Raw genomic sequence first — 112,250 nt, 5'->3', positions numbered from 1 at the left:
TAGTCCACCCCGACCAGCGAGAGCCCGCACGCCGGGGCCACGGGCACCGACGACGCCCGCTGCGTCTCGAGCAGCAGCCCGGCGATCCACTCCTGGTCCCGCCGGCCCTCCCCCACGGCCATCACCGCGCCCACGAGGCTGCGCACCATGGACCAGCAGAACGCGTCGGCGCTCACCGACGCCGTCCACACCTCGGCCGCCCCGGGCGCGTCCGGCCCGCGCGGATCCGGCTCGGCGCGCCAGTCGAAGCGCTGGAGCTCGCGGATCGTGGTGGCCCCCTCCCGACGACGACAGAACGCCGCGAAGTCGTGGAGCCCCACCAGTCTCGAGGAGGCCTGACGCACCGCGTCCAGGTCCGCCGGTCGCGTCCAGGGCGCGGTGTCGCGGGCGCGGGTGGGCTCGGGACCCCACGGCGCGGTGGTGAGCCGGTACTCGTAGTGCCGGCGCAGCGCGGAGAAGCGGGCGTCGAACTCCCCCGGGACCCAGCGGGCGTCCATCACCGCGATGTCGGCGGGCAGGAGCCGGGCGAGTCTCCGCACGAGCGCCTCGGGACGCCCGTCGAACGACCGCTGGTCCAGCCAGGCCGGCTCCACGTCGAGGTGGCAGACCTGGGCCCGGGCGTGGACCCCGGCGTCGGTGCGTCCGGCGACGGTGAGGGTCACGGGGTTCCGCAGCACCGTCCCGAGCTTCTCCTCCAGGACGCCGCACACCGTCCGCAGGCCGGGTTGGCGGGCCCACCCGGAGAAGTCGGTGCCGTCGTAGGCCACGTCGAGGCGGATCCGGCGGGTGGGCGTGTCGGACGCGAACTCCGACGGGGTGATCATGACCGTCGACGCTAGCCCACCGGCCCGGGCCGTGGCAGGCTCGGGTCATGCCGCGCCCGACCACCAGGTCCGCACTCCTCGAGGCGGCCGCCCGCGAGATCGAGCGGCTGCGCCTCGCGCTCGGCCGGTTCGACCCCGCGGTGGTGGCCGACCTCACCTGGGAGGCGGATATCGAGGACACCTCCCGGCACCCGCGCGACGTCCTCACCCAGATCCACGCCTGGCAGCTCCTCGCGCTGGGCTGGGCGGAGGCCGGTGAGGCCGGCGGCAGGCCCCAGATCCCCGGTGAGGGTCACACCTGGCGCGAGACGCCGGCGATCAACGCCGAGATCCGCGAGCGCTACCTGGGCACGTCATACGCCGACGCCGTCGACCTCCTCGCGGGCAGCCACGCCCGGGGCCTCGGGGTGATCGCGTCGCATTCCGAGAACGAGCTCTTCACCCGCGGCCGCTACGCCTGGACCGGGAGCACGACGCTCGGCGCCTACTTCGTCTCGGCCACCTCGAGTCACTACGTGTGGGGGCAGAAGACCCTCCGACGGATCCAGCGCGCCCTCCCGACGCCATGACCGCCCACCCCGACGTGCTGCCGTGGCTGCGCTCGGCCGACCCGTCGACCGCGTACCTCGCCGCCCGCGATCTCGAGGGCGACGACGACCCCGTGCTGCGGTCCGCCATCGCCGGTTCCGGGGTGGGCGCGGCGATCCTCGACGTGCGGCGCTCGGACGGGCACTGGGGGTCGGGCTTCTACCAGCCGAAGTGGACCAGCACCCACTACTCGTTGCTCGAGCTCGCGTGGCTGGGCCTGGACCCTCGTGAGCCCCGCGCGGCCGGGTCCGCGCGGATGGTCCTGGAGGCGCCGCGCTGTGACGACGGCGGCCTGAACGCCGGCCTGTCCTCCCCCCACAGCGACGTGTGCATCAACGGCATGGCGCTGACCTACTGCAGCCACTTCGGGGCGGACACCCCTCTGCTGGCCGGCGTGGTCGACGCGATCCTCGTCGAGCGGATGCCGGACGGCGGGTTCAACTGTCGGAGCACGCGGTCGGGGGCCACGCATTCCTCCGTGCACACCACCACGTGCGTCATCGAGGGGTTCACCGCTTACCTCGCGGCCGGGCATACGCATCGCTCCGACGAGGTCGCCGGGGCGCGGGCGGGAGCCGTCGAGTTCCTCCTCGTCCACCGCCTGTTCCGGAGCCACCGGACCGGCCAGGTGATCCGCCCGGAGTTCACCCGCCTTCATCACCCCGCACGGTGGCGGTACGACGTCCTGCGCGGCCTCGACGCCGTCACCGACGCCGGTGTGGTGGGCGACGGCAGACTCGCCGAGGGCCTCGACATCCTCCGGCGGCGACGCTGGGACGGCCGCTGGTGCGGTGCGCGCGGTTACCCCGGGGTCACCCACGTGGAGTACCCGCCTCCCCGCGAACCGAACCCGTGGATCACGGTCGCCGCCCTGCGGATCCTGCGCCGGACCGGGGTGGACGTCTGACGCCCCGGTCCCGGCTCGGCCAGGATGGGGACATGACGTCTCGCCGGATCGCCGTCCTCGCCGCCACCGCGCTCGCCGCCGCGTCCACCCTGGGGGCGTGCACCTCGGGCGACGACGACGAGGACCCGCAGGCCGGACCCCTCACCGCCGCCACCGGCCTCGCTCCCGACGCCGGCCCGACCTACGCCCGCTACGTGGCCCTGGGCGACTCGTTCGCCGCCCTGGGTCCGACCGACGCCCCCACGAGCGGGCCCGCGCGATGCCTCCGCTCCACGGCGAACTACGCGTCGCTGCTCGCCGAGCGCGAGGACGTGGGTGAGCTCGTCGACGTCACGTGTGGCGGCGCGGAGACCACCCACATGACCGGGCCCCAGCTCGCCGGGGCACCTGCCCAGTTCGACGCCCTGACCCCGGACACGGACCTGGTGACCCTGTCGATCGGCGGCAACGACATCGGGTTCGGCGCGATGGTCGGGTGCATCCTCCAGACCCCGCGGGCGGAGACCGGGGCACCGTGCCGCGACCGACTCGAGGTGGACGTGACCGACCAGCTCGACGCCCTCGGCGCCCGGCTGGACGGCGTGTACGACGGCATCCGCGACCGCTCCCCCGACGCGCGGATCGTCACCACCGCCTACCTCCCGCTGGTCCCGGACGACGGCGGCTGCGAGTTCGTCTCCGGGATGAGTCCGGGCGACGTCACCTGGACACGGCACGTGACAGAGCGGATCAACATGATCGTCTCTGACGCCGCCGCACGGGCGGGCGCGGACGTGGTCCAGCCCGCGGACGCCGCCGAACGCCACGCCTGCACGCCGGCCACGGAGCGCTACACCGACTTCACCGGCGAGGAGACGGGGTCGCATCCCATGCACCCGACCGCGGCGGGGCACCGGGCGATGGCCGAGGCCGTGGGCGCGGTTCTCTGACGGGGACCGCCGGGACGACGACGGGACGACGACGAGGGCCCCGCCGACCGCGTGACGCGGTGGGCGGGGCCCTCACACCGGATCCGTGACGGATCGGGCCTGACGCGACTCAGGCCTTGTCGGTGTCCTCGCTGGTGGCGTGGGTGGTGTCCTCGGACACCGCGTCGGCGGTCTCCTCGGCGGTGTCCACGTCGGCGTCGTCGGCGGCCTCCACCTGATCGGCGATCGGGCTGTTGGCCTCGGCCTCGGCGGTCACCTCATCGGTGGTCTCGTCGTCGGTGGACTCCGTGGCCGAGGTGTCGGCCGACTTCTTGGAGGCGGCGGCGCGGGTGGCGCGCGTGGCCTCGGCGGACGCCAGCGGCTCGGTGACGAGCGCGATCATCGCCATGGGCGCGTTGTCGCCCTTGCGGTTCTCGAGCTTGACGATCCGGGTGTAGCCACCGTCGCGGTCGGCGACCCGGGGGCCGATCTCGGCGAACAGCTTGTGCAGGACGTCCTTGTTGCGGACGAGCTTGGCGGCCTCACGACGGTCGGCCAGCGTGCCGCGGCGCGCCTTGGTGATGAGCTTCTCCGCGTACGGACGAAGCAGCTTCGCCTTGGTCTCCGTGGTACGGATCGCATCGTGCTCGAACAGCTGGGTGGCCAGGTTCGACAGGATGAGCCGCTGGTGGGCCGGGGATCCGCCGAGGCGGGCGCCCTTCTTGGGCTTGGGCATCAGATTCTCCTAGGAATGGTGTGCTGAGAGCTCGTCAGAGCTGCTCGGTCTCGGCGTAATCCTCGCCGCCCTCGTCGGTCCACGTCCCGGTCTCGGCGTCGTAGCCGGCGACCGAGGCGGGATCGAACCCGGGGGGCGCATCCTTGAGCGACAGGCCGAGCTCGACGAGCTTGACCTTGACCTCGTCGATCGACTTCTGACCGAAGTTGCGGATGTCGAGCAGGTCCGACTCGCTGCGCGCCACGAGCTCGCCCACGGTGTGGACACCCTCGCGCTTGAGGCAGTTGTAGGACCGGACCGACAGGTCCAGGTCGTCGATCGGCATGCCGTAGGCGGCGATGTGATCGGCCTCGGCCGGGCTGGGCCCGATCTCGATGCCCTCGGCCTCGTCGTTGAGCTCACGTGCCAGGCCGAAGAGCTCGACCAGCGTCTTGCCCGCGGACGCCAGGGCGTCACGGGCGGTCATCGAGTTCTTGGTCTCGACGTCCAGGACCAGGCGGTCGAAGTCCGTGCGCTGGTGCACACGGGTGGCCTCGACCTTGTAGGTGACCTTGAGGACGGGCGAGTAGATCGAGTCGACCGGGATGCGGCCGATCTCGTGTCCCGCGTCCTTGTTGAGCCCCGCGGGGACGTAGCCACGACCGCGCTCGACGACCAGCTCGATCTCCAGACGGCCCTTCTCGTTGAGAGTGGCGATGTGCAGGTCCGGGTTGTGCACCTCGACGCCGGACGGCGGGACGATGTCACCGGCGGTGACGGCTCCCGGGCCCTGCTTCTTGAGGTACATGGTGACCGGCTCGTCCTCGACGGACGAGACGACCAGGCCCTTGAGGTTCAGGATGATGTCGGTGACATCCTCCTTGACGCCCGGCACGGTGGTGAACTCGTGCAGGACACCCTCGATGCGGATGCTGGTCACGGCCGCGCCCGGGATGGACGACAGCAGCGTGCGACGCAGGGAGTTGCCGATGGTGTAGCCGAAACCGGGCTCGAGGGGCTCGAGCACGAACCGTGAGCGGTTCTCGGAGACGACCTCCTCGGTGAGGGTGGGCCGCTGGGAGATGAGCATGTGCTACCTCTTTCGATTCTCGGCGTCCGCTATTTGACGCCGTAGTAACCCACCGTCGCCGGGCGGGCCGCGATGTGCGGCCCGCCCGGCGACGGGGGAGGACAGATCACTTCGAGTAGAGCTCGACGATCAACTGCTCCTGCAGCGGCACATCGATCTGCGCGCGCTCGGGAAGCTGGTGCACGAGGATGCGGAGCGTCGTGGGGACGACCTGCAGCCACGCCGGGACGGGACGCTCGCCGAGCATCTCGGTGGCGATCTCGTACCAGTCCATCTTGGTGGACTTGGGACGGACGTCGATGATGTCGTACTGCGACACCCGGTAGCTCGGGATGGTCACCTTCTGGTCGTTGACCCGGAAGTGACCGTGGCTCACGAGCTGGCGTGCCTGGCGACGCGTCTGCGCGAGACCCGCGCGGTACACGACGTTGTCCAGACGCGATTCCAGGATCTGGAGGAGGTTCTCGCCGGTCTTACCGCCCCGGCGGTTGGCCTCCTCGTAGTAGCGACGGAACTGCTTCTCCATCACGCCGTAGGTGAAGCGGGCCTTCTGCTTCTCCTGCAGCTGGGTGCGGTACTCGGACTCCTTGATCCGCGCGCGGCCGTGGTGGCCGGGCGGGAAGGGCCGACGTTCGAATGCGGTGTCCCCACCGACGAGGTCCACGCCCAGACGGCGGGACTTGCGGGTGACGGGGCCGGTGTAACGTGCCATGGTTCTCTACGTTCCTTCCGGCTCAGACTCGACGCCGCTTGGGCGGACGACAGCCGTTGTGGGGCTGGGGGGTGACATCGGAGATCGTGCCGACCTCGAGGCCGGCGGCCTGGAGCGAACGGATGGCGGTCTCACGACCCGAACCCGGGCCCTTGACGAACACGTCGACCTTCTTCATGCCGTGCTCCTGCGCCTTGCGGGCCGCGTTCTCGGCGGCGAGCTGGGCGGCGAAGGGCGTCGACTTGCGCGAGCCCTTGAAACCGACGTGGCCCGAGGACGCCCAGGCCAGAACGGCGCCGGACGGATCCGTGATCGAGACGATCGTGTTGTTGAACGTGCTCTTGATGTGGGCCTGGCCGTGAGCGACGTTCTTCTTCTCCCTGCGACGGCCCGTCTTCTTGGGGCCCGCAGCGCGTGACTTGGGGGGCATTACTTCTTCTTTCCGGCGACGGTCTTCTTCGGGCCCTTGCGGGAGCGGGCGTTGGTCTTGGTCCGCTGACCGCGGACGGGGAGACCCCGGCGGTGGCGGATGCCCTGGTAACTGCCGATCTCGATCTTCCGGCGGATATCGCCCTGGATCTCACGGCGGAGGTCACCCTCGACCTTGTAGTTGCCTTCGATGTCGTCACGAAGGACGGTCAGCTGCTCGTCGGTGAGGTCCTTGGTGCGCAGGTCCGGGCTGACCCCGGTCCGCTCGAGGATCTCGACGGCCCGCGTGCGACCGATGCCGAAAATGTAGGTGAGCGCGATCTCCATACGCTTGTCACGTGGGAGATCAACGCCGGCAAGACGTGCCATGTGGCGTTTCTCTTTCGTCGTGCGGTAGGTCTGCTCCCCGACCGTCCCCGATGCCGCATGGTCATCTCACGATGAGCATCCGTCCGGGGCCCTGGCCTCCGCATCCAGGGGTGTGGTACCCGCCTCGACCAGGTACTTCAGAGGCGGCTGGTTCAGGGAGTTGAGCGCTTTACTTGTAGCGGTAGACGATCCGACCGCGGGTGAGGTCGTACGGTGACAGCTCGACGACCACCCGGTCCTCGGGGAGAATGCGGATGTAGTGCTGCCGCATCTTCCCACTGATGTGCGCGAGGACCTTGTGTCCGTTCTCGAGCTCGACGCGGAACATTGCGTTCGGCAACGGCTCGACAACTCGGCCCTCGACCTCGATGGCTCCGTCTTTCTTTGCCATGCTGGTTACGGTCCTCCACGATTCCCCGGATGTCGTCTACCGGATTCTGGTGCACTGGTGGGCACACCGACGTATAAGCCTACGTCAGTGGTCGTTCTAGTGCCAATCGGCGCTCACCCGTAGCAGGCGCGTCCTGCCGGCACGCCGTCGAAGCGCTGCTGCAGCCAGTTCATCGCGGCCGGCAACTTCTCCACCGCGCCGAGGAGATGCTCGGGCGCCAACCCCGGCTCCCACGTGAGCGGGGTCCCCTCGCGGCAGTAACGCGTGGCGGTCTCCTCCGCGTCCCAGAACGGCACCAGCGGGTCGGTGCGGGAATGCCACATGAACACCGGCACCCGGGGGACGTCCGGTGTCAGGCGCACGCTGTTCTCCGCGAAGGCCCGCATCAGGCCCTCCTCCGCGAGCAGGTCTCCCCCCTCGAGGACCATGGGCACGGACCGGAACGCGCCGTACACCAGCAGCGAGGCCGTGCACCTGCCCTTCATCCGCTCGAACAGCGCCCAGCCCTCGGGGGTGAGCTTCTCCTCGAGACGGATGTCCTCCGGGTACTCCCGCGCCATCCCCACGGCGGCGGCGAAGGCCAACCCGAACGCGGGGTGCGGCCAGTTGCCGATCATCCGCGCCATCGTCGTCATGTCCGTCGGGATGCCGCCCTGGGCGACCCCCACCAGGTTGACGTCCGGTGCGTAGTCGTCGTGCATGAGCGACACCCAGGCACTGGCAATCCCGCCACCCGAGTACCCCAGCGCCCCGAACCGGCTGTGCCGCGCGTCGAACCGGGGGTCGTCGCGTACGGCCCGCATCCCGTCCAGCACGATCCGCGCGGACAGCTGTCCCCCGGGGTAGGCGACCTTGGGACCGAGATGATCGGGGATGAGCACCGTCCAGCCCTGGTCCAGCCGGACCCGCAGGAACGCCATCGCGTTGTCCTGCACCGTCTCGAGGGTCGGGTTGACCAGGGTCTCGGTGGGGGCGCAGCTCTGCCCCAGTGCGTTCAGGTAGTGCTGGTAGCTCAGGACGGGGCCGTTCGGGCGCGCGTGGGGCGGCCGGACCACCGTCGCGGTCGCGAGGATCGGACGATCCCGGGTGTCGGTCGACCGGTACGCGATCTCCGTCACCTCGTACCCGAGGAACGCGGGCATGGTCACGAGCCGGGTGTTGATCACCTGTCCGAGACCCGCGGCCGCGAGCACCGCGGGGTCCGCGTGATAGAACGGCGCCGGCTGGGGGTCCTCCATCAGGGACCCCTGTCCGCCCTCCATCAGCGACTGCGCGGCCGCGGACGGGGTCGGTCCCGCCATCTGGGCCAGGATCACCACCATCGTGAGGACAGCCGCCACAGCCGTGCGCGTCGGTGTGATCGTGGTTCGGCGCACGTGGGGGTGAACGAGCATGCCCTGACCTTTCAGGCCGGTGGTCAACAGTGGGAACACTCTAACCTGAGGCCCGGAGGGCCCGGCACCGGTCCCCCGCGACCGCGCTCAGTCCGTGGGCCGAACGGTGAGCACACGGGGGCCGTCGGCGGTGACGGCGACCGTGTGCTCCCAGTGTGACGACGGCGACCCGTCCACCGTGACGACCGTCCAGTCGTCGGTCAGGGTGCGGGTGTCGGTCTCGCCACCCAGGACGAGCATGGGCTCGACGGCCAGGACGGACCCCTCCTGGAGCCGCGGCCCCTTGCCCGGCTTGCCCTCGTTGGCGAGGAACGGCCACTCGTGCATCTCACGACCGATGCCGTGCCCGCCGAACCCGTCGACTATCCCGAGGGTGACGCCGAGACGCTGCTCCGCGCGACGCGTGGCGGTCTCCAGGGCGTGCGAGACGTCCGTCAGGCGGCTACCGGGAGTCATGGCGAGGATGCCCTCCGCGAGCACCTCCCGCGTCGCCTGGTTGAGAAGGGCCACCTGAGGGTCCAACTCGCCCACGCCGAAGGTCCACGCGGAGTCGCCGTGCCACCCGTCCAGCACCGCGCCGCAGTCGACCGAGACCAGGTCGCCCTCCTGCAGGACGGTGGTGGGTCCCGGGATCCCGTGGACGACCACCTCGTTGACGGACGAGCAGATCGACCCGGGGAACCCCTCGTACCCCTTGAAGGACGGGACCGCACCGGCGTCCCGGATCAGCTGGTCGACCAGCGAGTCGAGATCCGCGGTGGTCGCGCCCGGAACCGCCGCCTCGCGTGCGGCGACGAGCGCACGACCGACGATCCGGCCGGCCTCCTCCATCGCGTCCAGCTCGCCGGGAGTGCGCGCTGTCACCACGCTCGTGCGCGACCGACCGAACACGACTGCTCAGCGATCCAGCGCGGCGAGGGCCCGTGCGTTGATCTCGTCGACCTCGCCCACGGCGTCGACGGTCGTGACATCGTCGCCGTAGTACTCGAGGAGGGGTGCCGTCTCGGACCGGTAGACGGCCATGCGGTTGCGGATCACGTCCTCCGTGTCGTCCTCACGACCGCGGGCGAGCATCCGCGCGACCACGGTGTCCTCGTCGACCTTGAACTCGATCACGGCGTCGAGCTCGAGACCCGCCTCGGCGAGCATGCCCTTGAGCGCGTCGGCCTGCTCGACACTGCGGGGGTAGCCGTCGAGCAGGAACCCCTCGGTCGCGTCGGGCTCACCGATACGCGCCTCGACCATCCGGTTGGTGACGTCCGCGGGAACGAGGTTCCCGGCGTCGATGTAGGACTTGGCCTCCTTGCCGAGGTCCGTCCCCTGGGAGATGTTGGCCCGGAAGAGGTCACCCGTGGAGATGTGCGGGATCCCGAGCTTCTCCGACAGCAGGGCCGCCTGGGTTCCCTTACCGGCGCCGGGGGGGCCGAGGAGGACGAGACGCATGGTGAGGACCAGCCTTTCTTTCGGTGTGATGTGCTCGGGGGTGCGGGCGACTACTTGAGGAAGCCCTCGTAGTTGCGCTGCATGAGCTGAGCCTCGATCTGCTTCACGGTGTCGAGACCCACCGACACCATGATGAGCACAGCGGTGCCACCGAACGGCATGTTCTGCATGTCTCCACCCCCGCTACCCATGTCGAGGAAGACGTTGGGCAGCACCGCGATCAACCCGAGGTACAGGGAACCGAACAACAGGATGCGGTTGAGCACGTACCCGAGGTACTCGGCCGTCGGGCGACCCGGGCGGATGCCGGGGATGAAGCCGCCGTACTTCTTCATGTTCTCGGCCTGCTCCATCGGATCGAACTGGATGGCCACGTAGAAGTACGCGAAGAAGATGATCAGGGCGAAGTACAGCAGGATGTAACCCCAGCTCGAGGGGTTCTGCAGGTACTGCATGACGTACCGCTGCCAGAACCCGTCCGCGGCGGGCTCGGGTCCCTGGATCAGCTGGGTGATGAGGATCGGCACGTACATCATGGACGACGCGAAGATCACGGGGATGACGCCGGCCTGGTTGACCTTGAGCGGCAGGTAGGTCGACGTGCCGCCGTACTGACGACGGCCGACCATGCGCTTGGCGTACTGGACCGGGATGCGGCGCTGGCCCTGCTCGACGAACACGACGGCGACCACGATCAGCACCACCGCGAACATGACCGCGGCGAACTTCAGCGTCGAGGAGTTCTGGTAGATGTTGACGCCCTCGGCGGGGATCCGCGAGGCGATGCCGGCGAAGATCAGCAGCGACATGCCGTTGCCGACCCCGCGGTCCGTGATGAGCTCACCGAACCACATGACGAGGGCTGCGCCGGCGGTCATCACGATGACGATGGTGGCCAGGGTGAGGATGTCGCCGTCCATGAGGACGGACTCGCCGTTGCCGAGCAGCTGACCCCGGTCGGCGAGCGCCACGATGCCGGCGGACTGCAGCACCGCGAGCGCGATGGTGAGATAACGCGTGTACTGCGTCATCTTGGCCTGACCGGACTGCCCCTCCTTCTTGAGTTGCTCGAAGTAGGGGATCACCACGGTGAGCAGCTGCACGATGATGCTCGCCGTGATGTACGGCATGATGCCGATCGCGAACACGGACAACTGCAGGAGTGCGCCGCCGGAGAACAGGTTGACCAGGGAGTACAACTGCGCGTTGTCCCCGGTCATCGCGGTGTCGAGGAGTCCCCGGAGCTTGGGGTAGTCGACACCGGGCGACGGGATCTGCGCGCCGATGCGGTAGAGGATGATGATCCCGAGGGTGAAGAAGATCTTCTTCCTCAGATCCGTGTCCTTGATCGCGGACGCGAGTGCGGAGAGCACATGTCCTCCTGGTCATGGACGGCCCGTAGCCGCCGCCTTCGTCGAATGCAGATGCGCCGGGAGGGTCAGACCGACGGCAGTGGTGCCGCACCCCGAACGCACAACAAGAAAAACTGTATCAAGATGAGCGCAGGGGCCGGATCCGAGACTCTCGGACCCGACCCCTGCACCCGTCATCCGGCCCCGTCGGGGGCCGGTCGGGGACTCAGGCCCCGGCCTCCGACACGCTTCCGCCGGCGGCCTCGATCTTGGTCTTGGCCGACGCGGACACCTTGTCGACGGCCACGGTCACGGCCACGGAGATGTCCCCGTCGCCCAGGACCTTGACCGGCTGGTTCTTGCGGACGGCCCCCGCGGCGACGAGCTCGGCGACGCCGACCTGCCCACCGGAGGGGAACAACCGCTGGATGTCGGACACGTTGACGACCTGGAAGACGACCTTGTTGCGGTTCTTGAAGCCCTTGAGCTTCGGAAGACGCATGTGGATCGGCATCTGGCCACCCTCGAACGCCGCGGGGACGTTCTTGCGTGCCTTGGTTCCCTTGGTACCGCGACCGGCGGTCTTGCCCCGCTTGCCGCCCTCACCGCGACCCACGCGGATCTTGTCGGTGTGGGCGCCGGGTGCCGGGCGCAGGTGATGCAACTTGATGGTCATGCTCACTCCGTCTCTTCGACCACGACGAGGTGGTTCACGACGTTGATGAGACCCCGGGTCTGAGCGTTGTCCTCACGGACGACCGTCTTCCGGATGCCCTTGAGTCCCAACGTCCGCAGGGAGTCCTTCTGGTTCTGCTTGGTCCCGACAGTGCCGCGGACCTGGGTGATCTTGAGGTTGGCCATGATCTACGCCCCCTGTCCGGCACGTGCGCGGAGCATGCCCGCGGGTGCGACGTCCTCGATGGGCAGACCACGGCGGGCCGCGACCTCCTCGGGACGATGGAGACCCTTGAGCGCGGTCACCGTGGCGTGGACGACGTTGATGGCGTTGTCCGACCCCAGCGACTTGCACAGGATGTCGTGCACGCCGGCGCACTCGAGCACGGCACGCGCCGCGCCGCCCGCGATCACACCGGTACCCGGCGAGGCCGGACGGAGCATGACGACGCCCGCGGCCGCCTCACCCTGGATCGGGTGCGGGATGGTGGAGCCGATGAGCGGGACGCGGAAGAAGTTCTTCCGGGCCTCCTCCGACCCCTTCTGGATCGCCGCCGGCACCTCCTTGGCCTTGCCGTAGCCGACGCCGACCATGCCGTTGCCGTCACCCAGGATCACGAGGGCGGTGAAGCTGAATCGCCGACCGCCCTTGACGACCTTGGAGACGCGGTTGATGGTGACGACACGCTCGATGAACTGTGACTTCTCGTCGTCGCGGCCACCGCGACGATCGTTTCCGCCACGGCCACGGCCCCCGCCGCCGCCGCCGCTGCGGCCGCCCTGGGCGTTGTCGTTGGTGGTGGTCTTGTTGTCCGCGGCGGGCCCGGTGCTTCCGCCGTCACGACGCTGACGTCCCGGCATCAGACGGTCCTTCCGTTAAGGGTCAGTGCAGTGGTCTTGGTCATCAGAACTCCAGCCCACCCTCGCGGGCGGCGTCGGCCAGGGACGCGATCCGGCCGTGGTACTTGTTGCCACCACGGTCGAACACGACGGCATCGATGCCGGCGGCCTTGGCGCGCTCGGCCAGGAGCTGGCCGACCTTCGCGCTGCGGTCCTTCTTGTCGCCCTCGAGAGTGCGGACATCGGCCTCGATCGTCGACGCGGCGGCCAGCGTGCGGCCGGCCAGGTCGTCGATGATCTGGGCGTGGATGTGGCGCGAGGACCGGTTGACGACCAACCGCGGACGCTCGGGGGTACCGGCGACCTTCTTGCGGAGGCGGTAGTGGCGCCGGGTACGGCCGACACGACGTGCTGTCGAGACGTCGGTACCCAGCGGGGAACGCTTCTTTGTGCTGCTCATGGTCACTTACCCGTCTTTCCGACCTTGCGACGGACCTGCTCGCCCTCGTAACGGATGCCCTTGCCCTTGTACGGGTCGTGCTTCCGCAGCCGCTTGATGTTGGCGGCGATCTGGCCCACCTGCTGCTTGTCGATCCCGGAGATCGAGAACTTCGTGGCGCCCTCGACGGCGAACGTGATGCCGTCGGGTGCCGCGATCGGCACGGGGTGCGAGTAGCCGAGGGCGAACTCGAGGTCCGTGCCCTTGGCGACGACGCGGTAACCCACGCCGAAGATCTCCATCTTCTGCACGTAACCCTCGGTGACGCCCACGACCATGTTGTTGACCAGGGAGCGGGAGAGGCCGTGCAGCGACCGGTTGTCCCGGTGGTCGTCGGGACGGTTCACCGTGATGGTGCCCTCCTCGACCGACACCGTGATCGGTGCGGGGAGATCCTGGGTGAGCTCACCCTTGGGACCCTTGACGGTGATGGTCTGGCCGTCGACCTTGATGTCGACGCCGGACGGAACGGTGATCGGAGCCTTGCCGATTCGTGACATTTCTCGCCCCCTTACCAGACGTAGGCGAGGACTTCCCCGCCCACCTTCTTGTAGTTCGCCTGACGGTCCGTGAGCAGACCCTGGGAGGTCGAGATGATCGCGATACCCAGTCCGCCGAGGACCTTGGGCAGGCCGGTGGACTTGGCGTACACGCGGAGACCCGGCTTGGAGACTCGCTTGATGCCCTGCAGGCTGCGCTGGCGCGACGGGCCGTACTTGAGGTCGATGGTGAGCTTCTTGCCCACCTCGGCGTCCTCGACGGCGTAGTCGGTGATGTAACCCTCTTGCTTGAGGATCGCCGCGATGTTGCCCTTGATCTTGGAATGCGGCATGGAGACGGTGTCGTGGTACGCCGAGTTGGCGTTACGCACACGCGTCAACATGTCCGCGATGGGGTCGGTCATCGACATGGATTTACCATGTTCCTTTCTCGTCACGGTTCCCATGCAGCACGGGTGCGGTCGACCTGTGGGCCGGCCGTGTCCGTCGTGGGCCTATCACGAAGAGTTCGAATGTTCTGTTGTGTGGGGCCCGCCGATCGTCTGACGATCTGCGGGGGACCCGCCGCGCGTGACGCTCTTCTCGCCACCCGCGACCCGACGGCTGGGCCGTCTGCCCGTCGCCGGGGACCCGCTGATGCGGTGCCCCGGCGCGGACGGCCGGTCCGGCCCTGACCCGTGAGGTCAGTCCTCCTTGAAGGGGAAGCCGAGGTGCTTGAGCAGCGCCCGACCCTCTTCGTCGTTCGTCGCGGTCGTGACGACCGTGATGTCCATGCCGCGGGGGCGGTCGACCTTGTCCACGTCGATCTCATAGAACATGGTCTGCTCGTTGAGCCCGAAGGTGTAGTTGCCGTGACCGTCGAACTGCTTGCCCGAGAGGCCGCGGAAGTCGCGGATTCGAGGGAGGGCGATCGTCGTCAGACGATCGAGGAACTCCCACATGCGGTCACCGCGCAGCGTCACACGCGCGCCGATCGGCATCCCCTCGCGGAGCTTGAACTGCGCGATGGACTTGCGGGCCCGGCGGATCTGCGGCTTCTGGCCGGTGATCAGCGTGAGGTCGGTGATGGCGCCGTTGATCAGCTTGGCGTCACGGGCGGCGTCACCGACACCCATGTTGACGACGACCTTGACGACGCCCGGGATCTGCATGACGTTCGCGTACTCGAACGTCTCGTTCAGGGCCGGCTTGATCTCGGCGCTGTACCGCGCCTTGAGACGCGGCGTGTACCCGGTGGGAAGTGCGGTTTCGGTCATGGTCACAGGTCCTTCCCGGTCTTGCGCGAGACCCGGACGCGCTTACCGTTCTCGTCGGTGCGGATTCCGACGCGCGACGGGGCGCCGTCCGCGTCCACGACCATCACGTTGGACACGTGGATCGGGGCCTCCTGCGTGACGATGCCACCGGAGGAGGCGCCACGCTCGGCAGCCGAGTTGGCGGTGTGCTTCTTGATGCGGTTCACGCCCTCGACGAGGACCTTCTCCTGCGCGGGGAAGGCCTGGATGACCTTGCCCTTGGCGCCCTTGTCCTTGCCGGCGATGACGAGCACCGTGTCGCCCTTGTGGACCTTCATGTCAGAGCACCTCCGGAGCCAGCGAGACGATGCGCATGAACTTCTTGTCGCGCAGTTCGCGACCGACGGGCCCGAAGATACGGGTACCACGCGGGTCGTTGTCGTTCTTGATGATGACGGCGGCGTTCTCGTCGAACTTGATGTACGAGCCGTCCGGGCGACGGCGCTCCTTGGCGGTGCGCACGATGACGGCCTTGACGACCTCACCCTTCTTGACGTTGCCACCGGGGATGGCGTCCTTGACGGTGGCGACGATGATGTCGCCCACGCCTGCGTAGCGACGCTTGGATCCGCCGAGAACGCGGATGCAGAGAATCTCCTTGGCACCCGTGTTGTCGGCGATCTTGAGTCGCGACTCCTGCTGGATCATGGTTCTCCTGACCAGGCTTGTTCAGATGTGTGCCGGATTCCGACCCGACACACGCGGCCACGTCACCCGCACCGGTCTCGCGACGCGGCTACCACGGGCAACTGTTCCAGTGTAGGGGTCCCGGCGCCCGAGCCCCAAATCGCCCTCAGCCGCCGAGGGAGCCGGCCGATCCGGTTGACCCCAGCGACCCCGCCGAGCCGGCGGAACCGGGATCCACTCCCCCGGACGCCGGCCGGAGGCTCGGGGCCGCCGGCGCAAGACCCGACAGGATGTGGTCCATCCCCGGCAGCATCTGGGTCACGAAGACGGGCCAGTTGTGGATGCCGGTCGGCATGTAGTTCATCCGCAGGTCGACCCCCGCGACTCCGGCCAGGGCGGACTCGAGCTTCCTGGTGCTCTCGTAGGAGCCCTTCTCGAGGACGTGCCCGTCCACGAGGATCATCTCGTTGCTGCCGAAGTGCCCCAGCTCGGCCGAGCCCACCCGGCCCGTGGCGGCACTGAGGTACACGGTCTTGCCGGCGAGTCCGGACGGGTCGGCCACGGTGTCGTGGTCCCGCCACGCCTGGGACCCCCGCGGGCCCCACATTTTCGTGGCGTCGCCGTTCCGCGCGGCCACGGTCAACCGCGCGTACTGGTAACCCAGCTCGTCGGTCGTGGAGTAGGCGCCGCTGATCCCGGCGACCGCGTCGAACATCCCCGGGTTGGTGTTGGCCAGGTGAACGGCCGCGGAAGCACCCATCGACAGGCCCATCACCCCCCAGCTGCCGTTGTGCGCGAGCGGAGCGGCCGAACCGGTCAGACCCTGATCCAGGAGGGGCGGGAGCTCGTCGATGAGGAAGGTCTCCCACATGTTCGGCCCCAGGACCGGGTCGTCGGCCTGCCAGTCCGACCACATGGAGGCCGGAGCACCCGTCGGCGCGATCACGTTGACCGCGCGGTCGCGCAGGGCCGGGTCCCCCCAGCCCATCCCGGTGCTCCACCCCGACGGGGATTCGCTTCCCACGCCGTCGAGAAAATACACGTTGGGGGCGTCCACGCCGTCCGGCGCCCGGTACACCTCGACCCGGACGGTCCGCTGCATCGATGCCGATGTGACGGTCCAGACCTCCGCCCGGCGGTCGACGGGGTTCAACGAGCCCGGGAACAGCGGGGCGATGTGGCGCACCGTCGTCTGCGTGATCGAACCGTCGCGCGTGGAGACGGGCCCCGAGGGCGATTGGGAGCTGCCCGGGCGGGGGAAGTCACCGGACCCGGCGGCGGCGACCGAACCGAGCACGGACGTCAGCGGGATGGGGGCGCCCAACTGCGTGAGGGCGGCGACGCTCAGCGACGGGACCCCGAGCAGGCTGCCCGGTGCGACGCTCGGCACCAGGGATCCGGGGTCGAGGCTCTGCGCCCCCGCCGTCCCCGCACCCGCGCCGGCCCCGATCAGCAGTGCCGACACGGCCACGGTCGTCGCCCGGAGTGCGACGGGGGTGCGTGGGCGCGCTCCCCCGCGTCCCGCCGTGCGGCGTCCGTCCCGATGGATATCCGGCCTTCTCGTCATTTCCCGATCCCGTCCTCGTGCGCGACGCGGCCCACGGGAACTGACGCCCCGGGCCGCAGGGTGAACTCCGGCTCGGTAGCCGATGACACAATACTGACTTGTCGTATCAAGACTAGGATTTTGTTACATCCCCACACGCCGCCGGCCCGGCCCCGAGTAGTCGGGGCCGGGCCGGGGGTGAGAGTGGAGCGACTCTCCTACTTCGCGCGCTCCAGGACCTCGACGACGCGGTAGCGCTTGGTGGCGGACAGCGGGCGGGTCTCCATGATCCGCACGCGGTCGCCGACACCGGCGTCGTTGGTCTCGTCGTGCGCCTTCACACGCTCGGTACGGCGCATGATCTTGCCGTAGAGCGGGTGCTTCACGCGGTCCTCGAGTTCGACGACGATGGTCTTGTCCATCTTGTCGGACACGACGTACCCGATCCGCACCTTGCGGCTGTTGCGCTCGGTGTTCTCGCTGGCCTCAGTCACGGCTGCTTCCTTGTCACTCACTTGGCATCACCCGGCGCCGCCGACAACCCGAGCTCGCGCTCGCGGATGACGGTGTAGATGCGTGCGATGTCGTGACGGACGACGCGCAGGCGACGGTTGTTGGTCAGCTGACCGGTGGCCATCTGGAAGCGCAGGTTGAACAGCTCCTCCTTGGCCTCACGAAGACGCGCGGTGAGCGCATCGGCGTCGAGTTCACGCAACTCGGGGGCGGTGGTTCCACTAGCCATCAGAACTGCTCCTCCCGGGTCACGATACGGGTCTTGCACGGGAGCTTGTGCTGCGCGCGGCGCAGCGCCTCGCGTGCGGTCTCCTCGTTCGGGTACGACATCTCGAAGAGGATGCGACCCGGCTTGACGTTCGCGACCCACCACTCGACGGATCCCTTACCGGAACCCATGCGGACCTCGGCGGGCTTCTTGGTCAAGGGGCGATCGGGGTAGATGTTGATCCACACCTTGCCGCCACGCTTAATGTGGCGGTTGATCGCGATACGCGCGGACTCGATCTGACGGTTGGTGACGTACGCCGGCTCGAGAGCCTGGATGCCGTACTCACCGAACGTCACCTTGGTGCCGCCCTTGGCCCCGCCGCTACGGCCGGGGTGGTGCTGCTTGCGGTGCTTGACGCGCTTGGGGATAAGCACTGTCACGCCTCCCTGGTCTGATTCTGCGGAGCCTGGGCGGGGGCCTCGGCAGCCGGACCGGAACCGGCGCGGCCGGTCTCGGTGCTGGTGGCCGTGGTGCCCTGGGCGCCGGAACGACGCGGCCGGCCTGCGCCACGCTCGCGGCGCGGTCCTCGGTCGGCACCGCCGCGGTTGCTGGACTGGGCGTACTGATCGGACTCGCGACGACCGCCGACCACGTCACCCTTGTAGATCCACACCTTGACGCCGATGCGACCGAAGGTCGTCTTGGCCTCGTAGGTGCCGTAGTCGATCTCGGCACGCAGGGTGTGAAGCGGGACGCGACCCTCGTGGTAGCGCTCCGAACGCGACATCTCGGCACCGCCGAGACGACCCGAGCAGACCACCTTGATGCCCTTGACCTGCGGCTGACGCATCGCGGACTGGATGCCCTTACGCATCGCGCGGCGGAACGCCACGCGGTTGGAGAGCTGCTCCGCGATGCCCTGGGCCACGAGCTGGGCGTCGGCCTCGGTGTTCTTGATCTCGAGGATGTTGAGGTGGACCTGCTTCGCGGTGAGCTTCTCGAGCTCGCCGCGGAGACGGTCGGCCTCGGCGCCACGACGACCGATCACGATGCCCGGCCGGGCGGTGTGGATGTCGACGTTGACGCGGTCGCGGGTACGGGAGATGTCCACGCCCGAGATGCCGGCCCGCTCCATGCCCTTGGACAGGAGCTGACGGATCTTGATGTCCTCGGCGACGTAGTCCGCGTACTGCTTGTCGGCGTACCACTTGGACGTCCAGTCCGAGGTGATGCCGAGACGGAAGCCGTGCGGCTGGATCTTCTGTCCCATTTAGCGGGCACCTCCCTGGTTACGACGACCCCGGCCGGTGGAACCGGCCTTCTCGGGCACGCTGGTCACCTCGACGGTGATGTGGCTCGTGCGCTTACGCACTCGGAACGCACGACCCTGGGCACGCGGACGGAACCGCTTCAGGGTCGGGCCCTCGTCGGCGAACGCAGCCGACACGACCAGGGTCCGGGGATCCAGGTCGAGGTTGTTCTCGGCGTTCGCGATGGCGGACGCGAGGACCTTGCCCACCGGCTCGCTGGCGGCCTGCGGGGCGAACCGCAGGATGTCCAACGCGTCGGAGGCGTCCTTGCCCCGGATCAGGTCGATCACACGACGCGCCTTCATGGGCGTGACGCGGACGAACTTGGCGGTGGCCCGGGCGGAGAGCTGCTGCTCGTCCTGCACCGTGCCTTCGGCGGTCTTGCTGGTATCAGTGCTCATCGGCGCTTACTCTTCCGATCGTCCTTGATGTGCCCCTTGAACGTGCGCGTCGGCGCGAACTCGCCGAGCTTGTGACCCACCATGGAGTCGGACACGAACACGGGCACATGCTTGCGGCCATCATGGACGGCGAACGTGTGGCCGATGAAATCGGGCAGGATCGTCGAGCGACGCGACCAGGTCTTGATGACCTGATGAGTACCCTTGTCGTTCTGCGCGTCCACCTTCGCGAGGAGGTGCTCGTCGACGAACGGACCCTTCTTGAGACTACGAGGCATCCTAGTTTCCCTCCTTAACGCTTCTTACCGGTGCGACGGCGACGGACAATCATCTTGTCGCTCGCCTTGTTGGGCTTGCGGGTCCGGCCCTCGGGCTGGCCCCACGGGCTGACGGGGTGACGTCCACCGGACGTCTTACCCTCGCCACCACCGTGCGGGTGGTCGACGGGGTTCATGACCACACCGCGGACGGTCGGGCGGACGCCCTTCCAGCGCATGCGGCCGGCCTTACCCCAGTTGATGTTCCCCTGCTCGGCGTTGCCGACCTCGCCGATCGTCGCGCGACAGCGGACGTCGACCCGGCGGATCTCGCCGGACGGCATGCGGAGTGAGGCGTACGCGCCCTCCTTGCCGAGCAGCTGGATCCCGGCACCGGCGGCGCGTGCCATCTTGGCACCGCCCCCGGGACGGAGCTCCACGGCGTGCACGACGGTACCTGCGGGGATGTTGCGGAGCGGCAGGTTGTTGCCGACCTTGATATCGGAACCGACACCCGACTCGACCTTCATGCCCTGCTTGAGGTTCCGCGGGGCCAGGATGTACCGCTTCTCGCCGTCCGCGTAGTGCAGGAGGGCGATGTTGGCGGTGCGGTTGGGGTCGTACTCGATGTGGGCGACGGTGGCGTCGACGCCGTCCTTGTCATTACGACGGAAGTCGATGACACGGTACTGGCGCTTGTGGCCACCGCCCTTGTGACGGGTGGTGATCCGACCGTGACCGTTACGGCCACCGGTCTTGTGTAGTGGGCGAAGCAGCGACTTCTCGGGCGTCGAGCGGGTGATCTCGGCGAAGTCCGAGACGCTCGAGCCGCGACGGCCGGGCGTCGTGGGCTTGTACTTGCGGATAGCCATGAGGTTCTCTCGTCCTTAACTCTTCCCGCCGTCAGGCGGTCAGACCCGGGATCTCGATGGGCTTGCTGTCGGCCGCAAGGGTCACGATGGCGCGCTTGGTGCTCTTGCGCTGTCCGAACCCGGTGCGGGTGCGCTTACGCTTGCCCTGACGGTTGGCGGTGTTGACGGACTCCACCGTGACGCCGAAGATCTCCTGGAGGGCGATCTTGATCTGCGTCTTGTTGGCGTCCGGGGCGACCAGGAACGTGTACACGCCCTGCTCGAGCAGGCCATAGGCCTTCTCGGAGACGACGGGGGCGAGGATCACGTCCCGGGGATCGGCGACGGTGCTCACTTGTCGGCCTCCTTCGCGGCGGTGTTCTCCGTGCCCGGGGCACGCTTGCTGGCCTGCGAGACGAACGCGTCCAGTGCCTCCACCGTGAACACGACGTCGTCTGCACGCAGCACGTCGTAGGTGTTCAGCTGATCCGGAGCGATGGGATGGACGTGGTCCAGGTTGCCCACCGAGCGCCACGCGGCGACGTCCTCGCGGCCGACGACGAGCAGGAACTTATTGCGACCGGACAGGCTTCCGAGGAAGTCCCGCACGCCCGCCGTCGACGGGGTCTGACCCTCGACGAGCTCGGTGACCACGTGGATACGATCGCTGGCGGCCCGGTCGGACAGGGCACCGCGGAGGGCGGCGGCCTTCATCTTCTTGGGGGTGCGCTGCGAGTAGTCGCGCGGCTTCGGACCGTGGACCGTGCCACCGCCGGTGTAGGCGGGGGCGCGGGTAGAGCCCTGGCGGGCGCGGCCGGTGCCCTTCTGGCGGAACGGCTTGCGGCCACCGCCACGGACCTCGCCGCGGGTCTTGGTCGAGTGCGTGCCCTGCCGCGCCGCGGCGAGCTGAGCCACGACGACCTGGTGCATCAGCGCCAGGTTGGGCTCGACGCCGAAGATCGCGGCGGGCAGCTCGACCGACCCGTCGGCCGAACCGGCCGGGGTACGGACGTCAAGCTTGAGATTCACGGTGTTCTCCGTCGTGGTCATGCGCGCGCACCGCCCTTCACTGCGGATCGGACCATCACGAGGCCGCCGTTGCGGCCCGGGATGGCGCCCTTGATCAGGAGGACGCCGGCTTCGGCATCGACCTTGTGGACCTTGAGGTTCATGGTGGTCACGCGCTCGTTGCCCATGCGGCCGGCCATCTTCTTGCCCCGGAACACGCGGCCCGGGGTGGATGCGCCACCGATGGAACCGGGCCGGCGGTGCACGGCCTGGGTGCCGTGTGAGGCGCCCTGTCCGTGGAAGCCGTGACGCTTCATGGTGCCGGCGAAACCCTTGCCCTTGGAGGTGCCGGTGACGTCGACGAAAGCGCCGTCGGAGAACACATCCGCGCCGAGCTCCTGGCCCAGCTCGAAGGCTGCGGCCTGCTCCGCGTTGTCCAGCCGGATCTCCGCGAGGTGGCGACGCGGGGTCACACCCGCCTTGGAGAACTGGCCCGTGACGGGCTTGGTGACCTTACGGGGGTCGATCGCGCCGAACGCGATCTGGACGGCGTTGTAGCCGTCGGTCTGCTCTGTACGGATCCCGGTGACTACACACGGCCCGGCCTTGATGACGGTAACCGGGACGACCCGGTTGTTCTCGTCGAAGACCTGGGTCATGCCGAGCTTCGCGCCCAGGATTCCCTTGATCTCGGTAGTACTCATCTGTTCACTGTCTCCGCTGCACGTTGCTTGCTGACCGCTGCTCGGTCGGAGGTCACTGGATGTTGACGTCGACGCTGGCAGGCAGGTCGATGCGCATGAGCGCGTCCACGGTCTTGGGCGTGGGGTCGAGGATGTCGATCAACCGCTTGTGGGTGCGCATCTCGAAGTGCTCGCGCGAGTCCTTGTACTTGTGCGGCGAGCGGATGACGCAGTACACGTTCTTCTCGGTCGGCAACGGCACCGGGCCGACGACACGAGCTCCCGTACGGGTGACCGTCTCGACGATCTTGCGCGCCGAGGCGTCGATGGCCTCGTGGTCATAGGCCTTCAGCCTGATGCGGATCTTTTGTCCCGCCACTTCGTCCTCATTCTCCCCCCGCCCGTGAAGGCGGCTGTCGTGAGCGCCCTCGCTGCGCGGGGGACACTTCTGTGTTCGCTTGTCATACGTGACACCGTCTGACCGTCTACCACCCGGTCACATGCATCGGTGCTTCGTCGTGGAGGACCGCCGTCGCGCGCTCACGAACGTGACACGACCACGAGCCCTCCAGAGGACGGAGTGCCGCACTCCCGCGGGGCGAGGGTGACGGCGGAACCGATCCGCTGCCGCTGTTGATGTGTCACGACGCGTCCACGCGGTCGGGCGTGTCGCCCTCCCACTTTTCCGGCGGGTGATCGCTCACCCGCCCCGGTCGTGCTCGCCCGACCAACCCGGCGATCGCGGGGCCCGGGGGCCACACGAGTTCGCCGCCTTGTCCGGGCAACTCGACCAGTATGCCGCACGTACCCCACGGGATCAAAATCGCCGGGGCCGACGGGTCGGGGATGCCGCGACCGGCGTGCCGCGACTTCGGTAGCGTCGAGCCATCAGCGCCCATGCGCCTCGTCACCCAGGAGAGCCCCACGTGAACAGCCGACGCGAACCACGCGACCCCGCCGCCTACAAGCGGGATCGTCGCCAAGCCGTCCTGCGCCACCACCCGGACAAGGGCGGTGACCCGGACGAGATGCTCCGCGCGCTCGAGGAGGTCGACCGCAGACACGGGGTCGGCGGGCCCCGCCGCCCGGAACACGCCGCGACCGCCGAGCAGGTCGCCGCGGTGGCCGTGACCGCTCTGGCCGGGATGGCGGCGGTCGGTTTGTCCGTCGCCATGAGCGTCATGGGCCGGCGGCGGTAGCCGTCCCTCCCCCGGACGCCACGACGAACGAGGGAGGGGCGCCCCACCTCGCGGTGGGGCGCCCCTCCCTCATATGGTCCGGACTACTCGTCCGACCCGACGGGTCAGTCGATCACTTGATGATCTTGGTGACCTGACCGGCGCCGACGGTGCGGCCACCCTCACGGATCGCGAAGCGCAGGCCCTCGTCCATTGCGACCGGCTGGATGAGCTCGACGCTCATCTCGGTGTTGTCGCCCGGCATGACCATCTCGGTGCCCTCGGGGAGGGTCACGACGCCGGTCACGTCCGTGGTGCGGAAGTAGAACTGCGGACGGTAGTTGTTGAAGAACGGCGTGTGACGGCCGCCCTCGTCCTTGGACAGGATGTACGCCTGGCCCTCGAAGTTCGTGTGCGGGGTGTACGCGCCCGGCTTGATGACGACCTGGCCGCGCTCGACCTCCTCGCGCTTGAGGCCACGGACGAGCAGACCGACGTTGTCGCCGGCCTCGCCGTAGTCGAGGAGCTTACGGAACATCTCGATGCCCGTGATGGTGGTCTTGGTGGCCTTCTCCTTGATGCCGATGAGCTCGACATCCTCGTTCACGTTGATCTTGCCGCGCTCGATGCGACCGGTGACGACGGTGCCACGACCGGTGATCGTGAAGACGTCCTCGACGGGCATGAGGAAGGGCTTCTCCGTCTCACGCTCGGGGTCCGGGACGGAATCGTCGCAGGCCTGCATGAGGTCGCGGATCGCCTGGACCCACTTCTCTTCACCCTCGAGCGCCTTGAGCGCCGAGATATGGACGACGGGGGCGTCCTCGTCGAACTCCTGCGAGGCGAGGAGCTCACGCACCTCCATCTCGACGAGCTCGAGGATCTCCTCGTCGTCGACCATGTCGCACTTGTTGAGGGCGACGAGGATGTAGGGGACGCCGACCTGACGGGCGAGCAGCACGTGCTCACGCGTCTGCGGCATCGGGCCGTCGGTGGCGGCCACGACCAGGATCGCGCCGTCCATCTGGGCGGCACCCGTGATCATGTTCTTGATGTAGTCGGCGTGACCCGGGGCGTCGACGTGCGCGTAGTGGCGCTTCTCCGTCTGGTACTCGACGTGGGAGATGTTGATCGTGATACCACGAGCCTTCTCCTCCGGCGCCTTGTCGATCTCGTCGAACGCGAACGCGTCGTTGAGATCGGGGAAGGTGTCCGCCAGGACCTTGGTGATGGCCGCGGTGGTGGTGGTCTTGCCATGGTCGACGTGACCGATGGTGCCGATGTTAACGTGCGGTTTGGTCCGCTCGAACTTCGCCTTCGCCACTGTGTGTCCTCCTGGACTGGTCTGTCCCCACCTCGAGGTGGGCACTGCTTTGTGTGGGATCTGATCTTACTCATCGTGCCGTGGGGGGCACGAACCGGCGGCCACCCGGAGGTTCGACCGTGCGCCGCCGGCATCGGCCCCGCCCTACCTCTCGGCCGGGCGGGACCAGTACCGGTTACTCGCCGGTCGCCTTGGCGATGATCTCCTTGGACACACTCGCCGGAACCTCGGCGTAGTGGGAGAAGACCATCGAGTAGTTGGCCCGGCCCTGCGTCCGCGACCGGAGGTCACCGACGTAGCCGAACATTTCGGACAGCGGCACGTTGGCCTTGACGACGCGGGCGCCGGAGCGCTCCTCCATCGCCTGGATCTGGCCGCGGCGGGAGTTGATGTCGCCGATGACGTCGCCCATGTAGTCCTCGGGGGTGATGACCTCGACGGCCATGAGCGGCTCGAGGATCACCGGCTGACACTTGCGCGCGGCCTCCTTGAAGGCCATCGAGCCCGCGACCTTGAACGCCATCTCCGAGGAGTCGACCTCGTGGTACGCGCCGTCGACCAGCGTCGCCTTGACGTTGACCATCGGATACCCGGCCAGGACGCCGTACTGCATGGCGTCCTTGATGCCGTGGTCCACGGAGGGGATGTACTCCTTGGGCACCCGGCCACCGGTGACCTTGTCGGCGAACTCGTAGGTCTCGCCCTCCTCGACCTGCTCCTGCGGGAGCGGCTCGAGACGGATCTGGACCTTGGCGAACTGGCCCGAACCACCGGTCTGCTTCTTGTGGGTGTAGTCGTACTTCTCGACCGTGCCCTTGATGGTCTCGCGGTAGGCGACCTGGGGCTTGCCGACGTTGGCCTCGACCTTGAACTCGCGCTTCATCCGGTCGACGAGCACGTCCAGGTGGAGCTCGCCCATGCCGCCGATGACCGTCTGACCGGTCTCGTCGTCCAGCCTGACGGAGAACGTCGGGTCCTCGCGCGCCAGCTTCTGGATGGCCGTGCCGAGCTTCTCCTGGTCGGCCTTGGTCTTGGGCTCGATCGAGACGTCGATGACCGGGGCCGGGAACGTCATCGACTCGAGGATGACCTGGTTCTGCAGGTCACACAGGGTGTCACCCGTGGTGGTGTCCTTGAGGCCGATGAACGCGTAGATGTGGCCGGCGACGGCCTCCTCGACGGGCATCTCCTTGTTGGCGTGCATCTGGAAGAGCTTGCCGACGCGCTCCTTCTTGCCCTTGGTGGCGTTCTGCACCTGCGTGCTCGGGTCGATGCGACCCGAGTAGACGCGGACGAAGGTGAGCTCACCGAAGAACGGGTGCACGGCGATCTTGAACGCCAGCGCCGCGAACGGCTCGTCCTTGGAGGGCTGACGGCTGACGACCTTCTCCTCGTCGCCCACGGCGTGACCGTGGATCGAGCCGACGTCGAGCGGGTTCGGCAGGTACGCGATGACGGCGTCGAGCAGGGGCTGGACGCCCTTGTTCTTGTACGCCGAACCACACAGCACCGGGTAGATCTCGGCGTTGACCGTCATCTTCCGGATCGCGGCCTGGATCTCGGCCTTCGTCAGCTCCTCGCCGCCGAAGTACTTCTCCATGAGGGCCTCGTCGCTCTCGGCGACGGCCTCGAGGAGCTTCTCCCGGTACTCGTCGGCCTTGTCCTTGAGATCCTCGGGGATCTCCTGGACCGTGGCCTCGGTGCCGATCGGCGTGACGCCGGGCCAGACGAGGGCCTTCATCTCGACGAGGTCGATGACCCCGTCGAACTCGTCCTCCGCGCCGATGGGCAGCTGCAGGACGAGCGGCTTCGCGCCGAGCCGGTCGATGATGGTCTGCACGGTGTAGTAGAAGTCCGCGCCCATCTTGTCCATCTTGTTGACGAAACAGATGCGCGGGACGTCGTACTTCTCCGCCTGGCGCCAGACCTGCTCCGACTGGGGCTCCACGCCCTCCTTGCCGTCGAAGACCGCGACGGCGCCGTCGAGGACGCGCAGCGAGCGCTCGACCTCGACCGTGAAGTCGACGTGGCCCGGGGTGTCGATGATGTTGATCTGGTTGTCGGCCCAGAAACAGGTGACGGCGGCCGACGTGATGGTGATGCCGCGCTCCTTCTCCTGTTCCATCCAGTCGGTGGTCGAGGCGCCGTCGTGCGTCTCGCCGATCTTCCGGTTGACACCCGTGTAGAACAGGATGCGCTCGGTGACGGTCGTCTTACCGGCGTCGATGTGCGCCATGATGCCGATGTTGCGGACCTTGTTGAGGTCGGTCAGCACGTCCTGTGCCACGGATGGTCCCCGATCGTGAGTCTTAGGTGGCCCGGGCGGTCGTGTGGACCGTCCGAACCGGGTCTGTTGTCCTGGGCCGTGCCCCGCTTCACTCGCGCGGGAGCCGACCCTCGTTCAATGATGCCACCCTCGGGGCGGCCGGGGGGCCCCTGAGCGGTGACGCCCGGTGGGCGTCCCCCCGCTCCGGGGCCCGGCTGGATCACCAGCGGTAGTGCGCGAACGCCCGGTTGGCCTCGGCCATCTTGTGGGTGTCCTCGCGGCGCTTGACCGCGGCACCCAGACCGTTGGAGGCGTCGAGGATCTCGTTGGCGAGACGCTCGACCATGCTGTTCTCGCGGCGCTGCCGGGAGAAGGTCACCAGCCAGCGCATCGCCAGGGTCGTGGAACGCCCGGGGCGGACCTCGACGGGCACCTGGTAGGTGGCGCCACCGACGCGGCGGGAGCGGACCTCGAGGGCGGGCTTGACGTTGTCGAGCGCCTTCTTGAGGGTGAGGACCGGATCGGTACCGGTCTTCTCGCGGCAGATCTCCAGCGCGGAGTAGACGATGCGCTCGGCGGTCGTCTTCTTGCCGTCGAGGAGGATCTTGTTGACGAGCTGCGTGACCAGCGGCGAGCCGTAGACCGGATCGTTGATGAGCTGGCGCTTCGGGGCGGGACCCTTGCGAGGCATTACTTCTCCTTCTTGGCGCCGTAGCGGGAGCGGGCCTGCTTGCGGTCCTTCACGCCCTGCGTGTCGAGGGAGCCGCGGATGATCTTGTAACGGACACCCGGGAGGTCCTTCACACGACCACCACGGACGAGCACCATGGAGTGCTCCTGGAGGTTGTGGCCCTCACCGGGGATGTAGGCGGAGACCTCGATACCGCTGGTGAGGCGCACGCGGGCGACCTTACGCAGCGCGGAGTTCGGCTTCTTGGGGGTGGTGGTGTACACACGGGTGCACACGCCACGACGCTGCGGCGAGCCCTTGAGGGCAGCCGTCGCCGTCGAGGACTTCTTGTCCTGGCGGCCCTTGCGGACCAGCTGGTTGATGGTTGGCATGAACCGACTTTCTCTAGCTGGCGGCCTCCTCGGGGGCGACCACCGGTCACTGGGACGTTGCTCGTATCCGGACTCTCGCGCTCCCCGACGGGCGCACGGGCGACCACGTCAGCCGCTCTCGCTGGCCTACTGGGCACGATCCTCCAGCTCGCGTACTGCGAGCACGATGGTCAAGCCTAACCGCCCTCGTGAGGATCGGTCAAAACGCGGCCGGGGCGACGCCTCGGGCCGACGCCTGCGGGACCTGCGCGAGCACCAGGTCGAGGGTCTCGGCCCAGTATCGGATCACCTTCTCACGACGGGCCGAGTCGTCGGAGAGCACGTCCGCGAGCCCGAGCCCGCGGGCCAGGTCGAGGGTGGCCTGCAGGGGCCTGCGCACCCGCACGTCGCCGGGGTCGTGACCGAGGGCGGCGGCGGCGATCACCAGGACCTCCCGGGACATGTGGTTCTCGAGCGGCAGCACGCGGTCGCGCAACGCCGGATCGCTGGCCGCCGCGGTCCAGACGTGCAGCGCCGCCTTGAAGATGTCGGAGGTGTAGTGCTGGACGATGAGTCGGACCACGGCGACCGTCCGCTCCGGGCCCGGGTCGGGCAGATCGAGTCCCACGTTCCGGACGTCCTCGAGCCGCTGTTCGATCATGTGCCCGAGGGCGGCGGTGATGAGGTCCTCACGGGTCGGGAAGTGGTGTTGCGCGGCGCCCCGTGAGACGCCGGCGGCGGCGGCCACCGCGCCCACGGTGGTCGCCGCCCAGCCCTGCGTAGCGAGGAGGTCGATCGAGGCACCCAGGAGGCGTTCCCGCGTGAGGCGACTACGGTCCTGCTTGGGGGCCCGCTGCTCGGGTGCCGTCATTGCTCCTCCTGTTACCAGTCCTGCTCGTCGTAGATGATCACACCGCGGATGTTCTTGCCGTCGCGCATGTCCTGGTACCCCTGGTTGATCTCGTCGAGCCGGTACGTCCTGGTGACCAACTCGTCGAGCTTGAGGTTCCCGGCCCGGTACTGGTGCAGCAGGTGCGGGATCTGCTTGCGCGGGCCGGTGCCACCGAAGATCGCCCCCTGCAGGGTCTTCTGCTGCATGGCCAGGTCGAGGATGGAGATCTGCGCGTCGACGGCCATCATGTCCCCCAGCCCCACGACCACGCAGCGGCGCCCCTTGCCGGTGAGCATCAGCCCGGGCAGCAGGTCCTTCCCGTCCACCACTCCCATGGTGAGCAGGACCAGGTCCGCCATGCGCCCCCAGCTGAGCTCCCCCACCAGCGCCATGGCGTCGTCCATCGAGGCACACGTGTGTGTCGCCCCGAACTCCATCGCCTTTTCCCGCTTGAACTCCACCGGGTCCACGGCCACGATGACGCGCGCCCCCGCCGCGGCGGCGCCCTGGACGGAGTTGATCCCGATCCCGCCCACGCCGACCACCACCACGACGTCGCCCTCCTTGGCCTGGCCGATCTCGGTGGCCGAGCCCCACCCCGTGCAGACACCGCATCCGAGCAGGGCGGCCTTGTCCAGGGGGATGTCCTTCTCGATCTTGACGACCGAGGACTGGTGGACGGTGACGTGCGGCGCGAAGGTGCCCAGGACGCACATTGTCGCCACGGGCTCGCCGTCGGCGGTGTGCACCCGGTAGCCGTCGTCGCTGATGGCCCGGCCGCTCAGCAGCCCGGCGCCGTTGTCACAGAGGTTCTGCAGCCCCTCGGAACAGGGCGGGCAGGTGCCGCAGGCGGGGATGAACGCAAGAACGACGTGATCCCCCTCCTCGAGCCCGGTGACACCCTCTCCCACCTTGGTCACCACGCCCGCGCCCTCGTGGCCACCCATGATCGGATAGGTCTCGAACTGCAGGTCCCCCGTGAGCAGGTGCTCGTCCGAGTGGCACAGTCCCGAGGCGGCGAGTTTGACCTGCACCTCCCCCGCCTTGGGGTCGTCGATGTCGACGTCGACGATCTCCCAGGCGTCCTGCTTGGGTTCACGGATGATGGCTGCTCTGGTGCGCATGGCATTACCTCTCGGGTTGGACGCGGGCGATGTGGTGACGGTCACACATCAACGACATCGCATACGCTACGCGTCCGGCGTCGCCCAGGAGGGCGGTCGGCGCTCAAGAAATGCGGTCATCCCCTCGGCGACCTCGGCGGTGGTGAACAGGCGGGCGGTCACCCCGGCCAGGTCCTCTCCACGGGCGTCAAGATCGGCCAGCATCGGCGCCGCCAGCAGCGCCTTGTTCTCCGCCAGTCCCTGCGGTGAACAGGGCCGGAACGCGGCGACCAACTCGTCGACGGCGGCGTCGACGTCGTCGACCGCCTCCGAGAGCAGGCCGATCCGACTCGCGTGCGCCGCGTCGAACTTCTCACCGGTCAGCAGGGCGCGTGCGAGGTCCCGTGAGTTGATCCGCGCCGCCAGCGGCACCGAGATCATGGCCGCCGCCAGACCGAGGCGGACCTCGGTGAGCGCGAACGTCGACGTCGGCCCGGCGAGGGCGAGGTCGCAGGCGGCCACCAGTCCCATACCGCCGGCGCGGACGTGGCCGTCCACCGCGGCGATCACGGGCTTGGGGTGCGAGATGATCGCCCGGAGCAGCCCGAGGAACACCCGGGTCCGCTCGGCGGCCTGCGCCTCCGGGCTGCTCTGGTCGGCCCCGGCCGCGGAGGCCTCGCTGAGGTCGGCACCGGCGCAGAAGGTCCCGCCGGCGTGACCGAGGACCACCACGCGGGCACCGTCGTCCGCGGCCGCCCGGTCGAGCGCCGTGTGCAGCTGCTCGACCAGGGCGGTCGAGATGGCGTTGCGGTTGTGCTGCGAGTCGAGGGTCACGCGGGCGGCGCCCCCGGAGACCTCGTAGCGCACCAGCACCGGAACACCCACGGTCTGATCGTCCGCCGCGGCCACCTCAGTAGCTCCTCGGCAGCCCGAGCGAGTGCTGGGCCACGTAGTTGAGGATCATCTCCCGGCTGACCGGGGCGATGCGGGGCAGGCGCGACGCGGCGAGCATGCCGGCGAGTCCGTACTCCACCGACAGCCCGTTGCCGCCGAGGGTCTGGATGGCCTGGTCGACGGTGCGGGCGGAGACCTCTCCGGAGGCGTACTTGGCCATGTTGGCGGCCTCGCCGGCGAGGTCGTCCAGGCCGGCGTCGACGAGCGCGGCGGCCTTGCGCATCATCAGCCGGGCCAGCTCCAGCTCGATCTTGCACTGGGCGAGGGGGTGGGCGATCCCCTGGTGGGCGCCGATCGGGGTCTTCCACACGGTGCGCTCGTTCGCGTACTTCGTGGCCTTGTCCATCGCGTAGCGGGCGGAACCGATCGCCATCCCGGAGGCCATGATGCGCTCGGGGTTGAGGCCCGCGAAGAGCATGAGCAGCGCGGTGTCGCCGTCGCCGATGAGCGCGTCCGCGGGCAGTCGCACGTCGTCGAAGTACAGCTGGAACTGCCGCTCGGGCGTGCGCACCTCGGTGGGGATGTGGGTGCGCTCGAGTCCCGGGGCGTCGGTCGGCACCATGAACAGGGCCGGCTGGAGCTTGCCGCTCGCGGCGCCCTCGAGTCGGGCCACCACGAGGATCGCGTCGGCCTGGTCGACTCCCGAGATGTAGGTCTTCTGCCCGCTGAGCAGGAAGTCCGAGCCGTCCCGGCGTGCGGTGGTGGTGATGGCGTGGGAGTTGGACCCGGCGTCCGGCTCGGTGATGGCGAACGAGGTGATGATCTCGCCCGAGGCCAGGCCGGGCAGCCAGCGCTTCTTCTGCTCCTCGGTCCCGAAGCGGGAGATGATCGTGCCGTTGATGGCGGGCGAGACCACCATCATGAGCAGCCCGGCGCCCGCGGCGGAGAGCTCCTCCTCGACCATCGCGAGCTCGGTCATGCCGGCCCCGCCGCCGCCGTACTCCTCGGGCAGGTTCACCCCCAGCAGTCCGAGCCTGCCCGCCTCGGTCCACAGCTCGTCGGTGGTCTCGCCGGCGTCGGACTTCTCGCGCATGTACTCCATGCCGTATCGCGAGCCCAGGTCGAAGGCGACCTTGCGGAGTTGCTTCTGCTCCTCGGTGTCGACGACGGGGTTGGGGATCTGAGAGATGTCGGTCATCGTGGTCACTCCTGGGGGGTGGTGGTGTCGGTGCTGGCGGGATCGGTGCTGTCGGCGTCGGTGCTGTCGGGTTCCGCGACGACGGCGAGGATGGTGCCGGTCTCGACCTGGGTGCCGACCTCGACGGGCAGCTCGGTGACGATGCCGTCCACGGCGGCGGAGATGGTGTGTTCCATCTTCATGGCCTCCATCCACAGCAGCGGCTGGCCGGCGGTGACGGTGTCCCCGACGGAGACGGCCACCCGGATGACCGCACCCGGCATGGGGGCGAGCAGCGAACCCGCGGCGACCTCCGCGCCGGGATCGGAGTACCGGGGCGGTTCGATGAGCGGGACCGGTCCGAGTGGCGAGTCCACCTCCACGACGGTGTCGGAGCCCACCACCTCGTACCGGGCCACGGAGAAGGTGTGGCGCACTCCCCTGACCTCGAGGTCCACCGAGTCGGGGCGGACCTGTCCGACGCGGACGACCTCGGCGAGATCGCCGTCCGCGTGGGCGCCGGAGCGGTCGCGGATGTACGCCACCTCCAGCTCGTCCTCCCCGAACCGGTAGGTCCGCCTCTGGAGCGTGCGGCCGACGTTGCGGAAGCCCGCCTGCGCCAGCGCCACCGGCCCGGCGGCGTGGTCGGCGGTCCCGGACACGATCGCGGCGGCCAGCGCGGAGATCGCCACGGCCTCGTCGTCGGCGAGCGGGGCGGCGAGCGCCTGCGCACCGTGATCGTCGAGGAACGCGGTCGACAGGTTGCCGGCGATGAACTCCGGGTGGCGCAGGACCCGGACCAGCTGGGCGCGGTTGGTCGTCAGGCCGTGGATCTTCGCCCGCGTCAGCGCGCCGGCGAGCGAGGCGCAGGCCTCGGAACGGGTACGGCCGTAGGAGATGACCTTGGCCAGCATCGGGTCGTAGTGCACGCCGATCACCGCGCCGTCCGCCCCGGGTTCGACACCGCTGTCCACCCGGATGCCCGGGCGGTGCGGGCCCTCGAATCGGGAGGAGACGCCGGGGACGTCGAGCGCCCACAGGGTTCCGGAACCCGGCGTGTAGTCGCTCGCCGGGTCCTCGGCGTAGAGGCGGGCCTCGAACGACCAGCCGTGGGCGGCCGGGGGTGTGGTGGACGGCAGGGGGAGGCCCGCCGCCACGTCCAGCTGGAGCGCCACCAGGTCCAGTCCGGTCGTGGCCTCGGTGACCGGGTGCTCGACCTGGAGACGGGTGTTCATCTCGAGGAAGAAGAACTCGCCGTCGTCGGTGGCCAGGAACTCGACCGTGCCGGCGCCGGTGTACCCGATCGCGGACGCGGCGTCGCGGGCCGCCGAGTACAACTTCTCCCGCATCCCCGGGGTCCGCTCGACCAGCGGGCTCGGGGCCTCCTCGATCACCTTCTGGTGGCGGCGTTGGATGGAGCACTCGCGCTCGCCCACCGCCCAGACGGTGCCGTGCGAATCCGCCATGATCTGGACCTCGATGTGACGGCCGCGCTCGAGGTACCGCTCACAGAACACGGCGTCGTCGCCGAAGGCGGACCTGGCCTCACGCCGGGCGCCCGCGATCTCGTCGTGCAACGAGTCGAGGGTGCGGACCACGCGCATACCGCGTCCGCCACCACCGGCGGAGGCCTTGACCAGCACCGGGAGCATGTCCTCGGTGACGTCGGCGGGCTCGAGGTCGGCGAGCATGGGCACTCCGGCCTCGCCCATCATCTTCTTGGCCTCGATCTTGGAGCCCATGGCCTCGATGGCGGCCACCGGCGGGCCGACCCAGGTGAGCCCCGCGTCGATCACCTCGCGGGCGAACCCGGCGTTCTCGGACAGGAACCCGTACCCGGGGTGGATCGCGTCGGCTCCGGCGGCCCTGGCCGCGGCGATGACCAGGTCACCTCGCAGGTAGGTCTCCCCGGGGGTGTTGCCGGGGAGACGGACCGCGGCGTCGGCCTCGCGGGTGTGCGGGGCGCCCGAGTCGGCGTCCGAGTAGACCGCCACCGTGGTCATGCCCAGGGCGCGGGCGGTGCGGTGGACACGGCGGGCGATCTCCCCGCGATTGGCGACCAGGACCGAGGTGATCGGGGCTGGGGTGGGTGAATTCTGCATGGGTGTGTTCCTCACATCCGGAAGACGCCGAAGCGGTCGGTTCCGGCGACTTCTCCGGAGTGGATCGCGGACAGGCTGAGACCCAGCACGGTCCGGGTGTCGCGGGGGTCGATGATGCCGTCGTCGTAGAGCATCCCGGACAGGAAGGCCGGCAACGACTCCTTCTCGATCTGGTCGGCGATCATGGTCTTGAGACCGTCGATCGTCTCCTGGGTCATCTCCTCGCCCCGGGCGGACGAGGCGGCGGCGGCCACGGACGTGACCACGTCGGCGAGCTGCTGACCGCCCATGACGGCGGACTTGGCGCTCGGCCACGTGTAGAGGAACCGGGGGTCGAAGGCGCGGCCGCACATGCCGTAGTGGCCCGCGCCGTACGACGCGGCGGTGATGAGCGACAGGTGCGGGACCTCGGAGTTGGAGACCGCGTTGATCATCATCGAGCCGTGCTTGATGATGCCGCCGCGCTCGTACTCCGAGCCCACCATGTATCCGGTGGTGTTGTGCATGAACACCAACGGGGTGTCGTAGCGGTTGGCCAGCTCGATGAACTGGGTGGCCTTCTGCGCCTCCGCGCTGAACAGCACGCCGCGCGCGTTGGCGATGATGCCCACCGGGTAGCCGTGGATCTCGGCCCACCCGGTGACCAGGCTCGCCCCGTAGAGCGGTTTGAACTCGTCGAAGTCGGACCCGTCCACGATGCGTGCGATGATCTCGCGCGGGTCGAAGGGGATCTTGAGGTCCTCCGGGACGATGCCGAGGAGATCCTCGGCGCCGTAGAGCGGCTCGATGACCTCGGCGCGCGGGGCCCGACCGGACTTCGACCAGTTGAGCCGGCGGATGATGCCGCGCGTGAGGCGTGCGGCATCGGCCTCGTCGAGGGCGTAGTGGTCGGCGAGGCCGGAGACGCGGGCGTGCATGTCCGCACCGCCGAGGGTCTCCTCGTCGGCGATCTCGCCGGTGGCGGCCTTGACCAGCGGGGGTCCGGCGAGGAACACCTTCGAGCGCTCCTCGATCATGACCACGTGGTCACTCATCCCCGGGACGTACGCTCCGCCGGCGGTGGAGTTGCCGTAGACCACGGCGATGGTGGGGATGCCGGCCTTGGACAGGCGCGTGAGGTCGCGGAACAGCGCGCCTCCGGGGATGAACACCTCCTTCTGCGTGGGCAGGTCGGCGCCACCGGACTCGACGAGGCTGATCACCGGGAGCCGGTTCTTCATGGCCACGTCGTTGAGGCGGAGGATCTTGCGCAGCGTCCACGGGTTGGACGTGCCGCCCTTGACCGTGGGGTCGTTCGCGATGACCAGGCACTCCACGCCCTCGACCACGCCGATCCCGGCCACCACGGAGGCGCCGGTCTGGAAGTCCGAGCCCCACGCGGCGAGAGCGCACAGCTCGAGGAAGGGCGACTCGCGGTCGAGGACCATGTCGATCCGTTCCCGGGCGGTGAACTTGCCGCGCTCGCGGTGGCGGGCGACCTTGCGCTCGCCGCCGCCGGCGAGCGCGGGTTCGAGATCGGCGGTGAGCTGGGTGAGTTTGTCCTTCATCGCAGCCTTGGCGGCACCGAACTCGGCGCTGGTGGTGTCGAGCGTGGAACGCAGGATGGTCATGCGGTGTACCCCAAACGTCGTCCGGCGAGGGTGGTGAGGATCTCGGTGGTGCCTCCGCCGATGCCCAGGAGGCGGACATCGCGGTACTGGCGGCTCACCTCGGACTCGGCCATGTAGCCGAGACCTCCGAAGAGCTGGAGTGCTTCGTTGGCGACCCACTCCGCGCACTCCACGGCGGTGTTCTTGGCAAAGCAGACCTCGGCGATCGCGTCGTGCCCCGCCGCGGCCAGGTCCACGCACCGGTGGGTGTAGGTGCGGGCGACGTCGATACGGCGGGCCATCTCGGTGACGGTGTTCTGCACGGCCTGCCGGGAGAGCAGGGGGCGGCCGAAGGTCTCACGCTCCCGCACCCAGTCCAGGGTGAGGTCGAGGCATCGCTGGGCGTGGGAGTACCCCTGGGCGGCCAGCGCCGCGCGTTCGCCCACGAATCCGATGGCGATCTGGGCGAACCCGTCGTGCTCGGCGCCGACGAGGTTCTCCACCGGCACCCGGCAGTCGGTGAACGTCAACTCGGCGGTGTCCGAGGCACGCCAGCCCAGCTTCTCCAGCGGGGCGGAGCGGTGGAAACCGGGGGTGTCGGTGGGGATGACGAGCAGGCTGACGCCCGCCGCTCCCTTCAGGTCGTCACCGCCGGTGCGCACGGCGGTCACCACGAAGTCGGCGCGGGTACCGGAGGTGATGTACGTCTTGGCGCCGTTGACGACGTAGTGGTCGCCGTCCCGGCGGGCGGTGGTGGTGAGGCGTCCGACGTCGGAACCGCCGCCGGGCTCGGTGATGGCCAGGGAGCCGATCAACTCGCCGGCGAGCGTGGGCCTGACCCAGCGCTCGATCTGGTCGGGTCGGCCGGACTGGGCCAGGTGGGGGGTGGCGATCCCGCAGGTGAACAGCGAGGCGAACACGCCGCCGGCGACGCCGGCCTCGTGGAGTGCCTCGCAGACGATCAGGGAGTCACGCATGTCGCCACCCCCGCCCCCGACCTCCTCGGGGAACGAGACACCGAGCAGGCCCAGCCGGCCGGCCTTCGCGTGCAGCTCGCGGGGCAACGCGCCCGCGGCCTCCCACTCGTCCTGGTGGGGCAGGATCTCGCGCTCGGCGAAACGGGTCGTGGTCTCGCGCAGGGCGAGACTCTCCTCGGAATACCAGGGATCCCCCGGTACGTACGGCGGGATGGTCACGCGTTCTCCTCTGCGGGGGCCGGCTCGGCGGGTGCCGTGGCGGCGGGTACGGGAGCGGCGGGTACGGGGGCGGTGATGTCGTCGGGCACGTCGATGAGGCGGGAGCGGAGCCACTCGGCGAGTCCCTTGGCCTGGGGGTCCCAGCGGTAGCCGTGGGCGACGCCCTTGCCGAGCAGTCCGTCGATGACGAAGTTCACGGCATTGATGCGGGGCAGTTCGTATCTCTCGACCGGGAGGTCGGCGGTCTCCGGGAGCAGGCGACGCAGCTCGTCGACGGTGAGGGTCTCGCGCATCCAGCAGTAGGCCGCCGCGTCTCCGGCCCACAGACCGATGTTGGCGGTCCCGCCCTTGTCTCCCGAGCGGGCGCCGAGCACGTCCCCCAGGGGCCTGCGCGTGGTGGACGCCGTCGACCGGGAGGACGGGGATAGCGATGCACCCTCGGCGTCGAGGCCGTCGGAGGCGTGACCGTCGCCCATCTCCTCCGTGTGTTCCGGAGGCGCGATGTCCACCCGGGTTCCGTCGGGGAGCACCGCGACGTGCGGCACCTTCTCCTGGTCGAGGTAGGCGGGGACGTACACGCCGTACGGGCCGCCGCGACCGGGGGGCGCGCTCGGCGTGGCACCCGGGTAGCTCGCCAGGATCATGGCCACCGCGGCGTCGGAGAACGCCCGGCCCACCACGTCGGAGTCCGGGTCCCAGGCGACGACGGTCAGCAGTGCGGTCGCCGCGGCCTGGGTGTCGGCGTCCGCGTGGTCCGTGCGGCTGAGGCGGAAGTCGATCTCCGCGGGACGGGTGGCGAGGCCGGCCAGGATCTGGCGCTCGACCAGTGCGGCCTTGTCCTCGATGTCCAGCCCGGTGAGCAGGAACGTGACCTCGTTGCGGAAGCCACCGAGGCACGTCACCGACACCTTGGTGGTGGTGGGGGCGGTCTCGCCGCGCACACCGGAGATGCGGACGCGGTCGGGGCCCTCCTGCTCGAGGCGAGCGGTGTCCAGGCGGGTGACGACGTCGGGCCCGCCGTAGCGCGCCCCGGTGACCTCGTAGAGGAGTTGGGAGGTGACGGTGCCGACCGTCACCGCTCCCCCGGTCCCGGCGTGCTTGGTGATGACGGAGGTGCCGTCGGAGGCGATCTCGGCGATGGGGAAACCGGGGGTGACGGGGTCGGCGATCTCACCGCGGTTGAAGAAGGCGTAGTTGCCGCCCGTGGCCTGGGTCCCGCACTCGATGACGTGCCCCGCGACGGTGGCGCCGGCGAGGGCGTCGAGGTCCGTCCGGGTCCACCCGAAGTGGCTGATCGCCGGACCGACGATGACCGAGGCGTCGGTGACGCGACCGGTGACGACGATGTCGGCACCGGCGTCCAGACAGCGGGCGATCCCGAAGCCCCCGAGGTAGGCGTTGGCGGTGACCGGGAAGCCGGCGTCGGCCGGGATGTCGAGTTCCGAGACCCGGTCGATCAGGTCGTCGCCCTCGACGTGCGCGACCCGCGGGGACAGCCCCAGCCGCGATCCGAGCTCGACGACCGCGCCGGCCAGGCCGGCGGGGTTGAGACCGCCCGCGTTCGCGACGATCCTGACGTTCTTCTCCAGCGCCAGCCCGAGACAGTCCTCGAGCTGCCGCAGGAAGGTCTTGGCGTACCCGAAGTCCGCGTTCTTCATCCGGTCGCGGCCCAGGATGAGCATGGTGAGTTCGGCGAGGTAGTCGCCGGTGAGGACGTCGAGTTCGCCCCCCTCGAGCATCTCGCGCATCGCGGAGATGCGGTCACCGTAGAAGCCGGACATGTTTCCCACGCGCAGCGGCGCGGCGAGGTTCCTCCCGGTCATGCCCGCGCCCCCTCCTCGCGGCCGCCGCCGGGCAGGCCCGCGAAGGCCTGGGCGATCCGCAGCCACTCCTCCGCGTCCTCGCCGACCGCCTCGAGGGCGGTGTCGGCGCGGTGGACGCGCTGGGTGACCAGCAGGCAGAAGTCGAGCACCGGTCCGGTGACTCGCTGCTCGGCGTCGGCCGGGCCGAACTCGAGGACGGTGCCGTCGGGCAGGGTGAGCGCGAGGTGGACCTCCGAGGACGGGGCCTCGAGTCCGTTCATCAGATACGCGAAGCCGCGGGTCTTGAACCCCAGACGGGCCACGTGGGGCAGCGCCGCGATGAAGGCCGGGTCGGAGTCGAGCGGGATCCCGACGGCGTCGGCGACGTCGATGCCGTGTGCCCAGGTCTCCATGATCCGGGCGGTCGTCATGGACTTCGGCCGCATCGGCGGTCCGAACCACGGGACCTGGTCGCCCGGATCGGCGGCCTTGAGCGCGTCCGCGAGTTCTCCCCGGGCCAGGCGCCACCGGGCGAGCACCTCGTCGCGGCCGGTGGCGGCGATCTCGGCGGCACCGGCGTCCACGAAACCGGTCGGATCGGCCATGGCCGTCTCCACCACACCCTGGAAGTCGTCCGGATCGGTGATGGCGGTGACCGAGACCTCGTCGGTCCAGGCCAGATGCGCGATCTGCATGCCCACGTCCCAGCCCACGGCCGGGGTGTCCAGGTGCCAGACGTCGGGACCGGCGGTCTCGACGAGGTCGTCTAGTCGGGCGCTGAGCGCGGCCAGGACCGCGTGCAGGTCCTCCGTCGCCGAGGGCCGGATGTTCGTCTGCATGGCATCAGACTCCCACCGAGCCTCGAATAAAGCAAGCATGCTTGCTTGCTTTTCGGCACGGCGTTCTCGCGGTGCGGTCCGGGAGGATCACCTCACCCGCCGTCGCGGGGGGTCACAGCGGGCACCCCAGCGTGTAATTCCACTCGGTGCCGTTCCGGGGGCGTCTACCTTCACCGTCATCGATGTCGACACACCGGGGGGCACGTCGATCCATACGTGCCAGTCTCCGTTGGTTCCCACGTAGCCCGGGGTGGTCCACAGCACGGTTCCGTCATAGGCCACCTCGACGAAGTCGGGCACGTAATAGGTCTCCAACCGCAGCAGTACCCGGCCGCCGCCGCTGCGGCCGATCTCATGCCTGTTGGTGAAGATGCCCTGCCGCCCGGAATTGGTGAAGGTGTTGCACGGCGTGACCGGAGCCAGGACCACCTGGGTCGCCGCGAGGACCCGATCCCACCCCACTTCACCGCGCGACGCCCTCTCCGCGAGGGTCATGATGTCCTGCGAACCCCCGGGGATCCCCTGCACCACCCGGAACACATCGAGGATCTCTCCACTGCGGATGTTCGCGATCAGTTCGTTGAGATTGGCCAGGGACCCGTTGTCCAGCGCTCCCCGGGCACCCGGGTTCATCCCCTCGATGATGGCCTCCAACTCCTGCACACTCCCGGCGGCGTCCCCGAGCTCGCTGCTGAGTTCGGCACTGGAGGGGGACCCTGTCTGGGCGGTGGCGACCGGCGCCCCGACCGCGACCACAGCCGCGGCCATCAGCGAGGTGGCGGCGACGACCGGGACTCTGGCGATGATCGAACGTGTCATGCGGACTCCTCGTAAGACGACCGCACGGGACGTGCGCCCGGCGGGCCCGGACGATGGACGGTCTCCACCGACGCTAGGCAGCCGAGGCGCAGGGGTCTGTCCTACGTTCGCTCCATTTCCGCCGGTCCGGGCCTCGCGACGAGGCTCACGGTCCGAACTCGAGGAGTTCGCCGGGGATCGACAGACGGACGGAGGCCAGGTCGGCCCCGAGCCCGCTGTCGAGCGGCACACCACGCGGGGGGCGCGCCACGAGGTTGACGGCGCGGAGGTTGGGCAGCAGGTAACGGCGGGTCTCCATGCCCTCCAGCGCGGGCAGGAGTTCGCGGAAGCGGTCGATCGTGAGCTCTCCGGCCAGCCACGCGAACGCGGAGTCGTCCCAGGTCCAGACCGCGATGTTCACCCCTCGGCCGACCACGCCTCGACGCACGCTCGCGACGGAACCCAGCACGGACGTCACCGGCTCACCACCGGGCACGGACCCCCGCGACCACGGGGTGGGCAGCTCGCCGGGCCCGATGTCCGCGGTCTCCACCGGGACGGGCACCGCGACGCGTTCCCCGCCCGGGAGGACGACGGTGTGTCCGGCGTCCGCCTGCGCCAGCGGGCGGGCGACCCGGCGGGGCCTCCCGGGTCCCCTGGTCATGGCCACCACCGCCACCACCGGTGGTGCGGGCTCACCCCGTGCGCCGCTGATTCGGACGCGATCGGTCCCCTCCTGGGCGAGTCGGACGGAGTCCAGTCGCAGCACCACGTCGGGGGCGGCGTACCGCGCCCCGGCGACACCGTCGAGGAGCTGGTCGGTGACGGTGCCGACGGTGACGGACCCGAACGCCGAGGGGTGGCGGGTGACGACGGCGGACCCGTCGGCGGCGATCTCCGCGATCGGGTAGCCACCGGACACCGGGTCGGTGGTCCGGGTGACGTCGGTCGACGAGTCCACGACGCCCGTGGCGCCCGGACCGCCGGAGAGCACGTGCCCCACCGCCACGGACCCGGCCAGCGCGTCCAGTGCCGACGGGGTCCACCCGTGATGTGCTGCCGCCGCGCCCGTGACCAACGCCTCGCGGCTGACGCGGCCGGTGACGACGACGTGGGCTCCCGCGGCGAGGGCCCGCGCGATCCCGAACGCGCCGTGCCTGACGGTGGCGACGTCGGCCTCCCCGAGCCCGAGTTCGACGGCGCGGTCGGTCACGTCACCGGAGTCGACCGATGCCACCGACAGCTCGACCCCCGCGTCGGCGGCCATGGCACGCAGGGCCTCGGCGAGCCCACCCGGATCGAGGGCGCCCGCGTTGGTGACGATCCGCACGCCCCCGGTTCCGACGAGGTCGAGGCACTCCCCCAATTGCACGAGGAGCGCGCGCTCGTGACCCGGATCGCCCTGCGCGCGTTGCTCGGCGAGCTCCAACATGGCCTCGTCCGAGAGCATGTCGAGCGCGAGTACGTCCAGCGACGCGGCCGAGAGGAACTCGGCGGTCGCGGTGGCGCGGTCCGTCCGCGAGGCGGAGACGTTGCCGATACGCAGAGGTCTCTGGGTGCTCGTCATCGGTCCTGCGGCTCCTTGTCGGTCGGGTCGTTCGACCACCCCAGCATGCTCTCGCCCGGGACGAGGCGGGGGTGGAACGCGAACGCCTCCCCGAGCATAGGCGGAGCGCTCCCGTGGTCCGGGCGGGCCACGTCGCGGTCGAGGGGATCCCGCGGCGCCGGCCGGCGGGGTACCGAGGCGCCGGCCGACGGGGTGCCGGGCGAGTCCGCCAGTCGTACCCGTGTCGCGGGGTCGCTACCGATAGACTCGCCTGATCAGACGCCCGACGTGTCCTCCAGGAGTGAGCCGTGCCCCCCAGGACCGCCCCGATTCCCGACCGCATCGACCAGGCCCGTGCCAACTGGGAACGTGAGGGATGGACCGATGCGGCCCAGGGCATGACCGTCGTGACGTCGGTCATGCGCGCGCACCAGATCCTGCTGGCCCGGGTGGAGGAGACGCTGCGGCCGTGGAACCTGTCGTTCCCCCGGTACGAACTCCTCCGGTTGCTGGCCTTCTCCCGGTCCGGCTCGCTGCCCATCACCAAGGCATCCGAGCGACTGCAGGTGCACGTCACCAGCGTCACCAGCGCCATGAAGCGTCTGCTGGACGCCGGGCTGGTCGAGCGACGCCCACACCCGACCGACGGCCGGACGACCCTCGTCGAGATCACCGCCGAGGGCAGGCGCGTGGTCTCCGAGGCCACCGCCGCGCTCAACGCCGGCGTGTTCTCCGATCCCGGGATGGACCCGTCCGAGCAGTCGGCGCTGATCGAGGCCATCTCGTCGCTCCGGCAGACCGCCGGCGACTTCTGACGACCGGGGGCCCGACGCCCTCACGGTTCAGCACCGCGACCTGGACCACGCCCCGCGCCGCGACCTGCACCGCGCCCTGCCGCGGACAGCACCGCGCCCGGCCCCCTCTCGGGTGGGGCCGGGCGCGGCTGTTCTTGGGAGGATCCGTGTCGTGGGTCCTCGATGGGGGTCGTCAGACCAGGGTCACGGCATCTCGGTGGCGATGAGGCGGGAGTCGTCCGGCTCGGCATCGGCGTGGATGACGTTCTTGCTCGACTCGGTCATGAGGAAGATGCAGACCATCGACATGACGGACAGCGCCGAGAGCATCAGACCGACACCGAAGGTGTTGCCGGCCCCGATCATCGCGGCCGCGGCCAGCGGCGGCAGCGCGCCACCGAGGATGCCGGCGAGGTTGTAGCCGAGCCCGGCGCCGGTGTAGCGGTAGCGGGCCTGGAACAGCTCGGGCAGCAGTGCACCGGCCGGTCCGTAGGCGATACCGAAGATGATCAGCGTGACGAACAGCACCAGACCGAAGGCGAAGGTCGACCCGGTGTCGAGGATCGGGAAGACGAACAGCGTCCACGGGATGGCCAGTCCGACCGAGGTGCCGATGACCTTCCTCCGGCCGATCTTGTCCGAGTACATCGCCGACAGCGCGATGGCGGCACCGAAGATCAGCGCGGCGATCATGCCCATGCCCAGGACGAACGGGCGGGAGTGCCCGAGGGTGGCGGTGGCGTAGTTCGTGAGGAACGAGGTGCCCATGTAGAAGAGCGAGAACAGCGAGGTGAGCGCACCACCCGCGATGAGGATCTCTTTCCACTGGTACCGCAGCGCATCGGCGAACGGCAGCGTCCTGGGGGCCGTGACCCTGTTCGCGGCCTTGTCGGCAGCCGCGGTCTCGGCGGCTTCCTTGGCCTCCCTCGCCTGGGTCTGACGGAAGACCGGGGTCTCCTCGACCGTGAGACGGATCCACAGGCCGACCAGCACGAGGACGGCGGAGAGCAGGAACGGGATACGCCAGCCGTACTGCATGAAGGGGCTGTCGAGGTCTGCACCGCCACCGGCGACGAGCGAGAAGACGAGGAACGTCCCCGAGGAGAGGAAGAACGCGAAGGCCACGCCCAGCTGCGGCCACATGGCCATCATGCCGCGCTTGCCCTCGGGGGCGTACTCGGCCGTGAGCAGCGTGGCTCCGGCCCATTCGCCGCCGACCGCGAAGCCCTGGAAGAAGCGGCACACCACCAGCAGGGTCGGTGCCCAGATGCCGATGCCGCCCTCGAAGACGCCGAACGCCCCCGTGTTGTACCCGGGCAGCAGACCGATGAAGACGGTCGCCACGCCCATGATGATGAGGGTCCAGACGAGCGTGTTCTTGCGACCGATCCGGTCACCGAAGTGGCCGAAGATCGCCGCACCGACGGGCCGGGCGAAGAACGCCACGGCGAAGGTCGCGAACGAGGACAGCGTCGCCGTCGCGGGGTTCTGGTCGGGGAAGAACAGGGCCGGGAAGACCAGCGCGGCGGCGGTGCCGTAGATGAAGAAGTCGTACCACTCGATCGTGGTACCGATCGAGGACGCGGCGGCGACCTTCTTCAGCGAGGTCTTCTGCTTGACCGGCGGAAGATTCGGGGACAGCGGTGCCGCGTCCCCCGGCGGGGTGTTTCCGGACTGCGTCAAGACAACTCCAGTCGTGTCAGGTTCGCCGGGTATCTGACCTCCGGCGAGGCGGGTGATCGCCGACGCATAGGCGTCGATTGAGCCGAACAGTATGTGATGACCACCACACCCGATACACCCGAAAGTATGCTGCCGTGATCCGGCCCACAGCTCGACATCCCGGGTCGACCGGATGCCCCGCCCAGCGATCACCCCTAGGGTGTCGGGCGAAAAGCGCACCCGAGCCACCAGGAGGCACCGATGCCGACCACTGGAAACCAGCCCCTCCGCGAGCAGTCCCTCGACTTTCTCCGATCCGGGTACCTCTTCACCTCCCGAGTGAGGCAGCGCGCGGGACTGACCGCCGACTCCCAGACGCCGGTGCGACTGCGCCTCATGGGTCGTCGGGCCGTGCTACTTCGCGGAGTGGAGGGAGTCCGGCACTTCTACGACGCCGACAAGGTCAAGCGCGAGGGGGCCATGCCCGCCTTCGTCCGGCTCCCGCTCTTCGGCCCGGGAGCAGTGCACGGTCTGGACGGCCGCGCTCACGCCGTCCGCAAGAACGCGCTCGCCGACCTGGCCTACGACGACGAACGAGTGGCGCACTTCGCCTCGCTCGTGGCGGTGGAGCTCGAGCAGATGCTCGAGGAGTGGGCGCGCCGAGGATCGGGAACCGTGTATCACGACTCCACGACCGCGTTCGGCCGGGCGGCGTTCCGCTGGGCCGGACTGCCGATGCGTCCGGAGGAGGCGAACAGGCGCGCCCGTCAGATGAGCAGGCTTCTCGACACGTTCGGTCGGATCTCCGGGAACCCCGTCGCGCAGGTGGAGCGGCTCCGCCTCGACCGCTGGGCCACGTACCTGGTGCGCAAGGTCAGGGCGGGAGAATTCCGACCCGATCCCGATTCGGTGGTGGCCGCCATGGCCGAGCTCCGGGACGAGGACGGCCAGCTGGTCGACGCCCGAACGGCAGCGGTAGAACTGCAGAACCTCACCCGTCCGACCGTCGCGGTCGCCCGCTTTGCGGCTTTTGCCGCAGTCGCCCTCGCCGAGAACCCGGGGTGGCGGAACCGGATCCGTGAGGCGTCTGCGGAGGCCGGTCGGCTCACCGAGATCCCCGAGGCGGTGGCGTTCGCCCAGGAGGTGCGACGTGTCTACCCGTTCGTGCCCATGTTGCCCGCGCTCGCGACCACCGATTTCGAGGTCAGCGGCTGCCCGGTGCGCGAGGGGCAGCGCGTCCTTCTGGACCTCCAGGGAACCGACACGGACCCGAATCACTGGCGCGACGCGGGCACCTTCGACCCGGAACGTTTCCTCGGGGTCGATGATGCGGAAGCACTGGAGGCGTTCATCCCGCACGGCGGTGCCGGCGTCCGCACCGGCCACCGGTGCCCCGGCGAGAAGATCGCGGTGACCGCCTTGTCCGCGGCCGTCGCGGCACTGTGCAGACCGGAAGTACGGATCAGCGACGACCCCGACGACCTGACGTTCCCGTGGACCACGATGCTCACCCGCCCGGCGACCGGTGTCAGGGTCCGCTGTAGCCGACCCTAAGACCACTGAGACCCCGGCCGGGACGCGTCAGGGCAGGACGCCTAGGAGCCGGGCGCGGGCCACGGACTCCATCCGTGACCGTGTGCCCAGCTTGGTACCGATGTTGCGCAGGTACGCCTTGATCGTCTCCGGTGACAGGGACAGTCGGGCGCCGACCTCGGCGTTGGAGCATCCGAGAGCGACCTGTGCGAGGACGTCGATCTCCCGGGGGGACAGGACCGTCGGCGCCGGGCCCGGGTCCCGGCCCACGTCCGGAGTCCGGCCCACCCCCGCCAGCGCGGAACCCGCGGCCAGGAGCCTCTCGCGGAGATCCGGATCGCCGAGCTCGGCGGCGATGGCCCGCAACTCGCCGTGGAGGACTCGAAGACGTTCCCTGTCGGAGGATTCCAGCCCGAAGTTCTGCTCGGCCGCGGCGTGGTCGGCCATCCGCAGTCGTCGATCGACCTCGTCGTGGACCTTGAACTCCGAGGCCAGGTCCGCGGCGACGGTGGTGAACGTCCGGGTGACCTGGTCGCCGAGCTGGGTGGCGACGCGGGCCGATCCGTAGAGGATCGTCCGCGCCACGCCCGAGACGATCACGGGGACGGAGATGATCGCCCGCAAGCCCTCGCGGTCCACCGCGTCGGCGTAGTCGCGGGTGATCCTCGAGCACTCCTCGTAGTCGCGCACCGTCGCCGGTCGTCCGGAGGCCATCACGTGACCACCGAGCCCACGGCCCCTGGCCACGGCCAGCCCCTGCATGGAGTCGGTGCGGACCCCGATGAAGCGGTTCAGTCTGGCGGTCTCACCGGTGACGTCGCCGGCGAAGACGACGGGCACACCGGAATCACGGCGGGCCCGGCGCAGGGCCCCTAGTACAGCGTCTGAATCCTTGGGTCGGAGGGTGGACATGGTGTTCTCCCGAGAGTGGAGGTGTTCAGCTCCGCGAGGAATCGCGGATGCTGGTGATGATGGCGCTGAAGTCCTTGCCACCGTTGTCCTGCGCGAACTCGTCGTACAGGGCAGCCGCTGCCGCGCCGAGCGGAGCGACCGTACCAGTGCTCTCCAGGGCCGCGAGCGCCAGCCCGAGATCCTTGTTCATGAGAGCGGTGGCGAAGCCGGGCGTGAAGTCGTTGTTGGCGGGAGAGGTGGGGACCGGACCGGGGACGGGGCAGTTGGTGTGCAGCGCCCAGCTGTTGCCGGTGGCCCCGGTGACCACGTCGAACAGGGCCTGGTGATCGAGACCCAGCCCCTCGGCGAGCACGAACGCCTCGGCGATCGCGATCTGGTGCACGGCCAGCACCATGTTGTTGCAGACCTTGGCGGCCTGGCCGGCCCCGGCTCCGCCGCAGTGGATGACCTTGCCCGCCATCGGCTCGAGCACGGGCTGCGCGGCCGCGAAGGCCTCGTCCTCCCCGCCGACCATGAACGCCAGGGTGCCGGCCGTCGCGCCCTTGACGCCGCCGGAGACGGGCGCGTCGACCTGGAGCATCCCGGCGTCCACGGCCTTGGCGTGGACCGCACGGGCGTCGTCGACCGAGATGGTGGAGGAGTCGATGAACAGGGTCCCCTCCCCCGCCTCGCCCAGGACGTCGTCATAGGTCGAGGTCACCAGCGCACCGTTGGGCAGCATCGTGATCACGACGCCGGCTCCCCGGACCGCCTCGGCGGGCGAGTCGCACACGGTGATCCCGGCGGTCCGGGCCGCGTCCTGCGCCGCGGCGACCGGGTCGAATCCTCTGACGTCGAGTCCGGCGCCGACCAGGTTGGCGGCCATGGGTCCACCCATGTTGCCCAGCCCGAGAAACGCCACAGTCTGCGATCGGTTGTCCATGTCCTACGCTCCCAGTCCGCGCGCGGCGACGGCCCGGCCGACGACGACGCGCATGATCTCGTTCGTCCCCTCCAGGATGCGGTGCACCCGGAGATCTCGCACGATCTTCTCTATTCCGTACTCGGCCAGGTACCCGTACCCGCCGAAGAGCTGCAACGCCCGGTCCGCGATGTCGAAGCAGCGGTCGGTGACGAAGAGCTTCGCCATGGCGCACTGCTCCACGTGATCCGGCTCCTTGGCGTCCAGGGCCGCGGCGGCGCGCCACAGCATGAGTCGGCTCGCCTCCAACTCGGTCGCCATCTCCGCGAGGGTGAAGCGGATCGTCGGCTCGTCGATCAACGCGCCGCCGAACGCCTCACGGTCCCGCACGTGGGCGACGGCCCGCGTGTACGCGTCCTGGGCGCCGCCCAGGGAGCAGGCGGCGATGTTGATGCGCCCGCCGTTGAGCCCCCGCATCGCGATGGTGAACCCGAGGCCCTCGCCGCCGGTGTCCGCGCCACCGATGAGGTTCGCCGCCGGGACCCGCACGCCCTCCATGATCACCTGCGCGGTGGGCTGGGCGTTCCAGCCCATCTTCTGCTCGTCCGGACCGAAGCTCAGGCCCTCGGAGTCCGCCGGGACCAGGAAGGCCGAGATCCCCTTGGGGCCGGCCTCCCCGGTGCGGGCCATCACCACGTAGACGTCCGACTGCCCGCCACCGGAGATGAACTGCTTGGTGCCGGTGAGGACGTACTCCGCGGTCTCGCCCTCGCCCTCCTTCACCGCCTTCGTCCGCAGCGCCGCCGCGTCCGACCCGGCGCCCGGCTCCGTCAGGCAGTAGCTCGCGAACAGCTCCAGCGACGCCAGACGCGGGATCCACTCGTGGCGCTGCTCCTCGGTGCCGAACTCGTCGACCATCCACACGCACATGTTGTGGATGGACAGGTACGCGGCCACCGACGGGCATCCCCGGGCGAGCTGCTCGAAGATGCGGACACCGTCCAGCCGCCGCATCCCGCTGCCCCCGACGTCCTCCGAGACGTAGATGGCGCCCATCCCCATCTCGGCGGCCTCGCGGAGGACGTCCTTGGGGAAGTGGTGCGTCGCGTCCCACTCCTGCGCTTTGGGCGCGATCCGCTTGACCGAGAAGTCGCGGGCGGTGTCGACGATGACCTTGTCGTCGTCATCAAGGGTGAACATGGGTGTTCCTCTCATACGGTGCCCGGTTCGTACGGTGTGCGGCAGGTGAACTGCGCGGCGGGTGAGCTGCGCGGCGGATCCGGTTCGCGGTCAGTCCATCGTGGGGATGACGAACTCGGCACCGTCCTTGATGCCGGAGGGCCAGCGCTGGGTGACCGTCTTGACCTTGGAGTAGAACTTGATCGACTCCGGGCCGTGCTGGTTGAGGTCGCCGAATCCGGACTTCTTCCAGCCTCCGAAGGTGTGGTACGCGATCGGCACGGGGATCGGCACGTTGACGCCGACCATGCCCACCTGGACGTTGGACACGAACTCGCGGGCGGCGTCGCCGTCGCGGGTGAAGATGGCCACGCCGTTGCCGTACTCGTGCTCGTTGGGCAGGCGCAGGGCCTCCTCGTAGTCCTTGGCGTGGACCACCACGAGGACGGGGCCGAAGATCTCGTCCGTGTAGACGCTCATGTCCGGGGTGACCTTGTCCATGAGCGTGGGGCCGACGTAGTAGCCCCCGGAGATGTCCTCGCCGTTGAACTCGTCCGTGTAGGCACCCACGCTGCGGCCGTCGATGAGGATCTCCGCACCGGCCTTCTCGCCCTGGTCGATGTAGTCCAGCACGCGGGCCTTGGACTCGGGGGTGACCAGCGGGCCGTAGTCGGACTTCGGGTCGTGGCTGTGGCCCACCCGCAGCTCCTTGACCTTGGGCACCAGCTTCTCGAGCAGGGCCTCGGCGGTGCCCTCGCCCACGGGGACGGCCACCGAGATGGCCATGCAGCGCTCACCGGCGGAGCCGAAACCGGCGCCGACCAGGGCATCGGCGGCCTGCTCGAGATCCGCGTCCGGCATGATGATCATGTGGTTCTTGGCGCCGCCGAAGCACTGCGCGCGCTTGCCGGTGCGGGCCGCGTTCTCGTAGATGTACTGCGCGATGGGCGTGGAGCCGACGAAGCCCACGGCCTGGATGGTCTCGCTGTTGAGGATCGCGTCGACCGCCTCCTTGTCACCGTGGACGACCTGGAAGATGCCGTCGGGCAGACCGGCCTCGGTGAACAGCTCGGCCAGGCGCACCGGGACGGAGGGGTCGCGCTCGGAGGGCTTGAGCACGAAGGCGTTGCCGCACGCGATGGCCGGGCCCGCCTTCCACAGGGGGATCATGGCCGGGAAGTTGAACGGGGTGATCCCCGCGACCACACCGAGCGGCTGGCGCATGGAGTAGACGTCGACGCCCGTGCCGGCGTTCTCGGTGAACTCGCCCTTGAGCAGGTGCGGGATGCCGATCGCGAACTCGATCACCTCGAGGCCGCGCTGGATGTCGCCCTTCGCGTCCGGGGTGGTCTTGCCGTGCTCGATCGCCAGCAGTTCCGCGAGCTCGTCCATGTTCTGGTTGATCAGGTCGACGAACCGCATGAGCACGCGGGCGCGCTTCTGCGGGTTCTGGGCCGCCCACGCCTTCTGCGCCTCGGCGGCCTTGGCGATCACGTCGTCGACCTCCGCCGTCGACGCCAGCGGGACCACGGCCTGCGCCTTGCCCGTGCTGGGGTTCAACACCTCGTGGGTTCGGCCGCCCGTGGCGGCGACCCTGGTGCCGTTGATGTAGTGCTCGATCTGCCTGAGATCCGACATGGACATCCCTTCGTCGTGAGGCCGCGGTCCGGAGATGTCCGCGCGCCACTGCTCCCGTGATGACCATCACTCTATACTTGCATCTCCTAGTAATCCAGGACCCGGCCCCGCGGCCGCCCCCGACCCTCCCCTTTCGGGTGTACCGCCGGCCGCCCGGCCGCCCATACTGTGAGCTGACTCACTTCCCGTGCCCGTTCTCACCCGTGCCCGCTGTCAGGAGACTTCATGGCCCCGCTCGCCACCGACGCCACCACCCGATTCCGCGCCGCCCGCGACTTCCTGCAGGCCAACGCGGAGGACTACGAGGCCGCCCGGGCCGGCTTCGCGTGGCCGGAGCTCGACGAGTGGAACTGGGCACTCAACTGGTTCGACGTCGAGGCCGAGGGGAACACCGATCCCGCGTTGTGGATCGTCGAGGAGCACGACGGCGGAGGCGCACCGACCGAGGCGAAGTACTCCTTCGACGAGATGCGGATCCGCTCGGACCGCACCGCCAACTGGCTGCGCGAGGCCGGGGTCGGGCCCGGCGACCGGATCCTGCTCATGCTGGCCAACCAGGTGGAACTGTGGGACGTCATGCTCGCGGTGATCAAGCTCGGCGCCGTGGTCATCCCCGCCACCACCCTGCTCGCCGAGGGCGACCTGCGCGACCGCATCGCCCGCGGCGGAATCAAGCACGTGATCGCCCGCTCCGAGCTGGCCGAGCGCTTCGCCGCCATCTCCGGCGACTATCAGCGGTTCGCGGTGGGCGGCGCCCCCGACGGCTGGACCGACCTCGCCGGTGCGATGGACGCCTCCCCCGACTTCGAGCCCAGCCACACCACCCATGCCGACGACACGCTGCTGCTCTACTTCACGTCCGGCACCACCAGCAAGCCCAAGCTCGTCGAGCACACCCACGCCTCGTACCCGGCGGGCCACCTGTCGACCATGTACTGGATCGGTCTCCAGCCGGGCGACGTCCACCTCAACGTGTCCTCGCCCGGATGGGCCAAGCACGCGTGGTCCAACGTGTTCACGCCGTGGATCGCCGGGTCGTGCGTGTTCATCTACAACTACTCCCGCTTCGACGCCACGGCGATGATGCGCGAGATGGACCGCTGCGGGGTGTCCAGCCTGTGCTGCCCGCCCACCGTGTGGCGGATGCTCATCCAGGCCGACCTGACGCAGCTGCAGGTGCCGCCACGGCTGGCGGTGGGTGCCGGCGAGCCCTTGAACCCGGAGGTGATCGGGCGCGTCCGCGACGCGTGGGGGGTGACCATCCGCGACGGCTTCGGCCAGACCGAGACCACCGTGCAGATCGCCAACACCCCGGGCCAGCCCATCAAGGACGGGTCCATGGGCCGCCCGTGCCCCGGATTCGACGTCGTCCTGGTCGACCCCGCCACCGGACAGGAGGTCCCGGGAGAGGGCGCCGAGGGCGAGATCTGCCTGCGCCTGGACCCCCGCCCGCTCGGCCTGATGGTCGGATATCACGGAGACAAGGACCGGACCGACGCCGCGTACGCGGACGGTTTTTACCACACCGGTGACGTCGGCTCGCGGGACTCCGAGGGCTACATCACCTACGTGGGCCGGACGGACGACGTGTTCAAGTCCTCGGATTACCGGATCTCGCCGTTCGAGCTGGAGTCCGTCCTGTTGGAGCACCCGGCGGTGGCCGAGGCGGCGGTCGTCCCGTCCCCGGATCCCGTGCGACTGAGCGTCCCCAAGGCGTTCGTGGTCCTGGCCGGCGGCTGGGAGCCGACCGAGGAGACCGCCCGCCAGATCTTCGACTACTCCCGCACCCACCTGGCCGGCTACAAGCGGGTGCGCCGTCTCCAGTTCACCGACCTGCCCAAGACCATCTCCGGCAAGATCCGCCGCGTCGAGCTGCGCAACGGCGAGAGCGAGAACGGCCCGTCGGTGGACTTCCCCGGCGAGTTCCGGGAGGAGTCGCTGCGCTGACGGCCGGTCCCCGTTCCCGCTCAGGCCCGGACGACGCCGTCGATCTCCTCAGGGGTCCACGGCGGACTGTCGTGGAAATCTCGGTAGGCCAGGATCTGCGCCTCCGGGGTGGGGAATCTCCCGATGAACCCGCCCGACCCGGCGAACACCCCGCCGGTGATCCCGGCAGCCAGATCGGAGACGAGATAGGTGTAGAGCGGCGCCACGTACTCCGGCCCGGCCGGGTCCAGTGCGCCGGCCACACTGAGCTCGTCGAGCATCCCCCTGCGGCCCAGCTCGCGGATCTTGTCCTCGTAGTCCTCCCCGCTCGACAGCCTGGTCCGGGCGCCCGGGCACACCACGTTCGCGCGAACCCCGTGCTCGGCGAGCTCGGCCGCGATCGCCATGGTCAGCGAGGTGACCGCGCCCTTGCCGGCCGGGTACCCCGTGCCCCCGTAGTCGCCTTTCCAGGCGAACGACGACGTGGTGACGATCGCGCCCGAGCCGGCGGCGACGAAGTGCCGCGCGAAGACGCGACACGCGGCGAAGACCGTCCCGAGGTGGGCGTCCATGAGCGCGCCGAACTCCGCGTGACTCACGGTGAGGATCGAGGACCCCGCGGGCTCGGGAACCCCTGCGCACGTGATCAGGCCGGAGACCGTCGACCCCCCGCGGATCGCCTCCTCGAGCAGCGACTCCGCCACCGTGGGCTCGTGTGCCGACCCGGCGACCCCGGAGATCCGGCCGTCGGACCGTGCGGCGAGCTCGGCGACCCGGTGCCGCAGCGCCGCCTCGTCGCGCCCGTTGAGCACCACGTCGGCGCCGCGGGCGGCCAGGTCGTCCGCGACCGCCGCACCGATCCCGCGGGAGGACCCGGTGACCGCGAAGGACCGGCCGTCGAGCCGGAGCCCGGTCACGCGGTGCCAGCGGCGTCCGTGCGCCGGTCGAGGTCGGGGGCACGCTCGGCCACCAGACGGCGCGCCCAGCCGTAGTCGGTCTTGCTACTGGGATGGCGTTCGACGCGGTCGACCACCCAGTACGCCACGGGGATCTTGAACCCGGCAAGGTGCTCGCGCAGGGCGTGCCCGACGGCGTCGAGGTCCCGCGGGCCGGTGCCCGGCGAGGAGTCCGGCGATGAGCCCTGTGCGGCATCCGCCCACTGGACCACGGCGCCGACCCGGTGCCCGAACCGCTCGTCCGGGACCCCGAACGCCACGGCGTCCTCGATCCCGGCCACCGCCTTGAGCGCGGCCTCGACCTCCTCGGCGAAGATCTTCTCGCCGCCGGAGTTGATCACCTGACTGGCCCGGCCAAGCATGATGATCGTGTCGGGGCCGTCGTACCGTCCGCGGTCCCCGGTGAACACCCGGCGGCTGCCGGCGATCTCCCGGAAGGTCTCGGCGGTCTTGGCCTCGTCCTTGTAGTAGCCGGCGGGCTGGTACCCGCTCTTGACGATCCAGCCGATCTCCTGCGAGTCGTCGGGCAGCGGTTCGTCGAAGTCGTCGACGAGCTGCAGGGTGGTACCCCTGGGGATCCGTGGTCCGTGGTCGGCGAAGAGCGACCCGTCGTCGAGATCGGCCTTGGTCACCACGCCCAGGCCGCCGAAGCCGCCCTCGGACGAGCCGAACGCGTCCATGATCATCAGATCGGGACGGAGCTCGAGCAGGTCCGCCTTGACCGAGGGCGAGAACAGGGCGGCTCCCGAGGAGACCATGAACATGCTCGAGGTGTCGGGGTCGGTCCGCCGCATCAGATCCACGAGTGGCCGGACCATCGCGTCACCGGCCACCACGGCGACCTGGATCTTCTCGGTCTCGATCTCCTCCAGGACGTCCGCGGCCCGGAAGTTCGGGAGGTAGTGCATGGTGCCGCCGGCGAACAGGCCGGTGAAGCTGGGCATGATGCCCGAAGTGTGGATGAGCGGGAGCAGGATGAGGTAGCGCATGGGGTCACCGCCCAGACCCGCCCTGGACTGGTGGAACTCGTCGGGCACCGGCTCACCCGTGTGGTAGTCCGCGCCACCTCCGAGGCTGCGCCACAGGTCCTCCTGACGCCACATCACACCCTTCGGTTTGCCCGTCGTGCCACCGGTGAACACCAGGTAGAGATCGTCGCCGCTCCGCTCCACCCCGGGGCGCTCCGCCGACGCCGCCTCCAGGGTCTCGCGGGCGGGGAGGACACCGTCCGGAAGGGTGTCGACGCCCGAGCCGTCCTCCACCATGATCGTGTGCCGGACGGCGTCGAGCCCTCGTACGGCCTCGGTCACCGCGGCGCCGAACTCGCGGTGGAACACCAGCACGCTGGTGTCGGAGTAGTCGTAGAGGTAGCGCAGCTCCGGGCCCGAGTAGCGGTAGTTGATGCTGATGGTCACCGCCCGCAGTTTGAGGACTCCGAGGATCAGCGCCAGACAGTCCACCCCGTTGCGCAGGTGCACACCGACGTGGTCGCCGGCCCCGACGCCCAGGGAGGCGAGCGCCGAGGCCCACCGGTTGGCCTCGGCCTCCAGGTCGGCGTAGGTGAGACGACGTTCGCCCTCCACCACCGCCAGACGGTCGGCGCCGTAGGCGTCCACGGCGTGTTCGAAGAGGTCGGCCAGGTTGTGTGCCATGTGGTGTCCTCCGTGACGGGGTCGGGTGTGCTGTCTCGGGCGAGCGTCCGGTCTCAGACCGGGGTGATGGGCAGTGGCGTGCGGGCCGGTCCGAAGTCGAACGCCGCCCCGGTGCTGATCCGGGTGACGGCGACCTCGTCGGACTCCTTCGCTGGTACGTCTCCGAGCCGGAGGACGGCCTCGACCCGGGAGCCGTCCGAGGGCACGCGCTCCACGGTCCAGTGCGGGTCGACCGCCTGTGCCGCCGCGGCGAGGGGGCGCAGGCCGTCCCGGGCGAGCAGGGGCATCCAGGTGTCGTCGGCGAACGCGTCCGCCGCGGTGTCCCAGGTGACGGTGACGCTCGCGCCGTCGCCGGAGACCGACGACGAGTACCCCGTGTAGGCGGTCGGACCGGCCAGCGGGTGGAGATCGAGCACGGCGGCCAACCCGTGTGCGTCCCCCTCCACGCCGAGGACGTCGCGGATCCGTCCCGCGGCGACCCCCGCGATCCCCGTCGCCTGGTAGGCGAGCAGCCGGTCCGCGGTCTCGGCGTCCGACCGGCGACGCACCGACTGGTGGAAACCCACCGCCAGCAGGTGCATCTGCAGGTACACCTCGCGGGTCATGCGGACGAGCGCGGCCGCGGTGAACTCGGGGAAGCTCAGATCCGTCAACAGCGGACCGGCGTAGTCGTCCCGAGGGCCCTCACCGGTGGTGTCCCGCGGTTCCGGCGGCTCGAAGGCGAAGTCGATCAACCGGCTGCTCGCGGACTCGACCGCCGGCTCGGGCCACGCCGCCGGCTCTGAATCCGGGTCGATCCGCACGGTCCAGTGACAGTGCGGCGTCCGGCCCTCCGGGCTGCGCGGCGGACGGTGGACGGGCTCCACGACGGCCCGGGGGTTGGTGGCCAGCGCGGTGGCCGGGAAGGTGGGGTCCTCGATGTCGTGGCACATCGTGGTGACGAGCCGGTCCCCCATCGGTTCGACGTCCATCAGCGCACCGCAGTGGTCGAGCCAGAACTCGCCGTGGTCGTGGTCGGTGACCGCGTACCGGAAGTCCATGAACTCCGGCGGCGCCCCCACATCCAGTTGGAAGCCCTTGAAGATCTCCGCGACGCCGTCTCCCGTGATCGACAGCGCCTCCTTCATGCGCCGGGTGTAGTGCGGGCTCGCGGCCTGCCACTCCTCGATCGCCACATCGCGCATCCCGTCCACACCGAACTCGCCGAGCAGGGCCGGCATCCCCGCGCGGTCGATCAGCTGGCCGATCAGCAGCAGGTCGGGCAGCAGCCTGGCGAGCCTGGCGTGGTCGAGGGACTCCAGGGGGTCGCTGTTGACGATCCGGTCGCGCGCGGCCACCGGACTCAGACCTCGTCCGGGGCGGACACCGGCCACAAGGGGGCCGGGCTGTCCTCGATGCGGTACCACCCGGCCGGCTTGTCCCCGGCCGCCTCGAACCGGGCCTTCATCGAATCGGTGAGCGCGTCGGCCTCGTACATCCGCATGAACAGGTCCACCACGTTGCCGAAGTCGAAGAAGTCGCGGTGCCACTTCCACTGCTGGTCACCGTTGTAGAGGAACCACGACCCGCCGAGCCCGTGGACCTCGTACGGCTTCCCGGTCTTCGGGTCGACGGTGTCTCGGGCGATCTGCTTCCACAGACAGAGCACGTCGCCGGTCTCGGGGTCGATGATGGTCCGGATGTAGGGGTACTCCCAGCCGTCGAGCCCGGCCATCTCCTGGCCCAGCGCGATGTCGCGGATCTCGTCCCGGCCGACGGCCATGAAGTCGTCCTTGGTGCCGTAGTTCCAGCCGTAGGTGGCGTCCTCGGCGTAGAAGTCGGCGAGCGGGGTCCAGTCCTTGTTGCGCTCGCACTCGGCGTTGGCCTCGATCCAGCGCTGCACGAACTCGGCGATCTCGGCGCGGTCGTATCGGGTCACGTCACTCACTCCTGGTGGGTCTGGTTCTCGACGAGGCGGAGTGCCTGCGTCGGGCAGTACTTGACGGCGGCCTTGACGGCCTCGAGCTGGTCGTCGGGGACCACGCCCCGCTTGGCACGCACCTTGGCCTCGGAGCCCTTGCCGACCGTGAACCAGTCGGGGGCCTCCGCCTGACATTCGGCGTGCCCCTGGCACAGGTCGAAGTCCACCTCCACCCGCATCGGCTGCTGCCCGCTCACCTGCGCTGCCTCCTCCGGTAGCGGACGGTGCACGGCTGGGCCAGCTGGACGACCATCTTGGAGTGGTCGTTGTGGTAGCTCTCGGGCGGCTGCGCGAGTTCGAACTCGAACTCCCGCAGCAGGATCGAGAAGATGGCCTTGATCTGCAGCTGGGCGAACGCCGCGCCCACGCAGCGGTGCCGTCCGGCGCCGAAGGGGATCCAGGTCCACCGGTTGACGATGTCCTCCTGGCGCGGCTCGGCATAGCGTTCCGGGTCGAAGGAGTCGGGGTCCGGGAAGTCCTCCGGCAGCCGGTTGGAGACCGCGGGGGACGCCGCGACGGTCTGCCCGGCGCGGACGACGTGGTCGCCGATCTGCACGTCCTCCTGCGCCACCCGCATGAGGATGATCAGCGGCGGGTGCAGACGCAGCGTCTCTTTCAGGGCGTTCTCGACCCTGGGCATCTGACGCAACGCCCCGAAGCTGTACTCGGCCCCGTCGGAGTAGACCTCGTCGAGTTCGGCGACCACCTGCGCGAGGTAGTCCGGGTGCTTGAGCAGCTCGATGAGCATCCACGCGCTGGTACCGGAGGTGGTGTGATGTCCGGCGAACATCATGGAGATGAAGATGCCGGTGACCTCGTCCGGGGTGAACCGGTACGTGCCGTCGTCGTTCTTGACGGAGACCAGGACGTCGAGGAGGTCGCGGTCCTCCTTGCTCGCCGGCGGCTCGGCCATCCGCTGGTCCATGATCCCGGAGACCAACTCGACCAGCCCCGCGCGCGCCGCGTCCCGCTTGCGGAACGCGGGGATGTCGGCGTAGGCGTCGATGTACGCGTGGGGGTCGGTGCCCTGCTCGAGATCGTGGTAGAGGTGCGCGAACCGGGCGTCGAGCTGCTCGCGGAACTTCGGACCGATCAGGCACGCCGAGGAGGTGTAGATGGTGAGCTCGGAGAACCACTCGAGGAGGTCGATCTCACCCTCGTCGCCCCACTCGCCCACCATGCGCTGGACCTCGCGGGGGATGGTGACGGCGTGCTGGCGCATGTGCTCGCCGCGCAGCGCGGTGTTGTGCAGCATCTCCGAGCGGCGCTCGGGGCTGGCGTCGAACACGACGCCCTCACCGAACACCGGCGTCATGAACGGGTAGGCGGCGGCCTGATCCAGCGACTCGTCCGGCGCACGGAAGAAGGCCTCGTTCGCGGCCGCCCCGGAGGCCAGGCAGATGTCGCGGTCGACGATCTTGAACACGCCGAGGTCGCCGCACTCCTCACGGACCCGCCAGAACAGGCCGATCGGGTCGGTACGGAGTTCGTCCATGTGCCCGAGCTCCCCCTCGCCGCCGGAGACCCGACGCGGCTCGGTGAGGGTGGAGAAGTCCGTGGGCTTGTCGGTGGAGCTGTCGGTACTGGTCACGAGTAGTCCTCCTCGATTGGGGCCTCCGGCTGGATCTCCAGCTCGGTGATCTGGGCGCCGCGGGGCATCGACACCATGGCGGCGACCCCCCGGGCGAGGTCGGCCGGCTTACACATGCGCGGGTGACGACCGAAGCCGTGCTTGACCCAGTCGTTGATGACCGACTCCGCGGTCTCCGGGTCGAACTCGGTGCCCATCTCGGTCATCACCGGGCCCGGGCGGACCACGCCGAGGCGGATCCCCGTGCCCTCGAGTTCCTTGCGGGCCTGGTGGGCCATGGTCTCCAGGCCGGCCTTGGCCGCGACGTACGCCCCGGAGCGGGGCCGGGCTGTGTAGGCGACGTCGGAGCCGATCAGGACCACGTCGCCCCGACGGCGATCGACCATCCCGGGGACCACCGCGTGGAGCAGCCGCTGCACGGCGAGCAGGTGGATGTCGATCTGCGAGGCGAAGTCGTCCGGCTCCATCTCCCACACGCGGGCCATCTTCAGGGTGCCCGCGCTGGAGACCAGGACCTCGGGAGGGCCGTACGCCTCACCGGCGGCGGCCACGAACTCCGCCACCGACTCCGCGCTGGTCACGTCGACCGGTCGTGCGGTGGCCCGTCCCCCGGCCTCCCGGATCCGGCCCACGAGGTCGTCGAGGCGGTCGGCGCGGCGGGCCCCCACGACCACGGGGTGCCCGAGTGCGGCCAGCGCCTCCGCGGAGGCGCGACCGATACCGGAGGAGGCGCCCGTGACGAGGGCGGGACGGTCGGCCGCGTCCCGCTGCGGTGGGAACTTCAGGCTCATCAGCGTCTGACCTCGACGCGCATGGGCAGGCGGGCGAAGCCACGCACGTTGGAGGAGTGCACGCGCTCGGCGCCGGGCAGGATCTCGTACCCCGTGACGGACCGCGAGATCTGGTCGAGCGCGATCCGCCCCTCGAGTCGCGCGAGGTGCGCGCCGAGGCAGAAGTGCGGCCCCTGGCCGAAGCTCAGGCTCGCGGAGGTGTCCCGGCCCAGGAGGAAGGCCCCGGAGTCCTCGAACACCTCCTCGTCGCGGTTGGCCGCGCCGATGAGCAGGAGCACCTTCTGGTCGGCCGGGATGGTGACGTCGCGGACCGTGACCTCCTGCGTCGTGGTGCGCAGGACCAACTGACTGGAGGTGTCGTAGCGCAGGGTCTCCTCGACCCAGTCGGTCACCCGCTCCGGGTCGTCGATCACCAGTCGCGACTGGTCGGGGTACTCGTGGCCCCAGAACATCGCGTTGGCGAGCAGCTTGGTGGTGGTCTCGTTGCCCGCCACCACCATGAGGAAGAGGAAGGACAGGATCTCGTCCTCGTCCAGCTTCTCCCCGTCGATCTCGGCGTCGATGAGCGCCGAGGTGAGATCCTCGGTCCGCTGCTTCCGCCGGTCGGCGACCATGCCCTGGTAGTAGGCGATGAGGTCGAAGGCGGCGACCATCGAGTCCTCGGGCACGTCCTGACCGCCCTCCTCGCGGTGCATGACGAGGTCCGCGAGCCGGCGGAGCTCGTCGCGATCCGACTCCGGCACCCCCATGAGGTCGGAGATGACGTCCATCGGCAGCTTGCCCGCGTAGTCCTGGACGAAGTCGAACTCGCCGCCGTCCCGAGACCTGTCGAGGCACTCGTCCCAGTACTGCCGCGAGATCCGTTCGATCCCCTCGGAGAGCGCGTCGACCCGTCGGGAGGTGAAGCCCTTGCTCACGAGCTTGCGCAGCCGGGCGTGCCTCGGGTCGTCCATCGCCAGGAAGGACATCGTCTTGTAGGCGTGCGGTCCGTACGCCGCCGGGTCGAGGGAGACCCCCATCGCGTTGGAGAACACGTCGGGCGCACGGAAGGCCTCACGGACGTCGGCGTGCTTGCTCAGCGCCCAGAAGTCGAGATCCGGGTTGTGGTAGACGGGGGCCTCGGCCCGCAACCGGGAGTAGAACGGGTACGGATCCTCGTGTACGGCGTAGTCATACGGGCTGAACACGAGCGGGGCTGGAGTCGCGGTGGTCATGTCTCGGGTCACCTCAGGATGAGTCGGGCGGCGGACTCGATGGCGTCCGCCATGTCGGAGTAGGAGCCATAGCCCATGCCCGCGCGGACGAGCGCGCCCGCGTAGACCATCTCCAGGGCGTCGATCACCTCGTCGTCGGCCTCGTCACCCAGCGCGGCCGTCAGGCGGCGTCGGATGTCCGCGCCGATCCGGATCCTCAGGTGGGACACCTCCGGGTCGTCGCCCAACAGGGCCGCGGTGACCGCAGAGGAGAGCTCGGGCTCGTCCGCGACCAACATCGCGACGTCCCGCAGGACCGCCACCACCCTGTCCACCGTGGTGCCGCTGCCGGCGCCCTCGGTGACGTGGTCACGCAGGCGTCGCCAGAACACCTCGGCGATGAGGTGGCCCTTGGACGAGAAGTAGGTGTACGCGGTGGCCGGGGCGACGCCGGCCCTCGAGGCCACGGCCCGGACCGCGAGCCCGCCCGGCCCCTTCTCGCGCAACACCTCCACCGCGGCGCTGGTGAGGCGGTCGACGGTCTCTGCCTGCTGGCCGTTGAGGCGCCTTCGCGTGGATTCGAAACGAACGTCACTGGACATGTGTCTGGACAGTACACCACTCGCCGGACTATCGTCTAGACAGTTGTCCACCCGCACCCGACGGAAGGCCCCCCGTGACGACGAGCACCACCTACGACGCCCCGCTCCTCATCGGCGGCGAGCTGCGCCCGGCCTCCGGGGGCGGCACGTTCGACGTCCTCAACCCCGCCACGGAGGACCTGATCGGCCGCGCCGCCGACGCCCGCCCCGAGGACATGGACGCCGCCATCGAGGCGGCCCGGACCGCGTTCGACACCACCACGTGGTCCACCGATCATGCCTTCCGTGCGGCGTGTCTGCGGCAACTCCGGGATGCTCTGCAGTCCCACACCGAGGAGCTGCGCGCACTGACCATCGCCGAGGTGGGCGCCCCCCACATGTTCACCACCGGGCCCCAGCTGGAGGGCCCCGTGGCCGACCTGGGCTGGCTCGCCGACCTCGTCGACGCCTACCAGTGGGTCGAGGAGCTGGGCGAGTCCGAGGTGATGGGGGTGCGCTCCCATCGCTCGGTGCGCCGGGAGGCGATCGGCGTGGTCGGAGCCATCACCCCGTGGAACTTCCCCAACCAGATCAACCTGGCCAAGATCGGGCCCGCGCTGGCCGCGGGCTGCACCGTGGTGCTCAAGCCCGCACCCGACACCCCGCTCATCGCCGCGGCCGTGGCCCGGATCGCCGCCGAGGAGACCGACATCCCCGCGGGCGTGCTCAACGTGGTCTCGTCCTCGGACCACGGGGTGGGCGCCCTGCTGACCACCGACCCGCGCGTGGACCTCGTCTCGTTCACCGGGTCCACCGCCACCGGCAAGAAGATCATGGTGGCCGCGGCGGAGACCCTCAAGAAGGTCTTCCTCGAGCTGGGCGGCAAGTCCGCCGCGGTCGTGCTGGACGACGCCGACCTGAACGCCGCCTGCTTCATGACGGCCCTCAACGCCTGTACCCACGCCGGCCAGGGGTGCGCCCTCACCACCCGACTGGTGGTGCCCCGCGAGAGGTACGACGAGGCCGTCGAGGCGGCCAAGGGCGCCATGGCGGCCTTCGCACCGGGCGACCCCACCGATCCCGGCACCCTGTGCGGTCCGCTGATCTCCGAACTGCAGCGCGAGCGGGTCGAGGGGTACATCGCACTGGCCGTCGAGGAGGGCGGCACCGTCGAGATCGGCGGCGGGCGCCCCTCCGGCGAGGACAAGGCCAAGGGCTTCTGGGTGGAGCCCACCCTGATCTCCGGACTCGACAACTCCGCGCGGGTGGCCCGGGAGGAGATCTTCGGCCCCGTCCTCGTCGTCATCCCCCACGACGGCGACGACGACGCGGTCCGGATCGCCAACGACTCCCCCTACGGCCTCTCCGGCGCCGTCTGGGGCGCCGACCTCGGCCGCGTCGAGAGGGTCGTGGCGGGCATCCGCACCGGAACGCTCGGGGTGAACGGCGGCGTCTGGTACGGCGCCGACGTGCCCTTCGGCGGCTACAAGCAGTCGGGCATCGGCCGTGAGATGGGCCGCCAGGGCTTCGAGGAGTACCTCGAGACCAAGTCCGTGGCCACCCCGGCCTGACGCGCCGCCCGCACCCGAGCGACCACCGGCATCACGCCATATCAAGCCATATCAAGCCATATCAAGCCACACCAAGGAAGCAGAGACTACAGACATGGGACGTTTTGAGGGCAAGTCCGTGATCGTGACCGGCGCGGCCGGCGGAATCGGCGAGGAGTACGCCAAGGCGCTCGCCGCCGAGGGCGCGAAGGTCGTGGTGGCCGACGTCTCGGACACCGAGGGCGAGCGCGTGGCGGCGGAGATCGTCGCCGCCGGCGGCGAGGCCTTCTTCCAGCACACCGACGTCTCGGACCCGGACTCGGCCGACGCGTGCGCCGAGGCGACCGTGGAGAAGTACGGCCGGCTGGACATGCTGGTCAACAACGCCGCGATCTTCGGCGGCATGAAGCTCGACTTCCTCATCACGGTGCCGTGGGACTACTACCAGAAGTTCATGCAGGTCAACATGAACGGCCAGCTCCTCATGGTCCGCGCCTGCTGGGAGAAGATGGCGGCGGCCGGCGGTGGCGCGATCGTCAACCAGTCCTCGACCGCCGCGTGGCTCTACTCCGGCTTCTACGGCCTGGCCAAGGTGGGCGTCAACGGCCTGACCCAGCAGCTGGCCACCGAGCTGGGCGGGTCGAACATCCGCATCAACGCCATCGCGCCCGGCCCGATCGACACCGAGGCCAACCGCACCACCACCCCGCAGTCCATCGTCAAGGACATGGTCGACAAGCTCCCCCTCAAGCGGATGGGTCAGCCCCAGGACCTGGTGGGAATGCTGTTGTTCCTGCTGTCGGATGAGGCGTCGTGGATCACCGGCCAGATCTTCAACGTCGACGGCGGACAGGTCATCAGGTCGTGAGCGGGCAGCCGGCCGGCAGCGCGGGGCAGGACCCGGGAGCCTCTCCCATCGGGCCGGGGTCACCCGAGCACTCCCCCGCGCCCGTGGGGTTCATCGGGCTGGGGAACATGGGAGCGCCCATCGCCCGGCGGCTGCTGTCGTGGCCCGGCGGACTGGTGGTCTGCGACGTCCGTCCCGAGGCCGCCGAACCGTTCGTCTCCGAGGGGGCCACCGCCGCCGCGACGCCCGCCGAGGTGGCCCGGACCGCACGACTGGTCTCGGTGACGGTGCTCGACGACGCCCAGGTGCGGGACGTCGTCGAGGGTCCCGACGGGATCCTGCGCACCGCGGCGCCGGGGACGGTGGTCGCGGTCCACTCCACCATCTCCGACTCCACGGCCGTAGAGCTCGCTCAGGCGTGCGCCACCCACGGGGTGCACCTGGTGGACGCGCCGGTCTCGGGGGGCGCACCGGGCGCCGAGAAGGGCGAGCTCGCGGTGATGGTGGGCGGACCCCGCGAGGTCTACGAGGCCTGCAAGCCCGTGTTCGCCCTGTGGGCCGCGATGCCGGTCCACGCCGGCGAGGTGGGCGCGGGCACCCGGATGAAGCTCGCCCGCAACCTGCTGCACTTCATCTCCTTCACCGCCGCCGCCGAGGCCTCCCGGCTGGCGGAGGCCGCGGGCATCGACATCGCCAAGCTCGGTCGCGTGGTCCGGCACACCGACGCCATCACCGGTGGTGCCGGGGCGGTCATGCTGCGCGAGACCACCGCGCCGATCGCCCCCGACGACTTCTGGCACGGCGTGTTCACCCACGTCCGGGGCCTCGGCGAGAAGGACCTCTCGCTGGCGTTGTCCCTGGGCGAGCGGTTGGAGGTGGACCTGCCGCTCGGGACCATCGCGCTACGGGACCTGGGTGCCGGGTTCGGCGTGGGGCCGGGCGAGATCGCCCGCCGCGCCGCGACCGCGACCGCGGGTGCGGGCGTGGGTGACCGCAGCGAGGGCGACGGGCTGGACGACGACGGCAACGACCACAGCAACGACAGCAACGGCGACGACGAGGGAGCACGATGAGCGACACGGCAGGGTCCGGCATGTCCCCGGAGCGCGAACGCGGGTTGGCCATGATGACCGAGGTCTACGGCTTCGAGATGTCCGATGGTCCCGGCGACTACTTCGCCGAGACCGCGGACCACCTGTTCGGGCGCGTGTGGTCCCGTCCGGGCCTGAGCCACCGCGACCGCCGCCTGCTCCTGCTGGGCGCGCTGACCGCACAGGGGAACACGGACATCGCCGACATCCAGGTGGGCGCCGCGCTGGGCAACGACGAGCTCACACCCGAGGAGCTGGAGGAGATCGTGCTGTTCCTCTGCTACTACGCGGGCTGGCCAAACGGCACCAAGCTGGGCAACGTGGTGGGCCCGCACGTGGCGCGCGCCCGTAAGGCCGCACGGCGGGCCGCGGCCGGGTCCGGGAGCGAGGGCTGAGGGCGGGGGCCGGGAGCGCGGTGACGGGCGATAGGTTTATGCCATGACCGCTCCCGAGATCGACCAGGCGCTGCTCGACGTGGCGCTCTCCGCCCCCGGCTTCATGCCGCTGGACGAGGGCCGCACCCTCTACGAGATCGCCTGCGAGTACCTGGGCGACGGCGTGGGGGTCGAGATCGGCACCTACTGCGGCCGGTCCACCGTCTTCCTCGGCGCGGCCGCGCGGGTGACCGGCGGCAGCATCGTCACCGTCGACCACCACCGTGGGTCCGAGGAGCACCAGCCCGGGTGGGAGTACCACGACACCACGCTGGTAGACCCGCACACCGGCCGCCTGGAGACCCTCGTGGCGTTCCGGCACACGATGTGGGACGCGGAGCTCGACGACGTGGTGACGGCCGCGGTGGGCACCTCGCGCCAGGTGGCCCGGGTCTGGGGCAGGCCGGCCTCGTTCGTGTTCATCGACGGCGGCCACTCCTCCGAGGCGGCGCAGGCCGACTACGAGGGGTGGGCCCCGTGGGTCGCGGTCGGCGGCGCTCTGTTGATCCACGACGTGTTCCCCAACCCCGAGGACGGTGGACGCCCGCCGTACGAGATCTACTGCCGCGCCCTGGAGTCCGGCCAGTTCACCGAGGTCCGCGCGGTGGACTCGCTGCGCGTCCTGCGCCGCGACTCCGGCGAGGTCGGCGCCCCCATGCCGTAGGACCCGTCAGACCGCCCACCGGCCGCCCGCGCTCCACGCATCGCCGGAGCCCGGGCGGCCGCGGCGCGTGTGGAGGAACCTCCCGACCACGGCCGCGCCGAGGTCGTCGACATCCGGGGCCACCACGGTGCCGCCGACCCGGCGGGCCAGCGCGTCGAGGAACCGCCCGAGCCCGGGGTCGTCGCCGAGCCGGAAGAACGTGGTCTGGGTGCCGAGTCTCGACACACGGTCCAGTTCGTCGACGGTCGTCCGGATGGTCTCGGGCGCGGGCGGATATCCGAACCACGGGTCCCCGCTCCCCAACAGGTGGGCCGTGGGCTCACCGTCGGTGACGATGAGCAGGACCGGCTGCATCGACGGGTGCTTCCGGAAGAAGCGTCCGGCCAGCAGCAGCGCGTGGTGCAGGTTCGTCCCCATCTCGTACTCCGCGTCGAGGGAGAGCAGTTCCTCCACCGTCCGGGTCTGGGCGAAGCGGCCGAACGAGATGAGCTGCAACGTGTCCTGCCGGAACCGCGTGCTGACCAGGTGGTGCAGGGCGAGGGCGGTGCGCTTCATCGGGACCCAGCGGCCCTCCATGGCCATGGAGAACGACGTGTCGACCAACAGCGCGACGGCGGCCTGGGTCCGCGACTCCGTCTCCCGGACCTCGATGTCGTCCGGGAGCAGCCGGATCCCGCCGCCCGGGTCCCCGCCCTCCGCCGCGACGCGGGAGAGGGCGTTGGTGACGGTCCGCGGGACGTCCCACGACTCGACGTCGCCGAACTGCCACCCGCGGCTCGCGCCCGTCTGGTCGCCCGCCGCACCCGACATGCGCGTCTCGCGGGCACCGGTGCGGCCCGAGAGCCGGCGGGCGGCGTCGCGCAGGAGGGAACCGCCGAGCTTGCGCAGGGCGGCCGGGGACAGCCTCAGGTCGCCGTCGGGGCGCCTGCTCAGGTACCCCGACTCGCGCATCGACTGCTCGAGCCGCGCCAGCGTGCGCAGGGAGACGGCGGCCTCGCCACCGAGGTGACGGGCCACGGCCTCGAGGTCCAGTTCGGACAGGGGCGAGCCCTCACCGCCCCGCGCCAGCTGCTCGGCGAGACGGTCCAGGTCGCCGAGTTCGGCCATGGCCGCCGCGCCCTCGGAGAATCCCAGCCCCTCCTCGCCGGAGAAGTCCGCGGAGCCGTCCCAGTCCTCGCCGGGCCGGAGCGACTGGAGCAGGCCGTCGAGGCGCCCGAGCTGCTCCATGAGTTCCGGCGAGCCGAACGCCTGCTGCGAGAGCGCCATCAGCTCCTCCCGCTGCTCCGGCGTCATCGACCGCATCATGCGTTGCGCGGCCGCCGCGCGCCTGGCCAGGACGTCGATGAGCTCGTCGATGTCGGCGGGTTGCTCCGGGAAGGAGTCGGAGTGCTTGTCCATGAAGCGCTCGAAGTCCTCGGGGGTGTCCTGCCCCCGAGCGTGCTTGTCGAGCAGGTCGGTGAGGTCGGCGAGCATCTCCGACACCGCCGCCCGGTCGTCGTCGGTCGCGTTCTCCAGGGCCTGTTTCATGCCGGCGAACCGCGACTCGAGCGCCTCCGCCCCGAGGAGGTCCTGGATCCGGCGGTAGGCCTCGCGGGCATCGGTGGAGGCCCAGTCGTAGTCGGCCAGCTCGCCGACCGCCGCGGCCGGGGAGTCCGGGAGGTTCTCGATCGTCATCTCGCGCAGGGTGCGATCCATCGGGTCCATCTGTGTGTCCCGGGCGAGCTGCCCGCGCTCGGCCAGTAGGGCCTTGTCCAGGAGCTCGGACACCTCCTCCAGGGTCCCGCCCAGGTGGCCTCGCTCGAGCAGTTCACGGCGACGGCGCTGCACCCTGCCGGCCAGGTCGTCGAGACCGGTCTGGCCTCGTCCGCCCCGACGCAGGAACTCGCGCATCGACTGCTCGGGCGAGTATCCGGACATCACCCCGTCGGACACCGCGTCGAGCGCCTCGGACAAATCGAGAGGGGGCGCGAGCGGGTCGGGGCCGCCGACGTAGCGGCCGTACCGCGCGCGGGGTTCATCTCGCGACATCGCGTACCTCCTGCTCCGGCGGCGTCCCGGCCCTCACCGTCGACCTCATCGGCCGGTCGGCGGGTACGGCCACCGCGGGGTGTCAGCCGTAGACGGCGGCGCCGTCCCCGGTCTCCTTGGACAGACGCCGCGAGAGGTAGAGCCCCTCCAGCGCGAACTCGATCGCCCCGGCCCGCTGCCCCACCGTCGTGGCTCCCGCGCGTTCGGCGATCTGGTCGTACAGGCCCGGCTCGGAGAGCTCGGGCAGGGCCTCGAGGAACTCCGCCGCGGTCACGCTGGCGCCGGTCGTCAGGGTCACCGAGCCGTCGAACGCCTCCACGAGCGGGGCCAGGTCGAGACCGCGGAACATCTCGCGCACCACGTCGACGGTGGCACTGCGCAGGAGGTAGCGGAGGATCTCCGGCTCGCGGCCCTCCTCCCCCGGCTCGAACTCGATCTTCCCGCGGAGCACGTCCACGGCGGCGTCGACGTCGACCAGCCTCGCCACCGCCTCGCCGGGGTCGTCGGTCCCGCGGACGGCGGCGCGACGCCTGGCCGCCGCCGCGACGGTCTCGGCGCCGGCTATCGCGAAGCGCGCGGACACGCCGGAGGCCTGGTTGACCGAGTCCGACGTCCGCAGTTCGCGGGTGAACCGGGCGAGCAGCTCCATCAGGGCGTCCGGGACCTCCGCCGTGAGGTCCGCCTCCTGCCGCACGACCTCGATCTCGTCGGACAGGTCCAACGGGTAGTGCGTGCGGATCTCGGCGCCGAAACGATCCTTGAGCGGGGTGATGATCCGGCCGCGGTTGGTGTAGTCCTCCGGGTTGGCCGAGGCCACCACCAGCACGTCGAGGGGCAACCGGAGCACGTAACCCCGGATCTGGACGTCCCGCTCCTCCATGACGTTGAGCAGGGCCACCTGGATGCGCTCCGCCAGGTCGGGGAGCTCGTTGAGCGCCACGATGCCGCGGTTCGCGCGGGGCACCAGTCCGTAGTGGATGGTCTCCGGGTCGCCCAGGCGCCGTCCCTCGGCCACCCGCATGGGGTCGACGTCGCCGATCATGTCCGCCACGGAGGTGTCCGGGGTGGAGAGCTTCTCGACGTACCGCTCGGTCCGGTGTCGCCAGCCGATGGGCAGGGCGTCCCCCTCCCTGGTGACCCGGTCCCGCGTCTCGGTGGTGATCGGCGCGAGCGGGTCCTCCCCGAGCTCGGATCCCTCGACGACGGGCGACCACTCGTCGAGCAGTCCCACCAGGGTGCGCAGCAGGCGGGTCTTGCCCTGTCCGCGCTCGCCCAGCAGGACGATGTCGTGGCCCGCGATGATCGCCCGCTCCAGTTGCGGGATGACCGTGGAGTCGAATCCGTGCATCCCCGGCCAGGGATCGCGGCCCGCGGCCAGGCCCGCCAGGAGGTTCTCGCGCATCTCCTCGCGCAGGCTGCGGCTGGTGTACCCCGCGGCGCGCAGTTCGCCGAGGGTCTGGACGTCCGGCTTCTCGCTCACAGCGCCCACGGTAGTCCCGATGCGGCTCCCGTGCTCCCGGCGCTGGCCCGGCACCCCGCCCGGGCCCGGGATCAGTCCTCGATGCGCACCCGGTGGTCGCTGGCGATCGAGACCCGGTTGAAGGCGTTGATCAACACGATCGACCACTCGAGCGCGGAGAGCTGGTCCTCGTCGAAGTGCTCGGCGGCGGCGGCCGTGGCCGCCCCGCGCTCGTCGACGCTGTCCAGGCGCGTGAGCGTCTCCGCCAGACGGAGAGCGGCCCGTTCGGGATCGCCGAACTCGTCGATGTCCCGCCACGCCGGGAGCAGGTCCAGGCGACCCTGCGAGACCCCCGCCTTCCGCGCGGCCGGCACGTGCGTGGCCAGGCAGGCCGCGCACCCGTTGAGCTGGGAGACCCGGACGTTGACCAACTCGAGCAGCGTCTCTTCCAGCCCGGCCCCGGTGGACGCCTCGCGGGAGGCGACGGCGGTGCGGACGAGCTGTTTGTAGACCTCACGCTGGGCACGGTCCAGCTTCGGGACACCCATGATCAGACCTCCTCCCGGGCCTGTGCCCGCGCGGCCGGGTTCGCCCTCGGCCTGAGCACGCTGCCGGGCAGGGTGGGCGCGGGGAGGCGGATGAGCCCGTCGGGGTTCCGTCCGATGTAACCGTCGACCCGACCGAAGCGGTCCGAGCCGTCCTCCCACTCCTGCCGGTAGCGCACGATCTCCTCGTGGCTGCGGCCGATGAAGTTCCACCACATCACGATCTCCTCGCCGAACGGGGTGCCGCCGATGAGGATCATCCGCGCCGGGGTGGATCCGGTGTTGTCGATGGTCAGGGTGGTCTCGCCGACACCCGTGTAGCCGAGTTGGGCGGGTTCGACGGTCACTCCCTCGAGCGTGATGTCGCCGGCGTCCACCAGGAGCCCGTGCTCGAACTCCGGGTCTACGTCGAGGGTGAGCCGGGCGCCGGGGTCCAGGCGGAGCTCCGCGCCGAGCAGGGGGGTGAACGTGGTGACCGACGACGACGAGCCCAGCAGCGACCCGATGAAGACCAGGGCGGATCCGCCCTCGTACTCCACCGCCTCGGGAACGTGGTGCTCGAACCCGCGGCCGGTGTTCTCGCGGTCCCTCTCGGGGAGCGCCGTCCACAGTTGCACCCCGTGCAGCACGCCCGTGTCCTGGGTCGACACCTCGGTGTGGCAGATGCCCGCCCCGGAGGTCATGAGGTTGACCTCGCCGGGCCGGACCACCGCGTGGTGGTCACCGGAGTCGTGGTGGGTCACGTTGCCCTCGAAGAGCCAGCTGACGGTCTGGAGTCCGGTGTGCGGATGCGACGGCACGTCCATCCCGCCGGTGGCCGAGACGTCGTCGGGCCCGTAGTGGTCGACGAAGCACCAAGCGCCGATCAGGGAGCGCCGTCGCTGCGGGAGCGTCCGCCTGACCGTCATCGCCCGCGGCCCGCCGAGCGGGACGTCACGGGAGGTGATGATCTCCACCGCGGCGCCCCCGGGTTCGGGTCCACCGGGCGATCCGCCCGCCTCGCACTCGATCTCCTCCGGACGGGCGTCGAGGTTGCTCACGGCCGCACCTCCGCGTCGGCGGCGCTGAGGGTGTCCGCCGCCTCGCGCCGCAGTTCGAGCCGCTTGGCGTTGATCCTGCCGCCCAGTGCCAGCGTGAGCGCCCTGTCCACCACCGGGACGGGGAGGTGGTCCAGGAGTCTGCGGCCGAGGTCCCACTTCACGGCGTAGCGGTGACGGGGCCGGGCGGTGGTCCCGGCGGTCCAGACGGCCTCCGCCAGGACCCGGGGATCGGTGGCCTTGTCGTCCTCCCCCGCCGCCATCTCCCCCATCACGGCGGCCATGGCGGCGAAGGGCGAGCCCGGGAGCGTCGACTCCTGGAAGCGCCGCCGGATCGAGGCGGTCATCCCCGTGCGGAACGGGCCCGGTTGGATGAGCACCACGTCGAGGCCGAGGAACATGAGCTCGCGCCGCAGGGAGTCCCCGTAGGCCTCGACGGCGTGCTTGCTCATGGCGTAGGCGCCGTTCATCGGCATCCCGTGCTGGGGGCCGGTCTCCGAGCTGATGAGGACCACCCGTCCGCTACTCGCGCGGAGCAGGTCGAACATCGCGTGCACGGTGCGGACGGTCCCCATGACGTTCACGTCGAGCACCTGCTGGACCCGCTCGGGGTCGGTCTCGGCGAGCGGCCCGATCCCCAGGATCCCGGCGAAGGTGACCACCGCGTCCAGGCGGCCGTGGTCCGCGCGGACCCGATCGGCGAGCGCCCGGAGCGACACGGAGTCGGTCACGTCGACCGCCACGGGCGTGATCCCCGCGCCGCCCGGGGGTGCGCTGAGGTCGGCGGCGACGACGTGCCACCCGCGGCCGGAGTAGAGCGCGGCCGTGGCGGCGCCGAGGCCGCCCCCGGCTCCGGTGATGACGACGACGGGGGTGTCCGAGGCGGAGGCGGAGGTCATACCGCCGACGGTACCGGCGCGGCGGGGCCACCGGCAGGGGCTTCGGCGCGGGAACCGGTGTATCGGCCCCGCCCGGTCAGGTACCGACGGCCAGCCCGAGCTTGCCGGCCAGACGGTCGATGTAGGCCAGCACCTCCTCCTCGGACCTGTCCGGGGTTCCGTAGACGAGCTCGTGCACCCCCAGCTCGCGGTACATCTCGATCTTCTCGGGGATCGGCTTGCCGTCGAGCACCACGATGTACGGCTCCCCCTCGCGACCGGCCTCCGCCCACAGCTCCCGCAACTGCCGGACGCTCCCCGCGATGTCCTGGGAGATCGGGGTGGTCATCCAGCCGTCGGCGCTGCGGCAGATCCACTTGAAGTTCTTCTCGTTGCCCGCGGCGCCGACGAGGGTGCGGGGACCACCCGCCTGGACGGTCTTGGGCCAGGCCCAGCTGGGACCGAAGTCCACGAACCGCCCGTGGTACTCGGCCTCGTCCCGGCTCCACAGTTCCCGCATGGCCTCGAGGTACTCGCGCAGCATGGTGCGGCGCAGCGAGGGCGGGACGTTGTGGTCCGCCATCTCGTCGAGGTTCCAGCCGTACCCCACCCCCAGCACCGTGCGGCCACCCGAGAGGTGGTCGACCGAGGCGATGGTCTTGGCCAGGGTGATCGGGTCGCTCTCGACCGGGATCGCGACGGCCGTGCCGAGGCGGATCGTCGAGGTGACCGAGGACACCGCGGCGAGCGCGACCCACGGGTCGAGCGTGCGGCTGTAGCGCTCGTCGGGCAGCTCGGCCCCACCGGTGCCCGGATGCGCGGCCTCGCGCCGGACCGGGATGTGGGTGTGCTCGGGGACGTAGAAGGCCGAGAACCCGGCGTTTTCCGCGGCCACGGCGGCCGTGGTCGGCCGGATCCCCCGATCGCTGGTGAACAGGGTGAGTCCGAATTCCATGGGCGCTCCTCGTGCGGTCGGGCCGCCGGCCGACACCTGACCAGACAGGTGTCCAGCGGCAGTTCCCGACAGACTAGCGCACGGCGGCCGCGATGGGCGGGCACTCCTCGCCCGGGGCGCAGTCGGCGGGATCACCCGGTGCGAGGTGCAACCGCTGCATGGTGTGGTCCGAGACGTAGCGGAAGATCTCGTTGCCCGGCGTGGTGTGCGACAGGGCGTCCGCCGCGAGCAGCATGACCGCTCCGGTCCACGTGCTCAGCTCCACCGGCCAGCGCTTGCCGTCGGCGAAGACCAGTCCGGTCCAGTAGGAGCCGTCGGTGTCCCGCAGGTGCTGCATGTTGGTGAACTGCTGGAGCGCCTGCTCGTGCCGCCCGGCGGCCTCGAGCGCGAGTACGAGCTCGCACGTCTCGGCACCGGTGACCCAGGGCCGGTGGTCCACACACCGGATACCCAGGCCGTCGACGACGAACCGGTCCCAGAGCGAGTCCAGCCTGTCCTGGGCCTGATCCCCCACCATCACCCCACCGAGGACCGGGTAGTACCAGTCCATCGAGAACTCCGTCTTGGGCGTGAACAACTCGGGGTGCGCCCGCAGGGCGTGTCCGAGGGAGTCGGCGGCGGCGTCCCAGTCCGGGGCCGTCCCCCCGAGCTCCTCGGCGATCGCCACGCCACACCGCAGGGCGTGGTGGACGCTCGACGAACCGGTGATGAGCGCCTCCTCACAGAAGCCCTCCTCACCGGCACCCCACCACATCTGACCGTCCGGGCCCTGGAACGTCAGGACCAGGTCGAGCGCCCTGCGCACCGTCGGCCACATGGACTCCAGGAATCCCGGCCGGGCGGTGACGAGGTGGTGGTGCCACACCCCGACCGCGACGTAGGCGCAGAAGTTGGAGTCGGTGTCCGCGTCGACGATCACGCCGTCCTGCCACCGCACCGGCCAGGAGCCGTCACCGCGCTGGGTGTCGCGCAGGAACCCGTACGCCTTCTCGGCGGCCTCCCACTGGCCGGCCACCGACAGGCCCATGGCCGACTCCACGTGATCCCACGGGTCGGTGTGCCCGCCCGTGAACCACGGGATCTCACCGTTCGGTCGCTGCACGGAGGCGATCCACTCGCCGGTGGCCCGCACCGCGTCGGCGTCGAGGACCCCCGGGACGCTGGGGACGGGACGGGACCGGTCTACGCCGGAGTTGGTGGTGAGCACGGACGATCAGGCCTCCGCGGGCTTGCGTAGGTAGAACACGATGGACTTGCCCATCACCGGGTTGAGCAGCTTCTCGGCGGTCCGGGTGACCCAGGGGCCCTTCATCAGGTCCCACACCAGAAGCTTGTGATAGGCCTTGGGCAGCGGGTGGTCGTCGTTCTCCGTACCCACGGCGCACTTGAGCCACCAGTAGGGGGCGTGCAGCGCGTGCGCGTACCCGGTGCCGGTGACCTCCAGGCCGGCGGCGCGGAGCTTGAAGCCCAGTTCCTCGGCGGTGTAGATGCGGCAGTGCCCGCCCGGGTTGGAGTGGTAGGCGTCCGAGAGCTTCCAGCACAGCTTCTCCGGCCACTCACGCGGCACGGTCACCGCGGCGACCCCACCCGGCTTGAGGATCCGCACCAACTCGGCGATCGCCCGGGTGTCCTCCGGGACGTGCTCGAGAACCTCGGAGATGAGCACCAGATCGAAGGTGCCGTCCTCGTAGGGCATGTTCAGCGCGTCGCCGGTCACCGCCTCGCCCCTGGACTCCGGCAGGCCCTCACCCTCGGCCTCCATCGCGGCGAGCATCTCGGTCACCTGCCGCATCTCGTCCGCGTTCTGGTCGAAGGCGGTCACGTCGGCCCCGCGGCGGTACAGCTCGAAGGTGTGTCGGCCGAGGCCGGCTCCCACGTCGATGGCTCGCATGCCGGGAGTGACCCCGAGACGGGCGAAATCGGCGGTCAGCATGCGGCGTCCTCCTGCTCACGGATGTCGTACTCCCCGGAACCCGGGAGCACCTCGGGCACGTCGTCGGTGACGTGCTCGTCAATCTCTGTCTGGTCCGGCCCGATGACCGGACCGACGGTCAGGTCCGGGAGCGTCTCGCCCCGGACCCTAGCGATCGCCGTCTCGTAGACCTCGACGGTCCTCCTGGCCACGGCGGCCCAGCTGTAGCGCTCCATCACACGCTCCCGCCCACCCTGCGAGAGGCGTCGACGCTCGAGCGGATCGGACAGCAACGCGCTGATCTGGCGGGCGAGCTCGTCGACGTCGCCGGGTGCGACCAGTCGGGCGGCCGAGTCATCGGTGCCCACGACCTCCGGCAGCGCACCCGCGCGGCTGGCCACCACCGCACACCCGCTGGACATGGCCTCGACCGCGGGGAGCGAGAAGCCCTCGTACATGCTCGGGACCACCGAGATCTCGGCGGTGCCCACGAGCTCGGCCAACTCGTCGTCGTCGACCCCCGACACCAGGTCCACCGCGTCGCGCAGGCCGAGGGAGTCCAGCAGCCTGGAGGCCTCCCCCTTGCGCTTGAGCTTGGAGATCAGGGTGAGCCGCACCCCGGGATGCTCCTCGCGGACCTTCGCCAGCGCCCGCAACAGGATGGGGACGCCCTTGAGCGGCTGGTCGGCGCTGGCCACGCAGACCAGGCGTCCGGGCTCGCGGTCGCGGCGGTCGTGGAAGCGGTCGGTGTCCACACCGAGCGGGATCGTCACGATCCGCTCCGGGTCCACCCCGAAGTCGGAGGCGATGTCCTCGGCCGAGTTGCTGGAGACGGTGATGATCTCCTCGAGCTTCCGGGACACCCGGATCTGCATGCCCAGGAACCCGAACCAGCGCCAGGTCGTGAGCTTCTTGCGCAGCGGGGCCTCTTTCATGGCGAGGTCCCGGTCCCGGGTGATCGGGTGGTGCACCGTGGCGACCACCGGGAACCCGGCCTCCTCGAGCGTCAACAGGCCGCTGCCGAGGCACTGGTTGTCGTGCACCACGTCGAAGTCGGCCAACCGCGGCGTGAGCGCCCGCGCCGCGCGCAGGCTGAAGGTGCGCGGCTCCGGGAAGCCGGCGGTCCACATGGTGGCCACCTCGAGGAGGTCGATCCTGTCGCGGATCTCACGCGGGTGCGGCGTGCGGAACGGGTCGGCGTCGTTGTACAGGTCCAGGCTCGGCACCCTGGTGAGCGTGGGCCCCGGGTCGAGCTCCGGGTACGGCTGACCGGAGAACACCTCGACGGTGTGGCCCAGTGCGGCCAGCTCACGGCTCAGGTGACGGACGTAGACGCCCTGCCCGCCGCCGTGTGGCTTGCTCCTGTACGAGAGCAGTGCGATCCGCACTTCTCGATCGCCCCCTTCCGGTCATCCGGCCCCGGACCGCCCGCGAGGACCGCGGCGGCTCAGGGCACATCGAGCAAGTCTAGAACACGTTCGCGGCCAGCGACGACACGGCCGGGCCGACGCACCGGACCCCCGGGCGCTCGGGGCGCCCGGGGGTCCGGTGATCGTTCGGGTCGGCCGGTGACCGACCCGACGGGTGGGGTCAGTAACCCAGGTCGTCCAGGCGGACCGACGCGCCGGTGGCGTCGCCGAACCCGTCCTCGGGACCGTAGAAGCCGTCGCCGTAGTCCGGGATGGAGTAGGCGGCCGCGCGGGCCTCCTCGGTGGGCTCGACCGTCGAGTTGCGGTACCGGTTGATGCCGGTACCCGCCGGGATCAGCTTACCGATGATGACGTTCTCCTTGAGGCCCACGAGCTTGTCCGAACGCCGGTTGATGGCGGCGTCGGTGAGCACGCGGGTGGTCTCCTGGAAGGAGGCCGCCGAGAGCCACGAGTCCGTGGCCAGCGAGGCCTTGGTGATACCCATGAGGACCGGGCGCGCCGAGGCCGGCGAGCCGCCCTCGGTGAGCACGCGACGGTTCTCCGCCGTGAGCTCCGCGCGCTCGACCAGCGCACCGGGCAGGAACTCGGTGCTGTTGGACTCGTTGATCGCGACGCGACGCATCATCTGGCGGACGATGACCTCGAGGTGCTTGTCGTGGATCGACACACCCTGTGCGCGGTAGACCTTCTGCACCTCGTCGACGAGGAACTTCTGGACCCCGTTCGGGCCGAGGATGGCCAGCACCTCGTGCGGGTCCGCCGGACCCTCGAGCAGGGCCTGACCCCGCTCCAGGTGGTCGCCGTCGACGATCGGACGGGACGACCCGTCCTCGAGGATGACGTGCGCGAGACCCTGACGCTTGGACAGCTTCTCGTACACGATCTCGTCCGCACCGTTGTCCGGCACGATCGTGATCGTGTAGAAACGCTCCTCCTCCTCGAGGCGGATCCGGCCCGCCTCCTCGGCGATCGGGGCCTTGCCCTTGGGCACGCGTGCCTCGAAGAGCTCCTGCACACGCGGCAGACCACCGGTGATGTCGTCACCGACGCCACCCTGGTGGAACGTGCGCATGGTCAGCTGCGTGCCCGGCTCACCGATCGACTGGGCGGCGACGATGCCCACGGCCTCGCCGATGTCGACCAGCAGACCGGTCGCCATGGAACGGCCGTAGCAGGTGGCGCAGACTCCCGTGCCGGTGGTGCAGGTGAGGACCGAGCGGACCTTGACCTTCTCCACGCCCGCGGCGATGAGCGCCTCGATCGTCGGGTCACCGAGGTCGGTGCCGGCGGCCACGACGACCGCGCCGGAGGCGTCGACGGCGTCCTCCGCGAGGGTACGGGCGAACGTCGAGGTCTCGACGTGCTCGTCCCGGGAGAGCACGCCGGTCTCGACACCGTGCGCGTCCACCTCGCGGCGGGCGATGACCGTCTCGATGCCCTTGCTCGTGCCACAGTCCGTCTCGCGGACGATGACATCCTGGGAGACGTCGACGAGACGACGCGTGAGGTAACCCGAGTCGGCCGTACGCAGCGCGGTGTCGGCCAGACCCTTACGCGCACCGTGCGTGTTCATGAAGTACTCGAGCACCGTCAGGCCCTCGCGGAACGAGGACTTGATGGGCTGCGGGATGAACTCGCCGTTCGGACGCGTCACCAGGCCCTTCATGCCCGCGAGCGCACGGATCTGGGTCATGTTGCCCGCCGCGCCCGACTTGACGATCGTCGGGATCGGGTTGGAGTCCGGGTAGTTGGCCTCCATGGCCTGACCGATCTCGTCGGTGGCCTCCTGCCAGAGCTTGACCAGGTCGCTCTTGCGCTCCTCGTCGGTGATCTTGCCCAGCCCGAACTGCGACTCGAGTCGCGCCGCCTTGGCGTCGTACGAGGCGAGGATCTCCTTCTTGGCCGGCGGGACCAGCACATCGGACATCGCGATGGTGACGCCCGAGCGGGTGGCCCAGTAGAAACCGGTGTCCTTGAGCTTGTCCACCGTCTGCGCCACGACGATCATCGGGTAGCGCTCGGCCAGGTCGTTGATGATGACGGCCTGGCGCTTCTTGGGCATCTGCTCGTTGACGAACGGGTAGTCCGCCGGGAGCAGCTCGTTGAACATGACGCGGCCCAGCGTGGTCTCCGCGATCCACTCCTGGCCGGGGGTCCAGCCCTCGGGGAACAGCTCCGCCTCGATCTCGGCGGGGGGCCGCTGCTGCGACATCCGCACCCGGATCGGCGCGTGGATGTCCAGCACCTTCAGATCGACGGCCATGACGGCCTCGGACGGGTTCGAGTACACGCCGGTGGCCGGGGCGTCCTCCGCCGCCGGGACGTAGGCACCGGTGGCGCCCTCGTCGAGGCGGGTCAGGTAGTACAGGCCCGTAACCATGTCCAGACGCGGCATGGCGAGCGGGCGGCCCGACGCCGGCGACAGGATGTTGTTCGAGGCCAGCATGAGGATGCGGGCCTCGGCCTGCGCCTCCGCGGACAGCGGGAGGTGCACGGCCATCTGGTCACCGTCGAAGTCGGCGTTGAAGGCCTCACACACCAGCGGGTGCAGCTGGATGGCCTTGCCCTCGACGAGCTGCGGCTCGAAGGCCTGGATGCCGAGGCGGTGCAGGGTGGGTGCGCGGTTGAGCATCACCGGGTGCTCGGCGATGACCTCTTCGAGGACGTCCCACACCTGGTCGCGCTGACGCTCGACCATCCGCTTGGCGGACTTGATGTTCTGGGCGTGGTTGAGGTCCACCAGACGCTTCATGACGAACGGCTTGAACAGCTCGAGCGCCATGAGCTTGGGCAGTCCACACTGGTGCAGCTGGAGCTGCGGGCCCACGACGATCACGGAACGACCCGAGTAGTCGACGCGCTTACCGAGCAGGTTCTGACGGAACCGGCCCTGCTTGCCCTTGAGGAGGTCCGAGAGCGACTTGAGCGGACGGTTGCCCGGGCCCGTGACGGGCCGGCCACGACGACCGTTGTCGAACAGCGCGTCCACGGACTCCTGCAGCATCCGCTTCTCGTTGTTGACGATGATCTCGGGGGCACCGAGGTCCATCAGTCGCTTGAGGCGGTTGTTGCGGTTGATCACGCGACGGTAGAGGTCGTTGAGGTCCGAGGTGGCGAAGCGCCCACCGTCGAGCTGGACCATCGGACGCAGCTCCGGCGGGATCACCGGGACGGCCCCGAGCACCATCGCGGCCGGGTGGTTCCCGGACCGCAGGAACGCGGAGACGACCTTGAGTCGCTTGAGGGCGCGGATCTTCTTCTGACCCTTGCCGTTGCGGATGATGTCGCGGAGGTTCTCGGCCTCGGTCGCGAGGTCGAAGTTCTCCAGCAACGACTGGATCGCCTCGGCACCCATGCCGCCCTCGAAGTACTCGCCGAAGCGGTCCTCGAGCTCGCGGTAGATGCCCTCGTCCACGATGATCTGGTTGATCTCGAGCTTGGTGAAGGTGGTCCAGATCTCCTCGAGACGGTCCAGCTCGCGCTGGGCCGACTCGCGGATCTTCTTCATCTCCTTCTCGCCGCCGTCCTTGACCTTGCGGCGCTGGTCGGCCTTGGCGCCCTCGGCCTCCAGCTCGGCCAGGTCGGCCTCGAGCTTCTTGGCGCGCGCCTCGATGTCCGAGTCCCGCTCGTCCTCGATGATCTTGCGCTCCTCGAGGATCTGCGCCTCGAGGGTGCTGAGCTCGTTGTGGCGCAGGTCCTTGTCCACGCCGGTGATGACGTAGGCCGCGAAGTAGATGATCTTGTCGAGGTCCTTGGGCGCGAGGTCCAGCAGGTAGCCGAGCCGCGACGGGACGCCCTTGAAGTACCAGATGTGCGTGACGGGCGCGGCCAGCTCGATGTGGCCCATCCGCTCACGACGCACCTTGGCACGGGTCACCTCGACGCCACAGCGCTCACAGATGATGCCCTTGAAGCGCACGCGCTTGTACTTGCCGCAGTAGCACTCCCAGTCCCGGGTGGGGCCGAAGATCTTCTCGCAGAACAGGCCCTCCTTCTCCGGCTTGAGGGTGCGGTAGTTGATGGTCTCGGGCTTCTTGACCTCGCCATAGGACCAGTTGCGGATGTTCTCCGCGGTCGCGAGGCTGATGACCAGCTCGTCGAAGTAGTTGACGTCCTGCACGTAGGCGTCCTTTCCCGTATGGGATGGTGGCGGGCCCCTCGCGGGGTGGGGCCGGTGTGGGGCCCGCCGTGGTGGAACTGAATTAGTCGGATGCGGGGCGCCGATGGTGCACGCCCCCGGCGCCTACTGCGCCAGCTCGTCTGCCGCCGAGGACTCGTCGCGGGAGAGATTGATCCCCAGGTTCGCGGCGGTGCGGTCGAGGTCGTCGTCCTCGGCGCCCTCGCCCAGGGAGACCGCCTGGCCGTCGCTGGAGAGCACCTCGACGTTGAGGCACAGCGACTGCAGCTCCTTGAGCAGGACCTTGAACGACTCCGGGATCCCGGGCTCTGGGATGTTCTCGCCCTTGACGATCGCCTCGTACACCTTCACGCGACCCACGACGTCGTCGGACTTGATCGTGAGCAACTCCTGGAGCGTGTACGCGGCACCATAGGCCTGCATCGCCCAGCACTCCATCTCACCGAAACGCTGGCCACCGAACTGGGCCTTACCGCCGAGCGGCTGCTGGGTGATCATCGAGTACGGACCCGTGGAACGGGCGTGGATCTTGTCGTCCACCAGGTGGTGCAGCTTGAGGATGTACATGTACCCCACGGACACCGGGTACGGGAAGGGCTCACCCGACCGACCGTCGATCAGGGTCGCCTTGCCGTCGGCCTCGACCATCCGCTCGCCGTCACGGTTCGGGAGGGTGCAGCCGAGCAGGCCGGTGATCTCCGTGTCCGCCGCACCGTCGAAGACGGGGGTCGCCGTGTTGGTGCCGGCCTCGACGCTGTAGATCTCCTCCGGCAGCTTGGTCGCCCACTCGGGGAGGGAACCGTCCGCCTCGCGGGGCACCTCCCAGCCCGCCTTGGCCAGCCAGCCGAGGTGGGTCTCCATGATCTGACCGATGTTCATACGACGCGGGACGCCGTGCGTGTTGAGGATGATGTCCACGGGCGTGCCGTCGGGCATGAACGGCATGTCCTCGGCGGGGAGGATCTTGCCGATGACGCCCTTGTTGCCGTGGCGGCCGGCGAGCTTGTCGCCGTCCTGGATCTTGCGCTTCTGCGCCACGTAGACGCGGACCAACTCGTTGACGCCGGGGGGCAGGTCGTCGTCGTCGTCACGCGAGAACACGCGGACGCCGATCACCTTCCCGGACTCACCGTGGGGCACCTTCAGCGACGTGTCGCGCACCTCGCGGGCCTTCTCACCGAAGATGGCGCGCAGCAGGCGCTCCTCCGGGGTGAGCTCGGTCTCGCCCTTGGGCGTGACCTTGCCGACCAGCACATCGCCGTCACGGACCTCGGCGCCGATGCGCACGATGCCACGGTCGTCCAGGTCCGCGAGGACCTCGTCGGAGACGTTGGGGATGTCGCGGGTGATCTCCTCGGCGCCCAGCTTGGTGTCGCGGGCGTCGATCTCGTGCTCCTCGATGTGGATGGACGTCAGCACGTCCTCCTCCACCAGGCGCTGCGAGAGGATGATCGCGTCCTCGTAGTTGTGGCCCTCCCACGGCATGATCGCCACGAGCAGGTTCTTGCCCAGCGCCATCTCACCGTTCTCGGTGCAGGGTCCGTCGGCGAGGACCTGGCCGGCCTCGACGCGCATCCCCTCGTCCACGATCGGCTTCTGGTTGGAGCAGGTGCCCTGGTTGGACCGCGCGAACTTGGCCAGACGGTAGGTCTGACGACCACCGTCGTCGTCCATGACGGTGATGAAGTCGGCCGAGACCTCCTCCACCATGCCCGCACGGGTGTTGACGACGACGTCGCCCGCGTCCACGGCCGCGCGCAGCTCCATGCCGGTGCCGACGAGCGGCGCCTCGGAACGCACGAGCGGGACCGACTGGCGCTGCATGTTCGCACCCATCAGGGCGCGGTTGGCGTCGTCGTGCTCGAGGAACGGGATCATCGCGGTGGCGACGGAGACCATCTGCCGCGGCGAGACGTCCATGTAGTCGACGTCCGTACCCGCGACGACCTCGACGTCACCGTGCTTCTTGCGCACGAGGACGCGGTCCTCGACGAACCTGCCGTCCGCGTCGATCTCCGAGTTGGCCTGCGCCACGACGTGGCGGTCCTCCTCGTCGGCGGTCAGGTAGTCCACCTGGTCGGTGACGGCGCCGTCGACGACCCGGCGGTACGGGGTCTCGATGAAGCCGAACGGGTTGACCCGGGCGTAGACCGAGAGCGAGCCGATCAGACCGATGTTCGGACCCTCGGGGGTCTCGATCGGGCACATGCGGCCGTAGTGCGAGGCGTGCACGTCGCGCACCTCGAGGCCCGCGCGCTCACGGGACAGGCCGCCGGGGCCCAGCGCGGACAGGCGCCGCTTGTGGGTCAGACCCGACAGCGGGTTGTTCTGGTCCATGAACTGCGACATCTGGGAGGTTCCGAAGAACTCCTTGAGCGCGGCGGTGATGGGCCGGATGTTGATCAGCGACTGCGGGGTGATCGCCTCGGAGTCCTGCGTGGTCATCCGCTCGCGGACCACGCGCTCCATCCGGGACAGGCCCACGCGGACCTGGTTCTGGATGAGCTCGCCGACGGTGCGGAGCCGGCGGTTGCCGAAGTGGTCGATGTCGTCGACGTCGACCGGGACCTCGCGTCCGCCGGCGACCTGCATCGAGCTCTCGCCCGCGTGGAGGCGCACGAGGTACTCGATGGTGGCGGCGATGTCCTCACGCGTGAGCGTGGTGGTGTCGTCACCCTCGGGGTCCGGCAGACCGAGCTTGCGGTTGACCTTGTAGCGGCCGACGCGGGCCAGGTCGTAGCGCTTCTCCTTGAAGAACAGGTTCTCCAGGAGCGCCTCCGCGGACTCACGGGTCGGCGGCTCGCCCGGACGCAGCTTGCGGTAGATCTCGAGCAGGGCCTGGTCCGTGTCCTCGACCGTGTCCTTCTCGAGGGTGGACATCATGATCTCGGAGAAGCCGTAGCGCTCCTTGATCTCGGTGGTGGTCCAGCCGAGCGCCTTGAGCAGCACGGTCACGGACTGGCGGCGCTTGCGGTCGATACGCACACCGACCGTGTCGCGCTTGTCCACGTCGAACTCGAGCCACGCACCCCGCGAGGGGATGACCTTGACGGAGTGGACGTCGCGCTCCGTGGACTTGTCGCGGCTCCGGTCGAAGTACACGCCCGGCGAGCGGACGAGCTGCGAGACGACGACGCGCTCGGTGCCGTTGATGATGAACGTGCCCTTGTCCGTCATCATCGGGAAGTCACCCATGAAGACGGTCTGCGACTTGATCTCGCCCGTCTCGGTGTTCTCGAACTCGGCGGTGACGAACAGGGGCGCCTCGTACGTGCGGTCCTTCTCGCGGCAGTCCTCCATGGAGGCCTTGACCTCTTCGAAGTACGAATCCGAGAACGAGAGCGACATTGATCCGGAGAAGTCCTCGATCGGGGAGATCTCCCTGAGGATCGACTCCAGGCCTCCCTCGAGGTTGGTGACGCCGCGTGACGCGGCCCTCTTCTGCCACTCCTCCGACCCGATGAACCACTCGAACGACTCCGTCTGGAGGTCGAGCAGTCCCGGGACCGGCAACGGCTCGGAGAGTTTCGCGAACGAGACCCTCCGGGGCGCACCGGGAACGGTGGAAACTGACTTGGTCTGGCGGGAGACTGCCAAGATGGGTCCTTCCAGCACCTCACGTGATCACCACGGGCGGTGACCACAGATGTATCTGCGAGCGGTCCGCCGACGGGTATCCACCCAGATCCGACCCGATCGAGGACTCGGAGAGCACCCGGTGAGACCGGGGACGAGCCGTCACGGACGGACGAGAGTGCAAATAGCAGCCAGCGCAACGACCTAATCTAGCGGATAGCGGCGCGGAAGTCCAGCCGTCCACGGGAGTGATCCCGGAGGCTGTGCGCGGGCGGGTGCGCCGTCCGTCCCTGCGCTGGTTGCCCTCGTGGCTCTCGCCTCATCGGCCCCCGGTCGGGACGTCGCACCGGCGGGCGATCTGATCGCCCGATGCCCCTAAAGGGTGACGGGTCGGAGGCCGTTCGTCAAGGATCCGACGCGGTCCGGCCCACAAATGATCTGTCCGCCGACCCGTCAGGACGGCAGGTCGGGGATCCGGGACAGCTTCCACACCCCGTCGATCCGGTCGAGACCGACCAGGTAGGTGCCGCTGGTGCTGCCGGCCGCGACGCCGTCACGGGTCATCGAGACGTCCTGCACCAGAAGCACCTCGGCCTTGTCCCCGTCGAGGTAGGACAGACCCGCCTCGCGGACCTGCGCCTCGACGGCGGTGGCCGACTGCTCGTAGCTGTCGCGGAGCGCGGGCCAGTTCTCGTCCAGCTCGGACACGAGGGCCGGGGTGAGGAACTCCCCCAGCGAGTCGTGATACTCGTCGAGGGACTCGTGATCGATCGCGACGAGACGCTGCACGTTCGTGCTCGCGGCCGTCAGGACCTCGTCGGTGACGGCCTGGTCGACGAACGCCTGGTTGTCGACGTCCACACCGGGCTCCGTGGCCAGGAACGCACCGGTGGCTCCCGCCACCAGACCCACCGCCAGCGCGGCGTACGCCAGCGCCCGACCCCGGGGCAGCCCGCGGCCGGGCGGACTCCCGGCATCGGCAGTGCTCCGCGCGTCGGCCAACTCGTCGTCGTTCTGGTTCTCCCCCACACCCGAACCGGCCTCGGGCCGGGTCGATCCGGCGTGACCGGCCAGGCGCCGGCGAGCCGGCTGACCGGCAGGCTTCGGTGTCCTCTTGATGGGTGGCATCAGTCGTTCCCGTCCTTCCTCATCGGCCGGCGGAGGTGGTCGGCGCGGTGGTCGACTCCTCCTGCGTGTCGGGGTCGTCGGCGTCCGCGTTCCCGGCTCCGTCCCGGGTGTCCGGCGCCTCCAGCTCCTGCACGGACTGACTCGAGCTCCCGACCGGCACGGTCACGCCCACCTGGTTGACCGCGTTGGCCTTCCACGACCCGTCCTCACGGGTGAGATCCACCCGCATCGCCTGGCGTCCGGTGATGTCGTCCTGACCCTCCCGCTCGGAATGCGCGGTGAAGACCACCAGCACGGCGGCCTCGCCCGCCTCGAGGTCGAGGACCTCCACCGCGGACTGGGAGACGGTCGCCGTGGTGACCGCCTTCTGCTCCACGACACGGGTGCGGACATCGTCCGCCCACTGCTCCTGCTCCACGAGGAAATCGCCGGTCGAGGCGTCGGCGAGGTGCTGCAGCGACTCGTCGACGTTGCGGTAGTCGAAGCTGAACGCGTTGATGATCACCTGCGACGCCACCTCGGAGACGGTCTCGCGCTCGGTCGCGACCTCGTGTGCCGACCGCGCTTCTGCATAGCGCCAGCCGAACACGCCCAGCACCGCCACACCGGCCACCAGCACGACGATCGAGAGGACCGCCAGCCACCTCGGGACGGCCCGGCCCTCCTCGCCACCGTCCCTTGCCGGACGGTCGCCGCCCCTGACACTGCCCTGCGAACTCATGGCGGCGACGCTACCTGAACCAGGGCGCCCCGGATCACCGCCCGGTCGCCCGGTCACCGCGGGATCAGTCCCTGCAGGACCGCGAGCTGCTCGGCGGCCACGGACAGGTTCAACCGGTCCGGGTCGATCTTGGGCTTGGCGTCCCAGGGCTGCGTGACGCCCGGGTAGGCGTACTCGACCCGGTCGGCGCCGCGCACGGCGGTGGGGCTGCCGAGCGGAACCGTGCACTCGGCGTCGTAGTTCGGCGGGAAGTTCTGTTCCTGCGGGTCGAATGACGGGTCCTGCGCCCTGATCTGGTTGATGATGTCCCAGGTGCCTTCATAACCCTGGGTACACGGCGTGGGGTTGTCCATCTCCAGGACCAGACCGAAGTGGATGGTGCCGTCGCCCGGTGCCACCGACAGGCCGCCGGCCGCCAGGGCCGGCAGCAACTGCAGGAGCACCTTGAACGACGGCGCGAGCGGGTCCACGGTCTTCATGGTGGTCGACAGGTTCCCGATGGTCCGGGTGAGCGGCTCGCCGGAGTTCTCCACCAGGAACCGCGTCTCGTCCGCGAACTCGGGCCCGGTGGTGATGAGACGCTCGAGGTCGGAGTCGGAGTCACGCAGGGCCTCGGTCACCGTACGCAGGTCGCGGGAGAAGCTGATGATCTCCGCGGACTGGTCGGCCTGGGTGTCGAGGACGGTCGCCCCGTCCCGGATGAGGGCCTGCAGTTGCGGCATGGTGCGGATCCCGGAATCGGAGATGCGGATGAGGGAGTCCGAGAGTCGCTGGAGTTGCGGTCCCCGACCCTCGATCGCGGTACCCAACTCGTCGACCATCACCTCGAGGTCGTCGAGCGGCACCGACCGGGACAGCTCGTCGACCGAGGCCAGCAGGTCCTCCACGCGTACCGGCAACGCCTCGCGGCCCGCGCTGATCACGTCACCGTCCTGCAGATACGGCTCGGAGTAGGAGTTGGGCCGCAGGTCCACGAACTGCTCGCCGATCGCGGAGCGGTTGGCCACCACGGCCACGGTGTCCGCCGGGATGTCCGGAGCACTGGAATCCAGGTCGAGTTCGACCCGGACCCCGTCGTCGGTGAGCGAGAGCTCGCCGATTCGCCCGACGGGGGTGCCGCGGTAGTTGACCGCCGCGTTGGTGAACACACCTCCGGTATCGGGCAGGTCCAGGTAGACCTGGTACTGACCGATCCCGAACAACGAGGGCAGCCGCACGTAGTTGGCCCCGACGTAACTGATCCCCACTGCTGCGATCACGCAGAAGGCGATGAGCTGGGTCTTGAGTATCTTGCTCACTGGTATCCGGGCTCCCCTGGTTCAGGCAGGTAGTTCTCGGAGAACTCCGAGGTACCCGGCGCGGGCCTGGGCGTGACCGCCCGGTCCATGATCGGCGGGATGGGCAACAGCGGCAGGACGATGGTGGTCCGCCTGTCGGGGCCGTTTCCGTTCACCCAGGGGTTGCCTGGGTCGACGTTGTACGGGCCGCTCGTCGTGTTCGGGTAGATCGGCACCGGATCACCCTGGTTCGCGCCGAGGTTACGGAGCGTCTCGGAGATCGTCGCATCCACGGAGAGGAACACGTTCGCCGAGCCGCCGACGCTCGTCTGAATCGACGCGTCGGGGAAGGGGAAGGTGGGGACGAACCCGACAAGGTCGATGAGCTCCGGAGTCGACTCACCCAGGTACTGCAGCACCGGACGCAGTGATCGCAGGTCCGCGATGATGTCCTCCCGGCTGGTGAGCAGGATGTCGGATCCCACCTGCCCGAGCGCGTCGACCCGGCGCAACATCTCCACTAGCTGGGGGCGCTGCTCCTCGAGGACCGCCACCCCGGCGGGCAGCTCGTCGAGAGCGGCCTGGATCTGTTCCCGCTGGTCGTTGGCGCGGGCCGTCATCAGATTGACGCCCTCGAGTGCATCGGTGATGCTGTCGCGCTGACGGTTGAGTCCGGAGATGAGCTCGTCCGCCGAGCGCAGGGTCTCGGTGAGCCCCTCCTCGCGACCGTCGGTCACCGCGCGCAGCTCCGCGACGATCGGCTGGATCTGGTCCACGCCGCCGCCGTTGAGGAGCAGCGAGAGTGCACCGAGCACCTGCTCGATGTCCGTGGCCGTCCGACTGTTCGAGGTCGAGATCACATCGCCGTCGGACAACCTGCCGGCGGGCGGTTCGTCCTCGGGTGGGGTCAGTTGGACGAACTTCTCCCCCAGGAGGTTGGTCTGCTGGATCGACGCCTCCACGTTGGAGGGCAGGTCGAGGTCGTCGCGCAGGATGATCTCCACCCGCGCCGTCCACCCGTCCTCCGCGAGCGAGACGCCCGAGACGCGTCCGGCGTCGAGTCCGTTGACCTTGACGCTGGACTGGAGGACCAGGTCGAGCACGTCGTCGAACTGGACGGCCACCGTGATGGGGTCGTCCCCCACGTCGGCACCGCCCGGCAGCGTGTAGTCCTCGAGGTCCATGGAGCAGCCGGACACCAGCGCGGTGACCACGGCGGCGACGCCGAGGGCACGGATTCTGCGGTTGACGACGGGAACTGTGTGTCGGCTCATCCCCGACCCCCTTCCGAGGCGGGCGTCATCGGCCAGCCGTAGTTGCCCGGAACCGTCCCGGGGACTGGGATCGACTGCTTCATCTCGCCTGCCAGGATGCCGAGCGGCAGGTCGGGGTTGGAGGCCCGGAGTTCGCGGTTGCGCTCCGGCGCGAGCGCCTCACAGGCCTGGATGTCAGCGCGACGCAGGTTGTCCAGTTCCCTCAGCATCTCGTCCCCCGGGTTGAGACGGCTCAGCGTCATGAGTGAGCACAGGACGCCGGCCGGGTCCTGCTTCTCCGGCAGGTTCGCGCGCAGCGACAGGGAACCCGACTCGGAGTCGTAGGCGCCGATGAGGTTGGACAGGGCCAGCGGAGCCGTCTTGAGGATCTCCTCGAGATCGTCGCGCTGGTCGACGGTGATCTGACTGAGGGTCACCAGCCGGTCCGCGTTGCTCCGGATCACGTCCTGGTTGTCGCGAACCAGCCGGGCCACGTCGGCGAGCGCGTAGCTGAGTTCACCCAGGGCCCCCTGGAGGTCCTCCCGCTGACCCGACACGGTCCGGTTGAACGTCGCCATCTGGGTGTTGAACTCGCGCACCTGCGCGTCGTTCTGCGCAAGCATGGTGACGAACGACTGCAGATTGACCACGGTCTCGCTGATGTCCTGGCTCGAGTCCGCCAGCGTCGTGGCGGCCTTGGACAGTTCGTCGATCGACCGTCCGAGTGCCGCGCCGTTGCCACCGAGGGTGTCGGCGGACGTGGTCACGAACCGGTCGAGGGCGCCGTCCTTGTTGGCGCCGTCGGGCCCGAGGGCGTCCGTGAGGTCCTTGACCGACGCGTACAGCTTGTCCACCTCGACGGGCGTCGCGGTCCGCTCGAGCGGGATGTGCGCCCCGGACTCCATGACGGGCCCTCCCGAGTACGCGGGGAGGAGCTGGATGGTGCGGTCCGGGATGACCGACGGGGTCACCTGGACGGCCTTGGCGTCGGCGGGGACCTCGATACCCCTGTTGACGTGCAGCTTGACCTCGACGGTGTCGCCCATCGGGGTGACCTCGTCGACGGAGCCGACGGTCACCCCGAGGATCCGGACGTCGGTGCCCTGCGAGACGCCGACGGCCGAGGGGAAGGTCGCGGTGATGGTGGTCCGACCCATCCGCGTGACGGCGAGGTAGGTGACCGCCACGATCGCGACGACGACGACGAGGAGCAGCGCGACCAGCCAGTACGGCAGCTTCTTGTGCATCAGTTGATCCCACTCTGTCGGGCCGGTGCGCGGGCGCCGGGATAGAAGGGCGGTTCGGGGATGCCCGGCGGGACGAGGTTGGTGACCACCGAGTCGAACCAGCGACCGGTGCCCAGCAAGTTGGCGTAGAGCCGGTAGAAGGGCGCCAGGTTGTGGATCGACTTCTTCAGCTCCTCCTCGTGGTCGGTGAGGACCGCCAGCGCGGAGTCCAGGCTGTCGAGGGTCGGCCCGAACTCGGCCTCGTTCTCCGCGACGAACCTCCGGAGCTCGATCGACAGACCACGGGTGGAGGCCAACACGAGCTTGAGCGCCTCCGAGCGGCCGTTGAGCTCGCCCAGGAGCTGACCGGTCCCGACGATGAGCCTCCGGAAGTCCTCGTTGCGCTCCGCGAGGATCGCCGAACTGGTCCTGGTGGCCTCGAGCAGCTCACGGAGTTCGGCGTCGCGGCTGGACAGCGTCTGGGACAACCGGGCCACGCCGTCGACCGCTCCGCGGAACTCTTCGGGTGAGGCCTGCATCGCGTCGGTGAGCGTGTCCAGGCTCTCGGCGAGTTTCGCGTCGTCGATCTGGTCCAGTGTCTCGGCGGCCGAGGAGAACGCGGTGACCACGTCGTAGGGCGCCACCGTGCGGTCGAGCGGGATCGGTTCGGATCGGTCCAACTCGCCGTTCCCCGCCGGGATGAGTGCGAGGTACTTCTGGCCCAGGACGGTCTTGACCTGGATGCTCGCCCGCGTGTCGTCCCCGAGCCATGCGTCCTTGGTCCGGAAGCCCACGACGACCTTGTCCCCGTCGAGTTCGACGTCCGTCACCACACCGACCTTGACGCCGGCCACACGGACCTCGTTGCCGTCGGTCAGCCCGGCCGCTTCGGAGAAGTGCGCCGAGTACTTGGGCCCGGCACCCACGAAGGGCAACGAGTCCAGGCTGAACGCCGTCATGGTGAGAACCAGGATCACCACCACACCGACCGCGCCGATCGTGGCGTTCCCGAACCTGGGTTCGCTCGGCCTGCGCTTACTCATGAGATCCCCCCATGACACCGGGGCGCCACATTGGTGTACACCGGGTGATTGACTGTCGGGCCGCCGCTCGGCAGGAGGTTGGGCACGTTGGTACCCGGACCGCTCACCACGTCGAGTCCACAGAGATAGAACTGGAACCACGACCCGAACGACCCCATCCGGATGAGATTGTCGGTCTTGACCGGCATGTTCTGCAGAACCGTGCTGAGGGTGTCCCGGTTGGCGGTGATGTCGTCCGTGACCAGCTTGAGGTGATCGAGCGACTCGGTGACGCTCGGCCGGGTCGCGGTGACCACGTTCTCCGCGGAGGACGTCAGATCGGCTATCGAGTCGAGCGAGCTACCGATCGCGTCGCGCTCCTCGGCGAGTCCCTCCACCAGCTGCCTGGTGGTCACCACGAGCTGCTGGAACTGGACGTCCCGCTCGTTGATCGTCTGCAGGACCCGGGTGAGGTTGTCGATGACCTCCCCGATCACCTGATCACGGTCGGCGAGGTGGTTGGTGAGCTGCCCGGTCTGCTGGACCAGGTTCGCGACGGTCCCGCCCTCGCCTTGCAGTACACGGACGAGCGAGTCCGCGAGTGCGTTGACGTCCTCCGGCTGCAATGTGGTGAACAGCGGCCTGAAACCGTTGAACAGCGCCGTGAGGTCCACGGCGGGCGAGGTGTTCTCGATTCCGATGGTCGTCCCCTCCGGCATCATCGGCGCCACTGGCCCGGGTTCACGGCTGATGTTCATGTAGCGCTGACCGATCATGTTGCGTAGCCGCAGCGAGAGGTGGACGTTGGCCGGCAGCGTGCGGTCACCGGACATGGTGAAGTCCACCCTTGCCTGGTCCCGGTCGTGGATCTCGAAGCCGGTCACGTGACCCACCACGACGCCGGCGATCCGGACGTCGTCGCCCTCCTCGAGCATCGTCACGTCGGAGAAGATCGCCGAGTACTCGGTCCCGGCCTCGCGGGTGCCACCGCGGATGGTGGTGGCGAGGACCGTGCTCAGCAGGATGGTGACCACCACGAAGATCGCCAGCTTGACGAACGATCCCAGGACGCCCCCTCGGAAGAGAGCCTTGATCTTGGTGCTCATCGGAAACTCACCTCCGCCCCGCGGAGAGCAGGAGCACCGATCCCGCCGATCCACGCGGGGATCTCACCCGCGTCGCGGTCGGTGGCGACTCCGTAAACGGTGCGGACGGTGTCGGTCTCCAGCGGTGATCCCGCGTAGGCCATCGCCATGGCGTCCCTGTCCTGCCCCGCGGTGACGGTCGAGGGGAACGGCAGGTTGGGCTGCTCGGGGACGGCCCGACCCGGGGCGGCGGGTACGGACCCGCGGGTCCGTAGCCCGGGGACCGGACCGTCCTGGTCGAGCGGGTTGGGGAGGGTCGGGATGAATGCCGGCCCGGGATTGCGGGTGGGCGGCTGGTAGGCGCCGTCGGCGATGGCGCCGCCCGGCGCCGAGCCGAAGTTCTGCGGCTGCACTGCCGGCTCGTAGCACCGCGGTCCACGGGTGTCGAAGAACCGCGGCTCGTCCTGGTTGGGGACGTACCGGCCCTTGGGGTTGGCGATCTCGATGGTCACGCGGATGCCCGGGTTCGGGGAATCGACGCCGAGGATCGCGTCGGAGCGATCCAGCGCGATCATGAACTGCTCGACCGTGCACGGCAGCGCCGGGGAGTACTCGGCGAGATACTCCAGCGAGGTCCGGGAGTCGGCGGCGAGGGCGATGAGGTCCGAGCGGTTGGCGGCGAGGAAGCCGGTGAGGACCTCCGCCGAGGTGCTGATCCGTTGGAGCCCGTCCGCGATGTCGGTGCGCCGCTGGATCACGGTATCACCGGTCGTGCGCAGGGCGTCGAGTGCATGGATGAGATCGGGCAACGCCTCCGAATAGGTCTGCGAGAAGGTCGCGAGATCCTCGAGCCCCGCCTCCAGTGCTGGCATCTCCTGGGTGATGCCGTCGAACACCTGGCCGATCTCCACCAGGCTCGCCCCGATCTCGTCGCCCCGGCCCGACAGGGCCTGGTTGAGTGCCCCGAGTGTGCCGGCGAGCTTCTCCGGCGGGACGGCCTCCAGAACCGGGAGCAGACCGTCGAGGACCCGGCCCAGCTCGACCGCGTTACCGCGAGTGTCCTGTTCGATAGTGGCGCCGGGTTCGATGGTCCCCACGGGCTGCTCGGGGAAACCCAGGTCGACGTACCTCTCGCCGAAGAGAGTCTTGGGAAGCATCCTGCCGTTGACGTTGGCCGGGAGCTGGTCGATGAACGCCGGATCGAACTCCATGTTCACGCGGACCTTGTCCCCCTCGGGCTCGACCCCGGAGACGCGTCCGACCAGGACGCCGCGCGCCTTGACGTCGGCGTCGTTGGGCAGGGAGAACGCCATGTCGTCCGCGATCATCGTGACACTGTCCGAGGTCGTGAACGCACGGTTGTAGATGGCGATGGTGGTGCCGACGAACGCCAGGACAATGACGAGGAACAGCGCGGCCAGCAAGCGCTTGGATACGGTCGAAAGCTCGTTCATCCCGCCACCCGCACCGTCGTGGTTGTGCCCCAGAGGGCGAGTCCGACAAAGAAGTTGAGAATCGCGACCACGACGATCGTCGTCCGGACCGCGCGGCCCACCGCCACGCCGACGCCAGCCGGACCACCGGAGGCGGTGAACCCGTAGAAGCAGTGGATCATCACCAGGACGAACGCGAAGATGATCACCTTGATGAACGAATAGATCACGTCTTCCGGTGGCAGGAAGAGATGGAAGTAGTGGTCGAACGAGCCCGTGGACTGGCCCTGAAGCATCGTATTGACGCCCCGTGTCGCCAGATAGGATGACAGCAAGCCCACCACGTACAGCGGGATGACGGCGATGAACCCGGCGATGATCCGCGTGGTCACGAGATACGGCACGCTGGGAATGGCCATCACCTCGAGCGCATCGATCTCCTCGGAGATCCGCATCGCGCCGAGTTGGGCGGTGAAACCGCACCCGACGGTCGCCGACAGCGCCAGCGCGGCCACCAGCGGCGCGACCTCACGGGTGTTGACGTACGCCGAGAGGAAGCCGGTCAGGACCGAACTGCCGATCTGGTCCAGCGCGGCGTAGCCCTGGAGTCCCACGACGACACCGGTGAACCCACTCATCATGACGATCACGCCGATGGTTCCGCCGAGGACCGCGAGCACGCCCACGCCGAAGGTCACCTCGGCGATCAGGCGCAGGACCTCTTTCCGGTAATGCACGAGAGTCTGCGGGATCCAGCGGATCGCCCGCAGGTGGAACGCGAGCTGGTCACCCAGACTGTCGAACGAGCTGACCGGGCCGCGCACCAGGGCCCGGAGCCGGGCCCTGGTGGGCCCGACGTCGGTGAATATCGCCATCATGACCCCTTCGGCGGAACGATCTGCAGGTACATCGCAGTGAGGATGAGGTTGGCGAAGAACAGTAGGAGGAAGGTCAGGACCACTCCGAGGTTCACGGCGTCGCCGACCCCCTTGGGCCCACCCTTGGGATTCATTCCGCAATACGAGGCGACCACGCCGGCGATGAGCCCGAACACCAGGGCCTTGAACGAGGACATGATGAAGTCGGGCAGCTGCGCGAGCGCACCGAAGGACATGAGGTAGGCGCCCGGGGTGCCGCCCTGCAACAGGATGTTGAACACGTAACCGCCGGCGATCCCGACGATGGACACGAGGCCGTTGAGCAGCACGGCGACGAGCATCATGCCGAGTACGCGCGGGACCACGAGCCTCTGGACCGGGTCGATCCCGAGGACCCGCATGGCGTCGAGTTCCTCACGGATGGTCCGGGCACCGAGATCGGCGGCCACGGCTGAACCGGCGGCGCCGGCGATCAGCAGTGAGGTCACCAGGGGCGCGCCTTGCTGGACGACGGCGAGAACGCCCGTCGCACCTGTGTACGCCTCTGCTCCGAGCTGTTGGACCAGCGATCCGGTCTGCATCGCCACGACCGCCCCGAAGGGGATCGCGACCAGCGCCGACGGCAGGATCGTGACCGAGGCGATGAACCACGACTGACTGATGAACTCCCGGAACTGGAACGGCCTCCTGAAAATCCCACGAATCACCTCGAGGAAGAGGCGGAACACCTTGCCCGCCCCGCCGATCGCCCCCCGGACGCCGCCACCCACGTCCGCCGGAGACACACCGGACCTCACCTTGGGTTGCTGAGTCGCACCCTCCGCCATTTACTTCCCCCGACCTCTCCGGTGTCCTCAGTTCTCGTCGGACCCGTAGTGGTCGTCGATGCCTGCGGCCGATGTGCTGTCCCCGGTGCTCCTGGGGGTGGCGCCGGCCGTCGCCGCCGCGGCGTGCTTGCCGTTGCCGCCGGTGCCGGTGCCGTTGCCGCCGGTGCCGTTGCCGCCGTGGCCGCGGGACGCCCACTCGGCCCGGATGGCCTCCTGCGCGCTGTCGGGGAGCGTGTCCATCATCTCGGCCACGCGCTTCTCACGGCGGATCTCCCCCTTGCGCTCGGGGCCGCCGGGGGTCGGCTGCATCTGCGGCGGGACCCCCGTCACCTCGTCCTCGCCCGGGGAGCCGTCGTTGTGGCCGGCGTCGGCCTGCGCCTGCTCCTCGCGCATCTGCGCGTCGTCCTTCTCCTCCGACATGCCGATCGGACCCAGTTTGGAACCGCGGAGGAACTGACGGACCGAGGGCTCCTCGCTCGTCAGGAGGACCTCGCGCGGGCCGAACATGACGAGCTTCTTGCGATAGAGCATGCCCAGGTTGTCCGGCACGGTCCGGGCGAGGTTGATGTTGTGCGTCACGATGAGGATGGTGGCGTCGATCTGGGCGTTGATGTCGATCAACAACTGTGCGAGGTAGGTGGTGCGTACCGGGTCGAGACCCGAGTCGGGCTCGTCGACCAGGATGATCTCGGGGTCCAACACGAGTGCGCGGGCGAGGCCGGCGCGCTTGCGCATACCGCCGGAGATCTCACCCGGGAGCTTGCCTTCCGCACCGGTGAGACCGGTGAGCTCCAGCTTCTCCATCACGACGTCCCGGATCTCGCTCTCCGACTTGCGGGTGTGCTCGCGCAACGGGAACGCCACGTTGTCGTAGAGGTCCATGGAGCCGAAGAGCGCGCCGTCCTGGAACAGGACACCGAACAGCTTCCGGATCTCGTAGAGCTCCTTGGCGGTGCACTGGAGGATGTCCGTGCCGTCGATGATGATCTGGCCGCGCTCGGGTCGCAGCAGGCCGATGAGTGACTTCAGGAACACCGACTTGCCGGTGCCGGACGGACCCAGGAGCGCGCTCACCTCCCCCTCGGGAAGGGTGAACGAGACGTCCTCCCAGATCTTCTGCGATCCGAAGGACTTCGTCAGTCCCTCAACAGATATCTCGATACCCACGTCACCACTCCTCACTGCAGCCATCATCTGTGGCCACGGTCACTGTAAACTACCGCTCGGAGTGCGTGCTTCGTTACATACCGATAAGTAATGTATCGCAACGAACCTCGTCGGACCGACCTGCAGAAATGTCAGAGGGGCGGTCCGGCGACTTCGCCGGACCGCCCCTCACGAGACGTGGTGCGTCAGATCACTTGAGCGAGACCTTGGCGCCGGCCTCTTCGAGCTTGGTCTTGGCGGCCTCGGCGGACTCCTTGTCGGTCTTCTCGATGATCGCCTTGGGAGCGGACTCGACGAGGTCCTTGGCCTCCTTGAGGCCCAGGCCCGAGACGATCTCGCGGACGACCTTGATCACGCCGATCTTCTTCTCGCCGGCCGACTCGAGGACGACGTCGAACTCGTCCTGCTCGGCGGCGGCCTCGGCGGCGGCCGGGGCGGCGGCCGCAGCGGCGACCGGAGCGGCCGCGGTGACCTCGAAGGTGTCCTCGAACAGCTTCACGAACTCGGAGAGCTCGAGAAGAGTCATCTCCTTGAAGGCCTCGAGCAGCTCGTCGTTGCTGAGCTTCGCCATGGTGGCGTCCTTTCATTTGGTCCCGGCACCGTCATACGGCACCGGAAGCGTGTGGGGTGTGTCAGTTCTTCTTGTCTTCGAGTGCCGCGAACAGACGTGCCAGCTGCGAGGCGGGCGCGTTGAACAGGCCGGCGGCCTTGGCCTGGTTGCCCTTGAGCGCACCGGCCATCTTCGCAAGGAGGACCTCGCGGGACTCGAGCTCGGCGATCTTGTCGAGTTCGGCGGCGGACAGCGTGGCGCCGTCCATGACACCACCCTTGACGATGAGCGCCTTGTTGTCCTTGGTGAACGTCTTGAGCGCCTTGGCGGCGTCCACGACCTCACCGGTGACGAACGCGATGGCGGTGGGGCCGGTCAGGAGGTCGTCGAGACCCTCGACACCGGCTTCCTTCGCCGCACGCTTGACCAGGGTGTTCTTGGCCACGGTGTACGTGGCCGAGTCACCCAGCGCCTTGCGCAGCGCGGTGACCTGCGGAACGGAGAGTCCGCGGTATTCGGTGACCACGGCCGTGGTGGAGTTCTGGAAGTGCTCCTTGATCTCCTCGACGGCCTGGACCTTTGCGGGCTTTGCCATGTTTCGCCTCCTCTCTGCTTCTCACTGCCGGGAAATGCACGAACGCCCCGGGCGCAGGCGGCACGGGGCGTGGAGGAGGCGGGCACGGTGACGTGCCATGTCCTACACTGACCGGTGTTCTCCTGCGCGGGCCGTCCGGGCGCTCCCGGACACTTCGACCGCCCCCGGCGGGGACGGTGACCTGCGGTCTTCGGTGAAACTTGATCAGGTGCCCGACGGAGCGAGCCGTCAGGCGTTCAAACTTCCCCATCAGGGTATAGGCGGCAGGTCGTCACCGCCAAATCGGCGGGCAGCCGGGGAATGGCGGGTCGCGCGCGTTTCTGACACTGTTGTGCCGTGCCCCCCGCCTCGTCCCGCGTCGCCGTCGTATACAACCCCATCAAAGCCGGAGTCGATGAGGTTCGTCGCCGCACGGCCGAGAGGGCGGCTCTGCACGGGTGGACCGATCCGGTCTTCTACGAGACCACCGAGGAGGATCCGGGAGTGGGCCAGGCCGCGGAGGCCGCCGCGAGCGGTGTCGGCCTGGTGCTCGCCTGCGGCGGCGACGGCACCGTGCGATCGGTCGCCCAGGGTCTCGTCGGGACCGGGATCCCCATGGGTGTGGTCCCGCTCGGCACCGGCAACCTGCTCGCCCGGAACCTGGACATCCCGCTGGACGACGTGGACCGCGCCGTCCGCGTGGCGATGAGCGGCCGGAGCCGGGGGGTTGACCTCGGCCTGGTCCGGTACACCGACGGCGAGGGGCACACCCACGACGACGTCTTCCTCGTCATGCTCGGCGCGGGCATGGACGCGGACATGATCGCCGGCACCCACGACGGCCTCAAGGCCCGGGTGGGATGGCTCGCCTACGTGGGGGCCTTCGCCAATACTCTGCTCCGCGGCCACCGGATCAAGGTGGAGTACTCACTCGACGACGGACCGGAAATCCACACCCGTGCCCGGACCCTGCTGGTGGCCAACTGCGGGATGCTCCAGGCCGGGATGATCCTGCTGCCCGACGCGGTGATCGACGACGGCCTCCTCGATGTGTTGGCGCTGCGGGCCAAGGGCGCCCTCGGCTGGGCGCAGGCCGGCGCGGTACTGGTCCACCACACGTTCCAGCATCAGCTCGCCCCGGCCCTACGGAGGGGCTCCTCGAAGGTCGAGGGGAAGGAACGACACCAGACCCGCCCACTGGACTTCCGTCAGGGCGAGGGGGTCTCGGCCCGGATCCTGGAGAAGCCCGCGTCGTTCCAGATCGACGGCGAGGAGTGCGGAACCGTCACCGAGTTCTCGGCGTGGATCAAGCGTCGTGGACTCACGGTGCGTGTCGCACACTGACCCCGGTCGAACGGTCTTCAGGCGCCACGTCTCTCCGGTGGTGCCCGCGCGTCGGGGACGGGTGATCACGTGCCCGGGCTGGGTAGCGTGTGGGTCGAGGAGACCGCCCGCCCGGGGTTCCGGGCGAGTGGGTCACACGGTGGGTGCGAACGACTCGCACGGCGGACTGGCGGGGGCGGGTCATGGAGATCTTCGACGGACAGCGGCCTGACCGGGCGGCACACGACCCGGCGGCCCCCTCGCCCGGCGGCACCCCGGACAGCGCACCGGGCGGCGCCCCTGACGACTCGCCGGCGCAGCAGACCGGGACCGGGCCGCTGGCGGGCATGCTCGTGGTGGAGCTCGGCACGCTCATCGCGGGTCCGTTCGCCGGCCGGCTGTTGGGGGACATGGGCGCCCGGGTCGTCAAGATCGAGGATCCCGGACGCCCCGACCCCCTGCGGACGTGGGGCCAGGGCGAGCGCGACGGTCGCCGCCACTTCTGGACCGTCCACGCGCGTAACAAGGAGTCGATCACCCTCGACCTGCGATGCCCGGACGGCGCGGCGATCTTCCTCGACCTGGTCGCCCGCGCGGACGTCGTGGTGGAGAACTTCCGTCCGGGCACCCTGGAGAAGTGGGGGCTCGGGCCGGTCCGCCTGCACGAGGTCAACCCCGGCCTGGTGATCGGTCGGGTCTCCGGATACGGCCAGACAGGACCCCAGGCCACCCGCGCCGGTTACGCCTCGGTCGCCGAGGGGGTCTCGGGGCTACGCCACCTCAACGGGTTCCCCGACCGTCCGCCGCCCCGGATGGCCCTGTCGATCGGCGACACCCTCGGTGGGATGTTCGCCGTGCAGGGGATTCTCGCGGCGCTGCTCGCCCGCACCACCACCGGCCGCGGGCAGGTGGTCGACGTGGCGCTCACGGAGTCCTGCCTGGCCGTGCAGGAGTCGGTGATCCCCGACTTCGACGCGGCGGGAGTGGTGCGCGGCCCGTCCGGCACGCGTCTGGAGGGGATCGCCCCGTCGAACCTCTACCGCGCGTCGGACGGGGTGTGGGTGATCATCGCCGCCAACCAGGACACCGTGTTCCGCCGGTTGTGCTCGGCGATGGGCCGCCCCGAGCTCGCCGACGACCCGCGTTTCGCCGACCACCACGCGCGCGGGGTGCACCAGGACCAGATCGATAAGATCATCGCCGACTGGGCCGCGGAGCGGACGGCCGGGGAGATCGCCACCGTCCTGGAGGCCGCCGGGGTCGTGGTGGGTCCCGTGAACACCGTCGCGGACGTGGTGCGGGACGAGCAGTTCCTCGCGCGCGGGATGATCGTGCCGCACACCGTGCCCGGCGTGGACGACACGGTGCTCGGACCGGGGGTCGTGCCCGTGCTGGACGCCACGCCCGGTGCGGTGCGTCGCGGCGGGACCCCCGAACCGGGCTGGGACAACCGGAGGGTCTATTCCGGGTTGCTCGGCCTGGACGACGAGCACCTGGCCGACCTGGCCGCCCGCGGCGTCATCTGAGCGACGGAGCGACTCAGGTCGTCGGCAGGGTCCAGTCGAACTCGCGGCCGTTGCCGTGCGCCCCCGCCGAGGCCCGCGAGCGCGACCGTTCGCCCAGCTCGGCCAGCATCCGGTCACCCGCCCGGACCAGATCGTGGAAGCCCTCCGGATCCAACCAGTCCGGCCGGAGGGCGAACAGCAGGTCCTCGGTTGCGGTGTTGCCTGAGGCCCCGGGCGCGAAGGGGCAGCCGCCGAGCCCGCCCAGGGCGGAGTCGACCATCCCCGCGCCCGCCTCCACCGCGGCCAGGGCGTTGGCGACCCCCATCCCCCACGTGTCGTGGCCGTGGAAGACGATGCGACGACCGGCAGCCGGCCCGACCGCGGCCGCGACCAGCTCGCCGACCTGTCGCGGATGCGCCTGGCCGAGAGTGTCCGCCACCACCACGTCGACCGTCCCGGCGCCGCGCGGGTCCGCGATCAACTCCAGTACCCGCCCGGGTTCGACCGGCCCGGTGAGCGGACAGGTGAAGGCGGTGGCCAGGCAGAGCTGGACCTTGCCGCCGACGGCGTCGGCCGCCCGCACCGCCTCGGGCAGCGCGGCCATGCTCGTCTCGACGTCCCGGCCGATGTTGGCCCGGTTGTGCGCGTCCGTCACCGACAGGCAGTACTGGAATCGCCTCACCCCGGCGTCGGCGGCGCGCCGCACGTGGCCGGGCGTGGCCACCCAGACCCAGCAGCGGTCCCGCTCGGCCTCGTCCAGGGCGCCGATCACGTCGAGCGTGTCGGCGAGCGCCGGGACCAGGTCCGGCCTGGCCATCGACCCCACCTCGAGTTCGGGGACGCCGGACCGGAGCAACGTGCGGACGAGCTCCACCTTGCCGGCGGTACCCAGTCGCCCCTCCGTCAGCTGGAGTCCGTCCCTCAGGGCGACGTCGCGCACTGCCACGTCTCCGTTGGACCGCGTGTTCATGGGGGTGTCCTTCCGCATCCGGGACCGCCGTGTGGTGCGGTGTGCCGGGTCCCATGGCGGCCTGGGAGATCCTGGCGATGACGGTACCCGCGGGTGCGGCCGGAGGCGTCACGGCCGGGGTATGACGGCCGGGGTATGACGGCCGGGACATCCCTGACAGCGAAGGGCCCCGCGCCGTGAACGGTCGCGGGGCCCTCCTGCCGGGGGATCAACTCACTGGGAGTCGGTGCCCGCCTCGAGGAGCTTGGAGATCGCCGAGGGGTCGACCGGGATGCCGGGTCCGGTCGTGGTGGACACGGTGATCTTCTGCAGGTAGCGGCCCTTGGAGGAGGACGGCTTGAGACGCATGACCTCGTCGATCGCGGCCTGGTAGTTCTCCGTGAGCTGCTCGGTGGAGAACGACGCCTTGCCCACGATGAAGTGCAGGTTGTTGGCCTTGTCGGTGCGGAAGGTGACCTTGCCGCCCTTGATGTCGCTGACGGCCTTGGTCACGTCCATGGTGACGGTGCCCGTCTTGGGGTTCGGCATGAGGCCACGCGGGCCGAGCACGCGGGCCACACGGCCGACCTTGGCCATCTGGTCCGGCGTGGCGATCGCGGCGTCGAAGTCGAGCCAGCCGCCCTGGATCCGCTCGATGAGGTCGTCGGAGCCCACGACGTCGGCGCCGGCGGCCTCGGCCTCGGTGGCCTTCTCGCCCGCGGCGAAGACGATGACGCGGGCGGTCTTACCGGTACCGTTGGGAAGATTCACGGTGCCGCGGACCATCTGGTCCGCCTTGCGGGAGTCGACGCCAAGTCGCATGGCGACCTCGACGGTGGCGTCCATCTTCGTCGAGGAGGTGTCCTTGGCCAGTGCCAGGGCATCCAGAGGCGAGTACAGCTTGGTGCGGTCGACCTTGTCAGCTGCGGCCTTGTAGGCCTTGCTGTTCTTGCTCATGAGAGTTCCATTCCTGCCGCGTGTTCTCTGCGACGGTCGGGTGTGGTGCGGGCCTGAGCTGCCCTCCCACGGTGATGTGTGGTGGTGGAGGTCAGGCCTCGACCGTGATGCCCATGGAGCGGGCGGTGCCGGCGATGATCTTCGCGGCCTGGTCGACGTCGTTGGCGTTGAGGTCCTCCATCTTGGTCTGCGCGATCTCGCGGACCTGGTCCATGGAGACCTTGCCGACCTTGGCGGAGTGCGGGGTGCCCGAACCCTTCTGCAGGCCGGCGGCCTTGAGCAGGAGCTTGGCGGCCGGCGGCGTCTTGAGCTTGAAGTCGAAAGAACGGTCCTCGTAGACCGTGATCTCGACCGGCACGACGTTCCCGCGCTGGTTCTCGGTGGCTGCGTTGTAGGCCTTGCAGAACTCCATGATGTTGACACCATGGGCACCCAGAGCCGGGCCGACCGGCGGTGCCGGGTTGGCTGCGCCGGCGTTGATCTGGAGCTTGATCAGCCCTGAGACCTTCTTCTTCTTCGGAGGCATCGTCTTCCTGATTCTTCGACTGGATCTCGGCTCCACGCTGTACACGTGGGAGGCCGACTGTCGTGTGCGCCGCTCCCCTCAGGCCCGCCCGTCGGGCAGGGCATGCGGGGGCGCAGGCACAACCTTGGAGAGTCTACGTGCAATCGACGTGCAACGGCTAATCCGATCCGGCGCACCGTGGCGCGATCCCCGAAACGACGGGACCCGCCGCGCGCGGTGTGCGCGGGGCGGGCCGTCGGGGTGATCGCGCTGGTCAGTCGATCTTCTCCACCTGGGAGAATCCGAGCTCCACCGGGGTCTCGCGACCGAAGATGGACACGAGCACCTTGAGCTTCTGCGAGGTCGGATCGACCTCGGAGATGCTGGCGGGCAGGGTGGCGAACGGGCCGTCCATGACGGTGACCGACTCGCCGACCGTGAACTCCACCTCGACGGTCTGCGGGACCAGTCCACCGTCGGCCTCGCCACCGGGGGTGGCGGCCTTCTTCTCCGGCTTGGGGGCCAGGAACTTGGCCACGTCGCTCAGCGAGAGCGGGGTGGGCGCACCGGCCGCACCGCCGGTCGCGCTGACGAACCCGGTCACGCCGGGGGTGTTGCGGACGACACCCCATGACTCGTCGTCGAGGTCCATACGCACCAGGACGTAGCCGGGCAGGACCTTGCGGTTGGCGACCTTCTTCTGGCCGTTCTTGACCTCGGTGTACTCCTCGATGGGGACCTCGACCTGATAGATCTTGTCCTCCGCGCCGAGGGTGACCGCGCGGGTCTCGAGATTGGCCTTGACCTTGTTCTCGTACCCGGCGTACGAGTGGACGACGAACCAGTCGCCGGGGAGCTTGCGCAGCTGGCGCTTGAAGGCGATGACGGGATCGATCGCGGGCGCCGCCTCCTCGGCGGGGGCCTCTGCCGACTCGGATCCCTCCGCGACGTCGGCCTCATCGGTGACGTCGGCGACCTCGTCGGCGTCCTCATCGGTGCCGGCGACCGCGTCGATGGCATCCGCCACGGCCTCGGCGGTCGGCGGGACCGCGACGTCGGAGGGGTCCGCGGAGGTGTCACCGAGCACCGCATCCGCCGCGGTCTCGGCCTGCTCGGCGGCAGCCGGGCTCTGCTCGACGTCCTCGGATTCGGGGCTCTGCTCGATGTCGCTCACTGAAATTGCGGTCCTCTCGAAGTTCGGCGGTCCGGATCTCGTCCCGGACCTCCAGCGGCGGGTGTCAGCGGTCGAAGACGAGCTCGACGAGCTTGCCCGCGCCGAAGTCGACGCCGGAGACCAGCGCGGTCATGAAGATCAGGAACAGGAACACCACGATGGTGTAAGTGACCATCTGGTTGCGCGTGGGCCAGATGACCTTACGCAGCTCCTCGATGACCTGCCCGATGTACTGGAACGGATTCGCGCGGTTGGCCCGCGTGTCCTCCGTGGTGTCCGCATCGGTGCGGACCCGATTGGCGACGGTGGTGTCGCTCCGGCCGGCTTTGCCTGTCGGAACAGCAGAGCCCGTCGGAACAGCGGCACCGGTGGTACCGGCCGCGCCGTCGGAACCGCGCGCGCCGCTGGTGTCGTCGTCGCGATCCTGACTCACGCGTTACCTCCGGGTCGACTGTGGCTGGCGGGAAGGGCAGGGGCGACAGGACTTGAACCTGCAACCTGCGGTTTTGGAGACCGCTGCTCTGCCAATTGAGCTACGCCCCTTCGGCCGGTCTCCCGACCACCCGTGCCGTCTCACGAATCGCGGACCGCACGAACGCCTCGACTCTACAGTGTCGGCGGCTGCCTCAGGCAGCGTGGGCCGCGACCGCGGGCGGTCGGGCGTGGCAAGTGTACGTCAGCCCCGGCAGTGGCTCTAAATCGCTCGATCGGCGCCGTCGAGGGCGACGGTCACGATCGCCTTGCCGAACACCTTGGCCCCGCCGCAGGTGACCGTGAGGGCCACGTCTGCCGTGGAACCGTCGGCGGCGACCTTCCTCACCGTGCCGGCCACCTCCAACAGGGCCGGGGCGTCGGCGGGGACCACCACCGGTCCGGCGAACCGGATCGAGGTGGCCACCACCCGGTCCGCTCCCCCGGCCCACTCGGCCACGACCCCGATCGCCAGCGCCGAGGTCAGCATCCCGTGCGCGACCACGCCGGGCAGACCGAGCTCGCGGGCGGCCTCGTCACTGAGGTGGATGGGGTTGTGGTCCCCCGAGGCGTCCGCGTAGCGGCGCAGGTCCGCACGCGTCACCGGCAGGCTGCGGGCCCGGATGGGCTCGCCGGGCTCCGGTCGCCTCGTCGTCGTCGGCTCGTCCCTCGTCGGTTCGTCCGTCGTCGGGTTGTCCGTGCTCGTCGGCTCGTCCGTGGTCATCCCTCCACCTCCGCGGTGAGCAGCGCGCTCGTCAGCGACTGGACCGCCGCGCCGCTCGGGTCGCGGAGCACCGTGTCGAAGCCGATCATCCGCCCGCCACGGGCGGACCGCACCCCGGTGACCGTCGCGGTGGCGGTGAGGACGTCACCGACCGCGATGGGCCTGTGGTGCACGGAGGACTGGGCGGTGTGGAGGGTGCGGGAGAGGTCGATCCGCAGGTCGGGGTGCTCCATCACCGCGCGCTGCACCGGCGCCGTCAGCGCCGCGGCCAGCGTGGCCGGGACCTCGCCGGACGGCGCGCCGACGGCCTCGGCGACACGCGCCACCACCTCGGCGGTGACGGTGACGGGGTCACCGGTGACGACGACGTGGTCGTCTGCGTTGTCTGTGCTCACACCGGCCGACGCTACCCCAGCCGTTCCGCGCGAAATCGCCGATGCGACACGGGCACGACTCCTACGGTGGGATCAGTCGACCAGGGAGAGCGCCCGTGAGCCAGAACGATCCGGCAGGACACGACCGAGACGAGCGCGGGATCGAGGAGTCCGGCCCCGTGGCCGGCCACGGCGGGTCCCACGCCACCGCCGTCGCCGCCGCGCACGGGGTCCGGACCATGTTCACGCTCTCCGGCGCACACGTCTTCCCGATGTACGACGCGGCGGAGAAGGAGGACCACGGGATCTCCCTGCTCGACGTCCGGCACGAGCAGACCGCCGCGTTCGCCGCCGAGGCCACCGGCAAACTCACGCGCTCCCCCGGCCTGGCCGTCCTCACCGCCGGGCCCGGTGTCACCAACGGGATCAGTGCGATCTCCCAGGCCTCGTTCTCCGGCGCACCCATGGTGGTGCTGGGCGGCCGCGCCCCCGCGGGCCGGTGGGGCACGGGCAGCCTGCAGGAGTTCGACCACGTCCCCCTGGTCGAGTCGGTGACGGTGTCCGCCGAGACGGCCCGCGACACCGCCGACATCGCCGACGCCACGCACCGGGCCTTCACCGCCGCACGCTCCGCCCACCGCGGACCGGCGTTCCTCGACGTGCACATGGACCACTTCTTCGACCAGTGCGAGTCCGTGCGACCGGGGCCGGGTTCCGGGCCCACCCCGGATCGCTCCCCCGACACCGACGCGGTCGACCGGATCGCCGACCTGCTGGTGGGGGCGCGACGGCCCGTCCTGGTGCTGGGGTCGGACGTCTGGGCCGACGGCGCCGAGGTGGCCGCCCTGCGCTGTGTGGAGGCGCTCGGGCTGCCCGCGATCCCCAACGGCATGGGTCGAGGAGTCGTCCCCGCCGGTCACGCGCTGCTGGTGTCCAAGGCGCGGGGGATGGCGTTCGGTATGGCCGACCTCGTCGTGGTCGTCGGCACCCCGCTGGACTTCCGCCTGGGGTACGGCGTGTTCGGCGGCAAGGACGGGGCGGACCCCGCGACGGTCGTGCACGTCGCCGACTCCGAGGGCCAACTCAGCCGACACGCCTCACCCGCCGTCGCCACCGCCGGTGATCTGGGGCGGGTGCTGGACGCGCTGACCCAGGCGGTGCAGCGTCGGTCGACGACGCCGGACTGGAGCGGGTGGGCGCGGTCGCTGCGGGAGAAGGCGGACGCCACGCACGCCGCCGACCTGGAGTTGTTCAGCGCGAGCGCCGACCCCATCCACCCGGCGCGCATCTACGGCGAGTTGCTGCCGCGCCTGGCCGAGGACGCGGTCGTGATCGGCGACGGCGGCGACTTCGTCTCCTTCGCCGGCAAGTTCATCGAGCCCGCCCGGCCCGGGAACTGGCTGGACCCCGGCCCGTTCGGCTGCCTCGGCGCCGGCCTGGGCGCGGCGATCGCCGCGAGGATCGCCCGGCCGTCGAGCCAGGTGGTGCTGCTGCTCGGCGACGGCGCGGCCGGGTTCTCGCTGATCGACGTGGACACCCTCGTGCGGCACGACCTGCCCGTGGTGATGGTGATGGGGAACAACGGGGCGTGGGGGCTGGAGAAGGGGCCGATGCAGATGCTGTACGGCTACGACGTGATCGCCGACCTCGCCCCGCGCACCCGGTACGACGAGGTGGTCAGGGCGCTCGGTGGGGCCGGTGAGATGGTCACCGATCCCGCGCAGATCGGCCCGGCCCTGGACCGCGCGTTCGCGAGCGGGGTGCCGCACCTGGTCAACATCGTGACAGACGTAGAGGCGGGCTATCCCCGCTCGACGTTCGGGGTGTGAGCCCCACCCGGTCGACCACGGAGTCGGCCGCGCGCCGGTCCCACGGTGGCACCCGTGCCGTCGTGTGCGCCGGTCATGACACGACGATCCGGTAGAGAAGCTCGGGTCGGCCGCGGCTCCCGTACCGATGGGACACGTCGACGGCGCCGTTGCGGTGCAGATGATCGAGGTAGCGTCGCACGGTCGCGCGGGAGGCGCCGCTCGCGCGCGCGACCTCCGCGGCCGAGTGCCCGGCGCCGTCGTCCAGCGCGGCCAGGACCGCGGCCAGCGTCGGCTCGGACAAGCCCTTCGGCAGCCGCACCGGGGCCCGGCCCTCCGGTGCCCGGGTCGGCCCCTCCGTCGCCGGGGCCGTGGGCCCCACGCCCGCCCCCCTCCGCAGCAGGGCGTCGATCTCCCCCTGCCCGAACGAGTCGAGCTCGGCCGGCGGCCCGGCGGCGAACTCGGACCGGAACCGCTCCAGTCGCTCGACCATCGCGGCCCTGGTGAAGGGCTTGACCAGATACCCGGCGACCTGTCCGGACAGCGCCTGCCGAACGGTGATGCGGTCCCGCAACGAACTCACCACGATCACACTGATCGGGCGGCGGGAGATCGTCCTGATCCGGTGCAGCACCTCGATCCCGCTGAACCCCGGCAGGCCGATGTCGAGTAGCACCAGGTCGATCCCGCCACCGGCCACCCACCCCACCGCCCCCTGCCCGTCGGCGACCGCGGCGGTCACGCCGAAGCCCGCGACGCCCTCCACGTACCGACTGTGCAGGCGCCGCGCGACGGGATCGTCGTCGACGATGAGCGTCCGGATGACGCGGCCGCCCTGTCCCTCGTCCGTCATCGTCCCCCCCGCAGCCGTACGGTGACCAGCGCCCCACCGGCCGGCGACCTGCCCACCTCGATCTCACCATCCCGGTCCAGCACGATCTGCCAGACCACCGCCAGGCCCACGCCGCGCGTCGCGTTCCGGCCACCCGGCTCCTTGGTGGAGTAACCGTGCTCGATCATCGTCGGAAGCGCCTCCGGGTCCAGGCCCGGCCCGTCGTCACCCACCGCCACCTCGGTGCCGAACTCGTCCGCCAGCACCAGAACCTGGACGTGGCCCCCGGGCCCCGCCGCCTCGACGGCGTTGATCACCAGATTGGCGATGAGCGAGAGGTCGTCGCCCCCGAGCTCACCTGCGCTCGTCGAGGTCAGGGGGTCGATCTCCAGCAGTCCCCCCTGTGTCCGGTACTCCGCCGCCATCTCCCCCAACACCGCGCGCAGGCGCGGATCCTCGACGCCCCCGTCGCGGGTGTCCGCACCGGTGATGGGGGCCAGCTCCGCCAGGTAGTCCAGTGCCGCGTCGGCCTCGCCGCTCTCGACCAGCCCGTACACCGCATGGATGCGGGTCCGGAACTCGTGGGTCTGCTCGCGCAGAGCCCGGGACAACCGTCGCTGCTCCCCCAGTTCGGCGTTCTCCGCCTCCAGCCTGCGGACCCGGGCGCCGATCGCCGCCGAGACCCCGGCCGCCCCGGTCAGCCCGACCAGCACCGCCAGCAACACCCACGGTGCCATCGCCGTGAGACTCGACCGCAGGTCGGCGGCGATCTCCGATTCGAGCACCCCGACCGATGCCGCGCCGACCACGTCACCGTCGCGGTACACGGGCACCTTGGCACGCAGGGTCGGACCGAGCGTCCCCTCCTCGGTGCCGACGAAGGTGGCTCCCGCCAGGACGTCCGACGGGTCGGTCGAGACCGGTCGGCCACGCTCCCCTGCCACCGGGTGGGTTATCCGGATCCCCCGCGCGTCACTGATCACGACGTAGTCGACGCCGGACGCCTGCTGGATCAGCTCGGTCAACGGTTGCAGCTCCTGCTCGGCGTCACCCCGCCCGATGGCCACCCGCACCTGGTCGAGATCCGCGAGGCTACGCGCGACCGCGAGGACCCGCTCGGTCGTGGCCTCGCGCACCTGCCGCTCCTGGGCCCGGGCCGCGGCGAAGGCCGTCAGGCCCACGCAGGTCACCACGACAGCGCACTGGATCAGCAGCACCACGAGGAGCCGGAACCGCCGGCTGAGCAACCACTCCGAGTACCGCGCCACCCCGCTCCTCCCCTCGCCCGCACCGCCACCGTCCGGCCCGACGGCGTGAGCATCAATGAGCACAAAGACTAGTTGTGCCCCACATCACACGTCGCCGATCCATGCTCAGCTCATCCCTCGGTGGCGCTCATGCCATCGACCACCTGGAAGGACCGTTGATGCGACACCCCTTCGCCCGCATCCTGACCGTGGTACTCGCCGTCGGGCTCACCACGGCCGCGGCGACCGACGCCAGCCGATCCGGAGGCGGCGACAACCCGCGGACCCAACTGAGCATCATCCCACCGGCCGCCCCCGGGGGCGGGTGGGACACGTTCGGCAGGGAAGCTCAGCAGGCACTCATGACCAACGGGATCGTCAACGCGGTGCGGGTCCGCAACGTCCCGGGCGCGGCCGGGACCATCGGACTGACCCAGTTCGTCCAGCTCGCCGGACGCACCGACTCACTGCTGGTCACCGGCGGCGTCATGGTGGGCGGGGTGATCCTGCAGGATTCCGACGCCACGCTCGAGGACACGACGCCGATCGCCCGCCTCGCCGACGACTACAACGTGCTGGTGGTCCCGGCGGACTCCCCGTACCAGACCCTCGACGAGTTCCTCGCGGCATGGCGTGAGCATCCGGGCATGGCGATCGCGGGCGGGTCGCTCGGGAGCATCGACCATCTGCTCACCGGCATGCTCGCCGACGCCGCCGGCATCGACCCGGCCCTCGTCAACTACATCGCCTATTCCGGTGGTGGGGAGGTCGTGAGATCGATGATCAGCGGCTCCGCGGTGGGCGCCATCTCCGGCGCCAACGACTTCGACGCCCAGATCGAGGCGGGCGAGCTCCGTGCGCTCGGGGTCTCGTCGGCGACCCCGGTCGAGGAGCTGTCGACCCCGACCTTCATCGAACAGGGAGTGGACGTGTCCATGTCGAACTGGCGCGGACTGGTCGCCCCACCGGACATCCCGGACGAGGTCCGGGACGAGCTCATCGCGATCATCGCGGAGATGCGCGAGACCGACGAGTGGCGCGACACCCTCGGGCGCAACAACTGGACCGACGAGTTCATGGCAGGTGACGAGTTCGCACGGTTCCTCGACGCGGAGATCGCCACGACCGAAGACATCATCAGGGAGCTGGGGCAATGACACTCTTATCCGACCAGACGAGCACGGCGGTCCCGCCGGCCCGGTCCGGCGACCGGAGGCGGTGGTGGCGCGACCGGACCGAGCTCGGGTTCGCCGCCGGCGTACTCGCGCTCGCAGTGTTCATGATCGTGCAGATCATCACCATGGATGTCCCCGAGGGCGTGGGAGCACCCGGGCCGCGGTTCGTCCCCGCCCTCGTGGCCGGATTCCTGATCCTGACCGGCGGACTGCTGGCGATCAACGTCATCCGCACCCCTCGGCACACCGCGGCCACCTCGACCATGGGTCAACTGTCCACCGACATGCTCGAGGACCTGGCCGCGATCGACGACCCCGTCGACTCCCCCACCACGACGTCGCCGGTACCCGCCGCCGACCCGGAGTACGTGCCCGTCGACTACCGCACCACCGGAATCGTGATCGCCGCCCTCATCGGGTTCGCGTTCCTGCTCCAGCCCGTCGGCTGGCTGGTCACCGCCAGCGCGCTGTTCTGGATCGTGAGCCGCGCGCTGGGGAGCAGACGGCCGGTCTTCGACATCGCCGTCTCGGTGATCTTCGCCTCCGTCATCCAGATCGCGTTCTCGGCCGGGCTCGGCCTGGGACTGCCCGCCGGAATCCTCGAAGGAGTCGTGCCGTGGAGCAACTGAGCCTGCTGGGCGAGGGCCTCGCCGGGGTGCTCACCCCGATGAACCTCACCCTCCTGCTGATCGGTGCCCTCCTCGGCACCGCGGTCGGTGTCCTACCGGGACTCGGCTCCGCGATGGCGGTCGCCCTGCTCCTGCCGGTCACCTTCACCCTCGACCCGACCGGCGCCTTCATCATGTTCGCCAGCATCTACTTCGGCGGACTGTTCGGCGACTCGACCTCCGGGATCCTGCTCAATACACCGGGCAACTCGTCCGCCATAGCCACGACGTTCGAAGGGCACCGGATGGCCAAGAGCGGCCGGGCGGCCAAGGCCCTGGGGATCTCGGCGATCGGTGCGTTCACGGGCGGCATGATCGCGTGCGCCTGCGTGGTGATGTTCTCCCCCTATCTGATCGTCCTCGCCCGGGCGTTCTCGTCACCGGAGTACTTCGCTCTGGCGGTGTTCGCCTTCGTCGCCATCTCGGCGGTGGTCGCCGAGTCCGTCGTGAGGGGACTCGCCGCGCTCGGGCTGGGTCTCGCTCTCGCCCTGGTCGGAACCGACTCGATGACCGGCACCCAGCGATTCACGCTGGACAACCCGTCCCTGTTCGAGGGCATCTCGATCATCGTGATCACCGTGGGCCTGCTGGCCCTCGGCGAGGTGCTGCACCAGGCGTCGCGGATCCACCGCGAGGCGCACATCGGCGGTCCGGTGACCACCGAGGGCTCACCGTTCCCGACCCGGAAGGAGATGCGCAGAATCGTCCCCGCCTTCCTCCGCGGCACGGCGTTCGGTCTGCCCTTCGGCACGATCCCGGTCGGCGGCTCCGAGGTCCCGACGTTCCTCGCCTACGGCACCGAGAAGGCACTGGCCGCGCGGCGCCACGACCCCGACTTCGGCACCCGCGGCGCGCTCCAGGGCGTCGCCGCACCCGAGGCCGCGGGCAATGCCACCGCCGGCAGCGCGATGGGGGCGCTGCTCGTCCTGGGCCTGCCGACCTCGGCGACCGCCGCCATGATGCTGGCCGCGTTCCAGCAGTACGGGATGCAGCCCGGTCCCCTGCTGTTCGAGACGAGCGCCGCACTGGTCTGGCCGCTGCTGGCCAGCCTGTTCGTCGGCCTGATCATCCTGTTGATCATCAACCTGCCGTTCGCGGCCGTGTGGGCGAAGCTGCTGCTGATCCCCCGCCACTACCTGTACGCCGGGGTGACGGTCATCGCGATGCTCGGCACCTACGCGATCTCCTCGTCGACGCTCGATCTCTGGATGGTGATCGCGATCGGCATCGTGGGATTCCTCATGCGCCGGTACTCGATCCCGCTGGCCCCGGTGCTGATCGCAGCGATCCTCGGACCGCTGGCGGAGCTCGAACTGCGTCGGTCGCTCGCGCAGTCCGAGGGCGATGTGTCGATCCTGTTCTCCTCGACCATCACCCTCACGCTGTACGCGTTGCTGGCGGCGGCCGTCGCGGCGAGCATCATCCAGCACACCCGGCACCGTCGTCGTCGGCGCGTGGAGGCCGCCGAACGGGTGGAGCCCGCCGCTCGGTGAGGGAAC

112 protein-coding genes and 1 tRNA gene (1 of these 113 running past the window's edge) are annotated in these 112,250 nt (G+C 69.7%); 18 read left to right on the top strand and 95 right to left on the bottom strand.

The annotated features are described in order from the left end of the window. Positions 1–824, bottom strand: partial view of a tRNA pseudouridine(38-40) synthase TruA gene (truA, locus tag ABD250_RS03750; RefSeq protein WP_304816400.1) — the 5' portion only. The gene continues 127 nt to the left of window position 1, outside the view; the window shows 824 of its 951 coding nt (coding positions 1–824); the start codon lies at positions 822–824; its stop codon lies beyond the left edge, outside the window. Between the two features lie 47 nt (positions 825–871). Between truA and ABD250_RS03745 the strand changes: the two genes are divergently transcribed. Genes ABD250_RS03745 through ABD250_RS03735 form a run of 3 tightly spaced genes read left to right on the top strand, consistent with a single transcriptional unit; the run spans position 872 to position 3,248 of the window. After that, complete coding sequence (locus tag ABD250_RS03745) at positions 872–1,393, top strand: ClbS/DfsB family four-helix bundle protein (RefSeq protein WP_179525905.1); 522 nt, start codon at positions 872–874, stop codon at positions 1,391–1,393. Further along, positions 1,390–2,319 (top strand): hypothetical protein, encoded by a 930-nt coding sequence (locus ABD250_RS03740; RefSeq protein WP_179525906.1) that lies wholly within the window; start codon positions 1,390–1,392, stop codon positions 2,317–2,319. The genes ABD250_RS03745 and ABD250_RS03740 overlap by 4 nt, the downstream gene beginning before the upstream one ends. Before the next feature lie 32 nt (positions 2,320–2,351). Then, complete coding sequence (locus tag ABD250_RS03735) at positions 2,352–3,248, top strand: SGNH/GDSL hydrolase family protein (protein WP_179525907.1); 897 nt, start codon at positions 2,352–2,354, stop codon at positions 3,246–3,248. Between the two features lie 109 nt (positions 3,249–3,357). On the opposite strand, the gene rplQ is transcribed toward ABD250_RS03735, so the two are convergent. The 31 genes from rplQ to rpsJ form a co-directional block, all read right to left on the bottom strand. Next, positions 3,358–3,963 (bottom strand): 50S ribosomal protein L17, encoded by a 606-nt coding sequence (rplQ, locus tag ABD250_RS03730; protein ID WP_179525908.1) that lies wholly within the window; start codon positions 3,961–3,963, stop codon positions 3,358–3,360. A 34-nt stretch (positions 3,964–3,997) separates the two neighbouring features. Beyond that, positions 3,998–5,032, bottom strand: coding sequence for a DNA-directed RNA polymerase subunit alpha (locus ABD250_RS03725; RefSeq protein WP_067716627.1), 1,035 nt, complete (start codon positions 5,030–5,032; stop codon positions 3,998–4,000). Between the two features lie 106 nt (positions 5,033–5,138). Further along, on the bottom strand, positions 5,139–5,744 hold the full coding sequence (gene rpsD / locus ABD250_RS03720) for a 30S ribosomal protein S4 (RefSeq protein WP_179525909.1): 606 nt from the start codon (positions 5,742–5,744) through the stop codon (positions 5,139–5,141). A 22-nt stretch (positions 5,745–5,766) separates the two neighbouring features. Continuing rightward, positions 5,767–6,174, bottom strand: coding sequence for a 30S ribosomal protein S11 (gene rpsK, locus ABD250_RS03715; RefSeq protein WP_017838216.1), 408 nt, complete (start codon positions 6,172–6,174; stop codon positions 5,767–5,769). Continuing rightward, positions 6,174–6,542 (bottom strand): 30S ribosomal protein S13, encoded by a 369-nt coding sequence (gene rpsM / locus ABD250_RS03710; RefSeq protein WP_179525910.1) that lies wholly within the window; start codon positions 6,540–6,542, stop codon positions 6,174–6,176. The genes rpsK and rpsM overlap by 1 nt, the downstream gene beginning before the upstream one ends. 169 nt (positions 6,543–6,711) lie before the next feature. After that, the gene (gene infA, locus ABD250_RS03705) at positions 6,712–6,933 is read right to left on the bottom strand and encodes a translation initiation factor IF-1 (protein WP_010541191.1); all 222 of its coding nucleotides are present in this window, start codon (positions 6,931–6,933) and stop codon (positions 6,712–6,714) included. 113 nt (positions 6,934–7,046) lie between these two features. Next, positions 7,047–8,327: a lipase family protein gene (locus tag ABD250_RS03700; RefSeq protein WP_194306931.1), complete on the bottom strand. Its 1,281-nt coding sequence runs from the start codon at positions 8,325–8,327 to the stop codon at positions 7,047–7,049. An 87-nt stretch (positions 8,328–8,414) separates the two neighbouring features. Beyond that, positions 8,415–9,218, bottom strand: coding sequence for a type I methionyl aminopeptidase (gene map / locus ABD250_RS03695; protein ID WP_179525911.1), 804 nt, complete (start codon positions 9,216–9,218; stop codon positions 8,415–8,417). Between the two features lie 6 nt (positions 9,219–9,224). Beyond that, positions 9,225–9,770 carry an adenylate kinase gene (locus tag ABD250_RS03690; protein ID WP_179525912.1) on the bottom strand — a complete coding sequence of 182 codons (546 nt, stop codon included), beginning with the start codon at positions 9,768–9,770 and terminating at the stop codon, positions 9,225–9,227. 50 nt (positions 9,771–9,820) lie between these two features. Further along, positions 9,821–11,143 (bottom strand): preprotein translocase subunit SecY, encoded by a 1,323-nt coding sequence (gene secY / locus ABD250_RS03685; RefSeq protein ID WP_179525913.1) that lies wholly within the window; start codon positions 11,141–11,143, stop codon positions 9,821–9,823. A gap of 205 nt (positions 11,144–11,348) precedes the next feature. Further along, entirely contained in the window at positions 11,349–11,798 is a 450-nt protein-coding gene (rplO, locus tag ABD250_RS03680) for a 50S ribosomal protein L15 (RefSeq protein ID WP_179525914.1), read from the bottom strand. Between the two features lie 2 nt (positions 11,799–11,800). Further along, a complete protein-coding gene (gene rpmD / locus ABD250_RS03675) occupies positions 11,801–11,983 on the bottom strand; it encodes a 50S ribosomal protein L30 (protein WP_017838209.1) in 183 nt (60 codons plus the stop codon). A 3-nt stretch (positions 11,984–11,986) separates the two neighbouring features. Next, positions 11,987–12,658, bottom strand: coding sequence for a 30S ribosomal protein S5 (gene rpsE / locus ABD250_RS03670; protein WP_179525915.1), 672 nt, complete (start codon positions 12,656–12,658; stop codon positions 11,987–11,989). A 43-nt stretch (positions 12,659–12,701) separates the two neighbouring features. Then, on the bottom strand, positions 12,702–13,097 hold the full coding sequence (rplR, locus tag ABD250_RS03665) for a 50S ribosomal protein L18 (protein WP_241730653.1): 396 nt from the start codon (positions 13,095–13,097) through the stop codon (positions 12,702–12,704). A 2-nt stretch (positions 13,098–13,099) separates the two neighbouring features. Then, positions 13,100–13,636, bottom strand: a complete 537-nt coding sequence (gene rplF, locus ABD250_RS03660; protein ID WP_179525916.1) for a 50S ribosomal protein L6 — start codon at positions 13,634–13,636, stop codon at positions 13,100–13,102. 11 nt (positions 13,637–13,647) lie between these two features. Next, positions 13,648–14,046 (bottom strand): 30S ribosomal protein S8, encoded by a 399-nt coding sequence (rpsH, locus tag ABD250_RS03655; RefSeq protein WP_179525917.1) that lies wholly within the window; start codon positions 14,044–14,046, stop codon positions 13,648–13,650. Positions 14,047–14,319: 273 nt separating this feature from the next. Beyond that, positions 14,320–14,892, bottom strand: coding sequence for a 50S ribosomal protein L5 (gene rplE / locus ABD250_RS03650; RefSeq protein ID WP_179525918.1), 573 nt, complete (start codon positions 14,890–14,892; stop codon positions 14,320–14,322). A 2-nt stretch (positions 14,893–14,894) separates the two neighbouring features. After that, a complete protein-coding gene (gene rplX, locus ABD250_RS03645) occupies positions 14,895–15,209 on the bottom strand; it encodes a 50S ribosomal protein L24 (RefSeq protein WP_179525919.1) in 315 nt (104 codons plus the stop codon). A gap of 1 nt (position 15,210) precedes the next feature. Continuing rightward, complete coding sequence (rplN, locus tag ABD250_RS03640) at positions 15,211–15,579, bottom strand: 50S ribosomal protein L14 (RefSeq protein ID WP_095717592.1); 369 nt, start codon at positions 15,577–15,579, stop codon at positions 15,211–15,213. Between the two features lie 145 nt (positions 15,580–15,724). Beyond that, positions 15,725–17,125 carry an alpha/beta hydrolase gene (locus ABD250_RS03635; RefSeq protein WP_344390673.1) on the bottom strand — a complete coding sequence of 467 codons (1,401 nt, stop codon included), beginning with the start codon at positions 17,123–17,125 and terminating at the stop codon, positions 15,725–15,727. Positions 17,126–17,322: 197 nt separating this feature from the next. Next, positions 17,323–17,598: a 30S ribosomal protein S17 gene (gene rpsQ / locus ABD250_RS03630; protein WP_179525920.1), complete on the bottom strand. Its 276-nt coding sequence runs from the start codon at positions 17,596–17,598 to the stop codon at positions 17,323–17,325. 17 nt (positions 17,599–17,615) lie between these two features. Next, on the bottom strand, positions 17,616–17,846 hold the full coding sequence (gene rpmC / locus ABD250_RS03625; protein ID WP_017838199.1) for a 50S ribosomal protein L29: 231 nt from the start codon (positions 17,844–17,846) through the stop codon (positions 17,616–17,618). Further along, positions 17,846–18,262, bottom strand: coding sequence for a 50S ribosomal protein L16 (rplP, locus tag ABD250_RS03620; RefSeq protein ID WP_017838198.1), 417 nt, complete (start codon positions 18,260–18,262; stop codon positions 17,846–17,848). Before rplP ends, rpmC begins: the two co-directional genes overlap by 1 nt. 2 nt (positions 18,263–18,264) lie before the next feature. After that, on the bottom strand, positions 18,265–19,098 hold the full coding sequence (gene rpsC, locus ABD250_RS03615) for a 30S ribosomal protein S3 (protein ID WP_179525921.1): 834 nt from the start codon (positions 19,096–19,098) through the stop codon (positions 18,265–18,267). Further along, positions 19,099–19,539, bottom strand: coding sequence for a 50S ribosomal protein L22 (rplV, locus tag ABD250_RS03610; RefSeq protein ID WP_179525922.1), 441 nt, complete (start codon positions 19,537–19,539; stop codon positions 19,099–19,101). It abuts the gene before it with no gap. Then, on the bottom strand, positions 19,536–19,817 hold the full coding sequence (gene rpsS / locus ABD250_RS03605; protein ID WP_017838195.1) for a 30S ribosomal protein S19: 282 nt from the start codon (positions 19,815–19,817) through the stop codon (positions 19,536–19,538). The genes rplV and rpsS overlap by 4 nt, the downstream gene beginning before the upstream one ends. A 14-nt stretch (positions 19,818–19,831) precedes the next feature. Beyond that, a complete protein-coding gene (rplB, locus tag ABD250_RS03600; RefSeq protein ID WP_107757059.1) occupies positions 19,832–20,668 on the bottom strand; it encodes a 50S ribosomal protein L2 in 837 nt (278 codons plus the stop codon). A gap of 31 nt (positions 20,669–20,699) precedes the next feature. Further along, the gene (gene rplW / locus ABD250_RS03595; RefSeq protein WP_179525923.1) at positions 20,700–21,002 is read right to left on the bottom strand and encodes a 50S ribosomal protein L23; all 303 of its coding nucleotides are present in this window, start codon (positions 21,000–21,002) and stop codon (positions 20,700–20,702) included. Then, on the bottom strand, positions 20,999–21,697 hold the full coding sequence (gene rplD / locus ABD250_RS03590; RefSeq protein ID WP_182659151.1) for a 50S ribosomal protein L4: 699 nt from the start codon (positions 21,695–21,697) through the stop codon (positions 20,999–21,001). The genes rplW and rplD overlap by 4 nt, the downstream gene beginning before the upstream one ends. After that, a complete protein-coding gene (gene rplC / locus ABD250_RS03585; protein WP_179525925.1) occupies positions 21,694–22,359 on the bottom strand; it encodes a 50S ribosomal protein L3 in 666 nt (221 codons plus the stop codon). Before rplC ends, rplD begins: the two co-directional genes overlap by 4 nt. 52 nt (positions 22,360–22,411) lie before the next feature. Then, the gene (rpsJ, locus tag ABD250_RS03580; protein WP_003938093.1) at positions 22,412–22,717 is read right to left on the bottom strand and encodes a 30S ribosomal protein S10; all 306 of its coding nucleotides are present in this window, start codon (positions 22,715–22,717) and stop codon (positions 22,412–22,414) included. A gap of 547 nt (positions 22,718–23,264) precedes the next feature. Between rpsJ and ABD250_RS03575 the strand changes: the two genes are divergently transcribed. Further along, complete coding sequence (locus ABD250_RS03575) at positions 23,265–23,537, top strand: hypothetical protein (protein ID WP_179525926.1); 273 nt, start codon at positions 23,265–23,267, stop codon at positions 23,535–23,537. A gap of 112 nt (positions 23,538–23,649) precedes the next feature. Here ABD250_RS03575 and tuf read toward each other — a convergent pair whose 3' ends face one another. From tuf to ABD250_RS03500, 15 genes are all read right to left on the bottom strand, one after another. Next, complete coding sequence (tuf, locus tag ABD250_RS03570) at positions 23,650–24,840, bottom strand: elongation factor Tu (RefSeq protein WP_182617730.1); 1,191 nt, start codon at positions 24,838–24,840, stop codon at positions 23,650–23,652. A 175-nt stretch (positions 24,841–25,015) separates the two neighbouring features. Beyond that, positions 25,016–27,127: an elongation factor G gene (gene fusA, locus ABD250_RS03565; RefSeq protein WP_182617728.1), complete on the bottom strand. Its 2,112-nt coding sequence runs from the start codon at positions 27,125–27,127 to the stop codon at positions 25,016–25,018. Positions 27,128–27,326: 199 nt separating this feature from the next. Then, the gene (rpsG, locus tag ABD250_RS03560) at positions 27,327–27,797 is read right to left on the bottom strand and encodes a 30S ribosomal protein S7 (RefSeq protein ID WP_179525929.1); all 471 of its coding nucleotides are present in this window, start codon (positions 27,795–27,797) and stop codon (positions 27,327–27,329) included. Then, entirely contained in the window at positions 27,797–28,168 is a 372-nt protein-coding gene (rpsL, locus tag ABD250_RS03555; RefSeq protein ID WP_017838186.1) for a 30S ribosomal protein S12, read from the bottom strand. The genes rpsG and rpsL overlap by 1 nt, the downstream gene beginning before the upstream one ends. A gap of 199 nt (positions 28,169–28,367) precedes the next feature. Continuing rightward, positions 28,368–29,018, bottom strand: a complete 651-nt coding sequence (locus ABD250_RS03550; RefSeq protein WP_179525930.1) for a TetR family transcriptional regulator — start codon at positions 29,016–29,018, stop codon at positions 28,368–28,370. A gap of 11 nt (positions 29,019–29,029) precedes the next feature. Then, positions 29,030–30,163: an NDMA-dependent alcohol dehydrogenase gene (locus tag ABD250_RS03545; RefSeq protein WP_179525931.1), complete on the bottom strand. Its 1,134-nt coding sequence runs from the start codon at positions 30,161–30,163 to the stop codon at positions 29,030–29,032. A 66-nt stretch (positions 30,164–30,229) separates the two neighbouring features. Then, a complete protein-coding gene (locus ABD250_RS03540; protein ID WP_344390657.1) occupies positions 30,230–31,027 on the bottom strand; it encodes an enoyl-CoA hydratase family protein in 798 nt (265 codons plus the stop codon). Between the two features lie 25 nt (positions 31,028–31,052). Then, complete coding sequence (locus ABD250_RS03535; RefSeq protein ID WP_179525932.1) at positions 31,053–32,234, bottom strand: acyl-CoA dehydrogenase family protein; 1,182 nt, start codon at positions 32,232–32,234, stop codon at positions 31,053–31,055. Between the two features lie 5 nt (positions 32,235–32,239). Then, positions 32,240–34,315 carry an acetyl/propionyl/methylcrotonyl-CoA carboxylase subunit alpha gene (locus ABD250_RS03530; protein ID WP_182658600.1) on the bottom strand — a complete coding sequence of 692 codons (2,076 nt, stop codon included), beginning with the start codon at positions 34,313–34,315 and terminating at the stop codon, positions 32,240–32,242. An 11-nt stretch (positions 34,316–34,326) separates the two neighbouring features. After that, positions 34,327–35,925 (bottom strand): acyl-CoA carboxylase subunit beta, encoded by a 1,599-nt coding sequence (locus tag ABD250_RS03525; RefSeq protein ID WP_182658601.1) that lies wholly within the window; start codon positions 35,923–35,925, stop codon positions 34,327–34,329. After that, positions 35,922–37,100 (bottom strand): acyl-CoA dehydrogenase family protein, encoded by a 1,179-nt coding sequence (locus ABD250_RS03520; RefSeq protein WP_179525935.1) that lies wholly within the window; start codon positions 37,098–37,100, stop codon positions 35,922–35,924. The genes ABD250_RS03525 and ABD250_RS03520 overlap by 4 nt, the downstream gene beginning before the upstream one ends. After that, positions 37,097–38,923 carry an acyclic terpene utilization AtuA family protein gene (locus tag ABD250_RS03515; RefSeq protein WP_182658602.1) on the bottom strand — a complete coding sequence of 609 codons (1,827 nt, stop codon included), beginning with the start codon at positions 38,921–38,923 and terminating at the stop codon, positions 37,097–37,099. Before ABD250_RS03515 ends, ABD250_RS03520 begins: the two co-directional genes overlap by 4 nt. Beyond that, positions 38,920–39,741 carry a TIGR03084 family metal-binding protein gene (locus ABD250_RS03510; RefSeq protein ID WP_182658603.1) on the bottom strand — a complete coding sequence of 274 codons (822 nt, stop codon included), beginning with the start codon at positions 39,739–39,741 and terminating at the stop codon, positions 38,920–38,922. Before ABD250_RS03510 ends, ABD250_RS03515 begins: the two co-directional genes overlap by 4 nt. A gap of 87 nt (positions 39,742–39,828) precedes the next feature. Further along, the gene (locus ABD250_RS03505) at positions 39,829–40,560 is read right to left on the bottom strand and encodes a hypothetical protein (RefSeq protein ID WP_182658604.1); all 732 of its coding nucleotides are present in this window, start codon (positions 40,558–40,560) and stop codon (positions 39,829–39,831) included. A 145-nt stretch (positions 40,561–40,705) separates the two neighbouring features. After that, positions 40,706–42,106: an acyclic terpene utilization AtuA family protein gene (locus ABD250_RS03500; RefSeq protein WP_182652878.1), complete on the bottom strand. Its 1,401-nt coding sequence runs from the start codon at positions 42,104–42,106 to the stop codon at positions 40,706–40,708. A 287-nt stretch (positions 42,107–42,393) separates the two neighbouring features. Between ABD250_RS03500 and ABD250_RS03495 the strand changes: the two genes are divergently transcribed. Beyond that, positions 42,394–42,900 (top strand): MarR family winged helix-turn-helix transcriptional regulator, encoded by a 507-nt coding sequence (locus ABD250_RS03495; RefSeq protein WP_179525940.1) that lies wholly within the window; start codon positions 42,394–42,396, stop codon positions 42,898–42,900. Between the two features lie 183 nt (positions 42,901–43,083). On the opposite strand, the gene ABD250_RS03490 is transcribed toward ABD250_RS03495, so the two are convergent. Further along, positions 43,084–44,562 carry an MFS transporter gene (locus tag ABD250_RS03490; protein WP_182615680.1) on the bottom strand — a complete coding sequence of 493 codons (1,479 nt, stop codon included), beginning with the start codon at positions 44,560–44,562 and terminating at the stop codon, positions 43,084–43,086. Between the two features lie 240 nt (positions 44,563–44,802). On the opposite strand from ABD250_RS03490, the gene ABD250_RS03485 reads away from it, so the two are divergent. Beyond that, positions 44,803–46,095, top strand: a complete 1,293-nt coding sequence (locus tag ABD250_RS03485) for a cytochrome P450 (protein WP_182658314.1) — start codon at positions 44,803–44,805, stop codon at positions 46,093–46,095. Positions 46,096–46,122: 27 nt separating this feature from the next. Here the strand turns inward: ABD250_RS03485 and ABD250_RS03480 are convergent, their stop codons facing one another. From ABD250_RS03480 to ABD250_RS03465, 4 genes are all read right to left on the bottom strand, one after another. After that, entirely contained in the window at positions 46,123–46,986 is an 864-nt protein-coding gene (locus tag ABD250_RS03480) for a LuxR C-terminal-related transcriptional regulator (protein ID WP_179525942.1), read from the bottom strand. A gap of 25 nt (positions 46,987–47,011) precedes the next feature. Further along, positions 47,012–47,908, bottom strand: a complete 897-nt coding sequence (gene mmsB, locus ABD250_RS03475) for a 3-hydroxyisobutyrate dehydrogenase (protein WP_182615682.1) — start codon at positions 47,906–47,908, stop codon at positions 47,012–47,014. Between the two features lie 3 nt (positions 47,909–47,911). Next, entirely contained in the window at positions 47,912–49,087 is a 1,176-nt protein-coding gene (locus ABD250_RS03470) for an acyl-CoA dehydrogenase family protein (protein WP_182610133.1), read from the bottom strand. Positions 49,088–49,177: 90 nt separating this feature from the next. Further along, positions 49,178–50,704, bottom strand: a complete 1,527-nt coding sequence (locus ABD250_RS03465; RefSeq protein ID WP_182610134.1) for a CoA-acylating methylmalonate-semialdehyde dehydrogenase — start codon at positions 50,702–50,704, stop codon at positions 49,178–49,180. A 225-nt stretch (positions 50,705–50,929) separates the two neighbouring features. Here ABD250_RS03465 and ABD250_RS03460 point away from each other — a divergent pair, with 225 nt between their 5' ends. Then, on the top strand, positions 50,930–52,651 hold the full coding sequence (locus ABD250_RS03460; RefSeq protein ID WP_179525946.1) for an AMP-binding protein: 1,722 nt from the start codon (positions 50,930–50,932) through the stop codon (positions 52,649–52,651). Positions 52,652–52,671: 20 nt separating this feature from the next. On the opposite strand, the gene ABD250_RS03455 is transcribed toward ABD250_RS03460, so the two are convergent. From ABD250_RS03455 to ABD250_RS03415, 9 genes are all read right to left on the bottom strand, one after another. Beyond that, the gene (locus ABD250_RS03455) at positions 52,672–53,547 is read right to left on the bottom strand and encodes an SDR family NAD(P)-dependent oxidoreductase (protein ID WP_344390644.1); all 876 of its coding nucleotides are present in this window, start codon (positions 53,545–53,547) and stop codon (positions 52,672–52,674) included. Next, positions 53,544–55,238 (bottom strand): AMP-binding protein, encoded by a 1,695-nt coding sequence (locus tag ABD250_RS03450; protein WP_344390642.1) that lies wholly within the window; start codon positions 55,236–55,238, stop codon positions 53,544–53,546. The genes ABD250_RS03455 and ABD250_RS03450 overlap by 4 nt, the downstream gene beginning before the upstream one ends. Positions 55,239–55,291: 53 nt before the next feature. After that, positions 55,292–56,575, bottom strand: a complete 1,284-nt coding sequence (locus ABD250_RS03445; RefSeq protein WP_338404124.1) for a hypothetical protein — start codon at positions 56,573–56,575, stop codon at positions 55,292–55,294. Positions 56,576–56,580: 5 nt separating this feature from the next. Further along, a complete protein-coding gene (locus tag ABD250_RS03440; RefSeq protein ID WP_095717618.1) occupies positions 56,581–57,156 on the bottom strand; it encodes a Cif family virulence factor in 576 nt (191 codons plus the stop codon). 5 nt (positions 57,157–57,161) lie between these two features. Beyond that, positions 57,162–57,377 (bottom strand): ferredoxin, encoded by a 216-nt coding sequence (locus ABD250_RS03435; RefSeq protein WP_095717619.1) that lies wholly within the window; start codon positions 57,375–57,377, stop codon positions 57,162–57,164. Positions 57,378–57,391: 14 nt separating this feature from the next. After that, complete coding sequence (locus tag ABD250_RS03430; RefSeq protein ID WP_095717665.1) at positions 57,392–58,693, bottom strand: cytochrome P450; 1,302 nt, start codon at positions 58,691–58,693, stop codon at positions 57,392–57,394. 92 nt (positions 58,694–58,785) lie between these two features. Next, the gene (locus ABD250_RS03425; protein WP_182616299.1) at positions 58,786–59,580 is read right to left on the bottom strand and encodes an SDR family oxidoreductase; all 795 of its coding nucleotides are present in this window, start codon (positions 59,578–59,580) and stop codon (positions 58,786–58,788) included. Then, entirely contained in the window at positions 59,580–60,794 is a 1,215-nt protein-coding gene (locus ABD250_RS03420; protein ID WP_095717621.1) for a cytochrome P450, read from the bottom strand. The genes ABD250_RS03425 and ABD250_RS03420 overlap by 1 nt, the downstream gene beginning before the upstream one ends. 8 nt (positions 60,795–60,802) lie before the next feature. Further along, positions 60,803–61,375, bottom strand: a complete 573-nt coding sequence (locus ABD250_RS03415; RefSeq protein WP_179525951.1) for a TetR/AcrR family transcriptional regulator — start codon at positions 61,373–61,375, stop codon at positions 60,803–60,805. A 74-nt stretch (positions 61,376–61,449) separates the two neighbouring features. Between ABD250_RS03415 and ABD250_RS03410 the strand changes: the two genes are divergently transcribed. The 5 genes from ABD250_RS03410 to ABD250_RS03390 all read left to right on the top strand — a co-directional run bounded on the left by ABD250_RS03410 (position 61,450) and on the right by ABD250_RS03390 (position 65,940). Continuing rightward, positions 61,450–62,925: an aldehyde dehydrogenase gene (locus tag ABD250_RS03410; protein WP_179525952.1), complete on the top strand. Its 1,476-nt coding sequence runs from the start codon at positions 61,450–61,452 to the stop codon at positions 62,923–62,925. A gap of 94 nt (positions 62,926–63,019) precedes the next feature. After that, the gene (locus tag ABD250_RS03405; RefSeq protein ID WP_182657941.1) at positions 63,020–63,772 is read left to right on the top strand and encodes an SDR family oxidoreductase; all 753 of its coding nucleotides are present in this window, start codon (positions 63,020–63,022) and stop codon (positions 63,770–63,772) included. A 47-nt stretch (positions 63,773–63,819) separates the two neighbouring features. Further along, on the top strand, positions 63,820–64,824 hold the full coding sequence (locus ABD250_RS03400; protein WP_338404126.1) for an NAD(P)-dependent oxidoreductase: 1,005 nt from the start codon (positions 63,820–63,822) through the stop codon (positions 64,822–64,824). Continuing rightward, on the top strand, positions 64,821–65,237 hold the full coding sequence (locus ABD250_RS03395; RefSeq protein ID WP_338404125.1) for a carboxymuconolactone decarboxylase family protein: 417 nt from the start codon (positions 64,821–64,823) through the stop codon (positions 65,235–65,237). Before ABD250_RS03400 ends, ABD250_RS03395 begins: the two co-directional genes overlap by 4 nt. A gap of 43 nt (positions 65,238–65,280) precedes the next feature. Next, positions 65,281–65,940: a class I SAM-dependent methyltransferase gene (locus ABD250_RS03390; RefSeq protein WP_182652206.1), complete on the top strand. Its 660-nt coding sequence runs from the start codon at positions 65,281–65,283 to the stop codon at positions 65,938–65,940. Between the two features lie 6 nt (positions 65,941–65,946). On the opposite strand, the gene ABD250_RS03385 is transcribed toward ABD250_RS03390, so the two are convergent. The 24 genes from ABD250_RS03385 to rplJ form a co-directional block, all read right to left on the bottom strand. Beyond that, on the bottom strand, positions 65,947–67,968 hold the full coding sequence (locus ABD250_RS03385; RefSeq protein WP_344390629.1) for a vWA domain-containing protein: 2,022 nt from the start codon (positions 67,966–67,968) through the stop codon (positions 65,947–65,949). An 82-nt stretch (positions 67,969–68,050) separates the two neighbouring features. Then, positions 68,051–69,448: a sigma 54-interacting transcriptional regulator gene (locus ABD250_RS03380; protein ID WP_179525956.1), complete on the bottom strand. Its 1,398-nt coding sequence runs from the start codon at positions 69,446–69,448 to the stop codon at positions 68,051–68,053. A gap of 71 nt (positions 69,449–69,519) precedes the next feature. Continuing rightward, positions 69,520–69,975: a carboxymuconolactone decarboxylase family protein gene (locus ABD250_RS03375; RefSeq protein WP_182658768.1), complete on the bottom strand. Its 456-nt coding sequence runs from the start codon at positions 69,973–69,975 to the stop codon at positions 69,520–69,522. 2 nt (positions 69,976–69,977) lie between these two features. Continuing rightward, the gene (locus ABD250_RS03370) at positions 69,978–71,012 is read right to left on the bottom strand and encodes a pirin family protein (RefSeq protein WP_182658769.1); all 1,035 of its coding nucleotides are present in this window, start codon (positions 71,010–71,012) and stop codon (positions 69,978–69,980) included. Then, complete coding sequence (locus ABD250_RS03365) at positions 71,009–71,908, bottom strand: SDR family NAD(P)-dependent oxidoreductase (RefSeq protein ID WP_179525959.1); 900 nt, start codon at positions 71,906–71,908, stop codon at positions 71,009–71,011. The genes ABD250_RS03370 and ABD250_RS03365 overlap by 4 nt, the downstream gene beginning before the upstream one ends. Before the next feature lie 76 nt (positions 71,909–71,984). Next, the gene (locus tag ABD250_RS03360; protein ID WP_179525960.1) at positions 71,985–72,842 is read right to left on the bottom strand and encodes an LLM class F420-dependent oxidoreductase; all 858 of its coding nucleotides are present in this window, start codon (positions 72,840–72,842) and stop codon (positions 71,985–71,987) included. A gap of 73 nt (positions 72,843–72,915) precedes the next feature. Further along, positions 72,916–74,049 carry a prenyltransferase gene (locus tag ABD250_RS03355; protein WP_182657601.1) on the bottom strand — a complete coding sequence of 378 codons (1,134 nt, stop codon included), beginning with the start codon at positions 74,047–74,049 and terminating at the stop codon, positions 72,916–72,918. Positions 74,050–74,055: 6 nt separating this feature from the next. Beyond that, positions 74,056–74,775 (bottom strand): class I SAM-dependent methyltransferase, encoded by a 720-nt coding sequence (locus ABD250_RS03350; protein WP_182609596.1) that lies wholly within the window; start codon positions 74,773–74,775, stop codon positions 74,056–74,058. Next, the gene (locus tag ABD250_RS03345) at positions 74,769–76,142 is read right to left on the bottom strand and encodes a glycosyltransferase family 4 protein (protein WP_182609595.1); all 1,374 of its coding nucleotides are present in this window, start codon (positions 76,140–76,142) and stop codon (positions 74,769–74,771) included. The genes ABD250_RS03350 and ABD250_RS03345 overlap by 7 nt, the downstream gene beginning before the upstream one ends. A gap of 202 nt (positions 76,143–76,344) precedes the next feature. Next, positions 76,345–80,304: a DNA-directed RNA polymerase subunit beta' gene (locus ABD250_RS03340; RefSeq protein ID WP_182657599.1), complete on the bottom strand. Its 3,960-nt coding sequence runs from the start codon at positions 80,302–80,304 to the stop codon at positions 76,345–76,347. A gap of 123 nt (positions 80,305–80,427) precedes the next feature. Further along, positions 80,428–83,937, bottom strand: coding sequence for a DNA-directed RNA polymerase subunit beta (gene rpoB / locus ABD250_RS03335; protein ID WP_179523159.1), 3,510 nt, complete (start codon positions 83,935–83,937; stop codon positions 80,428–80,430). 414 nt (positions 83,938–84,351) lie between these two features. Then, complete coding sequence (locus ABD250_RS03330; RefSeq protein ID WP_182657597.1) at positions 84,352–85,026, bottom strand: hypothetical protein; 675 nt, start codon at positions 85,024–85,026, stop codon at positions 84,352–84,354. Positions 85,027–85,045: 19 nt separating this feature from the next. Continuing rightward, positions 85,046–85,747: a hypothetical protein gene (locus tag ABD250_RS03325; protein ID WP_194306721.1), complete on the bottom strand. Its 702-nt coding sequence runs from the start codon at positions 85,745–85,747 to the stop codon at positions 85,046–85,048. A gap of 53 nt (positions 85,748–85,800) precedes the next feature. After that, a complete protein-coding gene (locus tag ABD250_RS03320; RefSeq protein ID WP_107746183.1) occupies positions 85,801–87,045 on the bottom strand; it encodes an MCE family protein in 1,245 nt (414 codons plus the stop codon). Then, on the bottom strand, positions 87,042–88,298 hold the full coding sequence (locus ABD250_RS03315) for an MCE family protein (protein ID WP_107746181.1): 1,257 nt from the start codon (positions 88,296–88,298) through the stop codon (positions 87,042–87,044). Before ABD250_RS03315 ends, ABD250_RS03320 begins: the two co-directional genes overlap by 4 nt. Next, positions 88,295–89,524, bottom strand: a complete 1,230-nt coding sequence (locus ABD250_RS03310; protein WP_107746179.1) for an MCE family protein — start codon at positions 89,522–89,524, stop codon at positions 88,295–88,297. The genes ABD250_RS03315 and ABD250_RS03310 overlap by 4 nt, the downstream gene beginning before the upstream one ends. Next, positions 89,524–90,546, bottom strand: coding sequence for an MCE family protein (locus ABD250_RS03305; RefSeq protein WP_107746177.1), 1,023 nt, complete (start codon positions 90,544–90,546; stop codon positions 89,524–89,526). Before ABD250_RS03305 ends, ABD250_RS03310 begins: the two co-directional genes overlap by 1 nt. Next, positions 90,543–91,631: an MCE family protein gene (locus ABD250_RS03300; RefSeq protein ID WP_107746175.1), complete on the bottom strand. Its 1,089-nt coding sequence runs from the start codon at positions 91,629–91,631 to the stop codon at positions 90,543–90,545. The genes ABD250_RS03305 and ABD250_RS03300 overlap by 4 nt, the downstream gene beginning before the upstream one ends. Next, entirely contained in the window at positions 91,628–93,064 is a 1,437-nt protein-coding gene (locus tag ABD250_RS03295) for an MCE family protein (protein WP_182657595.1), read from the bottom strand. The genes ABD250_RS03300 and ABD250_RS03295 overlap by 4 nt, the downstream gene beginning before the upstream one ends. Further along, on the bottom strand, positions 93,061–93,918 hold the full coding sequence (locus ABD250_RS03290; protein ID WP_107746647.1) for an MlaE family ABC transporter permease: 858 nt from the start codon (positions 93,916–93,918) through the stop codon (positions 93,061–93,063). The genes ABD250_RS03295 and ABD250_RS03290 overlap by 4 nt, the downstream gene beginning before the upstream one ends. Next, positions 93,918–94,748 carry an MlaE family ABC transporter permease gene (locus ABD250_RS03285; protein ID WP_182657592.1) on the bottom strand — a complete coding sequence of 277 codons (831 nt, stop codon included), beginning with the start codon at positions 94,746–94,748 and terminating at the stop codon, positions 93,918–93,920. Before ABD250_RS03285 ends, ABD250_RS03290 begins: the two co-directional genes overlap by 1 nt. 27 nt (positions 94,749–94,775) lie before the next feature. After that, complete coding sequence (locus ABD250_RS03280) at positions 94,776–95,915, bottom strand: ABC transporter ATP-binding protein (RefSeq protein WP_344390610.1); 1,140 nt, start codon at positions 95,913–95,915, stop codon at positions 94,776–94,778. Positions 95,916–96,105: 190 nt separating this feature from the next. Beyond that, positions 96,106–96,486 carry a 50S ribosomal protein L7/L12 gene (rplL, locus tag ABD250_RS03275; protein ID WP_344390607.1) on the bottom strand — a complete coding sequence of 127 codons (381 nt, stop codon included), beginning with the start codon at positions 96,484–96,486 and terminating at the stop codon, positions 96,106–96,108. Positions 96,487–96,547: 61 nt separating this feature from the next. Continuing rightward, positions 96,548–97,060, bottom strand: coding sequence for a 50S ribosomal protein L10 (gene rplJ / locus ABD250_RS03270; RefSeq protein ID WP_107746165.1), 513 nt, complete (start codon positions 97,058–97,060; stop codon positions 96,548–96,550). Positions 97,061–97,396: 336 nt separating this feature from the next. Here rplJ and ABD250_RS03265 point away from each other — a divergent pair, with 336 nt between their 5' ends. Together ABD250_RS03265 and ABD250_RS03260 are read left to right on the top strand one after the other, a co-directional pair. Then, on the top strand, positions 97,397–98,383 hold the full coding sequence (locus ABD250_RS03265; RefSeq protein ID WP_182658739.1) for a diacylglycerol kinase family protein: 987 nt from the start codon (positions 97,397–97,399) through the stop codon (positions 98,381–98,383). A gap of 326 nt (positions 98,384–98,709) precedes the next feature. After that, the gene (locus ABD250_RS03260; protein WP_344390960.1) at positions 98,710–99,888 is read left to right on the top strand and encodes a CaiB/BaiF CoA transferase family protein; all 1,179 of its coding nucleotides are present in this window, start codon (positions 98,710–98,712) and stop codon (positions 99,886–99,888) included. Between the two features lie 13 nt (positions 99,889–99,901). Here ABD250_RS03260 and ABD250_RS03255 read toward each other — a convergent pair whose 3' ends face one another. From ABD250_RS03255 to hadA, 8 genes are all read right to left on the bottom strand, one after another. Next, positions 99,902–100,837 carry a beta/alpha barrel domain-containing protein gene (locus tag ABD250_RS03255; protein ID WP_179523167.1) on the bottom strand — a complete coding sequence of 312 codons (936 nt, stop codon included), beginning with the start codon at positions 100,835–100,837 and terminating at the stop codon, positions 99,902–99,904. Positions 100,838–101,050: 213 nt separating this feature from the next. Continuing rightward, positions 101,051–101,773: a 50S ribosomal protein L1 gene (gene rplA / locus ABD250_RS03250; RefSeq protein ID WP_179523168.1), complete on the bottom strand. Its 723-nt coding sequence runs from the start codon at positions 101,771–101,773 to the stop codon at positions 101,051–101,053. A 91-nt stretch (positions 101,774–101,864) separates the two neighbouring features. Then, positions 101,865–102,299, bottom strand: a complete 435-nt coding sequence (gene rplK, locus ABD250_RS03245; RefSeq protein ID WP_095717641.1) for a 50S ribosomal protein L11 — start codon at positions 102,297–102,299, stop codon at positions 101,865–101,867. Positions 102,300–102,552: 253 nt separating this feature from the next. Continuing rightward, positions 102,553–103,452, bottom strand: a complete 900-nt coding sequence (gene nusG / locus ABD250_RS03240) for a transcription termination/antitermination protein NusG (protein WP_182659559.1) — start codon at positions 103,450–103,452, stop codon at positions 102,553–102,555. Positions 103,453–103,516: 64 nt separating this feature from the next. Then, the gene (secE, locus tag ABD250_RS03235) at positions 103,517–103,885 is read right to left on the bottom strand and encodes a preprotein translocase subunit SecE (protein ID WP_182659558.1); all 369 of its coding nucleotides are present in this window, start codon (positions 103,883–103,885) and stop codon (positions 103,517–103,519) included. A 37-nt stretch (positions 103,886–103,922) separates the two neighbouring features. Continuing rightward, positions 103,923–103,995 (bottom strand) — tRNA-Trp (locus tag ABD250_RS03230). A 151-nt stretch (positions 103,996–104,146) separates the two neighbouring features. Continuing rightward, positions 104,147–104,647: a MaoC/PaaZ C-terminal domain-containing protein gene (locus ABD250_RS03225; RefSeq protein ID WP_344390594.1), complete on the bottom strand. Its 501-nt coding sequence runs from the start codon at positions 104,645–104,647 to the stop codon at positions 104,147–104,149. Then, positions 104,644–105,042, bottom strand: a complete 399-nt coding sequence (gene hadA, locus ABD250_RS03220) for a (3R)-hydroxyacyl-ACP dehydratase subunit HadA (protein ID WP_259847292.1) — start codon at positions 105,040–105,042, stop codon at positions 104,644–104,646. Before hadA ends, ABD250_RS03225 begins: the two co-directional genes overlap by 4 nt. A gap of 140 nt (positions 105,043–105,182) precedes the next feature. Between hadA and ABD250_RS03215 the strand changes: the two genes are divergently transcribed. Continuing rightward, a complete protein-coding gene (locus tag ABD250_RS03215; RefSeq protein ID WP_425551862.1) occupies positions 105,183–106,850 on the top strand; it encodes an acetolactate synthase in 1,668 nt (555 codons plus the stop codon). 73 nt (positions 106,851–106,923) lie between these two features. Here the strand turns inward: ABD250_RS03215 and ABD250_RS03210 are convergent, their stop codons facing one another. Further along, positions 106,924–107,682 (bottom strand): response regulator, encoded by a 759-nt coding sequence (locus ABD250_RS03210; protein WP_179523173.1) that lies wholly within the window; start codon positions 107,680–107,682, stop codon positions 106,924–106,926. Beyond that, a complete protein-coding gene (locus tag ABD250_RS03205; protein WP_344390584.1) occupies positions 107,679–108,929 on the bottom strand; it encodes a sensor histidine kinase in 1,251 nt (416 codons plus the stop codon). Before ABD250_RS03205 ends, ABD250_RS03210 begins: the two co-directional genes overlap by 4 nt. Before the next feature lie 158 nt (positions 108,930–109,087). On the opposite strand from ABD250_RS03205, the gene ABD250_RS03200 reads away from it, so the two are divergent. The 3 genes from ABD250_RS03200 to ABD250_RS03190 are packed head-to-tail and all read left to right on the top strand — an operon-like array spanning position 109,088 to position 112,244. Further along, positions 109,088–110,065, top strand: a complete 978-nt coding sequence (locus tag ABD250_RS03200; protein ID WP_182657720.1) for a Bug family tripartite tricarboxylate transporter substrate binding protein — start codon at positions 109,088–109,090, stop codon at positions 110,063–110,065. Then, the gene (locus ABD250_RS03195; protein ID WP_182638649.1) at positions 110,062–110,712 is read left to right on the top strand and encodes a tripartite tricarboxylate transporter TctB family protein; all 651 of its coding nucleotides are present in this window, start codon (positions 110,062–110,064) and stop codon (positions 110,710–110,712) included. Before ABD250_RS03200 ends, ABD250_RS03195 begins: the two co-directional genes overlap by 4 nt. After that, positions 110,700–112,244 carry a tripartite tricarboxylate transporter permease gene (locus ABD250_RS03190; protein WP_179523177.1) on the top strand — a complete coding sequence of 515 codons (1,545 nt, stop codon included), beginning with the start codon at positions 110,700–110,702 and terminating at the stop codon, positions 112,242–112,244. Before ABD250_RS03195 ends, ABD250_RS03190 begins: the two co-directional genes overlap by 13 nt. Positions 112,245–112,250: the final 6 nt, after the last annotated feature.

Source organism: Dietzia cercidiphylli, assembly GCF_039531545.1.
In the GTDB taxonomy this organism is placed as follows: domain Bacteria; phylum Actinomycetota; class Actinomycetes; order Mycobacteriales; family Mycobacteriaceae; genus Dietzia; species Dietzia natronolimnaea.
Note: the sequence above shows the minus strand (reverse complement) of the source record. Positions and strands in the feature narration are given on the sequence as shown.

What these genes read in the sequence shown, in the direction of transcription:
- ABD250_RS03505 (WP_182658604.1), bottom strand. Translation starts at nt 40,560, where the DNA reads ATGACACGTTCGATCATCGCCAGAGTCCCGGTCGTCGCCGCCACCTCG.
- ABD250_RS03195 (WP_182638649.1), top strand. Translation starts at nt 110,062, where the DNA reads ATGACACTCTTATCCGACCAGACGAGCACGGCGGTCCCGCCGGCCCGG.
- ABD250_RS03385 (WP_344390629.1), bottom strand. Translation starts at nt 67,968, where the DNA reads ATGTCGCGAGATGAACCCCGCGCGCGGTACGGCCGCTACGTCGGCGGC.
- ABD250_RS03255 (WP_179523167.1), bottom strand. Translation starts at nt 100,837, where the DNA reads ATGAACACGCGGTCCAACGGAGACGTGGCAGTGCGCGACGTCGCCCTG.
- ABD250_RS03450 (WP_344390642.1), bottom strand. Translation starts at nt 55,238, where the DNA reads ATGGCACACAACCTGGCCGACCTCTTCGAACACGCCGTGGACGCCTAC.
- ABD250_RS03300 (WP_107746175.1), bottom strand. Translation starts at nt 91,631, where the DNA reads ATGAGCACCAAGATCAAGGCTCTCTTCCGAGGGGGCGTCCTGGGATCG.
- rplL (WP_344390607.1), bottom strand. Translation starts at nt 96,486, where the DNA reads ATGGCGAAGCTCAGCAACGACGAGCTGCTCGAGGCCTTCAAGGAGATG.
- rpsL (WP_017838186.1), bottom strand. Translation starts at nt 28,168, where the DNA reads ATGCCAACCATCAACCAGCTGGTCCGCAAGGGCCGCCAGGACAAGAAG.
- ABD250_RS03635 (WP_344390673.1), bottom strand. Translation starts at nt 17,125, where the DNA reads ATGACGAGAAGGCCGGATATCCATCGGGACGGACGCCGCACGGCGGGA.
- ABD250_RS03365 (WP_179525959.1), bottom strand. Translation starts at nt 71,908, where the DNA reads ATGACCTCCGCCTCCGCCTCGGACACCCCCGTCGTCGTCATCACCGGA.
- rpsE (WP_179525915.1), bottom strand. Translation starts at nt 12,658, where the DNA reads ATGCCGGGACGTCAGCGTCGTGACGGCGGAAGCACCGGGCCCGCCGCG.
- ABD250_RS03405 (WP_182657941.1), top strand. Translation starts at nt 63,020, where the DNA reads ATGGGACGTTTTGAGGGCAAGTCCGTGATCGTGACCGGCGCGGCCGGC.
- rpsH (WP_179525917.1), bottom strand. Translation starts at nt 14,046, where the DNA reads ATGTCGATGACCGACCCCATCGCGGACATGTTGACGCGTGTGCGTAAC.
- ABD250_RS03535 (WP_179525932.1), bottom strand. Translation starts at nt 32,234, where the DNA reads ATGACCGACATCTCTCAGATCCCCAACCCCGTCGTCGACACCGAGGAG.
- rplV (WP_179525922.1), bottom strand. Translation starts at nt 19,539, where the DNA reads ATGAGCACTGATACCAGCAAGACCGCCGAAGGCACGGTGCAGGACGAG.
- ABD250_RS03420 (WP_095717621.1), bottom strand. Translation starts at nt 60,794, where the DNA reads ATGACCACCGCGACTCCAGCCCCGCTCGTGTTCAGCCCGTATGACTAC.
- mmsB (WP_182615682.1), bottom strand. Translation starts at nt 47,908, where the DNA reads ATGGACAACCGATCGCAGACTGTGGCGTTTCTCGGGCTGGGCAACATG.
- rplF (WP_179525916.1), bottom strand. Translation starts at nt 13,636, where the DNA reads ATGTCACGAATCGGCAAGGCTCCGATCACCGTTCCGTCCGGCGTCGAC.
- ABD250_RS03200 (WP_182657720.1), top strand. Translation starts at nt 109,088, where the DNA reads ATGCGACACCCCTTCGCCCGCATCCTGACCGTGGTACTCGCCGTCGGG.
- ABD250_RS03725 (WP_067716627.1), bottom strand. Translation starts at nt 5,032, where the DNA reads ATGCTCATCTCCCAGCGGCCCACCCTCACCGAGGAGGTCGTCTCCGAG.
- ABD250_RS03545 (WP_179525931.1), bottom strand. Translation starts at nt 30,163, where the DNA reads ATGCGCACCAGAGCAGCCATCATCCGTGAACCCAAGCAGGACGCCTGG.
- ABD250_RS03550 (WP_179525930.1), bottom strand. Translation starts at nt 29,018, where the DNA reads ATGACGGCACCCGAGCAGCGGGCCCCCAAGCAGGACCGTAGTCGCCTC.
- rplE (WP_179525918.1), bottom strand. Translation starts at nt 14,892, where the DNA reads ATGACCGAAACCGCACTTCCCACCGGGTACACGCCGCGTCTCAAGGCG.
- ABD250_RS03700 (WP_194306931.1), bottom strand. Translation starts at nt 8,327, where the DNA reads ATGCTCGTTCACCCCCACGTGCGCCGAACCACGATCACACCGACGCGC.
- ABD250_RS03330 (WP_182657597.1), bottom strand. Translation starts at nt 85,026, where the DNA reads ATGCCACCCATCAAGAGGACACCGAAGCCTGCCGGTCAGCCGGCTCGC.
- rplK (WP_095717641.1), bottom strand. Translation starts at nt 102,299, where the DNA reads ATGCCTCCGAAGAAGAAGAAGGTCTCAGGGCTGATCAAGCTCCAGATC.
- rpsM (WP_179525910.1), bottom strand. Translation starts at nt 6,542, where the DNA reads ATGGCACGTCTTGCCGGCGTTGATCTCCCACGTGACAAGCGTATGGAG.
- rpsK (WP_017838216.1), bottom strand. Translation starts at nt 6,174, where the DNA reads ATGCCCCCCAAGTCACGCGCTGCGGGCCCCAAGAAGACGGGCCGTCGC.
- ABD250_RS03435 (WP_095717619.1), bottom strand. Translation starts at nt 57,377, where the DNA reads ATGCGGGTGGAGGTGGACTTCGACCTGTGCCAGGGGCACGCCGAATGT.
- ABD250_RS03515 (WP_182658602.1), bottom strand. Translation starts at nt 38,923, where the DNA reads ATGACCGGGAGGAACCTCGCCGCGCCGCTGCGCGTGGGAAACATGTCC.
- ABD250_RS03325 (WP_194306721.1), bottom strand. Translation starts at nt 85,747, where the DNA reads ATGAGTTCGCAGGGCAGTGTCAGGGGCGGCGACCGTCCGGCAAGGGAC.
- ABD250_RS03530 (WP_182658600.1), bottom strand. Translation starts at nt 34,315, where the DNA reads ATGCAGAATTCACCCACCCCAGCCCCGATCACCTCGGTCCTGGTCGCC.
- infA (WP_010541191.1), bottom strand. Translation starts at nt 6,933, where the DNA reads ATGGCAAAGAAAGACGGAGCCATCGAGGTCGAGGGCCGAGTTGTCGAG.
- ABD250_RS03430 (WP_095717665.1), bottom strand. Translation starts at nt 58,693, where the DNA reads ATGGACGAACTCCGTACCGACCCGATCGGCCTGTTCTGGCGGGTCCGT.
- rpmD (WP_017838209.1), bottom strand. Translation starts at nt 11,983, where the DNA reads ATGGCCAACCTCAAGATCACCCAGGTCCGCGGCACTGTCGGGACCAAG.
- ABD250_RS03415 (WP_179525951.1), bottom strand. Translation starts at nt 61,375, where the DNA reads ATGTCCAGTGACGTTCGTTTCGAATCCACGCGAAGGCGCCTCAACGGC.
- rpsS (WP_017838195.1), bottom strand. Translation starts at nt 19,817, where the DNA reads ATGCCTCGTAGTCTCAAGAAGGGTCCGTTCGTCGACGAGCACCTCCTC.
- ABD250_RS03425 (WP_182616299.1), bottom strand. Translation starts at nt 59,580, where the DNA reads ATGAGCCTGAAGTTCCCACCGCAGCGGGACGCGGCCGACCGTCCCGCC.
- ABD250_RS03690 (WP_179525912.1), bottom strand. Translation starts at nt 9,770, where the DNA reads ATGCGTCTCGTCCTCCTCGGCCCCCCCGGCGCCGGTAAGGGAACCCAG.
- ABD250_RS03745 (WP_179525905.1), top strand. Translation starts at nt 872, where the DNA reads ATGCCGCGCCCGACCACCAGGTCCGCACTCCTCGAGGCGGCCGCCCGC.
- rplQ (WP_179525908.1), bottom strand. Translation starts at nt 3,963, where the DNA reads ATGCCCAAGCCCAAGAAGGGCGCCCGCCTCGGCGGATCCCCGGCCCAC.
- rplN (WP_095717592.1), bottom strand. Translation starts at nt 15,579, where the DNA reads ATGATCCAGCAGGAGTCGCGACTCAAGATCGCCGACAACACGGGTGCC.
- ABD250_RS03735 (WP_179525907.1), top strand. Translation starts at nt 2,352, where the DNA reads ATGACGTCTCGCCGGATCGCCGTCCTCGCCGCCACCGCGCTCGCCGCC.
- ABD250_RS03305 (WP_107746177.1), bottom strand. Translation starts at nt 90,546, where the DNA reads ATGAGTAAGCGCAGGCCGAGCGAACCCAGGTTCGGGAACGCCACGATC.
- ABD250_RS03225 (WP_344390594.1), bottom strand. Translation starts at nt 104,647, where the DNA reads ATGACCACGGACGAGCCGACGAGCACGGACAACCCGACGACGGACGAA.
- ABD250_RS03525 (WP_182658601.1), bottom strand. Translation starts at nt 35,925, where the DNA reads ATGACCATCCTGCGTTCCACGCTCGACACCACCAGCGCCGAGTTCGGT.
- rplC (WP_179525925.1), bottom strand. Translation starts at nt 22,359, where the DNA reads ATGAGTACTACCGAGATCAAGGGAATCCTGGGCGCGAAGCTCGGCATG.
- rplR (WP_241730653.1), bottom strand. Translation starts at nt 13,097, where the DNA reads ATGAGCAGCACAAAGAAGCGTTCCCCGCTGGGTACCGACGTCTCGACA.
- ABD250_RS03460 (WP_179525946.1), top strand. Translation starts at nt 50,930, where the DNA reads ATGGCCCCGCTCGCCACCGACGCCACCACCCGATTCCGCGCCGCCCGC.
- rpsC (WP_179525921.1), bottom strand. Translation starts at nt 19,098, where the DNA reads ATGGGACAGAAGATCCAGCCGCACGGCTTCCGTCTCGGCATCACCTCG.
- rplX (WP_179525919.1), bottom strand. Translation starts at nt 15,209, where the DNA reads ATGAAGGTCCACAAGGGCGACACGGTGCTCGTCATCGCCGGCAAGGAC.
- rplD (WP_182659151.1), bottom strand. Translation starts at nt 21,697, where the DNA reads ATGACCACGACGGAGAACACCGTGAATCTCAAGCTTGACGTCCGTACC.
- ABD250_RS03465 (WP_182610134.1), bottom strand. Translation starts at nt 50,704, where the DNA reads ATGTCGGATCTCAGGCAGATCGAGCACTACATCAACGGCACCAGGGTC.
- rplA (WP_179523168.1), bottom strand. Translation starts at nt 101,773, where the DNA reads ATGAGCAAGAACAGCAAGGCCTACAAGGCCGCAGCTGACAAGGTCGAC.
- ABD250_RS03260 (WP_344390960.1), top strand. Translation starts at nt 98,710, where the DNA reads ATGCTCGTGGTGGAGCTCGGCACGCTCATCGCGGGTCCGTTCGCCGGC.
- ABD250_RS03740 (WP_179525906.1), top strand. Translation starts at nt 1,390, where the DNA reads ATGACCGCCCACCCCGACGTGCTGCCGTGGCTGCGCTCGGCCGACCCG.
- ABD250_RS03210 (WP_179523173.1), bottom strand. Translation starts at nt 107,682, where the DNA reads ATGACGGACGAGGGACAGGGCGGCCGCGTCATCCGGACGCTCATCGTC.
- rplO (WP_179525914.1), bottom strand. Translation starts at nt 11,798, where the DNA reads ATGACCATCAAGTTGCATCACCTGCGCCCGGCACCCGGCGCCCACACC.
- ABD250_RS03485 (WP_182658314.1), top strand. Translation starts at nt 44,803, where the DNA reads ATGCCGACCACTGGAAACCAGCCCCTCCGCGAGCAGTCCCTCGACTTT.
- ABD250_RS03470 (WP_182610133.1), bottom strand. Translation starts at nt 49,087, where the DNA reads ATGTTCACCCTTGATGACGACGACAAGGTCATCGTCGACACCGCCCGC.
- rplB (WP_107757059.1), bottom strand. Translation starts at nt 20,668, where the DNA reads ATGGCTATCCGCAAGTACAAGCCCACGACGCCCGGCCGTCGCGGCTCG.
- ABD250_RS03310 (WP_107746179.1), bottom strand. Translation starts at nt 89,524, where the DNA reads ATGCACAAGAAGCTGCCGTACTGGCTGGTCGCGCTGCTCCTCGTCGTC.
- ABD250_RS03480 (WP_179525942.1), bottom strand. Translation starts at nt 46,986, where the DNA reads ATGTCCACCCTCCGACCCAAGGATTCAGACGCTGTACTAGGGGCCCTG.
- ABD250_RS03390 (WP_182652206.1), top strand. Translation starts at nt 65,281, where the DNA reads ATGACCGCTCCCGAGATCGACCAGGCGCTGCTCGACGTGGCGCTCTCC.
- ABD250_RS03510 (WP_182658603.1), bottom strand. Translation starts at nt 39,741, where the DNA reads ATGCAGACGAACATCCGGCCCTCGGCGACGGAGGACCTGCACGCGGTC.
- ABD250_RS03360 (WP_179525960.1), bottom strand. Translation starts at nt 72,842, where the DNA reads ATGGAATTCGGACTCACCCTGTTCACCAGCGATCGGGGGATCCGGCCG.
- ABD250_RS03315 (WP_107746181.1), bottom strand. Translation starts at nt 88,298, where the DNA reads ATGAGCCGACACACAGTTCCCGTCGTCAACCGCAGAATCCGTGCCCTC.
- rpmC (WP_017838199.1), bottom strand. Translation starts at nt 17,846, where the DNA reads ATGGCTAGTGGAACCACCGCCCCCGAGTTGCGTGAACTCGACGCCGAT.
- rpsD (WP_179525909.1), bottom strand. Translation starts at nt 5,744, where the DNA reads ATGGCACGTTACACCGGCCCCGTCACCCGCAAGTCCCGCCGTCTGGGC.
- rplJ (WP_107746165.1), bottom strand. Translation starts at nt 97,060, where the DNA reads ATGGCAAAGCCCGCAAAGGTCCAGGCCGTCGAGGAGATCAAGGAGCAC.
- ABD250_RS03295 (WP_182657595.1), bottom strand. Translation starts at nt 93,064, where the DNA reads ATGAACGAGCTTTCGACCGTATCCAAGCGCTTGCTGGCCGCGCTGTTC.
- ABD250_RS03500 (WP_182652878.1), bottom strand. Translation starts at nt 42,106, where the DNA reads ATGACGAGCACCCAGAGACCTCTGCGTATCGGCAACGTCTCCGCCTCG.
- ABD250_RS03290 (WP_107746647.1), bottom strand. Translation starts at nt 93,918, where the DNA reads ATGGCGATATTCACCGACGTCGGGCCCACCAGGGCCCGGCTCCGGGCC.
- ABD250_RS03395 (WP_338404125.1), top strand. Translation starts at nt 64,821, where the DNA reads ATGAGCGACACGGCAGGGTCCGGCATGTCCCCGGAGCGCGAACGCGGG.
- ABD250_RS03285 (WP_182657592.1), bottom strand. Translation starts at nt 94,748, where the DNA reads ATGGCGGAGGGTGCGACTCAGCAACCCAAGGTGAGGTCCGGTGTGTCT.
- ABD250_RS03375 (WP_182658768.1), bottom strand. Translation starts at nt 69,975, where the DNA reads ATGGGTGTCCCGAAGCTGGACCGTGCCCAGCGTGAGGTCTACAAACAG.
- rpsG (WP_179525929.1), bottom strand. Translation starts at nt 27,797, where the DNA reads ATGCCTCGCAAGGGTCCCGCCCCGAAGCGCCAGCTCATCAACGATCCG.
- ABD250_RS03350 (WP_182609596.1), bottom strand. Translation starts at nt 74,775, where the DNA reads ATGCTGACCGCCGATTTCGCCCGTCTCGGGGTCACTCCCGGCATGCGA.